Origin of the sequence: Lacinutrix venerupis (genome assembly GCF_001971745.1) — a bacterium.
GTDB classification, from domain to species: Bacteria; Bacteroidota; Bacteroidia; order Flavobacteriales; family Flavobacteriaceae; genus Lacinutrix; species Lacinutrix venerupis.
This window is the reverse complement of the sequence record NZ_CP019352.1, coordinates 947,501-1,062,843: the sequence shown is the minus strand read 5'-3', so window position 1 is coordinate 1,062,843 and position 115,343 is coordinate 947,501. Positions and strand designations below refer to the sequence as shown.

The following is a 115,343-nucleotide window of genomic DNA, read 5'->3' as shown; positions in this document are numbered from 1 at the left end:
TCACAATCCTTCTCTGTAGGAATATCATGTACATTAACACCTACTACTCCCATATCTTGCCAACCATCTCCATCTTGATAATCTATATAAAACCTAACATACTCGTAAGATCCATTTTCGCAAAGAGAACCAGAATAACCACTAGATCTCTTAATGTTAATAGTTGCTGTTAGCTGTTGTTTTTTAGAATTATAGCCAATACAACCTAAAGATTCAAATGTGGTGTTCATTTTTTGAGCAAAAAAATCTAAAGATGTTTTTAGTTTAAGCTTAGAAAGGTTTTTTCCTCCTAAAGACAAAAATGGTTTAAATTCTTGTCTAGCAACCAATAGTTGCTTTTCGTTTAAAGTTTTCATAATAAATAAAAATTAAATAGCGCACCTACTCTATTTTGGCTTTTCAGTTTCCGCCAAATTTCTAATGGCTTAATATATGATTACCAATAGAACACACCATTTAATACACTAATAACAAAATAGTTAACACTATATATGTTAAAATTTAAATTCTAAAAAAAATTACATTCTATAAGAAGATTAGAAAAAAATAGATAATATTGCAGTACATTTTTTTTATATGAAAAACATTTTACTTGTATTTATTGGTGGTGGCTTTGGAAGCGTAATGCGCTATTTATTAGGTAAGTTTTTAAATAATTCAGAAAACGGTATTCCATATGGTACCTTTGCTGCAAACATTTTAGGAAGTTTATTAATTGGTATTATTTTAGGTATTGCATTAAAAAACAACACATTAACACAAAACCATACATTACTATTAGCTACAGGTTTTTGTGGAGGTTTTACCACCTTTTCTACTTTTGCCTACGAAAATCATGTATTTTTAAAAGCCGGCGATTTTACAAGTTTTGCTATTTATACCATTAGTAGTTTTGTAATGGGCTTTTTAGCGGTATTTGGCGGCATGTATTTAGCAAAAAGTTTTTAATGCTTTTTATAAGCTTTTACTCCTGCCGTTATACTAATATTTATAGCATTTTCTAATGGCACTATTGGGCAAGAATATTTTGGATCGTACGCACAATAAGGATTATAACTTTTATTAAAATCTATTACTATAGAGTCTCCTTCTGGAATTCGTAAGTCTATATAACGACCTCCTCCATAAGTTGTTTCGCCGTTAGTATTATCTATATAAGGCAGAAATAAATAATCTTCAAAACCTTCTTCTTGCATTAATTCTTGACCTTGGTAAACATTAAGCTTATATTCTTTATTATTTATTTGAAAGCTTAAAATACCATAAACTCGCTCTTTAGATATACGGCTAGTAGAAGTTTCCATATTAAACCACTTAGAGTCTGGTGTTCTTTTTAAATGAGCTTTAACAACAAAAGTTGAGTCGAATTCAAAAAAATCTAAAGCCTTAAATGTTTTTCTATCTTTTGAGGTTAAAGGCGATTTTGAAGCATCTTTAAATTTAGAATTTTGCTCTCTTTGGTAGGCTGTATCGCCTAAAATAGGTTCCTTGTTTTGTCCACAACTTAACACCGAAACACAAAGTAATACTAAACAAAAAATATATTTCATTCTATTTTATTTACATCAAAAATACAACTTTAAAAAAAAATGTTTAGCTTTGATGTATTAAAAGATAAATAAGAATGAATTTAGTCATTAAATTATATAAGCAATATACCACTTGTACATTTACGAGGCGGGCTTCTTATATTTTATAATGATGTAGATATCAATTAATATAATATTAAAAGTCCAACTTCGTAGTTGGACTTTTATATTTTAAGCCTATTACGAATTAAACTTTTATAAATGATGTAACAGAAAAAAACCAACCAAACCATGAAAAAACTATTTAATAACTACTTAAACACCTTTAAAGGCCTCTCTCAAGAAGTATGGTGGCTAGCATTAATAACTTTTATTAATCGAGCTGGCACAATGGTAATTCCATTTTTATCAATTTATTTAACAGAAGATTTAAACCTTTCTTTAGAAAAAGTAGGCTGGATAATGACTTGTTTTGGTCTAGGCTCTGTAATTGGAACTTGGTTAGGTGGAAAATTAACAGATGTTATAGGTTTCTACAAGGTTATGGTTTGCAGCCTATTCTTAACTGGTATCCTTTTTATTGCCGTGCAATATTTAAAAACATTCGAAACACTATGCATTGGCATCTTTTTATTAATGATAGTTGCCGATACTTTTAGACCTGCAATGTTTGTTGCAATGAGCACCTATAGTAAACCAGAAAACAAAACAAGAAGTGTAACATTAATACGTTTAGCTATAAATTTAGGTTTCTCAGCAGGTCCTGCATTAGGCGGGTTAATTATTACAACTTTAGACTATTCTGGGCTATTTTGGACAGATGGTATAACGTGTATTATTGCTACAATAGTTTTATTTAATGTATTAAACCCAAAGAAAGCAAAGGTTCAAGATAAGCTAGAAGTAGAAAATCCAAAATCTGTATATTCAAATAAACCATTTATAATATTCTTTTTTGCAATGTTAATTTTTGCAGTAGTATTCTTTCAATACTTCTCTGCAATGCCATTATATTATAAAGATGTTCATTTTTTAAACAAAATTGAAATAGGCTTACTATTAGGTGCTAATGGTTTTTTTATATTTTTATTTGAAATGCCATTAATTAGCTGGCTTGAAAAAAGCGGTTACAACAAAATAACATTAATTTTATTTGGAGCATTATTAACAGGTTTAAGCTTTTTTGTATTAAACCTTACCACCTGGTCTGGAATATTAATAATAGGAATGTTATTAATGACTGTAGGAGAAATGATAGCATTTCCATTCTCTAATGCGTATGCAATGGAGCAAGCTAAAAATGGAAACCAAGGCGAATATATGGCAATGTATATTATGTCTTTTTCAATTGCTAGCGTATTTGGTTTTAACGCAGGATTACAAATAGTATCTGGTATAGGTTTTAATAATACATGGTTAATAATGACAGCGCTTTCTAGTATTTGTATTTTACTTTTATTTGTTTTAAAATTATATATGAAGAAAAAAACTAATAATAATGAACTTAAACCAAGTCACAATAGTCACTGAAAACACAAGACAACTAGTTTCATTTTATAAAAAATTAGGTTTAAAATTAATTGTAGATGCTTTGCCTCGCTATGCTAGATTAGAATGTCCAGACGGTGAGGCAACATTATCTATATGTTTTACAGATGATATTTTATTAAAAAACAATACAACACTTTATTTTGAAAACGATGAGCTTGACTCTGTTGTTAACAAACTTCAAGATAAAGGTATTACATTTAGTCAATTACCAAAAAATGAGTCTTGGTTATGGCGCGAAGCCAAACTCCAAGACCCAGATGGTAATAATATTATACTCTTTAAAGCTGGTGAAAATCGAAAAAATCCACCTTGGCGAATTAATTAACTAAAACTGAAAATTCAATATTAGAAGCATTAAATACGGTATGTGTTTGGTTTTTAAAATCGCTCTCTTTTGCTTTGTAAATATTTGGCACAAAAGTTTGTGGATTTAAATCTATAAGCGGAAACCAAGTACTTTGAACCTGAATTTGTAATTTGTGTCCTGCTTTTATTGTATGAAAAACATCTTGTAATTTAATAGTTACATCTGTTGTTTTATTAGGCTCAAATGGTTCTGGTTTTTCAAAACTATTTCTAAAACGACCACGCATAACTTCGCTCCTTACCATCATGTGGTAGTTACTAAGTTTTAAGTGATCTTGCATACCTGCTTCTTGCTCTTCAATATCTCCAGGATGTACGTCTACAACTTTAACAATCCAATCTGCATCTGTACCTGTTGTTGCTACTTTTAAATTTGCTAAAATATCTCCTGCTAAGGTTAAATCTTTCTTTAGTGGTTCGGTTTCAAAAACCAATACATCTGGGCGCCTTGCAGCAAAACGTTGGTCGTCTGTCATGTATTTTCTTGGTGTAAATACGGTTTTAATATCTTCAGAATATGGCACTGGTCTTTTTAAATCACTAATAAAAACCTCTTTAGTATTTCCTTTTTTTGTTGTTGCTAATTCTTGATTAGCGTTTAAATACATTTTTTGTTTTGTAACATTTGCTGGTGGCCAAGCATTAAAACTACTCCAATCCTTTTTTCCTGAATCAAAAACATAAGCTTCTGGCAAGCCAGAGTTTTTATCTCCACTTCCTTTTAAAAAATGATTAAAAAACTTTGTTTCTACTTGTTTTTGGTAATTAAGAGATATCGAGTCTCCAAAGAAATAATTACCTACATAGTTTTTTTCATCACTTTTAGACCAACGACCATGATCCCAAGGTCCAAAAACAATAGTATTATAAGCTTCAGGATTATTTTTCTCGATAGCTTTGTAGGTTTCCAATGGCCCGTATAAATCTTCGGCATCAAAAAAACCACCAACAATCATAGTTGCTACTGTAGGTTTTGAGTGTTTTAAATTTTGAATAAGTCCTTTTGGTTTCCAAACACTATCATAGTTTGGGTGTTCTATAATTTCTTTCCAAAACACATCATCAATTCTATCTGTTTTAGCTACCGATTTATCATCTAAAGTTTCATATTGAAAATAGCTATTTAAATTGCTAAGTGGTCCTGCATCTAAGAAAAATTGATATTGATCTTGCGTTGGTAAATCTGGCAATTTATACCATGCAGAATCTGTTGGTTTATTTTTTGTGGTTCCAAATAATGAAACTGCTCTAAAATAACTTAATAAAAAAGCACCGTTGTGGTGAAAATCGTCAAAAAAGAAATCGCCAATACACGCTTGTGGTGACGCTGCCTTAAGCGCTGGATGCGCATCTATAGTTGAGTATGTTGCATAAAAACCTGGATAGCTAATTCCCCAAGTACCAACACGACCATTATTATTTTCAACGTTTTTTACAAGCCAATCTATAGTATCATAAGTGTCTGAAGATTCATCAATATCGTTATTATCTTTTTTATTGGGAATATAAGCTCGCATATTATCGTAAACACCTTCACTCATCCAACGCCCACGAACATCTTGATAAACAATAATGTTTCCTTCTTTCATTAAATGTACATTTGGACCAATTTTTTCCTTAAATTTATTTTCACCATATGGTTGACTGCTATATGGTGTTCTCATCATTATTATTGGATACACTTTACTTGTATCTTTCGGAGAATAAATTGTTGTATGCAGTTTTATGCCATCACGCATGGCAATATCAACCTCTTTTTTGGTATAATTATCTTGTACATAAGTATCTACTTCTTGAGTCGTTGCTATTGTTGTTGTTGTTGTTGTTAAATCTTTTTTACAAGAAGTAAATAGAAATAAAAGTGCAGTAACGATTTTAAAAAAATGTTTCATTAAAGTAATTGATTGTTTAGATTGAATAAATTTACAAAAACAATTCATCTATATAATTAATTAAAAAATATAGTTTATTTTTTTAAGATTTTAATAAGAAAATAGGTAGTTAAATTATTGTAGAATAATGCCTAAACTTAATTACAGAAAAAAGACTTTAAAGCTTTGTTGTTTCTAACAAGCGACTATCGATATCTAAATCTGATATTTTAATAATCTTTAATTTATCAATATCCTTATGTTTTGGGTTTACCAAAATATTATTGGCTATCGGTAATATAGCACAAGGAACTTTTAATGCTAATTTTTTATTTTCTTTTAAAAAAGTTGTTCCAAAATTAACTGTACTACTTTTAGGAGGATTATCTCTCCAATCTTTACCTAAGTCTTTTAACTTTAAACTTTTATTAACCATCGTATCTGGAATTTCTACTTCCATATAACCAAAATCGTTTGATAAATATTTAAAATCAAGATGTACTAAAACCTCTAAAAGGCTTGTAGATAGACTATCTGAAAAATAGAGCATAGCCATACCTTTTTTATTCCAACGACCACCGTAAAGCCTTGAGCCTTCTCCAGATAAATCTTCTAAATATTGTTTTTTAGCTATTCTAAAACCACGCATAATTAAGAATAAACACCAAACTCTATACGACCTAAAACATCTAAAATTAATGCAGTACCAAAACTAGTATCCAGCAAACTAATAGGCTTATTATAATTTAAAACTCGAATATCGCTATGTAACCAAGAGGTAAAATTATCTAGCGTTCCTAACACTTCTATACCACGAGAAACGACTTGGGCTATTTCTAAAATTTGTTCTGTACTATATACATTTAATAAATCGTTATCGTTTTTACGTTGTATAGTACGATGCGAAACATGTATTAAATCGCTCATGTACTCCATAGAGATACCTAAAAGTTTACTAAGCGTTAAAACCGCAGACTTTGGCAAGCCTTTTCTAGTAATTTGAATAAGATCGAAATCACTGTTTATATCTTGAGAAATATTTGCGCTACCGCCTAAAACACTAATAATTCTATGATATTTATTGTCTAAGCCATAAAAGGTTTCTGGCTCATTTGCTAAGTTTTGGATACTTGTTTCTTGTTTATACGGCTTCATAATAACGACATTTGACACAAATATAAACATTTTTGTCGTGTTTATGAAATTTTATAATAAGTTTTTTAATTACAAATTTTGCAGTCTTCTTTCTCTTGTATTTCTCCTACCAATACGCCATTATCATTTTCTACAAAACCGCAACAATCTTTAAAGCCTTGAGCAACCATTTTTCTAGCACGCTGAATTTGAGATTTCACAGCAGGTAAAGTAAGATTTAACTGCTTTGCTATATCCAATTGCTTTACACCTTTTATATCTGAAAGAAACAGAGGTTCGCTGTATTTTTTTGGTAAACTTTTTAAAATACCATACAAACATTCCTTTTCTGTATGAGTAGTTTCTTTTATTTGTGTTTCTATTTCGAAATTTGCTATTTCAAATGTTTTGTTACTTGTTTTAAAATAGTCTAAAACCGAATATCTAGCAATGGAGAACAACCAAGATTTTAATTTAGAAACATCTTGTAAAGTACTCAATTTAGTATGAACTTTTATAAATACATCCTGCAATATATCATCTGCAACAGCATCATTTTTAACTTTACTAAAAATAAAACGTTTTAAATCACTAGAATATATTTGCCAAACTTCTTTTGTTGTCATAACCATAATATTAAGTCGGTTTTATATAAAGTAAATTACATAAAACCAACTTTTAATTAACAATTGCAATTAGTACAAGTACAATTCTCGCATGTACAAGATTTGCAGTTTCCATCTTTACAACCTTCGCAATTACAGTTACATTCTATATTTTTCATAATTATTATAATTTAGTGTTCATATAATAGACTAAAAAATATTAAAAAAGATGCAAAAAAATATAACAAATTTTAGTTAAATTCTTTTAACTGGATTGTTTTTTACTACATGAGATAAAACTATTTGCGTTTTAACCTCACCATAAACAATTAATTGGTCTATAAAAGACTCTAAATGTTTTTGATGCCTTAATACAACTTCCATTACAATATTTTCGTTTCCAGTAATTCTATAACAATTTGTAACCTCATCATATGTTTTTACCTTTTCTAGAAAAGGTTTTAACATTCCCATAAACGCTCTTAGATTAATAATAGCTTTAAATTGATAACCAACTGCTATAGAAGAAACCATTGTATTATAGCTTTCTATCACACCTGCATCTTCCATTTTTTTTATACGTTCTGAAACAGCGGGAGACGATATGCCCACTTGCCTACCAATTTCGGCATTAGATTGTCTTGCTTGCTTTTGCAAACAATTTAATATCTTCCAATTTAAATTGTCTATAGTCATATTTAAATATTTTAAACAAATATATTTAAATATTAAAGCAAATAACTGTTTTTTCTTTAATATCTAAATACAACTTTTTAAACTTGTTACTAAATTTGATAAAAATTGAAAAAGAAAAATGTATTATAATCTTCCACCACATTTACCAAAATCGCCTATATACCAAAAGGCTTTAGACATATTTGACTTATCGCAAAATATTTCTATTTATTTAAGAGACGATTTATCTTACCTAAAACATAATGGAGAAGAAGATGAAAACATTTATGTTTCTGGAGATATAGTACAACAATCTGTTTCTTTAGGCTCTGAAATTATTAAAGTGGAGCTAGAACATTGTAAAGAAAAAAAACACAAACAACTTTATAGCTTAAAAAGGTTAACAAATAGACTTTACCGCAATTGTATTAAACTTGAAAAATGTAATAGTAATGGAAAAGACTACCTTCCAATATTAAGAAAAGAATTAAAAGTTTTTAAAAAGCTTCAAAACCATTGGGCTTTAACTTTATAACAATTTAACCAACCACCATTATTAAAAAAGCACTTAATTTAAATAAATTAAGTGCTTTTTTCTTATAGTAACTAATTAAACAGTTCTCTAAAATCCTAAAACAAGTTTGGGATAAGTAATTTGCACCATTTTTTAGAAAAAGAAAAATGGACGCTATACTTACATATTTCTACGATACTGACCTCCTACTTCAAACAACGCTGAAGTAATTTCACCTAAACTACACACTTTACAAACATCCATTAAAGCTTCAAAAATATTCTCGTTATTAATGGCTTTGTGCTGTAAATCTTTAAGCATTGCCTTAGTATCATTGGCTTTATGTAAATTCTCTAAAGTTTTTATTTGAAATTGTTTTTCTTCTTCTGTTGCTCTAATAACTTCCGCAGGAATTACTGTTGGAGAACCTTTAGAACTTAAAAATGTGTTTACTCCAACAATTGGGAATTTCCCGTTATGTTTTAAGGTTTCGTAGTACAAACTTTCTTCTTGTATTTTACTACGTTGGTACATCGTTTCCATAGCTCCTAAAACGCCACCACGTTCTGTAATTCTATCAAATTCTTGTAATACTGCTTCTTCAACTAAATCGGTTAATTCTTCAATAATAAAAGAACCTTGAATTGGATTTTCATTTTTATTTAATCCTAATTCTTTATTGATAATTAATTGAATTGCCATTGCACGTCTCACCGATTCTTCCGTTGGTGTTGTAATAGCTTCGTCATACGCATTAGTATGCAACGAGTTACAGTTATCATAAATAGCATATAAAGCTTGAAGCGTTGTACGAATATCATTAAAATCAATTTCTTGCGCATGTAAGCTTCGTCCAGACGTTTGAATATGGTATTTCAACATTTGTGCTCTTGCATTTGCACCGTATTTATGCTTCATGGCTTTTGCCCAAATTTTACGTGCCACACGACCTATTACAGCATATTCTGGATCGATACCATTTGAGAAAAAGAAGGATAAGTTTGGTCCGAATTTATTGATATCCATACCACGACTTAAATAATATTCTACATAAGTAAACCCATTAGATAACGTCAAGGCTAATTGTGTAATTGGGTTTGCTCCTGCTTCGGCAATATGATATCCAGAAATAGAAACCGAATAAAAGTTACGTACATTATTCTCGATAAAATATTCTTGTACGTCTCCCATTAATCGCAGTGCGAATTCTGTAGAGAAAATACACGTGTTTTGTGCTTGATCTTCTTTTAAAATATCTGCTTGTACTGTTCCTCTTACTTGAGCAATAGTATTCTTTTTAATTTCGGCATACACATCTGCTGGTAATACTTGATCTCCTGTAACACCAAGAAGCATTAAACCTAAACCATTATTTCCTTCTGGTAATTCACCATTATATTTAGGACGTTCTTTATCTTTATAAAGCTTCGCAATTTTTGCTTCTACTTCTTTTTCAAGACCGTTTTCTTTAATGTATAATTCACATTGTTGGTCTATGGCAGCATTCATAAAGAAACCTAACAACATTGGTGCCGGTCCATTAATGGTCATACTTACCGATGTCATAACATTAGCTAAATCGAAACCAGAATATAGTTTTTTAGCATCGTCTAAACAGCAAATTGAAACTCCTGCGTTACCAATTTTCCCGTAGATATCAGGACGTAAATCTGGATCGTTTCCATATAAAGTTACACTATCAAAAGCTGTAGATAAACGTTTTGCTGGTAAACCTGCGCTTACGTAATGAAAACGTCTGTTAGTACGTTCTGGTCCACCTTCGCCAGCAAACATACGTGCAGGATCTTCTCCTGTTCGTTTAAACGGATATAGTCCTGAAGTATACGGGAATTCGCCTGGCACATTTTCTTGTAACGACCAACGTAATAAATCTCCCCAAGCTTGGTATTTTGGTAAAGCTACACGTGGAATTTGTAAGTGAGATAATGACTCAGAATGTGTTTCAATTTTAATCTCTTTATCTCTTACTTTAAAACTATAAATCGGGTTTTTATATTTATTTACCTTTTCGTCCCAACCAGTTATAACTTCCCAGTTGTAAGGATCTAAGTTTAATTTTACACGGTCGAATTCTGCAATAAGTAATTTTACAAAATCCTTATTCTCTTCTTTTACTTCGTAAGAATCTGTAGCTATTCCTGCTTTATCAAGTTCTGGCGTTACTTCTAAAACAGATTCTATAGTTTTATAAATACCATATAATTTTTGTGCAACTTCAACTTGCGTTTTAGCTGTTTTATCGTAAGCTCGGTTATTTTCGGCAATTTCAGATAAATAACGTGTTCTACTTGGAGGAATTACAAAAATCTTTTCGCTCATTTCATCAGAAATATGGAACGTAGATTTCAAATCTGAATCTGCTTTTTCAACCAACTTATCCATGATGGCTTTATAAAGCGTATTCATTCCTGGATCGTTAAATTGCGACGCAATGGTACCGTAAACAGGTAATTGGTCTTGTGGCGTATCCCATAGATTATTATTACGCATGTATTGTTTTTTTACATCACGTAAAGCATCTAAAGAACCACGTTTATCAAATTTATTAATGGCTACTAGATCTGCAAAATCCAGCATGTCTATTTTTTCTAATTGTGTAGCAGCACCAAATTCTGGTGTCATGACGTAAAGAGAAACATCTGAATGTTCAATAATTTCGGTATCAGACTGTCCAATACCTGAAGTTTCTAAGATAATTAAATCGTATTCTGCAGCTTTTAAAACCTCAACCGCTTCATTTACATATTTTGATAATGCTAAGTTAGATTGACGTGTAGCCAAACTACGCATATAAACTCTTGGCGAGTTGATAGCATTCATACGAATTCTATCTCCTAAAAGTGCTCCACCAGTTTTTCGTTTAGATGGATCTACAGATACTAAACCAATAGTTTTTTCTGGAAAATCGATTAAAAAACGACGCACTAACTCGTCTACTAAACTAGACTTTCCTGCTCCTCCAGTTCCTGTAATTCCTAAAACTGGTGTTTTAGAATTTTTATTTTTTATATGAATTTTATCTAAAGTATCTTTTGCAACTTCTGGGAAATTTTCGGCAGAAGAAATTACTCTAGCAATAGCTTTAGGGTTTTTAGTTGCAAGTATATCTATTTCATTATTTAAAGTATCACCAATTGCAAAGTCTGATTGCTCTACTAAATCGTTAATCATACCTTGTAATCCCATAGCGCGACCATCATCTGGAGAATAGATTCTGGCAATACCATAATCCATTAATTCCTCAATTTCTGATGGTAAAATAACGCCGCCGCCGCCGCCAAATATTTTAATATGTCCTGCTCCTCTTTCTTTTAAAAGATCGTACATATACTTAAAATACTCATTATGCCCACCTTGGTAAGACGTTAAGCAAATAGCATTTGCATCTTCTTGAATGGCTGTGTTTACAACCTCATCAACGCTTCTATCGTGCCCTAAATGTATTACTTCTACTCCTGTAGATTGAATTATACGACGCATGATGTTTATTGACGCATCGTGCCCGTCAAACAACGCTGCAGCTGTTACTATTCTAACTTTATATTTTGGATTGTAAGGTGCTTTTTGTTCCATTACTAATTTTAAGTGTGATTAAGGCTTGCAATTTACGGAATATTCAAAAAAATAGCTGCAAAAATCATAATTATCTAATACCATTTTTACATATAAATGCATTGATTTTTTTACAGTACCTTAGTCATACTATTAAGAATCAACACAATGAATAGAATTACACTACAAATACATTGCAAAGACCAAACAGGTATTATAGCCTCTGTAACTAATTTTATTGCAAATAATAATGGAAATATTGTTTACATAGACCAACATGTAGATAGAGAACAAGATATTTTTTGTATGCGATTAGAAAGTGAGTTTAAGGCTTTTTCTATGGAAAGTTTTAAATCTAACTTTACTAGTGTATTAGTAGAAAAATTTAAAATGAAATGGAGAATTTACGATGTAGAAGAAAAACCCAAAATGGCATTGTTTGTTTCTAAATACGACCATTGCTTGTATGATTTATTGGGAAGATATAATTCTGGAGAATTGTTTGTAGAAATTCCATTTATAATTAGCAACCATAATAACTTAAAACCTATTGCTGAAAGTTTTAATATACCATTTTATCATATTCCTGTAACAAAAGACACAAAAGCTGAAGCAGAAGCACAACAACTTAAACTATGCAAAGAACATAATATAAATTTTATTGTTTTAGCACGCTATATGCAAATTGTAACCAATACATTAATTAATGAATACCCAAATAAAATAATAAATATTCATCATTCGTTTTTACCTGCTTTTATAGGAGCAAAACCATATCATTCTGCATTTAAACGCGGTGTTAAAATTATTGGAGCAACTAGCCATTATGTTACTACAGACTTAGATGCTGGACCAATTATTGCGCAAGATGTAGCAAGCGTTTCGCATACGTATTCTATAGAAGACTTAATTGCTAAAGGTCGAGATCTTGAAAAAATAGTTTTAGCAACTGCAATAAAGCACCATATAAACCGTAAAGTCATGGTGTTTAACAATAAAACAATTATTTTCTCTTAATCTCAAACAATAAGGATATTGCCAAAAAAAATTTCTACTAAAAAAAATAAAATTTTTGCGCAATTTTTATAAAAGAAACGCGTCTAAATATTAAGTATATTTACACACAAAATTATAACCCATGAAAAAAATCTTTACTTTTATTATTCTTTTAAACTTGACTGCATGTGCAGAATTACAAAACGTAGTAAGCCAACTCCCACAAAGTACTGGTGAAATCTCTCAATTAGATATTGGCAATGGTTTACGCCAAGCTTTAGACATGGGCATAGACAAGCAAGTAAGTAAATTAACTTTAGAAGATGGTTTTTTTAAAAATGAATTAGTAAAAATATTATTACCTGAAGAATTACAAAAAGTTGACAAAGCCCTTAGAGACATAGGTTTAAGTAGCTTAGCAGACGAAGGATTAAAAGTATTAAACCGTGCAGCAGAAGATGCTGTAGGAGAGGCTACACCAATATTTGTTGATGCTGTAAAAGGTATTACTTTTAATGATGCAAAAAATATTTTACTTGGTGATAATGATGCAGCAACACAATATTTAAGTACTAAAACAGAAAGTGCTTTATATGCTAAATTTAATCCTGTTATAAAAAATAGTTTTTCTAAAGTTGGTGCAGATCAAATTTGGTCTAACTTAATAAATAAATATAATGCCATTCCTTTTACAAATAATGTAAATCCAGATTTAACAGATTATGTTACAAATGAAGCTTTAAAAGGAGTTTATAAAATGATAGCTGTTGAAGAATTAGAAATTAGACAAAAAGTATCTTCAAGAACAACAACTTTACTACAAAAAGTATTTGCTTTACAAGATTAATTAACGGTTACATAATATTATATTAACCTAAAAAAACTAATTAGTAAATACCTTTGCCGCTCAAGTTATTTACACCATATTTACTTGAGTTAGTTAGTTTAATTATAAATAAAACCAATCTTAACATCTCCATAAGATTGGTTTTTTTGCTTTAAAATAGAAATATTTAACACACAACACTCTTATTATCAATATTTTGACGTATATTTATTTTGTAATTTTTCTTTAAACGATGAGCCGCAAAAATATATTAAAATCTCACCAGCACAAATTAAATAGGCGTTACAAGCAATTAGTAGAGCAAGCTTATAATTTAAGACAAACTGATCATGCTCTTAGCGATGATGCAGATTTTAAAGCTATGAAGCTTTTAAACAAACTAAATCAGCTTAAATTTTTATCTCGAGAAAATTCACAAAATTCATTATAAAAAACTTACTTTTTAAACGTCTAAATACTTGATTTTACTCGTATATAAATTAAAACAAGCTATGAGTAACCATTTTTGCAAAGTAGGAAATATAAGACCTAATTTAAAAAAGTCTTTAAACTTAAATATTAAAAAAAATATAACGAAACAATTTTTGGAAGTAGAACGTAGTAAAAGACCTCCTAAAGGTTTTGACGTAGCGTCTTAAAATAATTAAAAGATTTAATTAGTCTAGAACCATACCACGAGAACATTTCGCCATCTACAAGTACGGTTTTTATATTATTTTTTTCTATTTCTAGAGCATGCTCTCTTTTAAAGGGATAAGGCTCGCTAGATAGCAGAGCTATTATTTGCTTGTTTTGAGTTGCTATTTCCTTTATATCTATTTCTGGATAACGCTCTAACTCTTTATAGACATTTTCAAACTTATTTAACTCTAATAAATAATTTATAAATGTTTTACTTGCAGCTACCATCCATGGTTTTCGCCAAATAAAATATATTACTTTTATAACTGGCTTATCTTTTATAAAATTTTTAAAATCTTTAAGATTAAAATTAATTTTATCTATAATCTCTAAAGCATTTTCTTTTCTATCGAATATTTCACCATATTGATTAATAAGCAGTACACAATCTTTAATTGTGTAAATGTCTGAAACGTGAGTGGTACAAATATTTTTACAAGCTTCTACTATTTCTTTAGTGTTTTCTTCTTTATTACAAAGAATAATATCTGGATTTAAAGCTTTTATTTTTTCAATTTTAATATTTTTGGTTCCACCAACTATTTGTATAGTACTTTTAAAATGAGTTGGATGCACACAAAATTTAGTAATACCAACTATTGATTGCTCTAAACCTAAATCGTAAAGTAATTCTGTTTGAGATGGTACTAAACAAACTATACGCTTTGGTGTTACATTTATGGTTAAGTTTCTATTAAGTTGATCTTTTATTAAAACCATAACACATTAAAATCAGTTTGCAGAAAACTTTTACTTATTTAAAATAGTTTCCATTTCTTGTTGCAAATCTTTAGCATTTTTTGCTGCCGCTTCTGCAAAATCTGTATTATTTGAAGCATAAATAATTCCTCTTGAAGAATTTATTAATAATCCAACATTTTCACTCATTCCATATTTACATACATCTTGTAAATTTCCACCTTGTGCTCCAACACCAGGAACCAATAAAAAACTATTTGGAATAATTTTTCTAATCTCTGTAAAATATTCTGCTTTTGTTGCACCAACAACGTACATTAGATTCTCTGAATTTGTATATGTTTTAGAGGTTTCTAAAACTTGTTTATATAACTCTTTTCCTTCTACTTGTTTTGTTTGGAAATCGAAAGCACCTTGGTTAGAAGTTAATGCCAACAAAATGGTATGCTTGTTTTTAAATGCTAAAAATGGCTCGACAGAATCTTTACCCATATAAGGAGCAATAGTTATACTATCGAACTCTAAATCTTCAAAAAAAGCTTTAGCATACATAGTACTTGTATTACCTATATCTCCTCTTTTAGCATCGGCTATTGTAAAAATTTCCGGATGGTTTTTGTTTATATATTTTATAGTCTTTTCTAAAGCTTGCCAACCTTTAATTCCATATGCTTCGTAAAAAGCTATATTAGGTTTATAAGCGACACATAAATGATGTGTTGCATCAATAATAGCCTTATTAAATTCGAAAATTGGATCTTCTAATTTTAATAAATGTTGTGGTATTTTATTTAAATCTACATCTAAACCTATACATAGGAAAGAATTCTTTTTTTTTATTTGAATGATTAGTTCTTTTGTAGTCATTTACTCTTAGTATAATTCCTGCTTATAAAGCGTTTATTTTTCTATATTAATTATATAAAAAAAGCCTCGAATTAAGAGGCTTGTAATTTACATAATATCGCTATTGGCTTTTAATTTTTCTGTATTATCTGCCAACATTAACTCATCTATAATTTTTTGAATATCTCCATTTACAATATTTTGTAAATCGTAAAGTGTTAGTCCAATTCTATGGTCTGTTACACGACCTTGAGAATAATTATACGTTCTAATTTTTGCACTTCGATCTCCAGATGTTACCATTGTTCCTCTTAAAGCTGCGTCTTCTTCCATTTTCTTAGCTAACTCTAAGTCGTATAAACGAGAACGTAATACTTTAAAGGCCTTTTCTTTATTTTTGTGTTGCGATTTTTGGTCTTGACACTGCGCCACTAATCCTGTTGGAATATGCGTTAAACGAACTGCAGAATACGTTGTGTTTACAGATTGTCCTCCAGGCCCTGAAGAACAGAAGTAATCTATACGTACCTCTTTTGGGTCTATTTCCACATCAAATTCTTCGGCTTCTGGAAAAACCATAACGGTTGCGGCACTAGTATGTACACGACCTTGAGTTTCGGTTTGTGGTACACGTTGTACACGGTGTACACCAGCCTCGAACTTTAGTGTTCCATAAACATCTTCTCCAGAGACTTCAAATTGTATTTCTTTAAATCCTCCATTTGTACCTTCGCTATAATCTACAGTATCTACTTTCCAACCTTTAGATTCGCAATATTTAGAATACATTCTAAACAAATCTCCAGCAAAAATACTTGCTTCATCTCCTCCTGTACCAGCTCTTAATTCTACAACAGCGTTTTTAGCATCTTGTGGATCTTTAGGTATTAAAAGTACTTTTATTTCTTCTTCTAATAAAGGTATCGCTTCTTTTGCTTCGTCGTATTGCATTTTAGCCATGTCTACCATTTCTTGGTCACTGCCGTCTGCAATTATTTCTTCAGCTTCAGCTAAATTATTTGTGTACTCTATGTATTGTTCGCGTTTATTCATTAACAAACGTAAACTCTTATATTCTCTAGTTAGCTCAACATACGTTTTTTGATCTGCTATGATGTCTGGCTGAATGATTAAATCGCTAACCTCATCAAAACGTTGTTTTACTATTTGTAGTTTATCTAACATCTATATTTATAAAATTATGAAACAAAAATACAATAATTAATCAATTTGTTATAGTTTATAATTGTGGTTTCGATTTTTGAAAAATAATAGTAAAAAATTTGCGTTGTAATTTATATGTTAAACCAATTTCGCGCTATACTATTTTATTATAAGCATCTTGCCGCATGGTCTTTTATAGTTACATTATTATTAACTATTTATAGTCCAGGAATAATTAGTGCTTTGTTAACTAAATTATTTTTAATTGGCTTGTTTTATTTTATGATTAGCGATAGAAATATTAGAAAAAAACTAAAGTTTTATAAAATGGCAGGTGTCTCTAATTTAAGATTAGTTGCTATTCTTTACTTTATAGATTGTTTTATAACGTGTAGTTTTTTAATTTTAATTGAAGGCTTTATTTAAAACTCCATAGTAACACCAACACCTAATAGTTGTTTCCATTGTACTCTAGCTCCACGTTCTAAAAATTCATCTTCATTGATGGTTTCTTCTGCTATTTTAATATCATTATCATATTTTAAATGCGAACCTAGCGTAGCTTTTACATAGCTATTTACTTTAAAATCGAAAACTATTTCCCAATCTACATCAACGTTACCAAAGCTATTTAAATAATCTGTATAAAAACTTAGCTGGTTTCTAATATAAATATTCTCAAGCAATTCTGTTTCATAGGCATTAGTTACTAGAATACCCATTTCTGTTCTGGCATTTTCTCCTTTTTCTATTCTATTTCCTAACTCATCGTAAACAGCTGGTTCGACACCAAAAGATCCTGCGTCTGCAAGTTTTTGGTCTAAAACATATGTTCCTTTAAAGGTTAATGGCGAAAAATAAAAAGATAGTTTTTCAAGGTTTTTACCATATTCTACTCCGCCTCCAATAAATAAGTAACCAGGTGACATAAAGCGTGAAATTGGATTATCTCTATTAGGATACGTATAACCGTTAGAATATTGTGTTTTAAAATTAAGTCGTCCAGAATAATACCAATTAGTTAAAGTATCTTTTCTGTAACCTATACTTGATATTAATTCTAATTCGTCTTCTGTTTTCCTTAATTTTTGATTTTCTTGCTTATTAATTCCGTAACGTGTTCTCACACTACTTTTCCATATAAGATTGTCTTTTTTATAACGTAAGCTAGACACCAAATTAAAGAGTGCCGAGACAGAGTTACTTCCTCCTGCATTCCAGTTTACAAATGTAACCTCATTAACATCTAAACCTGCTTGGTTTTTTTGAACCCATTTTACAGTGTCTAAAACTTTAACAATACTATCTTGAGCTTTTACAAGTTGAAATGAAAATACAACAACAAATAATAAACAATATCTCATGAAATTTAATTTTAAAGGCCGTTTTTTAATTAGTAGTTAAACGTTCCAAACTCACTTTCTATTGTAAGCTTTTTATCTTTTGAAGTTTCTACTCTACCAATAATTTGTGCGTTTACATTAAAAGATTTTGAAATTGAGATTATTTCTTCTGCTATTTCTGGTGTTACATATAATTCCATTCTATGCCCACAATTAAAAACTTGGTACATTTCTTTCCAATCTGTTTTTGATTGTTCTTGTATTAATTTAAAAAGTGGTGGAATTGGAAATAAATTATCTTTTACAATATGTAAATTATCTATAAAATGAAGAATTTTAGTTTGTGCTCCTCCTGAGCAATGTACCATTCCATGTATAGTTTCAGAATTAAATTTTGATAAAATTTCTTTTATTATTGGCGCATATGTTCTTGTTGGAGACAATACAAGTTTACCTGCATCTATTGGACTGTTTTCTACAGCGTCTGTTAATTTTATTTGACCCGAATAAACTAAATCTTCTGGCACAGCCGCATCAAAACTTTCTGGATATTTTTTAGCTAAATAATTATTAAAAACATCGTGCCTAGCAGAAGTTAAACCATTACTTCCCATGCCTCCATTATATTCTTTTTCGTAAGTAGCTTGACCAAAACTCTCGAGTCCTACTATTACATCTCCTGCCTTTATATTTGCATTATCAATAACATCGCTACGTTTCATTCTTGCAGTAACCGTAGAATCTACAATAATAGTTCTTACTAAATCTCCAACATCTGCAGTTTCTCCTCCTGTTGAATGTATGGTAACTCCAAAACTTTTTAAGTCTTCTATAAGTTCTTCGGTTCCATTAATTATTGCTGAAAGTACTTCGCCTGTTATAAGATTTTTATTTCTACCAATGGTTGAAGATAACATAATATTATCTGTTGCACCAACACACAGTAAATCGTCTATATTCATTATTAAAGCATCTTGAGCGATACCTTTCCATACCGAAACATCTCCTGTTTCTTTCCAATACATATAAGCTAAGGCACTTTTTGTTCCGGCTCCATCTGCATGCATTATTAAACAGTAATCCTCGTCGTTGGTTAAATAATCTGGAACAATTTTACAAAATGCTTTAGGAAACAGGCCTTTATCTATGTTTTTAATGGCATTATGCACATCTTCTTTAGATGCTGAAACTCCTCTTTGACTATATCTTTTGCTTATTTCCGAACTCATAATTGTGTATTAAAACACAAAGATAGTTTTATTAGTAGTTATATCAAATGAAGTTGAAAATAACCTGTAATAATGAGTCGGATTTTTTTTATGGTATAAAAAAAGCACGTAAAAATTTTACGTGCTTTTAATTTAATTTCTTTTATACAACTAGTTCCAATCTGGCATTGAAGCAGCTGTAAATAATTCTTTTTCTGAAGTAGCTTGACCAAATTGATAACTTCTAACTCCCGGAGTTGCTCCAATATTATTATTTACTCTTGTAAAAATAAAAGCACCTTCTGTTGCAGAAAACTTTACATCTAAATCGTTTTGACCAGGTAAAGCTTCTGTAATAACTTGAACATTTGTTCCTGAACTTATATTGTATATAAATATTCTACTTTGAAATTGTCTATAATTATCATCTTCATAACCAGATAAATCTCTAGTATATATTACTTGATTTCCATTTGCAGAAATATCAATTCCTCCTAAAGCACCACTAAATCCTTCTGCAATAACAGCCTCTTCTGTTTGACTTGATAATCTAACTGTAAAAATTCTTGCATTGTAACCATCTGCTGTATTTGTTTTTAGTAAAACTAAATCAGCATCCGAATCGACACTTTCTACTTCTGAAATAAAAGAACCGTCTGTAGTTTGAAAAATAGACACAACGCCACTTCCATCTGGATTTATTGAATACAACTTATCAAAATTAGGATAATATAATTTACTTCCATTTTGAGCCCAACAAAAATCTACATGATCTAGTCTAAAACCTGTTACTGGTACCGTATTAGTTATTTGAGATTTATTAGATCCATCTGTATTCATTGTAAAAATATGAGCATTACCACCAACAGTTCTTAAATATGCAATTTTATCTGTTGTTACATTAGATCTCGGTCTAAAACTATTATTACTTTCGTTTGTTAGTTTTAATACATCTACATCAACCTCTCCATTTCCTGTAGTACTATCGTCTTGATTACCTGAGTAAATTACGCTATTTCCATTTTCTTCTTTTACAAATAGAAAAGGATTATTTGGAGAAGTAATTGTGCTAAATTGACTAATTGATGATGTAACCTCATCGTTAACACCGTCACTTACTCTAACTTGCCAGAAGTAGGTTGTTGACAATTGTAAATTACTAGCTAAATAAAATGTATCTTGATCTGTTTCAAAAAGTTCTATTTCGTTTGTATTACCATTTCTTAACTCTAAGGTGTACGATAATTCATCATTTGTATCTGGATCTGAAGATTCCCAAGTAAATTGTACTTCTAATGGAATTTCTGTAGCTAAGTCTTCTGGAAATACAAGATTAGGTACAGATGGAGCTTGATTATTAGCATCTGATGTTAAAAGCTCAAAAGAAACAATTACTGCAGATTCTTCAATAACAGTTACAGACTCAAATGCTGTAACAAAACCATCAAGTTCTGCTTGAACAGCATAAGTTCCTATTGGTGCATTTTCAATAACAAAATTACCTTCTGTATCTGTAAAAACAGTACTTGTTGGAGAATTTGTTGATATTTTCACATTCTCTAAAGGAGCGTTTGTACCTTCTGCAACAACTTTACCGTTTATGGACCCAATGCGCACTCCATCAATTTGTTCTTCAGTACAAGTAGTTAATAGCGTTACAGATATAATAAAAACTAATATATTTTTAAGCGTTCTCATATTTTTAAATTTTAGGTTAGTTCTCATCTTCTTCTGCTGGTTTATTTTCAATTTGACTATCCGTATTTTCTAATCTTTTTTCTATATTTTCTCTTCTAATTTTTTTAAGCTCTTTATTTCTTTCACGCTTTTCGGCTCTTTCTATATCCTTTTTAGTATTGTAATTACCTATATATAAATTAACGCCAAGACCTACACGTATATACATATCGTCTCGTTTTCCTCTAATTAAACCATCTAAATTATCGCTAAGTACAAAGTTATTTTCTACAAATGCTGTTACTCCTAATCTATCTGTTGCTAAATACTCTAAGCCTAAACCTGCTTGAAGTTTAGGATTAATATTATTAAAATCGCTTGAAATATTTGTACCTCCACCCACATAGATATATGGTGACAATTTATCGAAAGGCAAAATATTATATTCGGCATTAGCATCTACAGAAACAAAACTTTTATCAAATATATCTTCGTTGGAAAGATTGAAAATATTAGCGTTAAGATTTAAGTTGAAATTTGAATTTAGGTAGCGCTTATAGCCTAGTCTTGCATTTAAGTTAAATTCTGGATTAATATAATCGCCATTAATTCTTGTTAATCCTAAAGAACCATGGACAACATTATCTGTTCTTCTTTTAAAAGAAAATCTATTAAAAAGCTCTGTAGAGTTTGCTTCTTCAACTTCGGCGTTAAAATCTGCAACAAGTTTTTTATCTACATCTATACCTGCTTTTGTAGACCAATAACCATCTTTAATACCTTCTAATATTAAATCATGCACTGCCTTTTCTATAGCATCTTTTACAGCTAACTGTACTGGCTCGTTTTGTGTAAAACCTGTTTCTGCCTCTAATAGTCTTTGAAATTTTACAAATCGAAATAAACTAACATCTACGGCTTGTGATAAAATAGTTTTAGAAACATAAATAGTTTTTAAAATTTCTCCATTTTTAGTTGAAATTGCCCTAAGGTAAACTGTAATTCTATCTTGGCGGTATTGTGCAGAGCCACCAAGACCAAAATATCTTGCTCCAGCACCACCAGTTACAATATTAGTATCGTAAGATATAATACCTCCTTCTAGCATTAAACCTGCATAAAGCAATGGCTCTATTGGAGGTTCATTAGGGTTAAGACCTTTTATATATTCTTGTTTAGTAGAACGAATAATATTTCGCTCTGTAGATAAATTATTAAAATTTTCTCTTTCTAGCGGTATAAAGTAGCCTGAATCTCCTAACGCTTTTATTAAAATTGTAGTTGCACCTTGTGTTATTGCAGTACTAAAAGTACTTCCGTTTTCTACTGCTTTGTATTGACCTGTTTGATCACTAAAATTATATACCGCTACTTCTAAAGGATTTTTTGGAGGCGGAAGATCTAAAAGTTTTTTTGTTGATTTAGAAAACTCTCCAATTCTTGCAGATTCTTGAGAAAACGGTTGATTAAAATAAGTTGCACAAGAACTTGAAAATAAGCATATAGCCATTACAGCTATTATTTTTTTTAAATTATTCATAAGAGGTAAAGCTTTCTAAGGATTTGGAACTATAACTTGGGTCTGCTCTCCATTTAAAGTATCTAATATATTAATTACTAAACCTTCGTCAGACTCAAACACTTCTACATTTAATGAGCCAAATGTAAATGTTCCTTCTTCGTTAAAATCACCAACAGCATCTACTTGTTGTGCTAAAAGCGCTCTTGATATTTGACTAAGTACTTGTTGGTTTAATTGTTCTCCAAAACGATCTAATTCAGATTCTTCTTCAGTTTCTGTTCTAGCTTGTGTGAATCCATTTTGTGCATTTGCAGAACTTATTAGCCAGTTATAATTAAATGTATCTCCTCCAAATGCAGGATTTAAAGGCTTGTAACTAAATTGCTGTGCCACTGCAAGTGTACAAGTGCAAAAAAACAAGAATATAAATAGTTTAAATTTCATAATTAATAGCGTGTTATTGTTTCTTCTGATTTTTGTAAGAGCTGTAAATATCTAATACTTTTTTGCATTGCAATATTAACCATCTCAAGTAAAAACTTTTTTTTGGGGTTTACAAAAAATTGCCAAACTAATTGACCATCTACTTTTACCGAAATTCGTGTTGACCTTCTTTGTCCAGGAACCTCTTCTATTACAATATGCTTATCTGTTTTTATTTGTCTGTTAAAATACTCTGAATAAAAATAACGATGAAAATCTCTACCTGCTTTTGTTAGAGTTTTTTGAATAACTAAACCTTGTAAAAAAACACCGTCTTGACCTCCAACCGCTACATCTCTAGATTCTGGCTGTGTTAACTCTTTCCTATTAGGGTCTAATTCTATTTTAATTTGTCCCTCTTCATCACTTGTTAACACTACTCTATCTTTACCTATTGCTCCTACATTTTCTTCTCCATCAATTATTGGATAAATAAATAATACAAGAATTATTTTACCATCAATATCATTATTAATAGTTAAGGAAGATAACACTTTTTTTTGATTACCTTCTAAATAGAAACTATTGCTTTGTGAAGATCTAGAGCTATTATTATTTGCATCGGTTTTAAAAGCTAAAAACTCGTATCTTAAATTATATCCTGAAAACTTTAAATTCTCTGCTGTTGCAGAGAATTTTGTAAACTCACTTGACTTTTCAATTTTTATTAAAGCATTAATATCTTTATTATAAAATTTTTGTGCATTAACAGTTAAACTGCTAAGCACAAAAATTAATAATATTGTATAATATAGCTTTAGCTTAGAAAAATACATTTAGAATACACTAATTAAAACTTCTAATAATTACTGTAGGAGATGCAGATGTTTGAGTAAATTTAATATTTTTTGAAATGTTATTTGCTCCAAAACGTTCAAAATTTAAGTCATCTCCGTTTTGTTTTAGTTCTAATGAAACTTTTGCACTAGGATCTATTACATAATCTAATATTGTATTATTATCTCCATTTTGTTCTAAATCTGCAACAACAGCATCTACTTGATAAGTAAGATTTACATTATTAGCATCTCCGTTTTGAGATATATTAATATCACTAGCTCTTGATGCTACTTTTACTACAGCTGTATTAAAAGAAGAAACTTGTGTTATTGCAACAGAGTTTCCTGTTATTGTATTTAAAGTTTCATTTGGCGTTGTATCAAAATAAGAATCAAAAAAAGACTGTGAAACTTCTTGGCCATTTAGCTCTGTCGATGCTTCTGTATCATTATCTTCATCTGCACTATATGTTTGAGACCAACCTAATTGCAAAACAAATAATAACAATATAAATACTGAAATCGATTTATTTTTATTTAATATTTTCATAATAGTTGTAATTTAATGAAAAAAAGGAGAATGCTTGCTATTTAGACACCCTCCTTTTTTAATTTATAGTATAAATTAACTATTTCTAATTAATATAAGCTTGAATCTTAACATCCACCTGCACCACATGGAGCATCTAAATCGAAACTACCTGGTCCACCTGGAGTAATTAAAGTTTCCATTTCTTGGAAGTCACAGTTTTCTCCTTCAGTTGATAAATCTCCATTAGGTCCTAATTGTAAAACACTAATTGTGTTTCCTCCGTTAGCCATACCGTCTGCTAAGTTTTGGCTAGACTGGAAGCTGTGTCCAGAACCATCTGCAACTCCACTTTTTTGTACAATTAAAGTTTGGTTAGCAAGACCTCTTTGCCCTGTTAAAGCCCAGTTTCCATCACCACTTTGGTAAGTACTTACTAAGTTAGAATCTCCTTTTTGAGACGAAACAACAATGTTACTATCACCATATTGTCTTTGGTAAGCTTTGTGATCTCTACCGTTTTGACCTAAAATAGCACCATTACCATCTCCTGTTTGATCTTGACGACCGTAGTTAGCACCACCTGTTGTAGAACCATGAGCATTTTGTGCTATGTAAGCCTCATTACCGTCTCCTGTTTGGTTTTGTTCTGCGTAGTCACTATCTTCACTACTGTCTCCCCACTGCCCTATGTAACTAGTATTAGCATCACCATCTTGAACTTGTAATGCTCTACCATTAGTAGAACCCATACCTGTATTATCTGTACCATTAGTATAACCAGGATCTGATAATGAAATTGCAGCATCTAAAGCTGCTTGAGAAGCTCCATAACCATTAATAGGATTAACATCTGCTCCTTGATCTACTAAAGCAATGTTATCGTCACCAGTTTGGTATTGATTAGAAATATTTAAATCTCCTTCTTGAATAGAGTGTGCTTTGTTACGACTACCATCTTGATCAATTCTGGTAACATTCTCATCACCATATTGCTCAGCTATAGCAGTATTACCATCAGAACCATTTGGTCCAGAATTTTGAAAAACACCTGCAACGTTATCATCTCCTTCTTGTACTGTTCTTGCTTGGTTGTTGTCGAACTGCTGTCTTGTTCTAGCACGGTTGTCTTGACCATCTTGCTCTATCATAGCATAGTTCATTTCACCTTGCTGACCAGTTCCATGGTGAATTAAAGCTCTGTTTCCTCCACTTGCTCCACCGTCTTTCATACCTTGACGTGTAACAGCTTCGTTTAAATCTCCTTCTTGTAATGTAGTAGACTGGTTACCAGAACCCATTTGTCTTACATCTGCTGCATTACCTACACCACTTGCTGCTGAAACCTCACCTGTTTGCCAGATTCTAGCTCTGTTGTCTCCAGTCCCTAACCCATCTGCTTGTACTGAATAAGAAGATTGACTTGTTCCAGCTTGCATAACTTGTAACTTGTTAGAATTACCTGTTTGAATAGCCTCACCCATGTTTCCGTTCCCACCTGCGTGATCAACAGCTATTTGAGTGTCTACTGAGTTTGATCCACTCTGATCTTTTAAGTCATCCTGAGATACAGGACCTTGCGCCATCATTGCGCCTGTGAATAATAGTGCCGAAGCACCTAAAATTACTTTTTTCATGTTAAATATATATTGATTAATAGCTTTGTAAAGATAAAAAAAATAAACACTAAAAACGTCTTTTTAAGACTATTTTCGACTATTGTTTTGGTAAAATCGATGAAATACATTAGCATAAAAAAAAACACCTATAAACAGCTATAAATAAGAAACATAGCTTAAACCATCTACTTCTGTTTTTAAATATTAAAACTAAAATATTACTACATAAAACGTTTATTATTTTTTTTATGAAAAAATGCTTTGATAAGTTCTTTTTTATAAAACCATAAAAAGCTTAAACAAAAAAAAGAGGATGCTTGCTATTTAGACATCCTCCTTTTTCTAATATGTAAAAACCTAAATTAATCTAGATTGGATTTTAACATCCACCTGCACCACATGGAGCATCTAAATTAAAGTCTGCTGGTGTTCCTGGTGTAACTAAAGTTTCCATATCTTGGAAATCACAGTTTTCACCTTCAGTCATTAAGTCTCCGTTAGGTCCTAATTGTAATACACTAATTGTGTTTCCTCCGTTAGCCATACCGTCTGCTAAGTTTTGGCTAGCTTGGAAGCTGTGTCCTGAACCATCTGCAACCCCACTTTTTTGTACAATTAAAGTTTGGTTAGCAAGACCTCTTTGTCCAGAAATAGCATAGTTTCCATCTCCACTTTGGTAAGTACTTACTAAGTTAGAATCTCCTCTTTGAGAAGTAATAGCAATGTTAACATCTCCATATTGTCTTTGGTAAGTTTTATGATCCCTACCATTTTGACCAGAAACCGCTAAGTTACTAACTCCTGTTTGATCTTGACGAGCATAATTAGCTCCTCCAGTTGTAGAACCATGAGCATTCTGATTTATGTAAGCTGAGTTTGTATTACCTGTTTGGTTTTGCTCTGCGTAGTCACTATCTTCACTACTGTCTCCCCATTGACCTATATAAGCTCCGTTACCATCACCATTTTGCACTTGTAACGCTCTACCATCTGTAGAACCTAAACCTGTGTTATCAGTACCGTCAAGGTAAGTTGCATCTGCTTGCAAAACAGTAACATCAAAATTCGCTTGAGTATAACCAAAAATAATTGAATTAACATCTGCTCCTTGATCTACTAAAGCTACGTTATCATTACCATTTTGCGTTTGGTTAGAAACATTTAAATTTCCTTCTTGAACAGAATGTGCTTCATTACGACTACCATCTTGATCTATCATAGTAACGTTTGAATCACCATATTGCTCAGCTATAGCAGTATTACCATCAGAACCGTTTGGTCCAGAGTTTTGATAAAGACCCGCAATGTTATTATCTCCTTCTTGGATTGTTCTTGCTTGGTTGTTGTCGTACTGTTGAACAGTTGTAGCTGAGTTGGTTTGACCATCTTGCTCTATCATAGCATAATTCATTTCACCTTGCTGTCCAGTTCCATGGTGAATTAAAGCTTTGTTTCCTCCACTTGCTCCACCGTCTTTCATACCTTGACGTGTAACAGCTTCGTTAAAATCTCCTTCTTGGTAAGAAGTAGACTGGTTACCAGAACCCATTTGTCTAACATCTGCAGCGTTACCTTCGCCACTTGCTGCTGATACCTCACCAGTTTGCCAGATTCTTGCTCTGTTATCTCCAGTTCCTAATCCATCTGCTTGTACTGAATAAGAAGATTGATTTGTTCCAGCTTGCATAACTTGTAACTTATTAGTGTTACCAGTTTGAATAGCCTCACCCATGTTTCCGTTCCCACCTGCGTGATCAACAGCTACTTGAGCATCTACTGAAGTTGTTCCATTTTGATCTGTTAAAGATCCTTGAGTTGGTAATTGTGCAAATAATGCACCAGAGAATAGTAGTGCCGAAGCACCTAAAATTACTTTTTTCATGTTAAATATATATTGATTAATAGCACTGTAAATATATAGAAATATTTAAACACAAAAATTGATATAACATTAAAAAAAAGGTTATTGGCTTAATTATTCGTTTAGCTCATAATAAAGTTCGATGAAACGACACGCTAGGTAAGAAAAAGATTACTTATTGGTTTTAACACATTCATTTTTAGCTACGTACAATTACGTATTTTTAACTACGTAAAACTACGTAGTAAAGAGCAATTCTCTATATTTTGTAAGCGGCCAAAGCTCATCGTCTACTAAAAGCTCAAGTTTATCGCAATGATACCTAATATTTTCTAAAAATGGTTTTACAACATCACAGTACGCTTTTGCCTTTTCTTCTAAAGCCGTAATTTGATTTGATTTTTTTCTAGCTTCAGTCATATCATTAACCAAATTATTAACGCTTTCAATATGCTTAGAAATCTCTTCGATTAAATTTAATTGAGCTTTAGATACCTTTTTAAAGTCTTTCTCATAAATCTCCTTTAAACCTTTAACATTCTCAATTAATATATTTTGATATTTAACCGCCGTGGGAACAATATGATTTCTTGCTAAATCCCCAAGAACTCGTCCTTCTATTTGAATACGCATTATATATTCTTCTAATTCAACCTCATAACGAGCTTCCACTTCAGCTGTATTCATAACACCTAAATCACTATATAACGACAATGCTTTTTTAGAAACTTTAACCTTTAGCGCTTCTGGTGTAGATTTATTATTACTTAAACCTCTTTTTTTAGCCTCTTTTTCCCACGCTTCTCCATAACCATTTCCTTCAAATAAAATATTTTTAGATTTCTTAATATACTCTCTTAAAATATTAAAAATTGCTTCGTCTTTTTTTAAGTCTTTTTTAGCAATTAACTCATCAACTTCAATTTTAAAATCTATTAATTGTTTTGCCACAATAGAATTAAGCAGCGTCATTGGATTTGCACAATTTGCCTTAGATCCTACTGCTCTAAATTCAAATTTATTACCAGTAAATGCAAAAGGTGAGGTTCTATTTCTATCTGTATTATCTAAAAGTATTTCAGGTATTTTACCTACAACATTAAGTTTTAAATCTGTTTTTTCTTGAGGCGATAATTTTCCGCTAGTTACATTTTCCAATTCATTTAAAACACTAGTAAGTTGTTCTCCAATAAACACTGAAATAATTGCTGGAGGCGCTTCGTTAGCACCTAACCTATAATCGTTACTTGCAGATGCTATTGCTGCACGTAGCAGCTCCTCATTATCGTTTACTGCTTTTATTGTATTTATAAAAAATGTTAAAAATTGAAGATTACTCATTGGAGTTTTTCCTGGACTTAAGAGATTAACACCGGTATCTGTACTTAAACTCCAATTATTATGTTTTCCAGAACCGTTTATTCCTTTAAAAGGCTTTTCGTGAAATAACACTTTAAAATTATGACGTCTTGCTATTTTATCCATAACATCCATTAATAAAGCGTTATGATCTACAGCTAAATTTGCCTCTTCATAAATTGGCGCAAGTTCAAATTGATTTGGAGCTACTTCATTATGTCTTGTTTTTACAGGAATACCCAACAACATGCATTCGTTTTCTAAATCTCGCATGTAAGACATTGCTCGATTTGGTATGGTTCCAAAGTAATGATCGTCTAACTGCTGTCCTTTTGCAGACGCATGCCCTAACAAAGTTCTACCTGTTAATTGGATATCTGGGCGAGATGAAACTAAGGCACTATCTATTAAAAAATACTCTTGCTCCCAACCCAAAGAAGCATTTACTTTCTTAACATTTTTATCAAAATACTTACAAATAGCAACTGCAGCATTATCTACAGCTTGTAAAGCTCTAAGCAACGGTGTTTTATAATCTAAAGCCTCACCTGTATAAGCTACAAATACCGTTGGAATACATAAAGTTGTACCATATATAAATGCTGGAGATGTGGGATCCCAAGCTGTATAACCTCTTGCCTCAAAGGTATTTCTAATCCCTCCGTTTGGAAAACTTGATGCATCTGGTTCTTGTTGTACTAATTGACTCCCTCCAAATTTCTCTATAGCTTCATTATTTTCTATAGTTTCAAAAAAAGCATCATGCTTTTCTGCTGTTGCTCCTGTTAAAGGCTGAAACCAGTGCGTATAGTGCGTTACTCCTTTAGACAAAGCCCAATCTTTCATTGCCGAAGCAATTTGGTCTGCTATTGCCCTGTCTATTTGACTTCCTTTTTCAATAGCATTTGTTAAGCTTAAAAAAGCATCACTTGTTAAAGTTTGACGCATTTTTTTTGTGTTATATACATTTTCTGCAAAAATTTCTGAACGACGTTTTTCCTCCTTAATTTTTACAGACTTTCTATTCAATGTTTCTTTAATAGCAAAAAACCTTAATGTTGACATATTTATGACTTTTTTTTGCAAATATATTAATTTTAGCAGATTTAAAATATCAAAAACACAAACACCCTTAAAAAAATAGGGTTGTTGATATGTATTTAATAATTTTTATAATTTTACCCTTATATTTTTATAGGTTAAAAAAAAATCATTTTATATTTGCATGCATATTATTAATATAATTTAAAAGTACTATGGCAAAAATTAAATTAGAATACATTTGGCTAGATGGTTATTTTCCAACTCAGAATATGAGAAGTAAAACCAAAGTTGAAGAACATGAAGACTTCAAAGGAACTATTGAAGAATTAAGCAACTGGTCGTTTGACGGTTCGTCTACAAGACAAGCATCAGGAGACTCGTCTGACTGTTTATTAAAACCAGTAGCAATTTACCCAGATCCAGCAAGAGTGAATGGTTATTTAGTTATGACTGAAGTACTAAATGCCGATGGTACACCTCATATTTCTAACGGAAGAGCAACTATTGAAGATGAAGATTCTGATTTCTGGTTTGGTTTTGAGCAAGAGTACTTTATTATGGACACAAAAACACAACTACCATTAGGTTTCCCTATTGGAGGTTATCCTGCTCCACAAGGAATGTACTATTGTTCTGTTGGAGGTAAAAACACACACGGAAGAGGATTAGTTGAGGAACATGCCGATTTATGTATTGAAGCTGGATTAAATTTTGAAGGAATTAACCAAGAAGTTGCATCTGGTCAATGGGAGTTTCAACTTTTTGCAAAAGGCGCTAAAAAAGCTGGAGATGAAATATGGATTGCTCGCTACTTATTAGATAGATTAACAGAACAGTATGGTTACTATATAGAATACCACCCAAAACCATTAGGAAAAGATATGGACTGGAATGGTTCTGGTATGCATGCTAATTTCTCTAATAGCGTATTAAGAACTTGTGGATCTAAAGAAACATATGAAAAAATATGTGAAGCATTTAGACCTGTTGTTAAAGAACATATTGCTGTTTACGGAGAGTTTAACGACCAACGTTTAACAGGAGATCACGAAACTGCTTCTATCAACGATTTTTCTTATGGAGTTTCAGATAGAGGTGCTTCAATTAGAATTCCAATTATTACAGTAGAAAATGGCTGGAAAGGATGGCTAGAAGATAGACGTCCTGCATCTAACGGAGACCCATACAAAATTGCAGGTAGAATTATAAAAACAGTTAAATCTGCTAACATTAGTTAAGATTAAAACATATTTTAAAAAACAAAAAAAGCGTTTGAAAATTTCAAACGCTTTTTTTTATTTCAATATATATAACCACTACAGACTAAAACCGAGTGATAATGTTATATTAGAATTATTTGCATCAATAAAAGCACTATCTGTAAGACCAGTATTATACAATTGATGCTCTCTTGACTGACTATAAGCATCGTATGTAATATCTAATTTTGTATTTCCAAAATCATAACCCAATCCTAAAGAATACCCAGATAAATCACCTACAGTCACTCCATTTTTATACGGACTTTCCTCAAAACGATAACCTCCTCTAAAACTAAATTGATTCACTTTATACTCTCCTCCTAATTTAAATGTTGAAGCTGCTGTTAACCTATCCGCAATAATAGAATTTTGCGTTCTAAAATAAGCATCAGATTTTGGTGTGAATTTTGTTTTACTATAATCTTTTCTAGAATAATCGAAACTAATTAACCCTTTTTTTCCAAAAACATAAGCTAAACTTCCTGTTATTTTTCCTGGAGACTGCAAATTATAAGGTTCAAAAACATTAATAACTTGAGGATTTATAGCTTCTCCAAAAAACGCACTACCATCTACTAAAGGAATACCATCAATACTACTTGTTTCTAAATATTGAGTAGACTCTTCTTCAATTGAAAACCAGGTAGGTGAATCGTAAGTCAAACCAATTCTAAACTCGTTAGTTAATTTATAAATTCCTCCTAATTGAAAAGAAAAACCGGAACCATTAGCATTTAAAACATTTTCAAAATAAACATTATTAATCACACCTCCAGTTTCATTATTAGACTCTTCTAAAACAGTTAATTTTTCGTAATTAAGAAAATGAGAATTTAAATTTAAGCCTAAATAGAGATTATCACCATATTGAGCTCCAAAATTAAAAGCAATTTTACCATTGTAACCCGTAGCTAAATATCCAAACCTTTGATCGAAAGAATTACCTTCTACAAGAGAAACATACTCTGTTTCATTATTTCCATCAGGATCTAAGTCTAATATAAAAGAAGAATAACCTAAAAATGCTTGCTGATTTTGAACTCCAAAAGCAGAACCTATATCCGCATAAGCATCTGCATAAGACTCCCCATCAAAAGCAGAAATATCGTTAACATTCAAACCCTGAGCATTATTTAAAAAATAACTTGCCACCGAACCACCTTGAATAGCTTCTTTACCATTAACACCTCTTGACTCCCAACTATCGTCGTAATTATCTAAGTTATCAAAAGCTACACTAAAAGTGAATTTTTTCCACATAGAATTATTGTGTCTATTCTCAAAAACAAAAACTCCACCTGCTTGATTTAATGACACATCAGAATCTGAAGACGATCTTGTTCCTCCAAAAAAAACTGTTTCATTATCTACATCTCTTATATTTAATGACACGGAAGCAAAACTATTAGTAAAAACTGCAGAAGACGCAGGATTTACATTAACAGCACTTAAATCTCCTCCAAGAGCACCAAATGCACCACTAAGAGCCCTATATCTTGCCGAGCCAACTACCTCTCCACTACTATATCGCAATGCATCGTTTATATCTTGAGCATTTGCAAAAAATACTGATGCAACTGCAATTATTAAAAACACTTTTTTCTTCATATACTTTTTTCTTCTCTTTTCTTTATTCTTTTTTAATTTTATTAACCTCTCCTTCTACTCCCTGAACTTCTAGAAGAACCAGATGAGCGACTAGGAGACGAACTTCTTATAGACGAACGATTAGGAGAAGATGTTCTTGGTGTATAAGTCCTAGTTCTTGGCGTAGATATTCTTGGTGTTCTTGTCTTTATTTCAGATTTTGAAGATCTAGGTGTAGATGTTCTCGGTGTAGACGTTCTTGGCGTAGAAGTTCTCACTCTTGGAGCATTAGAACTCCTCACTCTTGGTGTAGAAGATGTCCTTGTTCTAGTAGAAGAAGTATTAGCTCTCCTTGCACCATCTACCCTTCTTTGTAATTCTGAACTCCTACCATATACTCCACCTCTTCTTGTTGAATTATACGCTAAATTTCTACCGTACCAGTTTCCACCATAATAAGGACCATAACCGTATCCATAACCATAAAAAGGATGAGGATTCCAAAAAGGATCATAAAAACCTCCAAAACCAAAATCACCATATCCGTAACCATATCCGAATCCTATATTCCAGGTAGAGAAAGGCCTATTCCAACCAAATCTACTCCAACCAAATCTATTCCAACCATAATAAGGTCTATTCCAATAATTATAAAAGCCAAAACCGTTATTATAAATATTGACAGAAACTTCTCTTTCATTATCTCCCCAAGAAGCATAACCTGTATTAGCATTTACAGTCTGATCAGCGTTTTCAACATATGCTCCTTTATAAGAATCTATATCTACAAAAACCTCTTCATCGTTTTCCGAATCTATTTCTTTAGACTTTTCTCTAAAGTAATTTTTGTAATAAGTGTCTTCACTATCATCTGTTCCTACATAGTCCGCCTCAATTTCATCATCCTCATATATACCATCAGTACTTTGACCAACATATTGATAAGACCCACAAGAAGTGAGAACTATAGTAAATAAAACCAAAGCAAATGCTGGTAATTTATTAGATAAGTATTTTTTTAAATGCATAACTGTTTCTTTTTATTGTTGAACATAACAAAAATAGTTAGTTTTGTCAAACTATTTCTTTTTTTAACATAGTCACAATATTTGTGCCAAAAGACACTATATGAGCAAAAAACTCACAACAAGAGCAGAAGATTATTCAAAATGGTATAATGAATTAGTTGTAAAAGCTGATTTAGCTGAAAATTCAGCAGTTAGAGGCTGCATGGTAATAAAACCTTATGGATATGCTATTTGGGAAAAAATGCAAGCAGAATTAGATAGAATGTTTAAAGAAACAGGCCATCAAAATGCTTATTTTCCATTATTTGTACCAAAAAGCTTATTTGAAGCCGAAGAAAAAAACGCAGAAGGTTTTGCAAAAGAATGTGCAGTTGTTACTCATTACAGATTACAAAATGACCCTGACAATGAAGGTAAGCTAAGAGTTGATCCTGAAGCTAAATTAGAAGAAGAGTTAGTAGTAAGACCTACAAGCGAAGCTATTATATGGAATACGTACAAAGGATGGATACAATCTTACAGAGATTTACCGTTACTTATCAATCAATGGGCAAATGTTGTGAGATGGGAAATGCGTACAAGATTATTTTTACGTACTGCAGAATTCCTATGGCAAGAAGGACATACAGCACACGAAACCAAAGCCGAGGCTATTACAGAAGCAGAAACCATGAATAATGTGTATGCAACTTTCGTAGAGAACTTTATGGCTATACCTGTTATTCAAGGATTAAAATCTGAAAGCGAACGTTTTGCTGGAGCAGATGAAACTTATTGTATAGAAGCACTTATGCAAGACGGAAAAGCTTTACAGGCAGGAACATCTCATTTTTTAGGACAAAATTTCGCAAAAGCATTTGATGTAAAGTTTACTAATAAAGAAGGAAAGCAAGATCATGTTTGGGCTACGTCTTGGGGAGTCTCAACTAGATTAATGGGAGCTTTAATCATGACACATAGTGATGATCAAGGTTTAGTATTACCACCAAACTTAGCTCCAAATCAAGTTGTAATTGTTCCTATATATAAAACAGATGAACAATTAGACCAAATTACAGAAGTTGTAAATGGTATCATGAAAGATTTACGCGCTAAACAAATTACAGTAAAGTTTGATAATAGAACAACACATCGACCAGGCGCTAAATTTGCACAACATGAACTACAAGGAGTTCCTTTACGTATAGCCATTGGAGCAAGAGATTTAGAAAATGAAACTGTTGAATTAGCACGAAGAGATACTTTAACTAAAGAAACAGTGTCTTTAGACTCTTTAATTGAAAAAGTTGAAGGTTTAATGGTAGAAATTCAAGACTCACTTTTTAATAAAGCATTAGATTTTAGAAATTCTCACATTACTGAAGTTGAAAATTTTGATGAATTTAAGTCTGTTTTAGAAGAAAAAGGAGGATTTATCTCAGCACATTGGGATGGTACAATTGAAACTGAAGATAAAATAAAAGAAATCACAAAAGCAACTATACGCTGCTTACCTCTTGAAGGAGAGATGGTTGACGGTATTTGTGTATATTCTGGAAAACCATCTAAACGCAGAGTATTATTTGCAAAAGCTTATTAATTAAATTTTTTAAAAAAAAAATTTAATTAGCTCTTGCAAAAGTAGAAAATAGTTGTATTTTTGCATCCGCAATGGAAACGTTGTAAAAGTTATTTGAAAAAATTATTTGCAGAAATAAAAATAAAATTTATATTTGCACACTCAAAATAAAATGGCCCGTTCGTCTATCGGCTAGGACGCATGGTTTTCATCCATGTAAGAGGGGTTCGATTCCCCTACGGGCTACAATTTTTAAAAAAGAAAAAAGAAACAAATGGCAAATCATAAGTCAGCATTAAAAAGAATTAGAAGTAACGAATCTAAGCGCTTAAGAAATAAATATCAGCACAAGACTACACGTAATGCAATTAAAAAATTACGTGAGTTAACTGACAAGAAAGAAGCAGAAGCTTTATTACCTTCTGTACATTCTATGTTAGACAAATTAGCGAAGAAAAACGTTATTCACGCTAATAAAGCTGCAAATTTAAAATCTGGTTTAGCTAAGCACGTTGCTGCAATATAAGCTAGAGTAAGAAACACAATATTTAAAGCCTATCGAATTATCGATAGGCTTTTTTGTTTTGCATAATTTTATTTTCTAAAAATTTACTCTAAATAAGGTCTCTATATTAATTTCAAAAAGTATAAATTTGCAATTAATAAAAAATCAACCATCATATAATCTTACGAATTTGGAAAATACAAACGCAATTAAAGCTATTGATAACATTCTTGAAAATCTTGATAAAACTGGTATAAATACAACTACATTGATTGATGACATTAAAGCATTACGTGTTTTTGCTTTAGAAGAAGAAATCCCCTTAGTTGTTAAGGTGTTAAGATTAACATACGAGCACATAGAATCTTTCGGAAACTTTTTTATTCCAATTCCTCAAGATGAACCTATAGAAGAAGATACCGATGAAGATATTAGTGACGAAAACTCTCCTGTAGAAAGCCTTAAATATTTAATTTCATTAACTAGAAATCTTAACAACAAATCTAACATCTCTGATTTAAGAGAATATAAAGAATTATTAATGTCTTATTAATAATTTTTTATTACAATAAATAAGCATTAAAATACACTTTAATGTCTTAGTTTAGATTTCTAAAAAACACACCATAAAAAAAGCCTTGATAAATTATCAAGGCTTTTTTATTTATAATATAGAGATTTTAACCGTTCATAGAGATTAAAAATTCTTCATTAGTTCTCGTTTGTTTAAAACGTTCGTTTATAAACTCCATAGCTTCTACAGGATTCATATCTGCAAGGTATTTTCTCATTACCCACATTCTTTGAATAGTTTTATCATCTAGAAGTATATCGTCTCGTCTTGTACTTGACGATGTTAAATCGATAGCTGGAAAAATACGACGGTTAGAAATTTTACGATCTAATTGTAATTCCATATTACCAGTACCTTTAAATTCTTCAAAAATAACTTCGTCCATTTTAGAGCCTGTTTCAGTTAATGCGGTAGCTATAATTGTTAAAGAACCTCCATTTTCAATATTACGTGCTGCTCCAAAAAAACGTTTTGGTTTATGTAATGCATTTGCATCTACACCTCCAGACAATATTTTTCCAGATGCTGGCTGTACAGAATTATAAGCTCTTGCTAAACGTGTAATAGAATCTAATAAAATAACAACATCGTGTCCACATTCTACTAATCGTTTTGCTTTTTCTAAAACAATATTTGCAATTTTTACGTGCTCATGTGCTTCTTTGTCAAAAGTGGAAGCAATAACTTCTCCTCTTACATTACGCTGCATATCTGTAACTTCCTCTGGACGTTCATCTATAAGTAAAATCATTTGATATACTTCTGGATGATTCGCAGCAATTGCATTAGCAACATCTTTTAACAACATTGTTTTACCAGTTTTTGGCTGGGAAACAATCATACCACGTTGGCCTTTTCCTATTGGAGCAAACAAGTCCATAATACGTGTAGAAATTGTAGATTGCTTCTCTGCAATGTTAAATTTCTCTTGAGGAAACAATGGAGTTAAATGCTCGAAAGACACACGGTCTCTAACCACATCTGGACTCTGTCCATTTATTTTATTCACTCTAATAAGTGGAAAATACTTTTCTCCTTCTTTTGGAGGTCTAACATTACCTAATACTGTATCTCCTACTTTTAATCCAAATAAACGGATTTGAGACTGCGACACATAAATATCGTCTGGAGATGATAAATAATTATAATCTGAAGATCTTAAAAATCCATAACCATCCTGCATGACATCTAAAACACCTTCACTCTCAATAATGGCATCGAATTCAAAATCCGGCTCTCGATAACGATTACGATTATCGTTATTACCATGTGTATTACCATTTTTACCTTGATTTCGGTTTTGGTGTTTATTCTGGTGTTTATTTTGATTATTGTTTTGACGATTAGAGTTATTTTCCTTTTTATCGTCTTTTTTATTTTGATGATTATGAACAGGCTTTTTATGCTGTGGTTTTGGCTGCTGAGTTTTTGCAGGCGTTTTTGATTGCGCTTGCTTATTATCCTCTTTACTCTCTTTTACCTCTTTTTTATCTTTATCAGCATTATTTTCTTTAACATCGTCTTCTTTAAAAGCTAAAGTTTCTTGATTAGCTTTTGGTTGAGACTTTGTTCTTGGGTTAGGTTTATTTGCTGTGGTACGTTGTACACGTTCTCTTTTGGGCTTAGCTGGAGTTTTTGTTGTAGTTGATTTTGCTGGTGGTGCATCTACTTTTACTTCTTGTACTGCCTTTGGGTTAGATGCTTGCTTATCTAAGATTTGATAAACTAAGTCTAATTTTTTTAATGAACGAAACTTTGGTATACTAAGTTTTTTAGCCATTTCCTGCAATTCAGGAAGCTTCATTTCTTTTAATTGTGAGATTTCAAACATGAATTGTTTATTGATATTTTTAGAAAAATATGTTGTTGAAAATTTCCGAAGAAAATTATAATATAAAATTTGAAGAATAACGTATTGCTAATGTGATTGTTGCAATGCGCTTATGCAATAATACAACTTTATTTTAAGTTTTTAGTTAAAATTTCCAAAAGAAGTTATATTTTTGGAGCTGAAATTATTTTAATAAAATAAATGTTACAACGTATTCAATCTGTCTATTTACTGCTTGCCGCTGGAATTTCGGCTGGATTGATTTTTGTATTTCATTTATGGATAACAAACGAAGATGTAAAAATCTTTGCAATGGATGAGTTGTTATATTTTGGTCTATTTCTAGGCTCTGCAGCTTTATCTTTGTTATCTATATTTATGTTTAAAAATAGGAAGTTGCAATTTGTATTGGGACGACTTAACATCATATTAAACTTTATTTTACTAGGATTTTTCGCCTATCAATCTCTAAACATATCTGGAGAAGCTTTGGTTTCTGAGAAAGGTATTGGGATTTTTCTTCCAATTCTGTCTATTGTGTTATTAGCTTTGGCTAATAAGGCGATTAAAAAGGATGAAGATCTTGTAAAATCTGTAGATAGATTGCGATAAACCTAACATCTTAGTAGTATTAGTGCGTGAGCCCAAGGTGAAGATCTTGGGCTTTTTTTTTAATACCTTTTAGGAAATTCTATAACTTCTAAATTTTCAATTTTTTTACCATCTATTGTAAAGCGTAACATCGTTCTTACTTTATGAAAACCATGTTTACCAACTGCGCCTGGATTCATATGTATTAAATTAAGTTTTTTATCTGGCATTACTTTAAGAATATGCGAATGTCCGCATATAAAAATTCGAGGTGGATTTTTATATATTTCTTCTCTAACTCTTATATTATATTTATTAGGGTAGCCACCAATATGGGTTATCCAAACATCTACACCTTCACACATAAATCTATTGTTTTCAGGAAATTCTAAACGTACTTTATCACCATCAATATTTCCATAAACACCTCGTAACGGTTTTAGTTTTGAAATTGCATCTGTAACTTTTAAATCTCCTATATCTCCTGCATGCCAAACCTCATCGGCTTGCTTAACGTATTTTAAAATATCATCATCAATATAACTGTGTGTATCTGAAAGTAGAAGTATTTTTTTCATGCTTACTTTCCGCGAAAGCGGTAATCTTTTTATTTTTTTAGCATTTCTTTAGGAACAAAAACAATTATCTTTGTGTCTTTAAAAAAACAAAAATACAAGTTTCTTTGCGATATTTTATAGAACTTTCATACAACGGAAAAGCATATCATGGTTGGCAAATTCAGCCTAACGCTATATCGGTGCAAGAAGTTTTAGAAAAAGGTCTTTCTACTTTATTAAAAGAACCTATAGCTACTATGGGAGCTGGAAGAACTGATGCGGGAGTGCATGCTACACAACTATTCGCTCATTTTGACACTGAAATTATTTTTGATACTCCTAAGCTTATTTATAAATTAAATTCTTTTTTACCTGAGGATATTTCAATTCAAAATATTTTTGAAGTAAAACCTGATGCACATGCAAGGTTTCATGCTTTAAGCAGACAATATTTATATAGAATTGCCTTAGAAAAAAATCCTTTTAATACAGAACAAGCTTTTTTATTAAAGCCAAAATTAAATATCAACAAGCTTAGAGAGGCTACCAAAATATTATTGGAGTATAAAAACTTTCAATGTTTTTCTAAGAGCAATACAGATGTAAAAACTTATAATTGTAATATAATGAAAGCCGAATGGAAGATTGTAGATAATGAGCTTCATTTTACAATTAAAGCAGATCGTTTTTTAAGAAATATGGTTCGTGCTATTGTAGGAACGCTTATTAATATTGGAATTGGTAAATTTGAAGTTGAATCGATGCACGATATTATAAAATCTAAAAACAGAAGCGAAGCTGGTTTTTCGGTTCCGGCACATGCTTTATATTTAACAGCAATTGAATATCCTGAAAACATAAAAAAATAACATTGAGCAATAAAAAAGAAAACATATTTGATATTACATTATTTAAGCGTTTGTTTAAATACACAAAACCATATAGAATTGTTTTTTATGGTGTACTATTATCTGTTTTAATTATTGGAGGATTAAGTATTGCTACTCCCAAATTACTTCAAATAGCTATAGATAACCATATAAAACTAAAAATAGAAAAAGGCTTTTTATATTACATTATTGTAATGGTTATTTTGTTGGTTTTACAAACAATATTTCAGTTCTTTTTTCAATTTTATGCTGCTTGGCTTGGCCAAAATATTGTACAAGACGTTCGTGTAATATTATTTAACCACATGCTAAAATTCAAGATGAAGTATTATGATAATTCTTCAGTTGGAATGCTTATTACACGTGCCGTAACAGACATGGAACGTATAGCAGATATTTTTGGTCAAGGCCTGTTTATGATTATGAGAGATTTAATGGTCATGGTTGCAATTTCTGCATTTATGCTATATACAAATCTTAAATTGAGTTTAATAGTTTTTGTAACTATGCCAATTGTTTTATATGCTACAAAGGTTTTTCAACGCTATATGAAAAAAGCGTTTGAAGAAGTTAGAACAGAGGTTTCCAACCTTAACTCTTTTGTACAAGAGCGTGTATCAGGAATGAAAATTCTACAATTATTTACAAGAGAAGCAACAGAGTATAGAAACTTTAAAGCCATAAATGAACGCCATAAAAAAGGCTGGTTAAAAACGATTTGGTACAATTCTATTTTTTTTCCAATTGCAGATTTTCTTTCTGGCATTACCTCTGGTTTAATTGTTTATTTTGGAGGTTTAATGGTTGTTATTAGCAGTACTGCAACCGCAGGTGAATTGTTTATGTTTATAATGATGATTCCACAATTATTTAGACCTCTTAGACAAATTGCAGACAAGTTTAACACATTACAAATGGGAATGGTTGCTGCTAAACGTGTGTTTAAAATAATTGATACTACTTCACAAATTAATGATAAAGGCACAATAGAAGCTCAAGATTTTAAAGGTGCTATTACTTTTAAAGATGTTCATTTTAGTTATGTTGAAAATGAAGAAGTTTTAAAAGGAATATCTCTAAATGTTAAAGCTGGAGAAACTGTTGCCATTGTTGGTTCTACTGGAGCTGGAAAGTCTACAGTTATTAATTTACTAAACCGTTTTTACGAAATTAATAGTGGTGAAATTTTAGTAGACAATATAGATATTAAAACAGTTACACTAGCCTCTTTAAGAAATCAAATAGCTGTAGTTTTACAAGATGTCTTTTTGTTTGCAGATACTATTATGGGAAATATTACATTAAATCATCCAGAGATTACCGAAGCTCAGGTAATACAAGCGGCAAAAGATATTGGTATTCATGATTTTATTTCTAGTTTACCAAACGGTTATTTTTATAATGTAAAAGAGCGTGGCGCCATGTTAAGTTCTGGACAACGCCAATTAATCTCGTTTTTAAGAGCATACGTTACAAACCCAAGTATTTTAATTTTAGACGAAGCGACTTCTTCGGTAGATTCGTACTCCGAACAATTGATACAAAACGCTACAGATAAAATTACCAAAGGCAGAACCTCTATTGTTATTGCCCATAGACTAGCAACCATACAGAAAGCAGATAAGATTATTGTTATGGATGCCGGTAAAATTGTAGAACAAGGCACTCACAAAGAATTACTTAAAAAAGAAAATGGATATTACAGAAATCTTTATGAAGTACAGTTTTTAAAAGCTGATGTTGCTTAGTAAAATGTTTTTTTAAACTATTAAATTAAATCTTCTTTAATTAAATCTATTAGTTCTGTAGTATCTTTAAAATCTACAAATGTTCCGTTTCTAAAACAAGAAATCTGTCCTGTTTCCTCACTAACTGTTATTGCTATAGCATCGGTTTTTTCGGTAATACCAACTGCTGCTCTATGCCTTAACCCAAAACGTTGCGGTATAGTTTTCTCGTTATTTACTGGTAATATTACACGTGTTGCTTTAACAACGTTATTTTCTATAATAATAGCTCCATCATGAAGCGGACTGTTTTTAAAAAAAATACTTTCTATAATTGGTTGTGTAACTTTAATATTCATTTCGTCTCCTGTAGTGACCAAAAAATCAAGATTATTTTCGCGTTCTAATACTATTAGTGCTCCTGTTTTTGTTGTTGACATTTTATTACATGCAGCAATAATAACATCTATATCTGTAGAAGAGGAAGATACGCCTTCCATTTTTAAAAACTTTAAATGCTTTAAAAACCCACGTTTACTAGCAAAATTGGTAGAACCAATCATTAATAAAAACTTCCTAACCTCTTGCTGAAACACAACTATTAATGCTATAAAACCAACACTTATAAAACCTCCAAGTATTTTTGTTAGCAATACCATTTGTAATGCTTCTACAATTAAATAGATAAAGTAGATAACAACAATTCCTAAAAAAATATTTATTGCTACAGTGCCTCTTACTAACCTATATACATAGTATAAAAGCAAAGCAACAAGGAAGACATCTATATAGTCTTTAATACCGAAGTTTAAAATGTTGTCGAAAATTTCCAATAGAAAATGGTTTTTGTAAATTTAATGAAATTGAGTTAATCTGAAATAAATTCTGAATTGCTAATTTTTAAGTTATCTATTTCTGCACTTAATAATAATGCTTTAATTGTAATATAGTCTTGAAAACTAATATTTTTGATAAAAGATAGAGTTAACATATTCTGAAGTTCTTCTTTTTCACTTAAATCCTGAAGCACTTCAGTTACATTTTTAAAATCTGTTTCAATTATTTTTTTATTTGAATCAACAATTTGAACTTGTTTCTCTTTATCCACTATTAAATGATAGATATCATAATCATTTTCAAGTTCGACATCTTCATCTCCTCCTCTATAAACCACATCTGTAAAATCAATAAAACCTAAATTTTTAATACTTGTATCGTTGCAAGTATAGTAATTTCGAGCATTTTCGTTTTTATGGCTAGAGTTTCGTTTTTTATCTTGCAGTTTTTTTATTGCTGGAACAACTTGTTTTAAAGTTAAACGCTTGTCTACATTAACTAACCAATTAGTCGAGATTATTAAATTAGCTCTGTTTAAATCTAAACTATCTGGCTTTGTTTCATCGTAAAAAAGATAGGCTGGAGACACATCTTTAATCTCAGTAATTTTAGCGTTTTGTATTTCTGGAAGAAATACAGCTTTCTTTTTTCCACAAGCGCATAAAACTAATAAGCATAAAGCAAATAATAATTTTTTCATTTATTTAATTTATTAAAAAGCGTAACACATTCCATCGCCTCTTTTACATCGTGAACACGTAAAATAGCTGCACCTTTTTGTAAAGCAATCATGTTTAATGCTGTTGTGCCATTTAATGCTTCGGTTGGACTGGTTTGCAATGTTTTGTATATCATAGATTTTCTAGATAATCCTGCCAAGAAAGGTAAATTGGTTATTTTAAAGCCTTCTAAAATGTTTAGTAATTCGAAATTCTGCTCTGTAGTTTTAGCAAATCCGAAACCTGGATCTAAAATAATATCTTTTATACCTAATGCTCTTGCTTTAGTTATTCTTTCAGAAAAATAAAAAAGTATATCTTTTAAAATATCATTATAGTTAGTTTGTTGCTGCATAGTTTTTGGTGTGCCACGCATGTGCATCATAATGTAAGGTACATTTAAACTAGCAACCGTTTCCAACATTTTTTCGTCTAAAAGTCCTGCCGAAATATCGTTTACCAAAGCAGCACCTTTATCTATACATTGTTTTGCAACTTCAGCACGAAACGTATCTACAGAAATTACAATATCTGGAAAATGCTTCAATAACACATCTATTATTGGAAGTATGCGGTTTAATTCTTCATCTACAGAAACCTCATCTGCATTTGGTTTAGAACTGTATGCGCCAACATCTATAAAAGTAGCGCCTTCTTCCAGCATTATTTTTACTCGATTAACAATTTTAGACTCTTCTTTATATACTCCACCATCGTAAAAAGAATCTGGTGTAACATTAAGAATACCCATTATTTTTGGTGTAGATAAATCTATAAGTTTTCCTTTGCAATTAATGGTCATTTGTACCTTTATCTTTGTAGTTTGTAACACATTTAAAAAGTATAAACATGAAACCTTGAATTTTAGACAATTTTATGCGAAATTTACGCAAATTTGTAACAACATATGCAAGATACTTCAAAACAATACGATGCGGTTATAGAAACTTGTCGTAATCTATTTATTAATAAAATGAGCGATTATGGCAGTGCTTGGCGCATTTTAAGACTACCATCTCTTACAGATCAAATTTTTATAAAAGCACAACGCATTAGAGGTTTACAACAAAATGATGTTAGAAAAGTTGACGAAGGTGAGCAAAGTGAGTTTATAGGTATAATAAACTATTGTATTATGGCGCTTATTCAATTAGAAAAAGGTGTTGTAGAACAGCCAGATTTATCTACTAAAGAAGCAACTATTTTATACGATGAAAAAGTAGCGACCACCAAACAATTAATGCAAGACAAAAATCACGATTATGGTGAAGCTTGGAGAGATATGCGCGTAAGCTCTTTAACCGATTTAATTTTACAGAAACTACTTAGAGTTAAACAGATAGAAGATAATGCTGGCAAAACAATTGTAAGCGAAGGTATTGATGCTAATTATCAAGACATGATTAATTACGCCATTTTTGCTATGATACATTTAAACGAAAATAACTAAAACATATAGCTGCTTTAGCAGAAACAATAATACATTTATGAAATACTTAGTAAACATTTGTAGAATATTAGTTGGAGGATTATTTATCTTTTCTGGATTAATAAAATTAAATGATCCTTTAGGGTTTTCATATAAACTAGAAGAGTATTTTAGTGCAGAAGTTTTAAATCTTCCTTTTTTAGAACCTTATGCTCTAGGCATTTCTGTATTTGTTGTTGTATTAGAAGTTGTACTGGGCGTTTTTCTATTAATAAGTTACAAGAAAAAATTTACCGTATGGATGTTACTAGCAATGATTGTTTTCTTTACATTCCTAACCTTTTATGCTGCATATTTTGATGTTGTAAAAGATTGTGGATGTTTTGGTGACTTCCTGCCTATGAAACCTTGGGAAAGCTTTACTAAAGACTTAATATTGCTTATTCTTATTCTTGTATTGGTTATTGGTATTAAACACATTAAACCTGTATTTAGTAAATTCCCAACAACTATTCTTGCTTTACTAGGTTTTATTGGTAGTTTATGGTTTGGATACCATGTATTAATGCATTTACCTACTTGGGATTTTAGAGCTTATGCTGTTGGCAAAAATATTGCAGAAGGTATGGTTGTACCAGAAGATGCGCCAAAAGCAATACAAGAGTTTACTTGGACTTTCAATGTTGGTGGAGAAAATGTAGAGTATGTTACAGATGGTAGCTATCCAAATGTAGATGGAGAATATGTTGGAGTAGAAACTAAGATTATTGAAGAAGGATACGATCCTCCAGTTAAAGACTTCTCTATAGAAACCAATGAGGAAAATTTAACCGATTACTTTTTAGCAAAAGAAAACCTTATTATTGTAGTTGCATATAACCTTGCAACCGCAAATGAAAACGGACTTAAAAACATAAAAAAAGCAACAGATAAAGCCATTGAAAATGGTTATACAGTAATTGGTTTATCATCTTCTGGAGACGATGCAAAACAATATGCAAAAGACAAATATGGTTTTAATTTTAACTTCTACCTCTGTGATGAAAAAGCTTTAAAAACTGTTGTTCGTTCTAATCCTGGTATTTTAAAATTAAAAAAAGGAACAGTAATACAAAAAGAGCATTTTAACGATGTGGATGATTTAGAGCTACCTGTGGTTGAACCTGAGGTTGAGCCTAATACTCCAGCAGATATTGAGCAAGGAGAAACTGTGTATATTTTAGACGATGAAATTATATCTCGAGAAAAGTTTGAAAGTTTAGACCTAGATTTATTTGTAAACTACCCACTTAATCAGCCAATTGAAACATTACTTGATTCTATTAATACATTATATAACAAAAATTTTGTAGGTGTTATTAATTATAAAGAAAGAAACGCTGAAACTGAAAAATTTGAAATACCAGAAATGGTACTTTATACTATTGACGGTAAAATTGTTTCAAAAAAACAAGCAATGGCTGTAGATAAAAACACTATTAAAACTATTACTTATCCAAGAGATGAGCAATCATTAAAAATGATAGACTCTATAAATAAAGCAGATAACACATCATATCAAGTTATTCAAAAAATCACCTTAAAATAAAGAAAATCTGCTAAGCTATTTCCTAAATAAAACAATCTACGCACTACTTACATTATTTGGAGTAGTTACTGTAATATTCTTTTTATTCAACATTTTACCTGGAGATCCTGCACAGATGATGCTTGGGCAAAATGAAGATAGCGAGCAATTAGCCATCGTTAAAAAAAAATATGGGTTCGATAAATCTGTAAGCACACAATACCTATATTATTTAAACGACCTCTCTCCTATTTCGTTTCACTCTAATAAAAAAGAAGATTATACTTATTTAAGAGAAAACAAATACACAGCAACAAGACTATTTACCATTAACAATACAACAACTGTATTAAAATTTCCATACTTAAGAGAATCGTTTACAAAACAAGGGAAAAAAGTAAGTAGCGTATTAGCAGAAACATTACCAAATACATTTGTTTTAGCCATTTCTGCCATTACAATTGCATTACTTTTAGGAATAAGTTTAGGTATAATTTCTGCTTTAAAAAAAGATACGTTTTTAGACAAAACAATACAAATATTAAGTACCGTTGGTATGAGTGTGCCTTCTTTTTTTAGCGCCATTTTATTTGCTTGGTTTTTTGGTTTTATCCTTCACAAGTACACCAATTTAGAAATGACTGGTAGTCTTTTCGAGTTAGACAACTATGGAGAAAACGTAAATATTAAATGGAAAAACCTAATACTACCTGCATTCGTTTTAGGTATACGTCCGCTAGCTGTTGTAATTCAGCTTATGCGAAACTCCTTACTAGAAGTATTTAATCAAGATTATATTAGAACAGCACGAGCAAAAGGTTTAAGCGAATTTCAAATTATAAAAAAACACGCCATTAAAAACGCTTTAAATCCAGTAGTAACGGCAATATCCGGTTGGTTTGCATCTATGCTTGCTGGAGCAGTTTTTGTAGAATATATTTTTGGTTGGAATGGCCTAGGAAAAGAAATAGTAAACGCATTAAACACATTAGATTTACCTGTAATTATGGGTTCTGTGTTAATTATTGCACTACTCTTTATAATTATCAATATTTTTGTAGATATTATATATGCTTGGTTAGATCCAAAAGTAACATTACAATAAAACAGTATAACTAAAAACCACCTGTATTTACAGGACATATTATGAGAAAAAACATAGTAGCAGGAAATTGGAAAATGAATAATGATTTATCAGAAACTGAAACATTAATTTCAAATTTATTAAAGCAAAAACAAACATCAAATGCCGAGGTAATGATTGCTCCAACGGCAGTAAATCTTTATCAAGCTTTTAATTCTACAAAAAACTCTAATATAGAAGTTATAGCACAAAATATGCACTTTGCAGACAATGGTGCTTATACAGGAGAAGTTAGCGCATCTATGTTAAAAAGTGTTGGTATACAAACCGTTATTTTAGGACATAGCGAACGTCGTGCTTATTTTAATGAAACCGATGAGCTTTTAGCTAAAAAAGTAGACGCTGCATTAAAAAATAATATGCGAGTAATCTTTTGTTTTGGAGAAGAATTAGCAGACAGAAAAGCTGGAAACGAAGAAAAAGTAGTAGAAAATCAAATTAAAAATGCACTATTTCACTTAGACGCTGCTGCCTTTAAAAACATTGTTTTAGCCTACGAGCCTGTTTGGGCTATAGGAACCGGAGAAACAGCAAGCCCAGAACAAGCTCAAGATATGCACCAATTTATTCGTAAAACACTTAACAATAAATATGGAGAACAAGTGTCTCAAGACATGACCATACTTTATGGAGGTAGTGTAAAACCTGCAAATGCTAAAGAAATTTTTGGCAAGCAAGATGTAGATGGCGGATTAATAGGAGGAGCATCATTAAAAGCCGAAGATTTTATAGCCATTGTAAACGCATTTTAAACTAATAATATAGGCGTTACTTTTTACAATACTATAAAGTTTTTTTTACTTTACAACATTGCAAAAAGTAGCGTCTTCCATTATATCTTTTTTTACCATATATGGCTGCAAAAAAGGATACCATTAAAACCGCTAACGCAACACATCTATTAGAAACATAGCAAATACAATGTCAAACACAATTTACATAGGTTATTATTTTACAGTAACACCATTACAACCAGCAACCGAAATTTTAATTGCAGAATTAGGATATGCAGGATTCGAAAGCTTCGTAGAAACAGAAACAGGAGTAACAGCTTACATTCAAAAAGAAGAATGGAGAGAAAACATCTTAGAAGACATATACGTTTTAACAAATAACGAATTCAAAATAACTTATACCTTCGATGAAATAGAGCAAGTAAACTGGAATAGTGAATGGGAAAAAAACTTTAATCCAATTATTGTTGACAACTTATGTTCTGTTCGTGCTCCTTTTCACGACACACCAGACACACAATACGATATTGTTATAGAACCTAAAATGAGTTTTGGTACAGGTCACCATGAAACAACACGCATGATGATTCAGCACATAATGGCAAACAATTTTCAAGGAAAATCTGTTTTAGATATGGGTTGTGGTACTGCTGTATTAGCCATTTTAGCTGAAATGAAAGGAGCAAGCTCTATAGACGCTATAGATATAGACAATTGGTGCTATTTAAATAGTATAGAAAATGCAGAACGTAATAATTGCAAAAACATATCGGTATTTGAAGGCGACGCCAATTTACTTATAGACCAAAAATACGATACTATTATAGCCAACATAAATCGTAATATTCTTTTAAACGATATCAAAACCTATAGTAAATGTCTAAATCCTAACGGCTCACTATTTTTAAGCGGTTTTTATGAAACAGATATAGATATTATAGAAAAAGAATGTAACGCAAACGGTTTAAAGTTAAAAAATAAGTTAAATCGAAATAATTGGGTTGCATTACATTTTGAAAATTAATATTTTAGTAATTGTAAATTTTTGTAAATGAGCACGAAAGAAAAAATACAAGAACAACACGACGTCGAAACTTTAGAAAAACCAAATAACGAAATTGTTGTTTATAACGACGACGTTAACACATTCGACCACGTAATAGAAACATTAATTAAAGCTTGCGATCATACTCCAGAACAAGCCGAACAATGCACAATACTAGTACACTATAAAGGGCAATGTACTGTTAAAACCGGAGATCTTAAAGATTTAAAACCTAGATGTTCTAAAATCTTAGAAGCAGGTATTAATGCAGAAATTATATAACTAATACTTATAAATATAAAATCATTTATCGATAGTAAACTACATTCTATCGACACAAAAACTTCGCACATAGAATTTAAAAAAAATCAAGTAGAAATAAAATTAATATTGTCCTATATATTAATTAATTACCTACACTAAAATGATTTTTTCTAAAAAACAGTTTTCAAGAATTCTAAAAACAGATAAAAATTCTTCAAATAAAAAAACGACTACGGTACAACTCTTTTCTACAAAAAAGCAGCACCTCAATAATCTACATAATAATTTAAAACAGCTAGAATTCATTTCGTTTTTCGAAATGCACTTAGACAAAAAAAATGAAGACAAATATTCTTTAAGTTTCTTACAAGAACTTGAAAAAATAAGACACTATGCAAAAATAAATACTTTAAAATCTATACAGTATTGTAAAGAATAGCAAAAACCATTCGTCTACACTTAAGCGTCATTCGTCTACACTTAAATCGATATAAACGATTATTAAGTTTTAAATTTTACTATTGATGTAACTTTCCAAAAAATTCAAAAAAACACCCTCATAATGGTAAAAAAACTTAAAATTCTTCTTATTGAAGATGATATGATTGAAATAATGAAATTGAATAGAACAATTTCTACGTTAAAATTAGACCACACAATTATAGAAGCTAATAACGGAGAAGATGCTCTAGAAATTTTAGAACAAAAAGATAATTTACCAGATATAATCTTGTTAGATTTAAATATGCCTAAAATAAATGGTATTGAATTTTTAAAAATCTTAAAAAAAGACGAAATTTTAAGATATATACCAACTATTATTTTAACAACTTCTAATAACCAAAGAGATTTATTAGAGTGCTATAAAACTGGTGTTGCTGGTTATATAATAAAACCTTTAAAATATGAAGATTATGTTAGTAAAATTGAAAAATTATTAGCATATTGGAGTATTAATGAATTAATTGTAGTGTAAATGAAGGGAATAGTATTTACAGAGTTTTTAGAGTTAGTTGAAGATAAGTTTGGATTAGAAATGGTAGACAAAATCATTTCAAGCTCTACCTTAGAATCCGAAGGTATTTATACCGCAGTAGGCACTTATAGTTTTTCGGAAATGTTACAATTATTAGAGCATTTAAGCAAAAACACAGGTATATCTATAGATAATTTATTATTGGTATATGCAGAACACTTTTTTAGTGTTATAGAAAAAAGTTATCCAGATCTTCTTGCAACCTATAAAGATCCTATAGAAATGATTTCATCTATAGAAAACCACATACATGTTGAAGTAAGAAAAATTTATCCAGACGCAGAGCTCCCAACTTTTGAAGTTATAGAAAAAACAAACGATACTTTAACCATGATATATAAATCTAGTAGAGCTATGCATCATTTTGGTTTAGGTTTAATGAATAAAACTTTTGAGCATTTTAACTCTACAGCAACAATAGACCTAGAAAAAATAAAAGAAGACGGAACAGAAGTTAGATTTGTTATTCATAAAAATTAATGAGTCAAGATCAAGTAGAAATACTACAACGTGCTCTAAAACGAGAAAAAGCAGCAAGAAAGGCTGCCGAAAAAATTCTTGAAGAAAAATCAAGAGAATTATATTACACTTCCCAAAAACTAGAAGAACTCCTAGACGAAAAATCCTCTCAATTAGAAGGTGTTTTTGAAAATATTGTAGATGCATATGTTGTTATGGATCTAGATGGCAATATTTTAAAATTTAATGAAGCTGCTACAAAACTATTTGGCTTCGATATAAAAAAAGAATCTATAAATGTAGCAAATCTTATCTATAATGAAGATTATGAATATGCCATAACTTCCTTTTTAAATTTAAAAGACAAAGGCTATTTTAAAGATTACGAAGCCAGAGTATATACTAAATCAAAAGAAATTAAGTGGGTACATATTAATGCCAGTATAATTTTTGATAAAAATAAAAAACCAGTCGCCGCACAAGGTATTGTTAGAGATATAACAGAGATAAAAAATTTAGAATTACAAAAAGAAAAATTAGTAAATAAGTTAGAAAAAAGTAACGATGAGCTTCAAGAATATGCTCATATTGTATCGCATGATTTAAAATCTCCTTTAAGAAGTATACACGCATTGGTGAGCTGGCTTAAAGAAGATAATATTAACAGTTTTGATGATACAAGTCTTAAAAACATAACTTTAATAGAATCAACATTAGAAAAAATGGAACAACTAATTACAGATGTTCTAAACTACTCTAGTGTAGGTTCAGATACAGCTTTAAAACAAGAAGTTAATTTAAACAGCTTAGTAAACCAACTTGTTACTATACTTTATGTCCCAGAAAATATAGAAATAAAAAGCCTCAATATTTTACCCAATATTACAGGAGACAAAACAAAACTTCAACAATTATTTCAAAATTTAATAAGCAATGCCATTAAATTTATAGATAAAGAAAATGGCATAATAACAATAGACGTAGAAGATTTAAAAAGCCATTATAAATTTTCAATACAAGACAATGGTATAGGGATTGAAAAAAGGTTTCACGAAAAAATTTTTAAAATATTTCACTCATTAAAGAAAAGTAAAGACTCTACCGGCATTGGGTTGTCAATCGTAAAAAAAATTGTCAATTTACACGAAGGAGAAATCTGGTTGGATAGCGAACCTAATGTAGGTACAACCTTTTATTTTACACTAAAAAAATAAGAAATGAAAACAGTACAGTTAGTAAAACACAAAAATAAAGATTGGGAATACGTTAAAGAAAAACAAGAACTAAAAGCACCACTAGTTTTAGTTTTTGGAAACAGATACATGCTTGAAAGTCCTGATATTTATAATGAAATTAAACAACTTTTTCCAGATGGTCATATTGTTTTTGCATCATCATGTGCAGAAATTTCTTCAAATACTGTAAACCAAGAAAGTATAACTGTTACTGCAATAGAATTTGAAAAAAGCACTTTTAAAATTAAAACAAGCAACGTATTAAACAAAGATTTAGACAGTTACAAAACTGGTAACGATTTAATTAACCAACTTCCGCAGGATGGTTTAAAATATGTTTTAGTTGTTTCAGAAGGTAGCTTTATAAATGGAAGTCAACTTACTAAAGGTATGAGTGCCTCTACAAAAGACAATGTAGTTATTACAGGCGGATTATGTGGAGACGACGACCGATTTGAAAAAACATTAGCATCTTACAACGAAAACCCAAAAGAAGGAGAACTTGTAGCCATTGGTTTTTATGGAGACACATTAGAAATATCTTTTTCAATACATGGTGGGTGGACACCTTTTGGACCAGAGCGTATAGTTACAAAATCTAAAGGAAACACCTTGTTTGAGTTAGATGGAAAACCTGCATTAGACCTATACAAAAGTTATTTAGGAGAAAAAGCTAAAGATTTACCAGGAGCTGCATTATTATATCCTTTAAATGTAACCTCAGCAGACGAAAAACAATCTATTGTTAGGTCTATTTTAAATATAGATGAAGCAGAAAACGCTGTAATTTTAGCAGGAGATATAAAAGAAAACTCTAAGGTACAGTTAATGATGACTAATGTAGACAATATTGCAAACGCATCAGAACGTGCCGCAACACAAGCTATTGAATACAGAAAAGAAAAACCAGAATTAGCATTATTAGTAAGTTGCATAGGTAGAAAACTTGTATTAGACCAAAGAGTAGAAGAAGAAATTGAAGAAGTAATAGAAGTAATTGGAACAGATACAGCCATTAGTGGTTTCTATTCTTATGGAGAAATAGCACCATTTCACGGTGAAGTAGCATGCCAATTACATAACCAAACCATGACTATAACGCTAATTAGCGAATAATGAACTCTCTATTAAAAAGACAAATACGTAAATTTTTAAGTGAAGATTTAAAAAACAATGAAGAATTAACAACATTTCTTAATGCTGTGGATTTGTCTTACAATAATTTTGACGAACAATCTAAAATGATTCAAAGAGCTATGTCTATAAGCTCTGATGAACTATTTGCGGCAAATAGAAAATTACAAGACGAGGCTAAAGAACAAAAAGAGATTATTGAAAAATTAAAAAGTGTTCTCGATACGCTAAAATTCTACAATTTAAAAGAAGATAAAAAAAATAAAAATGCAGAATTAACAGGTTCTAATTTGGTAGATTTTATTAACGATAAGACCAAAGAAATTGTAGAGATGAATAAGCAAAAACAAGAACTACTAAACGAATTGGCTCATCAAAATCAAGAACTTAGTGATTATGCTCACATGGTATCTCACGATTTAAAATCACCACTTCGTAGTATAGACACTTTAACCACATGGCTAACTCAAGATTATAAAGACACTTTTGATGATAATGGAAAAAAAACATTAGATCTTATTAGAACCAATGTAGAAAAAATGGATACACTAATTAGTGGTATCTTGGAATACTCTACTATAGGCAAAGACCAAATAGAAATTTACGATGTAGAATTAAACAAACTATTAGAGAATATATTAAACACGATAAATATTCCTAATCACATTACAATTACTAAAGAAAACCTACCAACAATTAAAGGCGATAAACATAGACTACAACAATTGTTTCAAAATCTAATATGCAATGCCATTAAATACAACGATAAGGAAGAAGGAAAAATAAATATTGGTGTAGAAGATAAAAAAGAGTATTGGCAATTTAATATAAAAGACAATGGAATAGGAATTGAAAAAACTTACTTTGAAAAAATATTTAAAACCTTCGAAAAATTAGAAAACAATCCAGACTCTTCTGGAATAGGACTATCTATAGTTAAAAAAATTGTAGAATTATATGGTGGCAAAATATGGCTAGAATCTCAAATAAATATAGGTACTACCTTTTATTTCACTCTAAAAAAAATCCCAAATGGAAAAACCTAACCAATCTTACATCAACAGTTTATCTGGAGGAGACAGCGCTTTTAAACAAAAATTAATAGACGTAATAAAAAAAGAATTTCCTGAAGAAAAAGAAATTTATTTTAAAAATTTTAATGCCAAAAATTTTAAACTCGCAGCAGACAATGTACATAAACTTAAACATAAAATTAGTATTTTAGGGCTCGAAAAAGGTTATGATGTTGCAGTAGCATACGAAAATAATTTAATTGAAGGTTCTACAACCCTAAAAGAAGAGTTTGATGCTATTTTAAACAACATAACAACATATCTAGAAGAAATTTAAATAAACTATATGAATTGTATTGTTATTGACGATGAAGCTACTGCTAGAATAATAATTTCTCAATTATGCTCGAACGTTCCAAGTCTTAATGTTTTAGAAGAATTCCCAAATGCTATGCAAGCCATTAAGTATTTAAATCAAAATGAAGTAGATTTAATATTCTTAGATATTCATATGCCAGATTTTACAGGTTTTGATTTTATTGAAACCTTAAAAAATCCACCTAAAATTATCTTAACAACATCGGACCCAAATTTTGCAATACAAGCCTTTGAGTACGATTGTATTGTAGATTACTTAGTAAAACCAATAACACAAGAACGTTTTAACAAAGCTATAGGCAAAGCTGAAACTAAACAAACTAAACCTGCTCAAAAAAATAAAAACTCAGAAAAAGTTGAAACGATTTCTGGTAACGATCTGTATGTAAATATTGATAGAAGATTAATTAAAATAGATATACCAAGCATTTATTTAGTAGAGGCCAAAGGAGATTACATACAAGTAAAAACCGAAGACAAAAACTATACTGTACATTCTACGTTAAAGAAAATAGCAGAAAAGTTACCAGACAGTTTATTTTTAAAAATACACAGGTCCTATATCATTAATGTTCAAAAAATAATTGATATAGAAGATAACAGTGTATTAATTAAAAAAGATGTTATTCCTGTAAGCAGATCTAACAGACCAGAACTAATGAAACGATTAAATCTACTATAAATAAGCATTTAAACGTTTTTTTATGTATTTCAGCAGAAAAAAAGTTTCAAAGGCATTACAATAATATTATTGCTAGCATTCAAATTATCTTTGTACTATAATCATTTAGGGATGTTTGATTAATAGCAAAAAAAAGACAGAAATTTAATTTTCTGTCTTTTTTTTTATGTCTATATCTATCCTTTTTCACTTTCAATAACTGTAATATTTTATAATAATTCATTCTATTTAATCATATAATTTTTACCATTCAGCTACACTTAAAACTCAGCTTATCGAAAAATAAATAATTAAACAACCTTTCAAATTAGTTTTGACATCAAATTAAACCAATCACGATGAAAAAATTAATTATAATAACAGCTTTATTAAGTGCATTTCTAACATCCTGTTCTACAGAAGAAGAAAATATAAATACAGAAAATTATAGTATAGAAAATATTGAAATTGAATATTCTACTCTAGATATTGAAATTGTTCAATTATTAAATGATTATAGGTTGTCTCAAGGTCTAAATCCTTTAAATATATTAAATGTAGCCTCTAAAGAAGCAAATAATCACAGCTTGTATATGGCTAATCAAGGAGAACCAAGTCATGACTTTTTTTATTTAAGATCTCAAAATTTACAAACTGCTGTTAATGCTAAAGATGTTTCAGAAAATGTTGCATACGGCTACACGAATGCACAGTCACTTGTAAACGCATGGATTAATAGTGAAGGACATAGAAATAACATAGTAAATCCGTTGTTTACAGAAATTGGAATAGCTACTAAGCAAGATAAAAATGGCAAAAATTATTATACAAACATTTTTGTAAAACTGTAAGTTAAAATTATTAATCTACAGATAATTACCATTCGTCTACACTAAAATAGCATCAATCGAAAAACACATTTTAAGGCCAATTTCTAAAGTAAATTTGTCTTGTATTTAACAAATAAAAACACCATGACAACAACATTACGCAACTTAAAAAATCAACTTTTAATACTTATAGTATTATTATTAAGTACTACAATTCAGGCTCAAAATATTCCATTTAACTGCGATTATAGCGCTTATTTGTTTCAGTATAACGATGTATACGCAATAGATTTGGCCTCTGGCAATTCGTATCTTGCTGCTTCAGATATTACTACTGGCAATATTAATGCTGCTGCTTATAATCCTGCAGATGGTTTTGTTTGGGGATATTTAAGTTCACCGTCTAAAACTATTGTTAGAATTGGTAAAAACTTTCAAACAACAACTTTTACAATTCCAGAATTATCAACAGGAAATAAATATGTTGGTGATATTAATACTAACGGTATATATTATTTTAAATCTGGAGGAACTACATATTACAAAGTAGATTTAAATCCTAGCTCAAATACCTATACTCAATATCTTGCTACAGAAACATTATCTCAAAACATAAACATTCACGATTGGGCTTTTAATGCAGTAGATGGTAATTTATATGCAGTAGAAAAAAGCACTAATATTTTATACAGAATTAATCCTACAACAAGTATTGTTGAAACCATTGGTGTAGTGCCAATACTAGCTGGGTTAAATTATACTTATGGAGCTGTTTATTTTGATGCAGACGGTCGTTTTTATGTATCTGCAAACCAGACAGGAACAATATATGTTATTCAAAATGTTCAAGACTTAACCGCTACTTCAATTATGGACTCTAATTTATTTGCTTTTGGACCTTCAAGTGCAAGTAACGATGGAGCACGATGCCCTACAGCTCCAGTACTACAGGAAATTTGTGATAATGGAATTGATGACGATGGAGATGGATTAATTGATTGCGAGGATCCTTCTTGTTCTGGATTTGGCACTTGTGCAGTAATAGCGCCTCCTACAACAGCCAATGATGGTGGATTAGAAAGTAACGGAAGATTATCTGAAGCAATAAACAAGCGTAACTTTAAAAGAGCAAAAAACAGTTATAAATTTAACCAAAAAACAGCAAAACGAGTAACTAGAGATACTAGTAACACTGCTAATAAAACAATGTTTACAGGATTTCAATTACAAGACTTTATTCCATTAACGGTTATAAACGAAGATTATGCAATAGACTCTACACCACAAGATTTGTTAAATATTACAAATGCAACAGAAGTTTATTCTGTAGATTATATGGAAAACGACGCTTCAATTGCTTCAATTTTAGCTCTAAAAACAGAAAATGGAGTATACGAACACACAAAATACATTTGCGATAGATTATTAGGAGCAGAATTAATTTCTGTTTCAACAATAGATATTAACAATCAAGCTTTCATTAAATCTATTATTAAAAATGCTGATGGTTCTTTTGAATATGTACTTAGTCTTTCGGCTAAAGTAGAAAATAATGATTCAAATTTTGCAATAGAAAGTCATTGGAATTTAGATTTATATGAACAAAATGTAACTTTTTATAATTTTCAAATCTGGTCAGACTCTATAGACGATTTATACATATTAGCACAAGGAGTTTTAAATTTATTAAATACCGAAAAACCTCTTTCAACATATAACCTATCTCCTCCTCCAACAGTTTTTGTAAGAAAAGGACAGTATAACAATGGCGCTTTAGATTTGCAAATTATTAATACAAATTCAACTCAAAATGTAACTTTCGATTCTGGTTATAGAGTTACCGAAACTAGTGAATTTAATTACGCTTCATCTAATATAAATTTAAACGAAAATTATATTACAGATATAACAGTACCAACTGGACATTTATTTGATGTAGGCTTTAGAATTGGCGATGGAATAAACACACCAGACGATTTATTTATGTCTGATGGTCCTTGGGGAGTTGATGATTCTCAATCAAGTACAACTGTAAACAACTATATAATTGAGGCAAATACAAACACATTTTCTAACGAAGATTTTCCAATAGAAAGAAATGTAATACTTAATGCAACTACAAGTACATATTTTGCAGCATATAGAGCACTAACACCGCGTTTTAAAGCCGTAGACCTAACTAATTTTAACAATCTTACACTAAGTGCAAAAGGCACTGGAAACTTAGAAATTACTTTAGTAAAACAAAGCATTACTAATTGGGAAGAACAACACAAAACTACAATTGCACTAACAGATAATTTTCAAGAGTTTGTTTTAAACTTTTCAGATTTTTCATCGTCTCTAAACGCTCCTTTAAATGCTAACGATATCGTAACAATAGTATTTACTATGGCAAGTGAAGATGGCACAGTAACAAGTAAAGAAATGCAATTACAAGATGTTCGTTTTAGCAATCAAGATACATTATCTGTAAACTCGTTTGAAACAGAAACTAATACAAATGCTTTTGCAGCTTATCCAAACCCAATGCTAAGCAGAACGAATTTAAATTTTACAATTAATAATAATGAAACGGTACAATTAACAATATACAACCAATTAGGAGCTATAGTTTACCAAAAAAATATAAATGCTAAAACTGGTAAGAACCAAATAGAAATTAGCAAACAAAACTTAAGTTCTGGTTTATATATATGTAGATTAACAAGTAAACAAACACACTATAATCCCTTGAAGTTACTAGTTAAGTAACAACTAATAAATTGTTTTTTGATAGCGTAGAAACTGGGTTTAATGGTATAGCAAGTATATAGTTTCTACCAAAGGCAAGAGTTAATTCTCTTGCCTTTTTTTATTTATTAAATCAAAATTTTATTTCTACTAAGTAACACTTTTATTTTTTTTGTTATTTCAATAGTTTTAATAGTATGTACTTAATAAAAGTAAAAAGAATAGCTTACACAAGCTAAGATTAATATGTTGAGCAATTACCTACACCCAAAATTTAAAACAAATAGCTTTAGCTTTTTTTATATAGGAATTAGAAACTATATTAATTATAAATTTACCTTACTACAACATATAAAGAAGTTAAATATTTTTAAAAGCATTAGCGGATAAAACACAAATACTATTTATTTTTTTATATCATAATAAGTTAATGGTATTATAACTTACTTCCTAAACACAGGTTTATTAAATAATAACCATTTAAACCGAACACCAATTTCGTTGTAAGTAAATCCTGCAGCAGTTGCAGAGGCAATATTACTTCGTGTAGCAAATACATTTGCTAAGCATCGATCATTAAACCTATAACCTAATTTACCTTGAAAACGATATGTGCTTTGACTACTATCATCTTCAATATATTGTAATCCTGTTGCTGCTGTTAGCTCATAAAACCATTCTTTAGGCTTTGTTACAACCTCATCTTTAATAATATTTGCAAATAATTCTGCAGCATTAAAAGTTTCAGGAGAAAAATAAATAGTTGGCACTTGGTTTTTAAAGGTTATATATTGATAATTTACACCTGCTTTAAGAGATGGTTTAGGTAAAATATTATAATACAACGAAGTAAATAGTAGATTTCTAACATTATCATCACTTTGGTTAGTATAAAAATATTGTGTAAACCAACCTAGGTTAAAATTTGTATTTAAATTATAGTTTGCATAAAAATTATTTTGCACAATTTCTCTGTCTAATAATTCTGCATTAAAACTTTGTAATTCACGTTTGTAACCAACAGTTAAATCTTGTAATTTAAATGCTTTCACATTTAAAGATACATCTGTTAATAGTTGTGTATAGTCGTTTGTTGTTGCTTTTGCAGAAGTTATTCCTGCAGTACCTTTAAATGTTACATTTGGTAATAATTGGTAAGATAAACCTAAACTAAAATCGTTTGATGTAGCATCATTATTCGTTACAGGATTGCTAGTACTTCTATAATTATAACTTGCTAAAGCTTTGAATTTTGTAGAAAACGGAAACTCTAAATTATTATTAACTGCAAATGCCTCATTATCACCATTATCAAACGAATAAGATGCTTTCCCTTCGTAAAAAGGCGTAAACGTATTATTTAAATTATTAATAAAGTTTGTAGCATCTTTTTGATTGTTGTAAAATTTAAGTGTATTTTTTGCAGAATTGTAAGCTGCATCGTATTTACCTAAGGCTTTTAATGCGTTTGCTTTTCCAAGATTCCCATCAAAAGAAGTACTGTCATTGACCAAAATTTGATTGTAATCTGTTACACTTTTTTTAAAGTCACTTTTATAAATATTTAGTGTGGCACGCAAAGCCAAAACCCAATTTTTATTTGGATAAACTGTATTTAAATTAGATATTAAATTTTCTGCTGTTTTATACTTTTTATTCCAAATTAAGGCTTGTATATAACGCTCTTCTGTTGGTTTTACAAGTGTGGTGTCTGTTACTTGCGATAAATGATCAAAAGCTTGTTGGCTAATTTTTAAAGCGTCTTTTTCTTTTCCTTTTAAATGAGATACTAATGCTAAACCATTTAATGCAGTAATTTTATTTTCTGGATTTGTTTCTAAAATATTGTATGTTGCTTTTGCATCGTCCAGTCTATTTGCAATTAAATACAAGTTTGCTAAGTTTAATAAAGTGTCTTTATCGTTATTAAAAAGTATAAGATTCTGCTTTAATAATGCTTCAGCTTCATCATATTTTTGTGCTTGTTGTTTTTGGTAAGCATATCCTAAAAATATATACTTTTTAGAGGTTAATGCATTTGGGTTTCCTGGTAAAACAGCTAAAGCTTTATCGACATATTTTAAAGCTTCTTCGTATTCTTTTAAATTAGATAAAGTATTGGCATAGCTTAAAAGAGCAGGAAAGCTATTAGGATCCTCTTCGGTTAAACCTTTAAAATAAATTTTAGCCTTTTGAAAATTACTATTCCACAATAAAGATTCTCCATAATTTAATTTTACTTCAAAATCATTTGGGTAATCGGCTAATAGATTTGTAAACAAAGTATTTGCTGCTTCTGGTTTTCCATTTAAGCCAATAGCTCGACCATAACACAAGCGTGCTGTTTTATTTTCTGGATAGTCTTTTAAAACGTTTTCAAAAAATGCTTCTGCCTTAACATACTCGCCTGTTTCCAGATAAGTAAATCCTTCTTGCATGTTTTGAGCTAAACATATAGATGCGCTTAATAAAAAAGTGAGTAGGAATATAAATTTGAGTTTCATGATCTGTTTATTAAATCATTTGCAAGTTAAGCAATCAAATCCATTCATTCATCTACACCAATTGTCGACTCATCGAAATTCAATAAACTTTGAAAGGTTTCAGTTGCATCTTTGTATCAGAAATAAAACAAAAACAGTTTAAAAATTACAATTATGGAACTTACAATATTAAGAAACAACAACACTTTTACATTAGAAGGGAAAATAAATGCAAGTACAGCAAGTAATTTTAAAACTCATTTTAACATGACACTTAATTGTATAAAAGATTTAACAATAGATATAAACAAAGTAACAGAAATAGACACTTATGGAGTTGAGGCTATTAAATCTATTTACATAAACTCTAAGATTTGGAATAAACCATTCTCTATTGTTGGGATTGGTTGTAAAGATATCTATGAAGAATTATTAAGCATGAATATAGCATAACCCAAATTTAAACTAATACTTAAAAACAAATATTATGGCACTTACAATAATACAACAGGAAAACACAATTATTTTAGAAGGCACACTAAATGCTAATACTGTAAAAAATTTTAAAATACATTTTGGCCTACTTCAAAATCCTTTTAGATGTCTAACAGTAGATTTTGATAACGTTAAAGAAATTGATGCTTCTGCATTATACACATTAAAAGAAATGTATAAAAACGAAGCTTTAAATAACAATCCTTTCTTTGTTACTGGTTTTAGAAGTGAAGAGATTTACGAAGATTATCAATTTTGCAACATAGCTTAATTTAATAACAACTAAACACAAAACACCATGCAAGCCTTATCTATTATAAGAACAAAAACATTATCTCCAGAACAATTATTTATGCTAAGCGTATTAGCAGTAAATGGAGGCAACTATTTATACAATCTTATTTTAGGTCGTGTTTTAGGTCCGGCACAATTTGCAGATGCAGCAGTATTAATAACTTTTTTATTAGTATTATCGTTTGTTGCAATGACGTTTCAATTGGTAACTGCAAAATTTTCTGTGGTTTTTGAAAACGAAACTTTCTCAAATTTTATAACTAAAATTTATAAACATGCAACAATTGTAGGTCTTGGTTTTGGAGCGTTAATAATCGTGTTTGCAACTCAATTACAGGTAATCTTCAACACATCATCATCTAGTATGTTTACCATTTTTGGAATTGGAGTACCACTTTACTTTTTAATGAGTGTAAATCGTGGTGTGTTTCAAGGAAAAAAAGAATTTAAGTCTTTATCAATTACCTATCAAGCAGAAATGTTGAGCAGATTAATCATAACTTTAGGTTTAATCTTCTTATTTAACATACAATCGTCTGTAGTAATTGCAGTTGGAATTTTAACCTCTTTTGCTTTTGGTTTAGTGCCTTTTAAATTTAAAAACTTAAACTTTAAAAAAACCTTTGCTATAGATAAAAGTCACTTTAAACAAGTAAAAAGCTTTTTTATAATTACAGCGTTTTACGAACTAACACAAATTATTATCAATAACAGTGACATCTTATTAGTAAAACATTACTTCGATTCTTATGATGCAGGATTATATGCATCACTAGCCTTAATTGGTCGTATAGTTTACTTTATAGCTTGGATGTTTGTTATGTTGTTATTGCCAACAGTTGTTCAGCTTAAAAAAGAAGGTAAAGCAACTGCTCCAATATTATTTAAATATGTTGGTTATATAGCAGCAATTGCCTCTGCAATAGTAATAAGTTGTGCTTTGTTTCCAGAAACTGCAATAACACTATTGTTTGGAGATAGTTATTTAGCAATGGCGCCTTTATTATGGAAATATGCATTGGCAACTGGTTTGTTTGCAATTTCTAACATCTTTGCCTACTACTACTTGTCTTTAGATAGATATATTCCGGTAGTAATTTCTGGAATATTTGGTATGCTTCAAATGGGATTAGTAGTCTTTTTTCACGATAGTTTAGAGCAAGTAGTACACATGCAAATAATAGCAATGTTTTTATTATTAGTTATTCAAATCATATTCTTCGTTTTAGATTCTAAATCTAAAGAATGAAACGCAATAACATATTTATTTTATTAGTCTAGAATATATCAAAAGGCTGTGGTTTTATACTGCAGCTTTTTCTGTTTTGTAATACGCTTTGATCTTTCGATAAATGGTAAATCTACAGCTTTATTCCATTCGTCTACAGTAACCGGCAAACCGTCTAAATTCAAGCATTTTACTGGGTTTTATAACGCAAATTTGTAGTGTAATTAAGAAACCATCTATTAAAAAACACTTAAAAATTATATATTATGAAACTAGCAATCGTAACAGCATATCCACCAAGTAAAGTAACATTAAACGAATATGCTTATCATTTAGTAAAGCATTTTAGACAAAAAGAAAGCGTTACTGAAATAGTTTTACTTACAGATAAAACTGAAGGAGCAAAAGACATCACTTTTACCGAAGCTGGTTGCAAGATAACAGTTAAGGAGTGTTGGGAATTTAATAGCTATACAAACATTATAAATGTAACTAAGGCTATTAATAACACTCAACCAGATTCAGTATTATTTAATTTACAATTCATGAAATTTGGAGACAAAAAAATAGCAGCTGCTTTAGGCTTAATGTTACCACTAGTATGTAAATTAAAAAAAATACCAAATATTGTATTATTACATAATATACTTGAAGAAGTAGATTTAGGATCTGCTGGATTTACAAGTAATAAATTAATGCAAAAACTATATGGTTTTATAGGAACTAACTTAACTAAGCTAATTTTACAAGCAGATACAGTTGCAGTAACCATGCAAAAATATGTTGATATTTTAGAGAAAAAATACAAAGCTAAAAATGTAACATTAATTCCTCATGGAACTTTTGAAATTTCGGATGAAAAACCAGAATACAGCATTCCACAAGGACCATTACAAGTAATGACTTTTGGTAAGTTTGGTACTTATAAAAAAGTAGAAGGCATGATTGAGGCTGTAGAAAAAGTAAGAGCAACAACTGGTTTAGACCTTGAAGTGGTTATTGCAGGAACAGATAATCCAAACGTACCAGGTTATTTAGCAAAAGTTCAAGAACAATATAAGCATGTACCACAAGTACGTTTTACAGGCTACGTAGAAGAGCACGAAGTACCAACCTTATTTAAAGAAAGTGCAGTAGTTGTGTTTCCTTATACGTCTACAACTGGAAGCTCTGGAGTTTTACACCAAGCCGGAAGTTATGGTAAAGCAGTAGTAATGCCAGATTTAGGAGACCTTGCGTTATTAGTTAAAGATGAAGGTTATAAAGGTGAATTTTTTGAGCCAACATCGGTAGATAGTTTAGCAACAGCAATTGAAGCAATTGTAACCAACGAAGCACATAGAGTTGCATTAGGAAAAGCAAACTACGAAGCTGCAACAGCTTATCCAATGGAGAAAATAGCAAATATGTATCTTAATAATTTTAATAAAATTATTGCTAAAAAATCATCTACACAAACTGTTATATTACAACCTACAACAGTAGAATAATAAAATTAAACGATAGCTTTTTTGTCCCAAACAATTAGTTAGTAATATATTTAAACGATGCCTTTTTTGCTCCATTTTTATCAATAAAGCCAAAGTGTTTTTGAGTGTTTCTTCTCCAAGGACGACTACCTACAACGTCCTTAGGAACCTCAACAAAATCATATAAAGTCCAAGACATAAATTGCAAATTATTAGCTGTAATTATTTCTTGGATTTTTTTGTGGTAATTAGCTTGATCTTCTTTCGAGCTTCCAAATGGTTTCCAAAAACCAGAGTAAGACGACAACCCAAATTCTTGTAGTACTAAAGGCTTATTTGGAATATCTTTTTTAATGGTTTTTATAGTTTCATCTAATTTGCTTAAATCTTCGTAATAATGAAACGACACAATATCTACTTTATCTTTTAAAATGGATGCACTTTGTGTGTTAGACCAACCAATAGTTACAGGATGTTTATTGTCAAGTTCTTTAACTAAATCTATCATATTTTCTAACCAAGCAATAACGGTTTCTTTTCCTCTGGATTCAAAATCTAAATTAGGTTCGTTTTTAATGTCCCAAGCCACTAATGCGTTGTGGTCTTTAACTGCTTCTACTATAGCTTCTGCGTGTCGTTGGTTTAAAGTCCAATTCATAACCGAATAATCACCAAAAAAATCGAAAAGCGTTAACACCACTTTTAAATTTTCAGCTTCAGCTATATCTAGCGTTTTTATTAATTTTTCGAGCTTTTTTGGGTTCACATTTGCTTTTCCAAAGTCTTCATATTGTACAAAAAGTCGCACCGAATTTAATCCAGCATCTTTAATAATTTTAAAATCTTTTGCTATGGTATCTGTTGAAAATGCATCTCCAAACATATTCCAAGGATTGGCTTGTGGATAGTAATTAATCCCTTTAATATTTAAGCTGTCAGTTTCAATTTTAACTGCTTTTGCTTCAAAAGGTTTGCTACTTTCTTTTACCAAATGTCTAATGCGCCAAAACCCATCTTCTAACAAAAACACCATTTTGTAAGTTGAGGTTTCTGTTGTTTCCAGTACTAATTGTTCTGCTTTAAAAACACGTTTGTATTCCACAACATTTCTATCGGTAACTACAGCAAGTTGACCATCTTCACTAAAAAATTCTAAAGTTGGATTGTGCTTTAATGTTGTGGCTTCAACTGTAATATTTTCGGCTTTATTTAATTCAATAAAATTGTATAAATTTTCTCTAGCCCTATCTGTGTAATAGTCTTTTATTCCCGCAGTTTTATTGGTTTTGTAAGCAATTTGTTTTACATACCAAGCATCTAAATAATTATTTTGTAAGGCGTTTAGATTTTCGTTATCCATTGGTCGTCCTTCATTTTGTAAAGGTTGCCAAATCATTTTGGGTAAATACTGTTCTACTTTTTGTATTTCGGTATGTAGCATTGTACTTCTATCTGCTCCAGTATTTAGGTAGCTAAAAAGCGCACTAATACCAGAAATAATTAAGGCTACAATCATAATATACGAAGCTATTAATATGGTACGTAGTATGTTTTTGTTAGTACTTACCATAGTTTTGTTGTTTTAATTTCTTTTTTCAATCCAGCAGTTTCAACACTAAAACTGTAGTCGTCATTTTTATAAATAGCAGGTTTTAAATTATAGTTTACATAACCATTAAACGATGTTTTTATAATAGTGTCAATTAACTCATTATCCTTGTAAATATTGAGTTTTACATGCAATCCATCAGGAATCATTTGCTTCATAAAACTTTGTAATGGACCAACTGTAATGCTTCTGTTATTATTAGAAAATACAACATCAAAATCCTTAATCACTTGTTTGTAGCTTAAAGCAATGCTATTGCTTTCTGCCATACCATCTACAAAAGCTTTAATGCTCCAGGAATCTGCATAATCTGGATGAATTATTTTTGCATGTGCAATACCTTCAATAGTTGTTCCTGTGGTTTTTAAAATATTTCCCTTGCTGTTTGTTATATAAAAGGTAACAAAAGTACCATCGCTAACTACATTATTCTGCTTGTCTTTTATTATTGAAGTTGAAAATGTAGTAATTTGATTTCCATCGGAATACTCATGAGGACGTTTTGCAGAAATTGTAAAATCTGTTGGAATTGCTGCTGCTACATTTATGGTAAACTCTTTTGAATTAACACCTAAACTTTCCGAAGACACTAACATACGACCACTTTCTTTTTTAGAATTTATATTTCTGTATGCAATTAAGTTTTTGGTGAAAACAGCTTCTTTTTCTTCAGAATTTAAAAACTGAAACTTTGCATTTACCAACGTATTTGTTGGTACAGGATTATCTAAAGAATCCGTAGGAATTACAACCAACATGGTGTAATCTGTTCCTCCAGCTTCAATACTTGGCGGACCAATATAAGTTTCCATAGTAGCTACTTCTGCTTTTGGGTTGATGCTAAATTGACCTGAAATGGCATTGGCTTCATCAACCAATTTCCAATTAACAATTCCAATTTTGCGAGTGATGTTTTCTGGGATTTTATATTGAAGGATATCATTTTTTATTTCACCTGAAACCAAAGTTGAACCATAACTGTTTGAACAATACAATAACGGTATTTCTCCTTCCGAAGCTGTAAATTTTAAAACAACAGTATTGCCAACTTCATAATTGGTTTGTGTTGTTATTAATGCAATATGATTAGTTGTTTCATTGTGTTGCACAACAGCAAACGATGATAATAAAATCAAACCAAAAACAAATATGTATCTATGTTTAAGTTGCATTAATTTGGGCTTCCTATATATGTGTTAATTTCTATTTTTATATAACTAAAATCTGGATGCTCAATTTTTTGTAATTGTGCATCGCTATGGTTTTCTATTCTGTTTGGCACTATTTTATTAGAGATATCGTCATTAGGCAAACCATTTACAAATATATTTTTCATACTATCATTAATGATTTTAACGTTACCATCTTTTAAAATTTGATATTCAAAATCTTGTTTACGCTGTTGTCTCACACCTTCTTTTACAAATAAATGATCCACCCAAACCATGTTTTTATTCTCGTCGTAATAAGTGATTAATAGTTGAGGTATGGTTATTTCTTGAATACCACTATTAAATAAGTTTCCGTTTATGGTTTCGTTTTCAATATGAACAGCACTCAACACTACGTTTTTATACAAATCTGATCCTGAAACATTTCCTGCTGCTTGCAAATTGAATTTGGTTGGTTGTTCTTCAAATTCAACTGGTGTAAATTCATCAGGATTAAACGTATCTGGAATAGAATCTTGCGTTCTGGACCAAGCAATACCTTCAAAATTAATCCTAAAACTACTCGATTCTTTAGGCATTAATTTATGCTTGACATGATACTTTGCATTGTAGGTTGCTAGTTGTTTATTAGCGTCGTTATAAAGTGTTCCTTTTAAAATAATATCTGCAGGTACATTATCTATATTTTGTACTTCACCAATTATGGTATAGCTACCATCGTACTGTACCAATTTAGCCGAAACCACTTCTAAAACAGGCTGTTTTAAAATATCTTCATGGTGAGTTGCTTCAGTTGTTATACGTCGTCGTCCTTGGTTAAAATACTTAGTTGCATTGTCTGAATATAATTGATCAGGAGGTAAATCGTTATTTAAATCGTCTGCTTGTAAATACCATTTTCCTTTGCGTTTAGATAATGATTTATAATCAATTTTTTCAATTTTCTCCAAAGGTGTAATCCACTGCGTAGTTACTTTTGCCGATACTGTACTGTCGTTAAATTTGGTGATTTCGGTTTCAATAGCATCCATTTTTGCATAACTACTTAACAAACCATCTGTAACCGAAATCTCTAACATGTATTGCGCAATAGGAATATTACTATTTGGATCTATTAAGCTATGCGCTTTTTCAAACTCTTTAAAATCTAAAGCATCATAATAGGCAATAATGGCATTTTCTGGACTGCGTTGCGAGTCGTTTTTCAAGTAAAATAAATAGATGCCATAAAACACAAAAATGGCTAAAATTAGGGACCAAATATGTGTAATTCTCAATACGTTTCTATTAAACTTATTATACGTAATAGGGAACTTTAAAAAATCTGGTATAGGTTTAAATCGGGTTTTTAACATGTTTACCCAAAGCATTTGTATGTTTAATATAAAGGCAACTAAAACGGTTAAAAAAGGCATAATTCCCCAATGTATTTTCAACCATTTAGCAACGTCTTCTTTAGGTAAAATAGCAGAAACTGGCGGAATGTTTAATCGTTCCCAAACCATGATTCCGTTTTCCAGTTGTCGTAGTCGTTGCCAACCACAGAAATAGAGAATTGGGTCGTAAAATTTATCGTTAGAAAATATATATTTAAGATTGTATTTTTCTGGAGTGGTTAAAAATTGTTGTAAAGATCCAATACCAGCAACACCTTTAAATTTCGAGTTTTCTAAACGCTCAATTGGTCTTGTGGTTAATTCTGGTAATCGTCTTGCAGAATGGTAGTTTCCATCAACAGTCATGGCATTAGTTTGTGCACTTAACCAAGCCATTTGGTCGCCAAAACCTAAGGTTAAAAAGCGCCATTTATCGTGATCATCTTGATTTAAGAAATTCACAATTGGCAACATCTTTATTTTTTGTGGTTGCGATGGTCTAAAATAATTAAGACTCATAGTAAACACGACCATAAACACCATTAATCCAGCAAGGATTCCACCTATGATTCTGTGGTAAACAGCACCAAATTTAGACTGGATGAGTTCTTTTAAATCACCTTCTACAAAACGATAGGCAAATTCTCCCATTAACGGAATAGATAATATGGAAGCCCAAAGTGTAAATCTATCTAAGGTTAAAATGTTAAATGCAGTTTCGCCTAACATTTTTAAAGGGATTGGTGTGGTACCTCCTGTTCCTAAAATGGTACAAATTGTAACTGATAAACCAAAAAACAAGTAACGTTTACTGTAATATCTGTAAAATATATAAGGTAATAATACGAGTAAAATTCCCCAAGGAATTAAAAAGAATACCAAACCTGAAGATGTAATTTCAAGAAAATTATCACGAGAGCCATGAGGAATAGGAACTTGTGTTATTGGGTTGGCTTTAGAGTTTAACCAATACGGAAAAATACAGCCTATAATTAATACCAAAGACAGCATTCCAAAGCTTACAATACGCTTAAAAAGCTTGAAAAAACTATTTAAAAATAATTTGAAGGTGACTTCTTTCATGGTGTTTACTTGCTCACGCGAAACGTCCATAATCACCATACCAATTAAAGGGAATATAAAAAATACCATTCCAAAAATAGGTGTCACATGATGTGAAGTAACCGTAACGGCTATTAAAGATAAACTGGTTGCCAAGTACCATTTTTTACCTGTTTTTAACCATAAATAAATTTCTGGTAAGGCATGCATTAACACCGAAACTCCAACAATACTTGGTAATTGCCCAAAAATATGAAGCGTTTCTACAAACGACGAGCTAAATACAGCCAAAACACACGCATAACCAGCAACGGTTTTGTTGGCAGTCATCATTAATGAAAAACGATAGGTACCAGTTACAAACAGCACTATTGCAATTAAAGCAACACTAAACATCCCAAACTTTAAACCACCAATCATAGATAACAACCCAATAGATTGATGTACTAAAGGCGGATAACTTTGTACAGTAAAGCCAGTATACCACTCGTAATTCCAAGGTTCGAACCAGCTATTGGCATAATGGTCTGCGAAAAACAAATGTATTAACGCATCATAAGTAGTTTCCAAAGTAAAAAATATGGAACTACCATGAAAGACCAACGCCAAAAGTATGGCTGCGATTAAGTATTTGTTTGAGGTTTCTTTCATTTAAAGCCTAAGCTATAACATTGTGGTAAAGATAAATAAATTAAATACTCACTCAATTTTTAATTATCTACAACAATCTACCATTCGTCGACACTTAAATATAGGTTAAACGAAATAAGAATTTTAAGGAAGATATCTCCTGTAAATTTGTAGTATCAAAAAACAATTAAACACAATTATTATGAAAGTTTTAGCAATAGACGACCAACAATTAGTATTACTTCCTTTACAAAAGAGATTAGCCGAATTAGGTTATGAAGTAAAAATAGAAACAGATGCAACTAAAGGATTAGAATTATACGAATCTTTTAATCCAGATTTAGTAATTGTAGATATTAATATGCCTGGAATTTCTGGTTTAGAAGTTGTTAAACATATAAGAGTAACTAAAAATGCTCAAACTCCAATAATGGTTTTATCTGGAGATACAAAAGATGAAACTATTACTGAAGGCTTTGAATTAGGAATTAACGATTACATGAAAAAGCCACTAAGCTTAAACGAGATTAGTGCACGTGTAAAACGCTTAATTGGTGCTCCAGAAGTTCAAAGCGAAGTAACAAATAGTAATGTAATGATTCAAGAGCGTTGTGTTGGTGTTGTAATCCCATGTTATAATGAAGAAGAACGTTTATTAAGCGAAGAATTTTTAAGCTATATCGATAAAAATTCTGGTTACCATCTATGTTTTGTTAATGATGGTAGTAAAGATAAAACCTTAGAAGTTTTAAAACAATTACAAAAAGGAAGAGAAGATTTTATTACAGTTTACGACTGTGAAAAAAATGGAGGAAAAGCAGAAGCTGTACGTTTAGGAATGTTACATATGGCTAAAAAAGAAGATTTAGACTACATAGGCTTTTTAGATGCAGATTTATCTACAGACTTGGCAGATTTTGACGATTTAGTAAAGACTATTGAAACTTCAAATTTTAAAATTGTAAGTGGGTCTCGTATCTCAAGAATGGGAGCAAATATTACTAAAGAGTCTGCTAGAAAGGTTATTAGTATGACTATAAATTTCATCATTAGAAAAATCTTAAAAATGGATTTTAAAGACACACAATGTGGAGCTAAAATTTTCCATAAAGATGTTATAGAAATTGCTTTTGGTAAAAAGTTTGTAACGCAATGGATTTTTGATGTTGAAATCTTTAAAAGAATGAGTATCCACTTTGGACTAAAAGAAGCAAAAGCAATGCTTTGCGAGCAACCATTAAAAAGATGGATTCATGCAGATGGCTCTAAACTATCTATGAAAGACTCTGTAAAAATCGTATTTCAATTAGGACAAATTGCGTGGGTTTATGGAGGAAAAAAAGAAAGCAAAAAAGAAACTGTTCACACACAGTTAAAAGTAGTCTAATTACAAATAATTTAAATCCCAAATTGTGAAAACAGGCATAATTATAATCTTTCATAATAATGAAAAAGAAATAGATATTTCATTTTTTATAAATGAAATAAAACAAACAAAAAATTTAGAATTGTGTCTAGTAAACAATAATAGTAAAGACAACACTTACAACCATTTAAAACAAATAAGTGAAGAATGCAATAATGTATCTGTTGTTAATATTAAAAAGTTTAAATCTGATATTTCTGCAGTAAAAGCTGGCGCTAGATTTATGTCTAACAATTTTAATCTAAATTCTTTAGGCTATATATCCACTAACTTACTTAAAACTAATTATAAAGGGCTAAACAGTTTAATAAAAGCAATTAAAGAGAATCAAGAACTAATTAACAATTACAATATTGAAGTTACAAAAAAACAAAACATAAGACTTTCTTTATTTCATAGCTTATTCTCGGTTATTGAATATCTAAAAAAATTAAAAGTCAACAATCAGTTTGTTAACCGACAATATTTAACCAAGTTTTAAATCAAAAATCATGAAAGTATATCCAATAAAATTCAATCCAATATTAAAAGAAAAAATTTGGGGAGGAAATAAACTAGGAAAATTATTAGGAAAGAATACAACAAAAAACAATGTTGGTGAAAGTTGGGAAATATCAGACGTTAACGGAAATATTTCTGAAGTTAGCAACGGTGCTTACAAAGGAACTAACTTAAAGTCTTTAATTGAAACATATGAGGCTGAACTTTTAGGCGCAAACAACTTTACTACTTTTGGATATAACTTCCCTCTATTAATAAAATTTTTAGATGCTAAAAAAGATCTTTCTGTACAAGTCCATCCTGATAATGCAATGGCAAAAACACACCATAATAGTTTTGGTAAGACCGAAATGTGGTATATAATGGATAGTGATGATAATGCAGATATTGTATTAGGATTAAAAGACAAAACCACAAACCCAGAACTACTAAACCACATAAACGCCGATAACGTAGATAACGTATTTAATAGAGAACAAGTAAAAAAAGGAGATAGTTATTTTATTCCAGCAGGAAAAGTTCATGCTATAGGAGCTGGTGTTTTAGCTGCAGAAATACAACAAACATCAGATATTACATATCGTGTTTACGATTGGGACAGAACAGACGGTTTAGGTAACAAACGAGAATTACATACCAAACTTGCAGAACAAGCCACAAAACATTTTAAATCAAACGGTAAAGCAAAATACAATTTAAAACCAAACACAAGCAGCAATCTTGTTAACTGCGACTACTTTACTACAAATATTTTAGACGTCACTAAAAAACAAACTAAAGATTATACAAATTTAGATTCTTTTATAATTTTAATGTGTGTAGAAGGAGAAGCTAAAATAAATATAGGACTATATACAGAAACTATTAAAATTGGTGAAACCGTTTTATTACCTGCAATAACTAAAGAAATAAATATTATTTCGGATAATGCAAAACTATTAGAAGTTTATATTTCTAATAAAAATGAAGCTAAAAAAACAGCCTAACACTCTTATAAATTTAAATTTATGAGAAATTTAAGACCGTAGATTTCATTATATTTTTCTTAGAGAGTATCTTTAATACTTTAACCATAAAAATATATACAATGAAAACTTTATACGAAGCAACTACAATAGCTACAGGAGGTAGAACAGGACATATAAAATCTGAAGACGGACCATTAGACTTTAATTTATCTGTACCAAAATCTATGGGAGGCGATGGTGGCAATGGTGCTAATCCAGAACAATTTTTTGGAGCAGCTTATGCAGCATGTTTTGGAGGTGCTATTCAAGCTGTTGCCGAAGCAGAAAAAATTGAGATAGACAAAGAAGCTTTAAGCGTTACTGCAATTATAGGATTTTGTAAAGATGACGAAGGCTTTTGCCTTGAAGCAACTTTAGACTGTTATATTCCTGGTGTAGATTTAAAAACTGGAGAAGATTTAGTTGAAAAAGCGCATGAGGTATGCCCGTTTAGTAAAGCAACACGTGATAATATTACTGTGACATTAAATTTATTATTAGACGAATAATTATTATAATTATTGACTTTTAAAAAGCTTTCCTGTAGGAAAGCTTTTTAAATTTATACAAACTATTTGTTTTACATTTTACATTTACTTAAAGTATAGCTTATAAATAAAGTCTTATTTTAAACTACAAAAAAAATAAATGATGAGTAAATTTTCAGAAATAATAAATCAAGAGAAACCTGTTTTAGTTGATTTTTTTGCTACATGGTGTGGACCGTGCAAAACATTAGCGCCAATTTTAAAACAAGTAAAAGATAATTTAGGAGACAATGTTTCTATTATTAAAATTGATGTTGATAAAAATCAAAATTTAGCCTCAAAATATCAAGTAAGAGGTGTACCAACAATGATTTTGTTTAAAAATGGAAAACAAGTTTGGAGGCAATCTGGAGTACTTCAAAAAAACGAAATAATAAATATTATAAAAACTTCAGTTTAACTCATTTTTTGTAATATAAGTTACATAATCTTTATTTTCTACTTCGTATTTTTATAGTCTAATATAAAGATATGGAAGACATGCTCTTTTACGATAGATTGCAATTTGCATTTACTATCACATTCCACTACATATTTCCGCAATTAACCATGGGACTATCATTAATGATAGTTTATTTTAAATGGATATATTTAAGAACTAAAACAGAAAAATATAATAATGCGGCAAAGTTTTTTATGAAAATCTTTGCTATTAATTTTACAATGGGTGTTGTAACAGGCATACCAATGGAATTTCAATTTGGTACAAATTGGGCAAAATTCTCAGAACTTACTGGTGGCATTATTGGTCAAACTTTAGCTATGGAAGGCCTGTTTTCTTTCTTTTTAGAATCTTCATTTTTAGCTTTATTTATTTTTGGTGAAAAATTAATGGGCCAAAAACTACATTTCTTAACAGGATTTTTAGTCTTTTTAGGCTCTTGGGCTAGCGGATATTTTATTTTAGCCACTAACGCTTGGATGCAACATCCTGTTGGATATGAGATTTTAGACAATGGTAAATTTGTTTTAGAAAACTTTTCTGCATTGTTTACTAATCCGTGGTTACTACCAGCTTTTCTGCACAATCAAATGGCATCTATTGTAACGTCTGCCTTTGTAGTAGCTAGTATTGGTGCGTTTTATATTTTAAGAAATAAACATTCTGAATACGGAAAACTATTTTTAAAAACAGGAGTTATTTTTGGATTAATTTCTAGTGTATTAGTTGCGTTTCCTACAGGAGATTGGAATGCAAAAAATGTAGTAAAATATCAACCAGCAACATTTGCTGCAATGGAAGGTATTTTTGAAACTGAAGATGCTGGTGCCGAAATTGTACTTATAGGTCAACCTAATATGGTAGACAAAAAACTAGATAATAAAATTGCTGTTCCAAATATATTAAGCTTTTTAACTTATCAAGAATGGGATAGGCAAATTGCAGGAATGGATCAATTTAAAAAAGAAGAATTACCAGATAATATTCCTGCCCTTTACTACTCTTACCATATAATGGTAGGATTAGGAACCATTTTTATTAGTGTTATGCTCTTAGCTATTTTCTTTTTATGGCGAAAAAAACTATATACCATAAAACCGTTATTATGGATTATAATGTTTTTAGTGCCATTTCCATATATAGCAAATATTACAGGCTGGTACACTGCAGAATTAGGTAGACAACCTTATCTTGTTTATGGCTTATTAAAAACAAGCGAAGGCGTCTCTCCTACTGTTTCTTCTGGTAATACATTATTTACTTTATTAGGTTTTGTTGCTTTATATATGCTTTTAGGCTTGCTATTTTTAATACTAGTAGGAAAAACTATTAACGAAGGTCCAAAACCAAAATCACATTAATTATGGAAATATTCTGGTATATAGCAATAGCAATAGTTTTAACCGCTTTTTTTATTTTAGATGGTTATGATTTTGGAGCAGGAATTATTCATTTATTTTTTGCAAAAAAGGAAAAAGACAAAGAATTAATTACAAAATCTGCTGGCTTGTTTTGGGATTCTAACGAAGTTTGGTTAGTTGCTGCTGGAGGCATGCTTTTTATGGCTTTCCCAACTTTTTACGCTTCTGTTTTTAGCGGTTTTTACTTGCCTTTAATTATAGTTTTATGGTTAATTATTTTTAGAGCTATTGGCTTAGAGTTTAGAGGGCAATTTAAATATCAAATGTGGAAAGACATTTGGGATAAATCTTTTGGTATTTCTAGTCTTTTATTAGCTTTATTTTTTGGGATTGCTTTAGGAAACATTATTAGAGGTGTTAATTTAGGAACTGCAGAAAACGGAATTTCGGCTCATGAAGCTCACTACTTCTTTTTACCACTTTGGGATAGTAGTTTTAGTCCATTAACAACGCATCCTGGCGTTATAGATTGGTTTACTATTATAATAGGATTAATAGCTGTGGTAACATTAACTATTCATGGTGCAAATTGGATTATTTTAAAAACAAATTCTTCAATAAACAATAAACTTAAAACCGTTATTTTTAATTTAAACATTGTTCTTACGCTACTTACAATATTTTCTATAATAGTCTGGCAAATTGTAAATCCTAATGCCTTAGATAATTTTATAAATAAGCCTTATTTATTAATTTTTCCTATTATATATTTAATAGGATTGATTGGGCTATTCTTTATAAAAAAAATACAGAAAAACAGTCATGCCTTTTTGTTATCTACACTAGTTATTACTGGAGGAATATGGTTTTCTTTAGCCTCTTTATTTCCTGTTATACTTCCTTCAATTAACAATGTAAACCAACATTTAACTATTTATAATACTGCAGCTTCAGAATATGGTCTATCTACTGCCTTAATTTGGGGAGTTATAGGTTTTATATTAATTTTTGTTTATATGATTATACAAAATAGATTAACGAGTGGTAAAATAGACAATATGGATTATGGTCATTAATATAAATATTCCAATATGACTGGTACATTAATATCTTTAATAAGTATTGTTATTGGCATTATTGCAGCTAATGTATTTGGGTATTTAAACAAAAAATATACTTTTGGATTTAAAGGCAATACCTTAATTGGTGTTTTTGGAAGTATATTAATTATTAAAATTTTTGGAAGATTAGGTTTTAATCCTTGGTTTATTATGAACAATGGAGATTTTAATGGTATCCTTCTAATTATTAATATAATATTTTCGGCTATAGGTGGTATTTTAGGACTTATTATTTTTAAAAGCGTTTATAAAAAATTGAATAAATAAACAGTTTTTTAATTTCCTTTTAATCGTTTCCAAAGTTGAAAAAGCAGCTTTTTTGCATCACGATTATTTTTGGGTTCTTCAATAAAATTTACGTACTGCTCATTCGTTTCTATTTTATACTTAAAAACAAAATCTTGAGCATTAGGTGCTAAACTTAATAATCCAAAACGCAAATCGTTAAAATACAGTTGATTATTTTCCTTGGTGATAGTATACCAACCTTCACTTATTTTAATCATTTGCTTTACTTTTTCATTTTTTGCAAAATCTAATAAAAGTTCATGATTTTTAGGATATTTTTCAAAACTTATTGGTTTAGAATCAAAAAAAGAATAATTACCTAATAAATAAGCATCCTTCGTTTCAATATTTGCACTCCATAGTATTGTGTTTAAAGCAGATGGTCTAGTGTCTATTTGTAAGTAACTTATATTTTCTTTTTTTAAAGCCTCTTCAAATTGGTTAAATGCCAACCATTTTAATATAAAAGTGAGCAATAAATATGTTGAACTTACTATTAAACCAATATTATTATACAAACGACGCTTTTTAGTTGTTCGTTTTTGTAACATCGCTAAAATTAAAAACACCAAAAAAGGCAAAGTATACATTGGATCGATTACAAAAATGGTTTTAAATGCCAATCGTAAGTCTAGTGGCCAAAATAATTGGGTTCCCCAAGTTGTATGCGCATCTAAAAGAGAATGTGTAAAAAATGCCCAAAAGAATAACCAACTCCAATTTTTAAAATTTTTATAATTTTCAAATCGGGATATAAGCCAACCAAAAATTGGTGCAAAAAGCACTGAAAACACAATAGAATGTGTAAATCCACGGTGTATGGAAAGTGCAGAAACGGTATCTGTAAAAAAGGAAGCAAACACATCTAAGTCTGGAATGGTACCTGCAATTGCTCCATAAAGCATTGCTTTGTTGCCTACTTTTTTTCCTAAAACAGCTTCTCCAACCGCTGCTCCTAAAACTATTTGGGTAAGTGAATCCATATTATAAAGTAAATAAAACCAGAAATTTATTATAATAAACTGTAATATCGTGGACAATTTATCTAAAAATAGAATATAAAAAAAGGGTTTCAATTTCTTGAAACCCTTATCTACTCTAGTGACCTCGACAGGATTCAAACCTGTAACCTCTTGAGCCGTAATCAAGTGCGCTATTCAGTTGCGCCACGAGGCCAATTTTGTGGGTGCAAATATACCTCTTTTTTATATAATGTTCAAAATATAATCGAAAAATATATATATATTATTTGCAATTAGTCTAATGCGTTTTTTGTTATATATAATTTCCAACCAAAAATAGCCATCTGTAATTTAGTGGCTTTTGATAAGTCTAATTTTTGCTTTGTATAACTTGGCAATATTGCCTTGTTTATTTTAGCAAGTATTTTAAATGCTTGTTTTTTCATAACTTAGAAAAAATCCTATGTTTTAAATTCAAAATTATACTTTTTATTAATGTTCGCCAAACTCTGTTTACTTTATAATATAGTAAAACCTATTCTAGACTAAGTTTTACATATTAATTTTACAGACATATCAATAATATAAAATCGATAATAATTTTAGCAAGTGTTAGCATAATTTTTAGGTTTAAAGGTTAATAAAAAAGTCATTTTCATGATTGTTTTTTAAATATATCTATTTTAAATATTTACCACCAAGTAAAACATTAAAAAACGATACAATTCACTTTACTTATATAACAAAACAAACCTAAAAACTTTTAATATTAAACCAAGTTACTTAAACATAGTTTTAATTTAAAACCTTATAAGATAATTAACATCAAAATATAAAACTTTTGTAGAGCCTTTTTTTACTAAGATTTTAAAACCAAGGACTATTTTATTATAAAAAACATCCAAAAGTAGATTTTCATTAATTAAATCTTTAACAGTTAAATAATCTATCAACTTTATTGAAATTAAGTTATAGTCGTATATTTGAAAAAAAAAAGCCCAAATGAAAAAACACTTTCAATATCTCGTATTATTATTTTTATGTAATATTACTTATGGTCAAGTTGTAATTAATGAGTTAGATTGCGATACACCTAGTACCGATACTAAAGAGTTTATAGAATTAAAAACTCCAAATGCAAATACTAGTTTAGACGGTTATGTTTTAGTGTTGTTTAATGGTTCTAACACAAGTAGTACAGGAGGAAAAAGCTATTATGCTTTAGATTTAGATGGTTTTATTACCGATGTTAATGGGCTATTTGTTATAGGTAGCGATTTAGTTACACCATTTCCACAATTTGTTATCCCTCAAAATTTAATTCAAAACGGACCAGATGTTGTTGCTATTTATCAAGCAAATGCTTCAGATTTCCCAGATCAAACCGATGCTACAATAACTAATTTAGTAGATGTTTTAGTTTACGAAACTAATGATGCTGTAACAAATTTGCTTGAATTTTTTAATGATGCTCCTGGTTTTGAAACAATTCAACAAATAAATGATAATGGTACTAATGCTAATCCAAAATCCATTCAACTTAACAATGATGGGTCTTATACAGCTGCTACTCCAACACCAAGACAATTAAATGATGGTAGTGGTGTTGTTTTTAATCCTATTGCAATTTCTACTTCTCAGTCTCAATATACAGAAGGAGAAACTTTTGATGTTACATTTACAACAGAAACTAATGTAACAGCAGATACTACTTTTTCGTTTACTTTAGACAATTTTGGTTTTAATACTTCAGATTATTCTGGAACTACAACAGTAACTATTCCTAACGGACAAAATACTGTTTCTACAACTATTACTTTAATTGACGATACTTTAGATGAAGGTGATGAAGAACTTTTAATTAAGTTTTCAAGTCTATCAACTCCTTACATTCCATTTAATAATTTTGTTACTATTAGAGTCGTTGATAACGATTTTGTTATCGCGCCATTTGGCAAGCCTACAACTCCAACTTTCGACATAGTTGACAGTACACAACCAGACGGTTATTATGATTCTTTAAACGGACTATCTGGAGCTAATTTAGAGCAAGCAATACAAGATATTATTGCCGAAGAAGGCGTTGTTAGAGCACAAACTTACTCAGATATTATAGATATTTTAAAAGAAGCAGATCAAAATCCAGAAAACAGTAACCAAGTATGGTTGCTTTATACTGAACAAGGTAGAGCAAAATTAGACCTTCAAGGTAACGGAAGTAGCGTAGGAAAATGGAATAGAGAGCATACTTTCCCAAGATCTTTAGCAGGCTATTTTAGTATTGAAGAAGATGACATTGCAGATGGCATAGAAACATACTGGAATACAACCGCAGATTCTCTTAGACATGGAAATTCTGATGCTCATGCACTGAGAGCTGCAGACGGACCAGAAAATAGCTCAAGAGGTAACCAACATTATGGAGGTACAGAATACAATGGCCCTACCGGTAACTCAGGAAGCTTTAAAGGAGATGTTGCACGAAGTGTTTTATATATGCAATTACGCTATAATGGTTTATCTGTTGAAAATGGTTTTCCTACTGCAAACGGTCAAATGGGAGATTTAGCAACATTATTACAATGGCATAACCAAGATCCACCAGATGATTTTGAAATGAATAGAAACAATGTAATCTATACATGGCAATTTAACCGAAATCCATTAATTGATATGCCCGAATTAGTAGACTATATTTGGGGAGCTAATGTAGGACAACAATGGCAGAACACTTTAAGTGTTAATAATTATAATAAAGAAATTGTAAAACTATATCCAAATCCTGTAGATAATCAGCTTTTTGTTTCTGGAGCATATAATGAATATCATGTTACTATTTATTCTTCTGAAGGTCGAAAAATTGAATCGCACACGCTAAAAAATAACTCAGCTTTAAATTTAGATTTATCTAGCGGAATGTATTATGCTAAAATTTCTACTGAAGGCAATATAGAAACCAAAAAATTTATTGTTAAATAGTATCTTCGTTAAAAAAGTAATTTTATGAGTATACTTTGGGTAATTTTAGGCTTGGTACTATTAGTTGTTGGTGGTGATTATTTAGTAAAAGCCTCAATTGCTTTATCTTTTAAATTAAACATTTCTAAGATGGTAATTGGTATGACGGTTGTATCTTTTGCAACATCAGCACCAGAGTTATTAGTAAGTATTCAAGCAGCATTAAATAATGCACCTGCAATTGCTATTAATAATGTAGTAGGCTCTAATATTGCAAACATTGGCTTAGTTTTAGGTGTTACAGCACTTATAGGACCTATAGCAGTAGATAAATCTTTCTACAAGCTTAATTGGCCGGCAATGTTATTATTCTCGCTTATATTATATTACTTTCTTGCTAACGACAGTATATTATCTACAATCGAAGGCATCATTTTATTTTGTATGCTTGTAGTATTTATTATTATTCTTTTAAAGAAATCGAATACAGAAGTAGATTCTGAAGAAGTTAGTGATGCCTTGGCTGCTATTGGCAATTATAAAATTTTATTATGGTTAATAATTGGTGCTACAGCGTTATACTTTGGCTCTGTTTGGCTAGTAGATGGAGCAAAAAGCCTGGCACAATCTTTAGGTGTTAGCGATGCTGTTATTGCCGTTACCGTTATTGCTATTGGTACAAGTGTACCAGAATTAGCAGCTTCAATTATTGCTGCTGCTAAAAAAGAAAAAGCACTCTCTTTAGGAAACTTAATAGGATCTAATATTTTTAATATAGGTTCTGTTTTAGGTTTAACCTCTATAGTAAAAGCTATTCCTGTTACAGACATAAAAATATTAAACAACGATATTTTTTGGATGATTGGCTTTGCCTCTATCCTACTACTTCTAATTCTAATTCCAAAGCGCATGCAAATAAGCAGATATAAAGGATTATTTTTAGTTGCTGGTTATTGCTTGTTTTTATATTTCTCTTTTAAATAGTTTTTAAATTATAGCTATAATTTTAAACAAGCTTTTATTAGCTTAAATGCATTGTATTTTATACATCGTTAAACAATAAGTTACACTGTACAATTCCTCTAAACAATAGAAGTAATTACAGTCAATTACTTCTATTGTTTAATAGATTTAAAATAAAGGTGTATTATGCTTTAAATAATATTTCAGCACTAGCTAAGTATCAATTAAATTATTTAACTTAAGCGAACTCATCTCATGCATTCCATTCAATATTGCAATACCTAATATAACATATAATAAAAAACGCCCAAACTTATGTTTGGGCGTTTTAGTTTTTAATAGTTTATACGTTTATCGTTTTAAAGTAAAGTGTGCTTTAAATTGTTTCTTAACCGTAGGATTATTAGGTTCTCTATATTCTACAGTAAACCAGTAATCGCTAGTTGGCATTGGGTTACCATTATAAGTACCATCCCAACCTTCGCCTAATGGACTTAACTGTTTTAAGAGTTTACCATAACGATCAAAAATATAGATTACAGCATCTGCTTGACGGCCTATATCGTAAATATTCCACGTGTCATGGTAACCATCGTCATTTGGTGTAAAGTACAATGGATAGTCCATAACTGTTATTGTTGTTGTGCTTTCTCCACAACCTTGTGTGTCTCTTACCGTTATAGTATGTTCTCCTGCTGCAACATCAGAGAAGGTGTATACATAAGCACCCGCAGTGTTTTGTGTGCCTAATTCCCAATCGCCTCCATCTAAACTAAATTCGTATTCGGCTATAGATGTGCTAGTGGTACCTGTTGCGGTTACTAAAATATCATGCTGCTCTGCAAAGGCCAATGTTGTTACCTCTGCTTCTAGTACTGGTGGCTCGCTTACGGTAACTAAAGTGGTTACTTCGTCGTTTGAACATCCTGTAGCATTATCTGTTGCCACTACACCATAAGTTCCGCCTTGTGTTGGTTCTATAAATTCTGAGGTCTCGTTTGGTAATACTGCACCATCTAAAGTCCACTCAAAAGTATATTGTGAAGGATCTAAACCGGTATCTATTACTGGTGAGTTTATAACCTCGCTGCCATTAGTGTTAATACATAATAAGTATGCACTGTCTAACATAAACGATGGCATTGGATTAACCTGTAAGGTAATTTCTGCAGTCTCGTAACATGATGAACTGTCTATCATCGTTCCTGGATTGGCAGGATCGTTTATCATTAAATCATTATCTACTCTTACAATAATAACTTGTGGGTTAACCGTGTTAGTGTAAGTAAATGGTAATGGATTGATACCTGCATCTGCATCGGCTTGTGTTTCGTAATACGTTACAGTGTAATCTGCTGGATCTTGACCGTCTAATACATCTGCGTTTTGAGTGGTTAAATCGAAAACAGTAGTGTCGTTTGTCGTGTCTCCATCAAACTCCATTGTGTCATCACAGGCTTCGTATACAATTGGACCTCCAACTGGATTGGCTTGTGCTGCTTCGTCTACTACTAAATTAAAGGTAAGTGCTGTGGTATCGCATCCGGTTACGGTATTGGTAATATTAACGTAAATGGTTTGTGGATCACTAGTGTTAGTGTAATCGCCACTTATTGCTAAATCATTAATACCTGCATCGGCTTCAGCTTGTGTTTCATGGTAGGTTACCGTGAAGATGGCTGGATCTTGACCGTTTAATATGGCTGCTGTCATTGTTGTTAAATCAAAGTCTGCAACGTTGTCTGTATTTAATTCACAAATCACATAGTCTTCTACTGGTGTTACTACTGGTAATGGGTTTACAATAATATTGAAACTCACTAAACTGTAGCATCCTGTACCGCCTAATCCTGTTGGGTCTGTACCGTTGGTTAAGCGCACATAAATGGTTTGTGGTGTAACAGCAACTCCTGGATTTGCTGGATCTTCGTTAATATGCATGCTTGGGTCTGCTATAGCATTGTTACCCATAATAGCATCGTCTTGTGATAGGTAATAACTTGCGGTTACTCCTAATTCTCCATTAATAATAGTGGCTTCGTTTTGTGTTAAATCGAAAGTCTCTAGCATATCGTTTGGTCCTACAATATCAACATCGTCACACAGTTCTAAATCTTCTGGATCTGGTGTTGGTGATGGATTGTTTAATACACGGATGGTTACGGTTGTAAAACTGAAACAACCGGTATCATTATCGGTCACTCTTACGTATAAGGTTTGTGGACCTGTCATGGTATTCTGGTACGCTGTTGGATCTGGAATGGCATTCGTATCGGCTTGCGCATCGGCCATGGTTTCGTAATAGGTAACTATCCAACTTACATTCATTGGTCCGGTGATTTCTATATCTTCTACCGTTAAATCGAAGAAAGTGAAACCATTATTAGCTTCCATATAATCGGCATCTAAATCATCACATTGTGATAATAAATTGTCATAATTAGCATCGATTACTGGTGGGAATTCCACGCGAATAACAAAACTTCCTGTGGTAACACAGCCATTAGCATTGCTTACTAAGCGAATGTAAATGGTTTGTGGATTGGTAACATTGGTATAGTTACTCGTGTTTACTATTGGGTTGTTACCACTATCGGCTCCTGCTTGTGTGGTGTGGTATGTTAAGGTGAAATCTGCTGGTGTTTGTCCGTTTGCAAAAATTTGTGGATTGATAACGGCATCAAAATCAAATTGAGCAGTACCATCGTTATCGGCATCACAAATTACATAATCTTCAATTGCTATTGGTACTACTGGAGATGGTATTACCGATAATGGTAATTCTACTATAGTGTAACAGCTGGTTAAATCGTTTTGTACAAAGGCATAAACCGTTTGGTTAAACTGTACAATATTGGCATACGGGCTACTTAATGGATTGATTCCATTCATAGCATCGTCTTGCGTTTCGTAATAGGTTGTGGTAACGTCTGGCTCTCCGTTTTCTATTATTACTGTTTGTGCGTCTAAATCGAACAGTGCAAATCCATCGTTATCATCATCACATTCTTCTACTACCGCTGGCATTGCTACTGGTGATGGTAGTGGGTTTACTCTAATATCAAAAGTAGTAATGCTACTACAGCCTGTTACATTATTTGTTCCTAATACATAAATGGTTTGTGCATTTGCAGTGTTTGTGTATGGACTAAATATTTGGTCGGCTGGATCGTTGGTTTCTGCGCCTATTTGTGTGCTAAAATAGGTTAAGGTGATACCGGTTTGTCCTGCTAAAATATCGGCATTAGCATCTTCTAATGTAAAGGCTTCTAACTCGTCTCCTGGATTATTAACATCACATAAATTTAATGATGCGGCTTGTGCTAATACTGGTAACGGATTAACGATAAGTTCTAGCTCTATGGTTTTATAGCAACCTGTAGCATTGTCTTCTACACGTATCCATACACTGTCCATATCGGCAGTGGTGTTTACATAAGCGTTTGGTGTAGCTATGGCATTGTTTGGTGCCTCGGCATTGGCTTGTGTTTGGTAGTAAGTAATGGTGTATAATGTTGGGTCTAAATCGTTAGTGGCATCACCATCTAAAAGATTTAATACTTCTGGCTCTTTAACAGTTAAATCGAAACTTGCAAATCCATCGGCATCATCATCACAAACTTCTAATGGTGTTAAATTTGCTGGTGTAATAATTTGTGGTTCTGGGTTAACGATTAATACTAGCTCTACAAAGGTAGCACAGTCGGTTGCTATTGTTGTGCTTTCTACACGTACATATATGGTTTGTGTGTTGGCTACAATATTATTATAATCGCCTGTTATTGGGTTTACACTATTGTCTGCATCGGCCATGGTTTCATGGTAAGTTACATTTAATCCTGTAGCGCCTCCTGTAATTTCTGCTTCGGCATCGGTTAGTGTAAAGACTCCAAATCCATCACTATCTGGATCACAATGCTCTAGAGGTGTTGGTGTAAAAGCTACTGGTGCTTGTTCTACTGCTAACTCTAAAGTTGTGGTTGTGTAACAGTTGGTGTTTACATTTAAAACTCCGGCTACAATGGTTTGTGGGTTACTAATGTTTGTATATTGGTTTGGTAACGGATTGGTTTGTGCATCGGCATCGGCTTGATCAAAATAATAGGTTACGGCATAGGCTGGATTACCTCCGGTAATTTCATTATTTTTTATGGTTAAATCAATCTCTGTTAAACCGTCTGGTGTACCATCGTCACAAACTTCTAAAGTGGTTGGTGCTATGGCTGTTGGTAGTGGATTTACTACCACTGTATTAGATGTTGTTAAAGGACTTGTACACGTTGTAGCTGGGTTATTTACAGCTTCTAAAGTCATTTCTTGGTCTACTGCTGGTGCTGCTATAGTAATAACAGATTCTCCTGCTGCGTCAAGTGTTACTTGTACTGTACCGCCACCGTTAATATTGTAATCTACAATATCTCCTGGTGTACCGGTTATAGTAAATACGGCATCTTCACCTATACATACTTCATCATTACTCGCTAATGCTACTGTTGGATTAGCTATTACCGTAACAGTGTCTGTATCTGTTAGTATGCTACTACACATGGTTATTGGGTTTGTAATAGCTTCTAAAACTATAGTTTGGTCTACGGTTGCTGCTGTAATGGTTACAATAGCTTGACCTGTAGCATCTACAACAACTTGTTGTGTTGCACCTCCATTAATAGTATAGTCTATAACATCATCGGCAGTGGCATCTATAGTAAAAATAGCATCTGCTCCAGAACAAATATCTGTGTTTGTTGTTAAACTTGTAATGGTTGGATTTGCTCCAATAGTAACTGTTTCAGTATCTGTTAATGTTGTTGTACATGTTGTAGATGGATTGGTAACAGCTTCTAAAGTTATGGTTTGGTCTGCTGTAGCTCCTGCAACGGTAACAACACCTTGTCCTGCTGCATCTAGTGTTACTTGCATTGTACCACCACCGTTAATATTGTAGTCTACAACATTGCCTGCGTCTCCGGTAATGGTGAAAATGGCGTCTTGACCAGAGCAAACACTGGTGTTACTTGTTAAAGTAACCGTAGGATTAGCATTAACTACAACCGTAGTTGTATTAGTTAATGGCGCTGTACAGTTTGTTACTGGATCTTCAATAGACTCTAATGTAATAACTTGATCTGTAGTTACTCCTGTTACAGTAATAACAGATTCTCCTGTTGCATCTAAAGTTGTTTGAATAGTTCCGCCTCCATTTATATTATAATCTACTATATGGTTTGCTGTTCCCGTAATAGTAAAAACGGCATCATTTCCAGAACAAATATCTGTATTACTTGTTAAAGAAATTATTTCTGGACTTGGATTTACAATTAAATCAAATTCTCCTAAAGGATTTGTAGTTACATTAAAACAAGTTGCATCTCCATTTAATTGTACTCTAACAAAAATTGGTTCTGGATTTACAGTATTAGTGTATGGGCTAACTAAAGCATTAACACCTGCTGCTGCATCTGCAAGAGAGGTATAATAAGTAACTGTATAATCTGTAGCTGACTGCGTTCCTAAAATAATTAAATTCTGCGATTCTAAATTAAAAGCTTCAAAACCGTCGTTAGATGGATCATCACAAAGTTCCATATCTAAAGCAGGATTAACAGTAGGTTGCGGTGTAACATTTAATGTAAATGTTGCTGTTTCAAAACAATCTGAAGTTAAATATTCTATTCTAACAAATATGTCTTGTGGCACACCAATTACTGCACTAGAAGAATATGCCGTAGGATTAGCAATTGCATTAGTTTCGTTATCTGCGTCGGCTTGTGTTTCGTAATATGTAATAATTTGTTCTGTAGGATTTGCAGCCGGTGCATTTATTATTGCATCATTTTCGGTTAAATCGAAAATATATGGTAGTGCTCCTGGATTACATAAAAATAAATTATCTGGTGCATCGGTTACAATTTCTGGTAAAACGTCTATACATACTTGCTCTGTATATTCACAACCAAAATCGTCTGTAGTTCTATAAGTATAGCAATATTGTCCTGCTGCAGGTGGCGCAACAGTAATTGTATTTCCTGTCGTGTTAGTAATTGTTGGATCTGCATCCCAACCTTCTGTAACCGTTGTAGGCGTAAAAGATAATTCTGGTGGTTGTAAATTTGGATCGAATTCTATACTCCATGAAAAGATAAAACCATTATCTGCTCCTAAATTATCAACAATTTGAATACACCAATCTCCATTTAATGGACTACCTAAAAGTGTATTCAAAGTACCTTCTGGCAAATAAGTTCCTGGTGTAATAGAATTATTAGGAGGATTACTTCCTGCCGTAATTGTTGGTCCATTCTCTAAAGTTACAGTACCTGACATTGAAAAGCAATAATCTGCTCCAACTCCTGGTGTGTTTGAACCATCGTCATTAGCTCCTCCTAAATAAGTACCTCCACCTCCAGGATATTCTTTTAACACCGCTACTTGACCTGTGGGACTTATAATATTTATATCTAAATCTCCTAAATATGAATGTTCCATATTAACACAAATTGCTACAATTTGATTAATATCTGTTAAAGTTTGTGATGAATCATAACAATCAACAGTAACACATGTTTGATATGAGGCACCATTACCATCTGGTAAGAAAGTTGTACCACTAACAGGAGGAGTACAATCATTTATAAACTCGGTTGGCGTTACTACTCCATCTATAGTTGTACTTTCTCCAAAACACAATACAGTATCGGCAGCTTCAGTTCCTGTAAAATCGGGTTCTGTACCTACTTGTATTACTTGATTAATTAAATTTGTATTGGTACAGCCTGTTCCAGGTGCTGGATCTGTATTAGTATCTGTTATATTTAAGTTTACAATATAAACACCAGGATTTGGATAAGAAAATGTTGCTGTTTGTCCTGTAACAGTATTACCGTCTCCTAAATCCCACTCATAAGTAGCACCTGTACCATCAACAGAAAAATTTCCACTACCGTTTAAAGTTATATCCTCATCTGTACAAACTCTTATATAACCATCTGCATTTGGCGCTGGCGTTGCGCTATCTATTTGAGAAACAATTGTTTGACAAGGCTCATAACAAGAAATTGTAGCTGCCCATCCGGTTGTAGTTGCTGTTCCATCTGAAGTAAACACAATAGTTATACAACCAGTAGGATTATTAGGAGTTGCTACAACTATTCCTGGATTATTTGCTGCACCAGCTCCTGAATACGTTCCGAAATTGTTTGCTGTAGTATCATCACCATCGTAAAAAGTTATTGTATCACTTCCTACTTGCGTACTAAATGCTGTAAAATCTAATTGTATTTGATTCCCTGGTACATCAGGACAAATAGTAAGTGTAAAACTTTCGTCACTACTATAGTTTCCTCCTACTCCACCAGAATCGTAAAAAGTTCCTGAACATTGTGTAACAGTGCCTGTTTGCATTAAAACATCTTGAGCAAATGTAACTGTTGAAATTAATAAAAATGTAATTAATATAGTAAACTTATTCATTGTTGTATTTTTTATTGATGTTGAGAAAGTATTACGATGAAAAGACTAGTATTATCTATTCTATAAATTCGTGAACCTCTACCAAAAAATTCTAAATTATATTTTAATACATTAAATGTATCTTTATTATATACTTTATCGAAAGTTAAATTTGAATTATAATTGTTAAATAATCCTGCTTCAGATAAAGTTTTATACTTATCTGTATTACCAATTAATTCTGGCATATCTTTAATAAGTATTCTATTTCGTAATAAATTTTTTAAGTCTTTTACCTTTTGAGGTCTACTTAACACATAAGCATCTACTTTATCTGCATATACTTCTTTAATAAAAGACAACTCTTTACTAGTTAAAGGACTTTTAACATTATCGTTGTATTTAACCAATTTAAGTGGCTGTCTGTTAGCAGATTGAGCATTTGCATTATGTACACCAATTGTAATAAATAATGCAAACACATAGAATAGTCTAAGTTTCATAAATATCTTGTTTTTTAAGGATGCTAAAAATAGCAAAAAATTATTAACTGATGGCTAATAATTATTCGTTCTAAAAATATAACAATTTAAAGATAAAAACTCCTACCGTGTTGCACTCATTTTATTATTACTTATCTTTGCAAGCTCTAAGATTTATAACAAATAATAACATTAAGTCTTTGTCAATATCATTACGCTAAAATTAAGGCCTTTTATAAAGCTTTATTTTAGCATTTTACATTATAGCTAGAATTTGAACACATGAAAATTGAGAATACTACAAACACAAACGACGATTTAGGAGAAAACCACGTTGGAACATCTTCAGACACACCTATGAAAGCTGATGCTTTTAAACTTTCCGACAACGAAAAAATAGATATTATACAAAGTGATGTACGCCATATCATGGAAACTTTAGGTTTGGATTTAACAGACGATAGCTTAAATGGCACACCAAAACGAGTTGCAAAAATGTTTGTAAATGAAATTTTTGGTGGCTTAAATCCAAATAAAAAACCTAGTGCATCTGTTTTTGACAATAAGTATAAATATGGCGAAATGTTAGTAGAAAAAAATATTACCGTATATTCTACTTGCGAGCACCACTTGTTACCAATAGTAGGTAAAGCCCATATTGCTTATATTTCTAATGGCACTGTTGTAGGATTATCTAAAATGAATAGAATTGTAGATTATTTTGCAAAACGACCACAAGTGCAAGAGCGTTTAACAATACAAATAGTTAAAGAACTTCAAAAAGTATTAAATACAGATGATGTTGCTTGCGTTATAGATGCCAAACATTTATGTGTAAATTCTAGAGGTATTCGTGATATTGAAAGTAGCACAGTAACTTCAGAATTTGGTGGCCAATTTAAAAACAAAGAAATTAAACGTGAGTTTTTAGATTATATTAGTTTGGAAACGAAATTTTAATACTTTTTTGCTTCTACTAAAAACATAATAAAGTTTCATTCTAACTATAATAGTAATGCAGTTATACAAAAATCAACAAATAAAGGTCTATAATTCTTTAACAGGAAAAAAAGAAACTTTCCAACCTATTACGGAAGGTTACGTTGGTATGTATGTATGCGGTCCTACTGTATACAGCAATGTACATTTAGGAAATGTAAGAACATTTATGTCTTTCGACATGGTTTTTCGTTATTTAAAACATCTTGGATATAAAATTCGTTATGTTAGAAACATTACAGATGCAGGACATTTAGAAAACGATGCCGATGTTGGTGAAGATAAAATTACCAAAAAAGCACGTTTAGAAGAAATTGAGCCTATGGAAATTGTACAACGCTATACTGTAGATTTTCATAACGTAATTAACACCTTTAACCTACTACCGCCAAGTATCGAGCCTACTGCAACCGGACATATTATTGAGCAAATTGAATTAATTAGCACAATTATAGATAATGGTTTTGCATACGAAGTTAATGGCTCTGTATATTTTGATGTACATAAATATAACGAAACTAACGATTACGGTATTTTAAGTAAGCGTAAACTTGAAGATTTAATACACAATACACGTGCGCTCGATGGGCAAAGCGATAAAAAAAATCCTCAAGATTTTGCATTATGGAAAAAGGCCGAACCTACGCACATTATGCGTTGGCCATCGCCTTGGAGCGATGGTTTCCCAGGTTGGCATTTAGAATGTACTGCAATGAGTACAAAATATTTAGGAGAACAGTTTGATATTCATGGTGGTGGAATGGATTTAAAATTTCCACATCACGAATGTGAAATTGCACAAAATCAAGCTGCAAAAGGAAAATCGCCAGTTAACTACTGGATGCATGCAAATATGCTAGAGCTTAATGGTGCTCGTATGAGTAAATCTACAGGAAATTATATAAATCCTGCCGAATTATTATCTGGTAAAAACGATATTATGTCTAAAGCTTACAACCCAAATGTTGTTCGCTTTTTCATGATGCAATCTGCTTACCGAAGCGTTTTAGATTTAACAGATAATGGACTTTTAGCCAGCGAAAAAGGTTTTAATCGTTTAATGAATGCGGTTGACGATTTAGAAAAGCTAAAAACTTCTAACACCTCATCTTTTGATGTTAAAGCCTGGAAGCAAAAGTGTTACGATGCCATGAATGACGATTTTAACACGCCTATTTTAATCGCTAATTTATTTGAAGCTGTTAACCACATTAATGCCATAAAAGAAGGAAGTGCGACTATTAGTAAAGAAGATTTAGAAATCTTTAAAAGTGCTATACATACTTTTGTTTTTGATTTATTAGGATTAAATAATGCTAAAGACACAGCTGAAGGTACCGATAAACTTTCTGGAGCTGTACAGTTACTAATAAAATTAAGACAAGAAGCTAGAGCTAATAAAGACTTTGCTTTGTCTGATAAAATTCGTGATGAATTAGCAGAAGTTGGCATTACATTAAACGACAGTAGAGATGGCACAACATTTTCTACAAATTAGAAAACAAATGTAACTTTAAATATATTTTACACTATGCAATAGTTATGAAAAAACTACTAATTGCACCTTTTCTATTTATAATAAAAATCTACCAGACTTTTATTTCGCCATTTACTCCAGCTACGTGTAGATATCAACCAACTTGTTCGCACTACACAAAAGAAGCTTTAATAAAGCATGGATTTTTAAAAGGTATGAAATTAAGTGTAAAGCGAATTTTGAGTTGTCATCCTTGGGGAGGCAAAGGTTATGATCCTGTTCCGTAAAAAGGATGACAACTCGCCTACGCGCCAGCTCGCCCAATCGCTTAAAATGTACACTGCACATTTTTTTTTCGCTCTGTCGCCTTGGGCGAGGTAAAGGTTACGATCCTGTTCCATAAAAAAGGATGACAACTCGCCTACGCGGCAATATTTAGTTTTAAATAAAAATTGTTATTCTGTTAATGATTTGTAATATCCTCGTATAAATTCATCATAAATACTATATTTACAGTCATAAAAAAAAACATATGTATTTATTAGAATTTAATTGGAATCCAATAACAGGAATCGATATTATTGGAAATTTCAAAATTCATTTTTATAGTCTTATGTGGGTAACCGCTTTTGTTATTGGTTGGCACATAACAAAACGCATATTTAAGAGAGAACATGTAAAAATAGAATATTTAGATCCTCTTTTTATATATACAGTTCTAGCAACAATGCTTGGCGCACGTTTAGGCCATGTAATATTTTACCAACCAGAATTATTTTCGCAAGATTTTTTTAGCGTCTTTTTACCATTTCGTTTTAATCCTAAATTTGAATTTTCAGGATTCTCAGGTTTAGCAAGCCATGGTGCTGCTATAGGTATTATTGTTGCTATGTTTTTGTATAGAAGAAAATATAAATACAAATCTTTAATGTGGATTTTAGACCGCATTGTAATACCAGTAGCTTCTGGAGCAGTATTTATTAGAATTGGAAATTTTATTAACTCTGAAATTGTTGGTAAATTATCTGGAGATTTTCCTTTAGGAGTTCGTTTTATTCAAGAAGAATATTCTAAACACGACATTGTAAAACTTACAGGCATACAAGATTATAAAGCAGCTTATGCAGCAGTTACCAATAGTCCTAAATTTGCAAGCTTATTAGAGGCTGTACCTTACAGGCATCCGGCACAAATGTACGAGTCGTTTTGCTATATTTTTGTGTTTTTAATTCTTTTATACTTCTATTTAAAAACAAATAAAGGCGATAAACCAGGATTTTTATTTGGCTTATTTTTAGTTTTACTTTGGACGGTTCGTTTCTTTGTAGAATTTGTAAAAATTGCTCAAGTAGATGGGCGTGATGATTATATTTGGTTTATGAATACCGGACAGGTATTAAGTATCCCGTTTATTTTAATTGGATTATATTTTATGTTTTTTTACAAACAAAAATCTACATATCACTAATGAAAATTTTAAAAACAATATTTCTATTAGCTTGTTTTAGCTTAACTATAATTGCTTGTAAAAGCGAACCAAAAACAATAGAACAACCAGAAGTTCCTTTTACTAAAGAAGGTGAGCTTACTTTATACAAAGGTACTACAGATACAATTATTGCTAAACTAGATATAGAAATTGCAGAAACACCTTTTGAGATAGAAACTGGTTTAATGTACCGAGAATCTATGAAAAAGAACCAAGGTATGCTGTTTGTATTTAATGAAATTAGAGAGCGTAATTTTTACATGAAAAACACACGTTTTCCTTTAGATCTTATTTTTTTAGACCACAATAAAAGAATTGTTAGTTTTCAAGAAAATGCACAACCGCTTGATGAGGCTTCTTTACCATCGAACGCATTAGCGCAATTTGTACTAGAAATTAATGCTGGCTTAGCAGAAGAATGGCTGCTTGAGGTTGGAGATAAAATGGATTACTTTGTTTATAAAATTGTGGAGTAATGCAGCAAAAGGTTATAGAAATAGAACAAGAAAATAAACATTCTATTTTTGTAACTCAATTTATTCCAGAAACTTCAAACCAAAAAAGCATTGTAATATCATCTGCAACTGGAGTTGTACAAACTTACTATTCTAAATTTGCATTGCATTTTTGTTCTTTAGGTTTTACTGTATATACTTTCGATTATTCTGGTATAGGTTTATCTTACTCTAAACACATAAAAAATAATACTTCTAATTTACTGGATTGGGCTAAAAACCAAGCCGCAGTTTTAGAGTTTGCAAAAAATACAAACCCAAAATATAAGCTTACGCTAATAACACATAGTATTGGCGGACAACTAACTGCTTTTAATAAAAATATAGCACTTGCAGATGCTATTATTACTGTAGCGTCGCAATCTGGGTATTGGAATTTATTTCCTGGTTTACAAAAATTAAAAATGTTATTTTTTTGGAATGTTTTAATTCCTACTACTACTCCATTTTTTGGTTATTTTCCTGCTAAAAAACTAGGCCTTTTTGAGAGTGTTCCAAAACATGCTGTTTACCAATGGAAACGTTGGGGAAATAGAAAAGATTATTTTTTAAGCGAACCTAATAAGGACAATTTTTATATAGACTTAGTTACTTGCCCAATGCTTGTTTTAAGTTTTCCAAAGGATAATTTTGCACCAAAGCAGACTGTAGATTGGTTAGCTTCTATTTTTAGTAATGCTAAAATAGATAGAAGACACTTGGTTTCTAATGCGGGACATTTTGGTTTTTTTAGAACTCGTTTTGCAAATACGCTTTGGATTATGACAGAACAGTGGATTGAGAACAACACTTAGTCTTATGCGTTAAGGATAGAACGGCATGTTTGAGCTCCTTGCAAAGAGCGAGTAGTGATAGCCTGACCTTGCTTTTTTTTTTGCAAGGTAACGCCCAAAAAAATAATAAAAAAAGCCTTTCGGTTTAAAACTGAAAGGCTTTTATATTTAATTAAAAATTGAAGTTTAAGCTTTTGCTTCGTCTTCTAATTCTTCTTCTTTTGATTTGTTTTTTAATGCTTCTGTAGCATCTCCTCTTTTTACAGAATCGTACATAATTGGTGTTGCAATAAATAAAGATGAATATGTACCTACAATTACACCTACTATTAATGCAAACATAAATCCTCTAATAGATTCTCCTCCAAAAATAAAAATGGCTAATAATACTACTAAGGTTGTTAAAGAGGTATTTAATGTTCTACTTAATGTACTGCTTAACGACTTATCGATAACTGTGTCGAAAGACCATCCTGTATGCTCGTTAAAGAACTCTCTAATTCTATCGAATACTACAACGGTATCATTTAAAGAGTAACCAATTACTGTTAAAATTGCGGCTATAAATGCTTGGTCAATTTCTAAAGAGAATGGCATAAACTTGTATGTAATAGAGAATACTCCTAATACAATTAATACATCGTGGAATACTGCTGCTACTGCACCAAGTGAGAATTGCCATCTTTTAAAACGTATTAAAATATAAAGGAAAACAACAATTAAAGATCCTAATACTGCCCAGAAAGATTCTTGTTTAATATCATCTGCAATGGTTGGACTTACTTTATATTTTTTCATTATACCTGCAGTTTTCCCTTCTTCATTAGAGATGAAATCTGCATAGCTCATACCGTTTAAATGTGGTTGTAATGCATTGTATAATGTTTGTCTAATTTCGTTGTCTGCTTCTTCTGAAGCTTCGTCGATTCTATACTTTGTTGTAATTTTTAATTGGTTATCGTCTCCAAATGTTTTTGCATCTGCACTACCAAATACTTCTGGGTCTGATAATGTTGCACTTATTTCTGAAGAGCTTACTGGCTGGTCGAAACGTACTTGGTATGTTCTACCTCCTGCAAAATCTACACCTTGATCTAATCCGTTTGTGAATAAAGATGCTAAACTTCCTACTATTAATATTCCAGAAATAATGTAAGCCATTTTACGCTTCTTTAAGAATGCAATATCAATGTTTCTAAATAAGTTTTTAGTGATACCTGTAGAGAAATCTAATTTTCCACCTTTATTAACATACCAGTCTACTAATAATCTCGTTATAAATATTGCTGTAAATAATGATGTAGCAATACCAACTAATAACGTAGTTGCGAAACCTTTAATTGGTCCTGTACCAAATAAGAATAAAATTAAAGCAGTTAAACCTGTAGTAATATTGGCATCTAAAATAGAAGATAATGCATTACTAAACCCGTCTTGAACAGCAGATTTTAAATCTTTTCCTTTTCCTAATTCTTCTCGAATACGTTCAAAAATAAGTACGTTCGCATCTACCGACATACCAATTGTTAATACAATACCGGCAATTCCAGGTAATGTTAATACGGCTCCTAATCCTGATAAAATACCGAAGATTAATAAAATGTTTAATGCCATTGCAATGTCTGCAAATAAACCTGCTTTACCGTAATAAAACATCATCCATAGTAATACTAATGCTAATGCAATTACAAACGACATTGTACCACTATCTATAGCTTCTTGTCCTAATGTTGGTCCAACTTCGTCACTTTGAATAATTGTTGCTCTTGCTGGTAATTTACCTGCACGTAATACGTTAGATAAATCGATTGCTTCGTTAATTGTAAAATCTCCAGAAATTTCTGAACGACCTCCAGCAATTTTACCTCTACTAATTCCTGGTGCAGAGTACACAATATTATCTAATACAATAGCAATATTGCTTCCTTCTTTGTATGCTCTCTCTGTCATCTCTTCCCAAGTTTTAGAACCTGCAGCATCCATTTGCATGTTTACTACTACTCTATTGGCTTGGTCGTAACCTTCTCTTGCATCATCAATACTACCATGTAATGGTGGCTCGTTATCTCTATTTCCTTCTAAAACGTGTAAAGTTGTTACTTCACTATCTTTTTTAGGTTTTTCGAATACAAATTTTACATTTTTTGCAGCTGCTGGACGTAATGCAATAGCCTCTTTAGAGTTTAAAATTTCCTCTACTTTTTTCTGGTCTGATAATTTTACTAAACCAACTCCAGAATAATATCCTGTAGTACCTACTGCTACTAAGTCGTAAAATGGATTAACAGCTACAGTTGTTTCGTCTTCCTCACCAGTTAAATCTCCAATAATATCATCGGCAGAATCTTCACCTTCTTCTTGAGTAGCATTCTCTGCATCTGCATCTGCACTTGCTGTTTCTTGTTTTGCTTTTAAAGCATTGTTTAAGTCGTTAAAATATTGACCTAAGTCTTGAGCTTTATATCCAAACCAGAATTCTAATTCTGCAGTTCCTGTAATTAAAGCTTTAGCACGCTCTACATCTTTAACTCCTGGTAATTCTACTAAAATACGTCCAGAAGACCCTAAACGTTGAATGTTTGGAGATGCAACACCAAATTGGTCGATACGTGTACGTAAAACCTGTAAAGCAGAAGCAATAGACTCGTCTACTTTTTTAGATAATGCCGATTTTACATCTGCATCGCTCATACCAATTTTTATAGTTCCAGCTTCCACTAAAGAACGTGTTCCAAAAATATCTGGTGATGCTAATTGCTTATCTCCTTTAATAGCATCGAAAGCTGTAAAGAAAGATTCAATATAATCATCTTGAGAATTTTTTTGTAATTCATCAGCATCATCTAAAGCCTTATTAAATACTGGGTCTTTAGAGTCGTTTGCTAATCCTTTTAAAATATCTCTAACAGATACTTGTAAAATAGCTTCTAAACCTCCTTTAAGGTCAAGACCAAGTTTCATGGCATTGTCCTTAACTTTAGCATAATCTTCTCCTAAGAAAACACTTTCGTTAGAAGACGAAAGAGAATCTAAATAATTTACTTCAAACGCTTTACGTTTTTCTTTATAGTCTGCATCACTTTCACTAAATTTTGATGCTGCTAATTCTTCTGCATTTTTCTCGATTGCATTATTTTTAAACGAGAAAGACAGCTGGTAAATACTTACCAATCCAAATAAAACTGCAAACAGTTTTACTAATCCTTTATTTTGCATTCTTTTAATATTTGCGTCAGGTTTTTATATTCTGACAGTTGTTAGTACTCTTTTTTAAAATGAAATAATAGCTTTCAATATATTTTGAAAACTATATTTTTTTATACACCACATAAAAATTAAATATTTATGTGTTTTAAAATTTGATGTTTAGGAAGTGTTATAAAATATTCCTTTTAAGAAATTGGTCCAGCTCGACCTTCAGGAATTTTATGAGGTATATTGTTTATTGCAATTGCAATAGTATTATTTTGTTTATATGCTACTTGAACTTCAATATTTCTTAAAATTGGAGTAAACTCAACAGCATAAAGCAATACATTTGGGTTTGAAAACCTATCGTAATCTTGTTTTAGCTGGAATAATGATTTTCCTGAAGAACCAAAACCTGTATCGCTAGTTTTTGAGATTTCGAAAACATCTAAATTATAATGATGTTCTAACGGAAATTCTGAATTATCATCTTTATTTGAAGCATAGTCGAATGCTATGTCTGCAGAAAGTAAATCTTTTACAATAGCGGCAGTAGTATCACTATAATAAGATATAACTAACCTGCCTTTAGTTTCTTTACGAACTTGAAATTTAGAAACACCAATAGCCTTTAATTGCTCCTTTACATTAGCAAGAGTTAATTCTGCTTCATTGGAAGTAACTGTAGTATTAGAGAACTGTAATACAATCTCTTGATTTGGTACTACCAGATTTTCCTGATTTGCACCAAACAAAGTGAGTATTAGTATTAAAGCTCCAAAATACCATTTCGCATTCATGCGCCAAATATAAAAAATAAAGCCTGTATAACTACAGTGTTTATATAAATATTATACAGGTTAAAAACCGTTAACCTATAATTTTGTAATTTATTCTTTTATGCTAACTAAAAACTCTTAATACATTATAAAAATAAGTAGTACTAGAATTTATATAAAATAAAAAATCCTAATGAAAATTCATTAGGATTTTTTGATGTTGTGGGCGCGAAGGGATTCGAACCCCTGACCCCTTGGGTGTAAACCAAGTGCTCTGAACCAACTGAGCTACGCGCCCTTATTATTCGGTGTGCAAATATACACGAGATTTTGAATACACAAAAGTTTTTTTAAAAAAATTTTCAAATAATTTCAGAAACTACAAAAGTACTTCCTCCAACGTATACTACATCTTTATCTTTAGCTTTATCTATTGCTGTTTTATATGCTTCATTTACAGAATTATATGATTTACAAGTTAAGTTTTTGTTTTTAAAACATGCTTCTAATTTTTTTTCGCTTAATCCTCTTGGAATATTTGGTTTGCATAAATAATAATTTGCATTTTTTGGTAAAAGATCTATAATTGTGTTTAAATCTTTATCATTTACAACTCCAAAAACAATATGTAAGTTATCAAAAATTTCATTTTGAAGTTGACTCATTACTATTTTTAGCCCTTCTCTATTATGTGCTGTGTCGCAAATTACTTTTGGTGACTTTTGTAGTATTTGCCATCTTCCAAGGAGGCCTGTGTTTTTAACAACATTTAAAAGTCCTTTTTCTATGTTTTCTTTTGAGACATTAAACCCTTTTAACTGAATTTCTTTTATAACTTGAGTGACTGTTTTTATGTTTTTATCTTGATACTTGCCTTTTAAATCGCTTTTATAAGCATGAATTTTACTTTGATCTGCAAATATAATTTTGGCTTTATTATTTTGAGCAACTTCTAGAAATACTGCTTCTGTTTCTTTTTGAGTTTCTCCAATTACTACAGGAATATTTGATTTGATAATACCTGCCTTTTCTTTAGCAATTTCTTGTAAAGTATTGCCTAAAAACTGTGTATGATCTAAACCTATATTTGTAATTATGGAAACTTCTGGTGTTATTATATTTGTAGAATCTAAACGGCCACCTAATCCAACTTCGATTATTGCAATATCAACTTTTTGTTTTGCAAAATATTCGAAAGCCAGCCCAACAGTCATTTCAAAAAAAGATAGTGCATTTAATTGAAAAAAAGACTTATTACGTTTTACAAATTGAATTACAAATTGTTTACTTATTTCTTTTCCATTGATTTTAATTCGCTCTCTATAATCTTTTAAATGTGGTGACGTATATAAACCAACTTTATAACCCGCCTCTTGAAGAACAGAAGCTAACATATGACTTGTAGAACCTTTTCCGTTAGTTCCAGCTACATGAATACTTTTAAATTTATTCTCAGGGTTTTCTAAGTGATTAGCTAAAAGAAGAGTATTTGCTAAATCTACTTTATAAGCACTTTTGCCTTGGTTTTGATACATTGGAAGTTGAGAGAACATCCAATTTACTGTATCGTGATAATTCATTTTATTGTCCTAATTTGAAATCTATACTTACAAAGCCTATTTGTCTAGTAGGTGCTTTAGAATCTGCAGGCCATTTACCTGATTCTGCTATTTTTTTTGCAGCTTCATACAAGCAAGGTGCTGAATTTTCTGTTCCTTTTTCTCCTGGTTCTGCTTTTACAACTCTTCCACTTCTATCTACTTCGACTCTAACTATAACTAATCCTTCTTCATTACAGTTTTGAACAATTTTTACAAATTTACCTTGCCCTCTGCCTCCAAGACCTGAACCGACTCCACCATTTCCTTTCCCTCCGCCAAAATAACTTGGTGCGTATGGATTACCATCTAATTGTCCTTTATCTCCTGCTTGATTATCATTCCCTTCGCTTCCACTTGATTTTCCATCTGAATTATTAATTCCGCCCATTAATGCATCGATTTCTGCTTTTTTCTTAGCTTCTTCTGCTTTCTTTTTTGCTTCGGCATCTGCTTTTGCTTTTGCCTTTTTAGCAGCTTCTTCCTTAGCTTTAGCTTCTGCTTGTGCTTTAGCCTTTGCTACCTCTTTTGCCTTTTTTATTGCTATAGCTTCTTGAGAGTCTTGTGTTAACAGATTTTCTTTAACTTCTTCTGATGCAGATTCTTTGGTGTCTTCGGTTTTTTCTTCGGATATATTAGGTTCTGATTGTGTTTCGTTAGGCTGCTTATTAATATTTACATCTTCGGATTTTACAGGTTTATCTGGTTGAACATTTCCACTACCAACGGCTGAATTACCAAAGTTTACCGCAACACCATATTCTTCTGGTGGATCTTGATAACTTTGACCAACTACAAAACATAACAAAATTAAAATAACGACTATTAATGTTGTTATTTTAGCTGAGTTTTGTTCGTGTTTTGTTTGTAAATATTTCATTTTATTTTGCATTTACGCTAAGTGGTAAATTAAATGATACTGATACCGGTCTACCTTGTTGCATTCCTGGTTTCATTCTTGGCAATAACTTTGTTACACGTTTAGCTTCATCCTCTAATTTAGAGTGTGGACCTTTTGCTCTAATTCCTACAATATTTCCAGATTCATTTATTGTGAAACGAATATATATTTCTTGTTTACCCTCTAAACCTAAATCTGATATTAATATTCTATTAAAATTCTTAGCTATAAATTGGTTTATTTTATCGTTCATGCATTTTTTTCTGGTAGCATTATTACCTGATTCGCATCCTGGATAAATTGGTGAATTTTCAATTAACTTAAATGATACGGTTTCATTACCACCACTTTTACTTGCTGCGGCTTTAGCTGCGGCGGCTGCTTTTGCATCGGCTGCTGCTTTTGCGGCTCTTCTATCCGCTTCTGCTTTTGCAGCTTTTGCTTCGGCATCTGCTTTAGCCTTTGCTGCTTTAGCTTTTGCTTCTGCGTCAGCTTTAGCCTTTGCAGCTTTAGCTTCTGCGTCTGCTTTAGCTTTTGCTGCTTTTGCTTCTGCTATTTTTTTTGCTTCGGCTTCTTTTGCTAATTTTTCTGCTTTAGCTTTTGCTTCTGCTGCTTTTTTATCTGCGGCTTCTTTTGCTGCTTTTGCCTTTGCTTCTTTAGCCTCTTTAGCCTCTTTAGCTAATTTTTCATTTTTTATTCTTAAAGCTTCAGCTTCTTGTTGTGCTAAAAGTTTTTCTGCCTCGGCTGCTTTTTCTGCTTCAGCAGCTTTTGCCGCTTCTTCGGCTGCTATTCTCTCAGCTTCTTGTTGTGCTTCTTCTTCTAATTTTTGTTTTTCAGCTTCGGCTTCGGCTTCTTCATTTATTTCCTCTTCCTCGATGGTTTCTTCTTTTAAAACCTCCTCGGTAACTTCTTCTTCAAGTGTTTCTTCTTCTAAAACCTCGTCTGCTTCTGGTGCTTTTTCTGATGCATTTGATGGTGTATTTTCATTTAGTAAACTTGCATCTCCAAAATTTATTGCCACACCGTATTCTTCTGGCAATTCTTGATATTCTTGGCCTACAACAAAGCATAATAACAGAACAATCACAACTATTAAAGTTGTGATTTTAGCAGAATTTTGTTCGTGTTTTGTTTGTAGGTATTTCAAACTATTGTGCTTTTACTGCTAAGGTTGATTTAATTTTGTTTCTATTTGCAATATCCATAATATATACAACGTGTTTCATTTCTACATCTTGATCTGAACGTATAGTAATTGTCGGCGATTCTACACCTCCTAGTTTAGATATTAGTTCTGATTCTAATGTTTCTTTAGACACTTGTTGCATATCTATATAATAGTTTGTGTTTTTATCTACACTTACAGATATGCTTTTTGTTTGTGTTGTTTTACTGGTTGATTTTGGCAATAATAAATCTATGGCTTCGGCTGAAACAAGCGTTGAAGCAATCATAAAAAAGATAAGTAAAAGGAATACAATATCCGTCATAGAAGACATATTGAATTCTGGTGTTACTTTATTTCTTCCGCGTAAATTCATAAATTAAAGATTAAATAGGTTCGTTTAAAAGGTCTAAGAATTCTAATGAATTTGCTTCCATTTTATAAACCACTTTATCTGTTTTTACTACTAAATGATTATAGGCTATATATGCAACAATACCAACAATTAATCCTCCTACGGTTGTTGTCATGGCTGTATATAAACCATCTGCTAATGTTTTAATATCTATTGAACCTCCTGAGTTTGCAATTTCGAATATTGAAAGAATCATTCCAATAACTGTTCCAAGAAACCCAATCATTGGTGCTGCACCAGAAATTGTTGCTAAAACACTTACATTTTTTTCAAGGCTATAAATTTCTAATCTACCAGCGTTTTCTATTGCTTTATTAATATCGTCTAATGGTTTACCTATTCTAGAAACACCTTTACTTATTAATCTTGAAACTGGTGAATTTGCTTGTAAACAAAGGTTTTGAGCAGAATCCATTTTACCATCGCTTACATAGTCTTTAATTTGATTCATAAAATTAGCGTCTACTTTTGAAGCTTCTTTTATGGCTAAAAGTCTTTCAAAATAAATGTAAATAGCAGCTACAAAAAGTACAAATAATATTACTATTATAATTATTCCTGCTGTTCCTCCTGTTGTAATTAACTCTATTATTGACAGTGTTTTTTCTGTAGTTTCACCATCGGTTAATCCTTCGGTATTTTGAACTGTTTCTTGTAATATTGTATTTAACATATTCTTGATTTAGATAACTGTATAACGTGTTTTTTTATAATTTAATATATCTTTTTTAGAAGTTTTTTAAAACTATAGCATGTAAATAACTCCTAATAATCCCATAATACCTAAAACAATTGTATATGGAAATGCCATTTTAGCCATTTTTCCATAAGATAAATTGATTAATGGTGCTATTGATGATGTTAGTAAAAATAAAAATGCTGCTTGACCATTAGGTGTTGCCACACTAGGTAAGTTTGTACCTGTATTAATTGCTACTGCTAAATGTTCAAATTGTAATCTTGTTATATCTCCTGCCAAAAATGCATTTTGAACTTCTCCAATATATACCGTTGCTACAAATACGTTATCACTAATCATAGACAATAATCCGTTTGCTGCATAAAAAATAGCTGGTTGCTGTGCTGGATCTTTAGAAAGTGCCCATTCTATAATTGGTTGAAATAAATGTTGATCGTGGATCATGGCTACTATTACAAAAAATACTACTAGTAATCCTGTAAATGGTAATGCTTCTTCGAATGCTTTACCTAAAGAATGCTCATCTGTAATACCCATAAATGCAGTTTGAACAATAATTAATGCTAAACCAATAAATCCTACTGGAGCAATGTGTAATGCTAAACCTGCTATTAATAATAACGCAGAAACTCCTTGAACTATTAAGCCGTATTTTTGAGCTGGTGTTCTTTTTTTATCTTCTTCTTCTGTATAATTTTCTATTATTCTACGTGCTACTTCTGGTAGTTTTTCTCCGTAACCAAATATTTTAGTTTTCTCTAAAATTATAGTGGTTATAATTCCTGCAAATAATACTGGTATTGTTATTGGTGCCATTTTTAAGAAAAACTGAACAAAATCCCATCCTAAACGTTCTCCAATTAATAAATTTTGTGGTTCTCCTACTAAAGTACAAACGCCTCCTAAAGCTGTACCTACAACACCATGCATTATTAAACTTCTTAAAAAACTTTTAAATTGTTCGAATGTTTCGCCACTTAATTCTTTTCTATCTAAAATATTATCATCGTCATAATCTGCATTAGCACTAGAGTGTATTTTATGGTATACGCCATAAAAACCTACTGTTACACTAATTAATACAGCTGTTACTGTTAATGCGTCTAAGAAAGCAGAAAGTACTGCTGCTAAAACTACAAATAAAACCGAAAGCGTTAATTTGGATTTAATTTTTGTAAAAACTTTACTAAATATGTACATTAATAAAGGTTTCATAAAATAAATACCTGCAACCATAAATACTAAAAGTAGTATAACTTCTAGGTTAGCATCTACCTCATGATAAGCATTTTCTGGAGTTGTAAGCCCTAAGGCTAAAGCTTCTATTGCAAGTAATCCTCCTGATTGTAATGGATAGCATTTTAGAGCCATTGCTAAACAGAAAATAAATTCACCAATAAATAACCATGCACATACTGTAGGATTTATATAGAATAAAGGTATATTAATGATTAAAAAAGCAATCATTGTGAATTTGAACCATTTAGGACTGTTTCCTAAAAATTGATTTATCATAATTTTAAAGTATTAAGTTTTAAATTGAATTAAACTAATTGAGTTAATGCAATCTCGAAAGCTGTTTTACTAATTTCGGTTTTGCTTGGGTTTTTATCATAAGTGTTTTGCAATGCTTTTTTAATAATTTCTGAAGTATCGTTAAAAATAGCTTCATCTGTCATTTGTACTTTACGCTCCATAAAGTAAGCAAAAACTCTTGCCATACCACAGTTTGAAATAAAGTCTGGAATTAAACTTACTTTCTCATCTGTGTGTTCCATAATACTACCAAAGAAAATTTCTTTATCTGCAAATGGTACATTTGCACCACAAGAAATGACTTCTAATCCTGTATTTATTAATTGATTTATTTGATCTTGTGTAATTAATCTTGAAGCAGCACAAGGTGCAAAAATTTCTGTTTGAAGTGACCATACACGTTCGTTCATTTCTTCGAACGGAATCATATTGTCTGCCAGTAAAGTGTTACCATTTTTATTTAAAAAGAAGTTAGTAATTTCATCGAAAGAGAAACCTTCTTCATTTATTACACCACCAGAAATATCTATAATTCCAACTACCTTGGCTCCCATTTGTGCTAAATAATATGCAGCAGCAGAACCTACATTACCAAAACCTTGAACAACGGCACGTTTTCCAACAACGCTTCCTCCATAAATTTCGTAATAATGTTTAACTGCTTCGGCAACTCCATAACCTGTAATCATATCTGCAACAGTATATTTTCTAGCTACATCTGGAGAAAAACCTGGGTTTTCTATTACTTTAATAACACCTTGACGTAATTGTCCTATTCTATTAATCTTATCTGCTTCGGTTGGCTTAAAGTGCCCGTTAAAAACACCTTCTTGTGGATGCCAAACACCAGATTCTTCTGTAATTGGGATTACTTCATGTATTTCGTCTACATTTAAATCGCCACCAGTACCATAATAACTTTTAAGTAATGGTGATACAGCTTTGTACCAACGCTCTAAAACACCTTTTTTTCTAGGATCGTTAGGATCGAAATTTATACCGGATTTTGCACCACCAATTGCTGGTCCAGAAACGGTAAACTTTACTTCCATGGTTTTAGCTAAAGATAAAACCTCGTTCATATCTAGGCCTTTACGCATTCTTGTTCCTCCTCCAGCAGCTCCTCCTCTAAGAGAGTTTATTACTGTCCAGCCTTCGGCTTCGGTTTCGGCATCTTTCCAATTAAAGATTATTTCTGGTTCTTTATTTTCGTATTTTTTTAGTAATTCTTTCATTTTAGTCTATTGAAACGTTATCAAGTTATATTAATTTTAAGTCTGAAAATATAATTGAAACGTAGCTAAAGTTGATTCATTTAAATACTGTTTTGATTAGTTTAACAAATATAAAAAACTAAAGGTGCATAAAGTAAAAATTTAATTTTTTTTATGATTGAAATATTACACCTGAAGAATGATTAACTTTAGCTCCTGTTACACTGGCTAAACAGTTGTTTTCGTTTCTAAGTTTAAGTACTCCTAAAAAACCAAAAATTAATGCTTCTTTATATTCTACAATTTGTTTTTCAGGAATTTGAATTGAATTATTACATAAACTCTCTATTCGAGACATTAAAAAAGAATTAAAAACTCCTCCTCCTGTAACTAAAACCGATTTGTTTTTTACTAAAACTTTACTTATTTGAATTGCTATGTGTTCTACAAATGTTCTTAATACATCTTCTATTGATAAATTATAAGCATCTATAAGCGGAAAAACATTACTATTTACCCATTCTAAACCCAAAGATTTAGGATAATCATCTTTATAAAATTGAAGATTATTTAATTTATTTAATAAGTCATGGTTTATTATGCCTTTTTTGGAAATATTTCCTTTATCATCATAAGCTAAACCTAATTTTGAAACATATTTATTAAGTACAATATTTACTGGACAAATATCGAAAGCTATTCTTTTTCCATCAATTTCTGAAGATAGATTTGCAAAACCTCCTAGGTTAACACAATATTCGTATTTTGAAAATAATAATTGATCTCCTATTGGAACTAAAGGAGCTCCTTGTCCACCTAAAGCAACATCTTGAACTCTAAAATTGCAGACTACAGTTTTATTTATTTTTTTTTCTAAAATTGGTAAATTACCTATTTGATAGGTTACACCTTCTTCTGGTTTATGTAAAGCAGTATGCCCATGAGAACAAATTGCATCAATATTTTCTATATTATTATCTAATATAAAGTTTTGAATAACCTTAGCTAAATATATAGAATACTCATTATCTACATCCATTAAATCTTCTTTAGAAAAATTAACTAATAGTTTCAGTTTTTTATACCACTCCTGTGTATAATTAATAGTTTCTGCTTTAAGTATATTAAAGCTCCAATCTTTATTAAAATTGAAATTAATAAGAGCCAAATCTATACCGTCTAAAGATGTTCCAGACATGACTCCAATAACTCTGTAGTTGTTTTTTATCATATTAAGTAAAAATAGAAATATCTGTTGAAAAAAAGCTAATAAAAAGTTATATTTGCACACTTATTTTATCAAATTAACAATACTATAAATATGGATTTTAGCTTAACCGAAGAACATATAATGATTCGCGATGCTGCTCGTGACTTTGCTCAAACCGAATTACTACCTGGCGTTATAGAACGTGACAACAAACAAGAATTCCCTCAAGAATTAGTAAAAAAAATGGGAGATTTAGGTTTTATGGGAATTATGGTAGATCCTAAATACGGCGGAAGTGGTATGGATGCGACGTCTTATGTTCTTATTATGGAAGAACTTTCTAAGATTGATGCTTCTGCTTCTGTTATTGTTTCTGTAAATAACTCTCTTGTTTGTTATGGATTAGAGGCTTATGGGAATGAAGAACAGAAACAAAAATATTTAACCAAATTAGCTACTGGTGAATTTGTTGGTGCATTTTGCTTAAGTGAACCTGAAGCAGGAAGTGATGCAACTTCTCAAAAAACAACTGCAGAAGATAAGGGGGATCATTATTTAATTAACGGAACAAAAAACTGGATTACCAGTGGAGGAAGAGCAGATGTTTATTTAGTAATTGCACAAACAGATAAAGAAAAAGGTCATAAAGGTATTAATGCTTTTATAGTTGAAAGAGGCACTCCTGGATTTGATGTTGGGCCAAAAGAAGATAAATTAGGTATTAGAGGTAGCGATACACATACTTTACAATTTAACGACGTAAAAGTACCTAAAGAAAATAGAATTGGTGAAGATGGATTTGGCTTTAAATTTGCTATGAAAACTTTATCTGGTGGGCGTATTGGTATTGCTTCTCAAGCTTTAGGTATAGCCCAAGGTGCTTATGAATTAGCTTTAAAATATTCTAAAGAACGTAAAGCATTTGGAACAGAAATTTGTAATCATCAAGCAATTGCTTTTAAATTAGCAGATATGCATACAGAAATTGAAGCTGCACGTATGTTGGTAATGAAATCTGCTTGGGATAAAGATCAAGGTAATAATTACGATATGTCTAGCGCCATGGCTAAATTATATGCTTCTAAAGTTGCAATGGAACAAACTGTTGAGGCCGTACAAATTCATGGAGGTAATGGTTTTGTAAAAGAATATCATGTAGAACGTTTAATGCGTGATGCAAAAATCACTCAAATTTATGAGGGAACTTCTGAAATTCAAAAAATAGTTATTTCAAGAGGTGTAATTAAGTCTTAATTTTAAAGAATTATACTAAAAAAAGCTTCGGAAATAATTTTCGGAGCTTTTTTATTTTTTAGATAACTCATCTAAAACCAAACGCAGTTCGCCATAAGTATATTTATTATCTATTTGATGTTTTAAATCTGAGAGATTTTCAAATTTTTGTTTTGGTATAATTTTTATTAACTCGTTATAATGTTTTTCACTAATTAAGTCTAAAATTTTTATCTCACCTGTACTTATAAAACTAGCTAAATGTCCAGTAATTGTATTTATATTCAAATCTCTTTCCATGGCAATTTGCTCAATAGATTTTCCTGATTTAAATAATTTTAGTGAAATTGATTTAGTACTTCCTACTTTCTTTTTAGGCTTAGGTGTGGTAAATATTTCACTGTTTGGAGAGGTTTCAATATCGTTTTCATCACAATAATCACGTATAACTCTAATTATTTCGGTTCCATATTTATCAACTCTTGTTTTACCAAAACCATTTATTTTCAATAATCCTGCTTTATTTGTTGGCAAAGTTTCGCACATCTCATATAAAGATTTTTGAGTAAAAATCTGGTAATGAATTAAATCGTTTTCATTAGCTATTGAGTTTCTTAACTCTCGGAGTAATTCAAATAATTCAAGATTTGTTGTTCCATCTATAACAGTCTTTCTTGCTTTTTTTGGAGCATCTTTAGCTAAAAACACAGACTTAGCTCTTAGCTCTAAATATAATTTTATATTGAAGCCACTTGTTAAACCTTTAAAATATAATTGCTTTATTGCTAGTAATTCTTCAAAAACATCTAAGTTTTTTACTAATTCTTTTTCCAAAGCTTTATTATCTGTTGAAAAACTAAAAGTTTTAAATGGGTCAACTATATTATTATCAAGTTGACTATAATAATAATCTAATGCTTTTTTAAACCTATTTTGTATTTCTATATTTGATTCTGGAATTAATTTAACTTTAGACAAATCTAAAAGTTGAGCTTTAAAAGCATTTGCTACTTTTAATAAATTTGTTATACAGTCTTTAATTAAAATTAGAGGTGATTCAATATTGCCTTGAATACTACCTCTATTCTTGTAAAAAATATCTAAAACACGATTTAGAGGATATAAAAAATTATAAAAATCAAAAATTTCAGAAATTAAATTAAGTTGAAATTCTACTTTCGATTCTAGTAATATATTATCATTTGGTTGATTATTTTCTGCATATCTATTAAATGAAGTTACATTACTATCACTAATTATCTGATTTGAATAAATTTTACTTTTTAAAACTAAACCTTCCAAACTCTTACAACGACTTAAAGCAACATAAGTTTGCCCATGTGCAAATGCTCCTTCTGCATCAATTATAGCTTTCTCAAAAGTTAAACCTTGGCTTTTATGTATAGTTATTGACCAAGCCAACCGTAGAGGCATTTGTGTATAAGAGCCTATTTTACTTTCTTTTATAGCTTTTGTATCTTTATCAACGGTATAATTTATATTATCCCATACTTCTGGAGTTGTAACAATATTAAAATCATCATCAGGACATTTTACAATAACTTCATCTTTATCTAATAAAATTACTTTTCCAATTTTACCATTAAAATATCGTTTTTCTACCGAACTATCATTTTTTATAAACATTACTTGAGAACCAACTTTTAATTTTAATTCTTCTTTATTTGGATATAAAAAATTTGGAAATTTTCCTTCCACACGTGCATTATACGTAACAAGCTTTCCTTCTAAATTATTTAATTCTGAAATATTTATATTTTCAGCTTTACTATTATGAGTTGTTAAAGAAATATAACCATCTTCATCATGTGGTTGAAAATTTGGTTTATATCTTTTATTTAGTTCATTAGCCGAAACTTCAGTTAAACTATTTGTTCGTATTTGATTTAAAATATCTATAAACTTAGGATTATCTTGTCTATATATATGATTTAACTCAACAATTATAGCATTACATTCTTTATACGCCAAACTACTAAAAAAAAATGCATTACTATAAAAAGGTTTTAATATATACCACTCATCCTCTTTAACAACAGGTGACAATTGCTGTAAATCACCAATCATTAATAATTGTACTCCACCAAAAACTTTATCTTTCTTTCTAAAACGTCTTAGTGTTTTATCTATTCCATCAAGTAAATCCGCCCTCACCATACTAATTTCATCAATCACTAACAAATCCATGGATTTAATAATGTTAATTTTAGTTTTTGAGAATTTCCTATTAAAACCATCAGAATTTATTAAATTTTTATTTGGCAATATAGGTCCAAAAGGCATTTGAAAAAAAGAATGTATGGTAACACCTTTTGCATTAATTGCAGCAACACCTGTTGGAGCGACAACTACCATTCTTTTTAATGATTCCTTTTTTAATTTATGTAAAAATGTAGTTTTTCCTGTTCCAGCTTTACCTGTTAAAAAAACATTCCTTTCTGTTCTATTAACAAAATCCCAAGCTAAATCAAGTTCCCTATTTGTGGACATTTATTAGTTTTTAATTACAATACTTGAAGATAATTAAAATGTTTTTTTATAATGTATGAATTAGAAAATAATACCTTACATAATTCAAAAAATTTTAAACAAAAAAAGTCCTAAACAAATAAATGTTTAGGACTTTCTAAAAAAGGCGACGACCTACTCTCCCACAAATGTAGTACCATCGGCGCAAATAGGCTTAACTTCTCTGTTCGGAATGGTAAGAGGTGAGCCCTATCGCAATAATCACCTTAAATCTTTCGGTGTATGTAGTGATTTTATCAACTACTTAACCGTATAAAATAACATATTGAAAAAAGTACACTTAAAATGTGTATCAACTTGAAAATAAATAATATATAGTACTTAGTAAAAAAACAGGCGTACAATAAGCCTATGGGTTATTAGTATCACTCGGCTATGACATTACTGCCTTTACACCTATGACCTATCAACGTGGTAATCTCCCACGACCCTTTAAAGAAATCTCATCTTGTGGTGGGTTTCGCGCTTATATGCTTTCAGCGCTTATCCCTTCCCAACGTAGCTACTCTGCAGTGCTCCTGGCGGAACAACAGATACACCAGAGGTTAGTCCAACTCGGTCCTCTCGTACTAGAGTCAGATCCACTCAAATTTCTAACGCCCACTGTAGATAGAGACCGAACTGTCTCACGACGTTCTGAACCCAGCTCGCGTGCCACTTTAATGGGCGAACAGCCCAACCCTTGGGACCTTCTCCAGCCCCAGGATGTGACGAGCCGACATCGAGGTGCCAAACCCCCCCGTCGATGTGAGCTCTTGGGGGAGATCAGCCTGTTATCCCCGGAGTACCTTTTATCCTTTGAGCGATGGCCCTTCCATGCGGAACCACCGGATCACTATGCTCTACTTTCGTACCTGATCGACTTGTAGGTCTCTCAGTCAAGCTCCCTTATGCCATTGCACTCTACGCACGGTTACCAAGCGTGCTGAGGGAACCTTTAGAAGCCTCCGTTACTCTTTTGGAGGCGACCACCCCAGTCAAACTACCCATCAAGCACTGTTCCCACTTTGTGGGTTAGACTCTAGATAAGCAAAGGGTGGTATTTCAACAATGACTCCACAACACCTAGCGATGCTGCTTCAAAGTCTCCCACCTATCCTACACATTACTTATCCAAAGCCAATACTAAACTATAGTAAAGGTTCACGGGGTCTTTTCGTCCCACAGCGGGTAATCGGCATCTTCACCGATACTACAATTTCACCGAGCTCATGGCTGAGACAGTGTCCAGATCGTTGCACCATTCGTGCAGGTCGGAACTTACCCGACAAGGAATTTCGCTACCTTAGGACCGTTATAGTTACGGCCGCCGTTTACTGGGGCTTCATTTGATTGCTTCGCCGAAGCTAACAACTCCACTTAACCTTCCAGCACCGGGCAGGTGTCAGGCCATATACGTCATCTTTCAATTTAGCATAGCCCTGTGTTTTTGATAAACAGTCGCCTGGACCTTTTCACTGTGGCCATCCCGAAGGATGGCGACCTTTCTCCCGAAGTTACAGGTCTATTTTGCCTAGTTCCTTAGCCATGAATCTCTCGAGCTCCTTAGAATTCTCATCCCAACTACCTGTGTCGGTTTAGGGTACGGGCTGCTTCATTCGCTTTTCTTGGAAGTCGATTCGCTAGATTATCACCGCGACCGTAGTCTTAGTGTACTATCGAGGTGTTACCACTCTCTTCAACGCACAATTCCGTCTGTGCGCACTAACTATTCGCCTCCGTCACTTTTAATATGAGCAGGTACAGGAATATTAACCTGTTGTCCATCCACTACCCCTTTCGGGTTCGCGTTAGGTCCCGACTAACCCTCAGCTGATTAGCATAGCTGAGGAAACCTTAGTCTTTCGGAGTGCGGGTTTCTCGCCCGCATTATCGTTACTTATGCCTACATTTTCTTTTGTAGCTACTCCAGCATGCCTCACAGCACACCTTCAACGCCACTACAATGCTCCCCTACCACTTTTACAAGTCCATAGCTTCGGTAATATGTTTATGCCCGATTATTATCCATGCCGAACCGCTCGACTAGTGAGCTGTTACGCACTCTTTAAATGAATGGCTGCTTCCAAGCCAACATCCTAGCTGTCAAAGCAGTTCAACCTCGTTTATTCAACTTAACATATATTTGGGGACCTTAGCTGATGGTCTGGGTTCTTTCCCTCTCGGACATGGACCTTAGCACCCATGCCCTCACTGCTGATTAACATTTTATAGCATTCGGAGTTTGTCAGGAATTGGTAGGCGGTGAAGCCCCCGCATCCAATCAGTAGCTCTACCTCTATAAAACTATAAATCAACGCTGCACCTAAATGCATTTCGGGGAGTACGAGCTATTTCCGAGTTTGATTGGCCTTTCACCCCTACCCACAGGTCATCCGAAGACTTTTCAACGTCAACCGGTTCGGTCCTCCACTGTATGTTACTACAGCTTCAACCTGCCCATGGGTAGATCACACGGTTTCGCGTCTACC

98 protein-coding genes, 3 tRNA genes and 2 rRNA genes (2 of these 103 running past the window's edge) are annotated in these 115,343 nt (G+C 31.3%); 52 read left to right on the top strand and 51 right to left on the bottom strand.

The genetic code is table 11. The annotated features are described in order from the left end of the window. A protein-coding gene (locus tag BWR22_RS04845) for a hypothetical protein (protein WP_076732294.1) crosses the window boundary here: on the bottom strand, positions 1-356 show its start. The gene continues 1,723 nt to the left of window position 1, outside the view; the window shows 356 of its 2,079 coding nt (coding positions 1-356); it begins with the start codon at positions 354-356; its stop codon lies off the left edge, out of view. Between the two features lie 220 nt (positions 357-576). On the opposite strand from BWR22_RS04845, the gene crcB reads away from it, so the two are divergent. Continuing rightward, complete coding sequence (gene crcB / locus BWR22_RS04840; RefSeq protein WP_076732293.1) at positions 577-948, top strand: fluoride efflux transporter CrcB; 372 nt, start codon at positions 577-579, stop codon at positions 946-948. Here crcB and BWR22_RS04835 read toward each other — a convergent pair. Beyond that, entirely contained in the window at positions 945-1,550 is a 606-nt protein-coding gene (locus BWR22_RS04835) for a DUF1684 domain-containing protein (protein ID WP_076732292.1), read from the bottom strand. The genes crcB and BWR22_RS04835 overlap by 4 nt on opposite strands. A gap of 270 nt (positions 1,551-1,820) precedes the next feature. Here BWR22_RS04835 and BWR22_RS04830 point away from each other — a divergent pair, with 270 nt between their 5' ends. Both BWR22_RS04830 and BWR22_RS04825 read left to right on the top strand, forming a co-directional pair. Next, entirely contained in the window at positions 1,821-3,059 is a 1,239-nt protein-coding gene (locus BWR22_RS04830) for an MDR family MFS transporter (protein ID WP_076732291.1), read from the top strand. Beyond that, positions 3,028-3,405, top strand: coding sequence for a VOC family protein (locus BWR22_RS04825; RefSeq protein ID WP_076732290.1), 378 nt, complete (start codon positions 3,028-3,030; stop codon positions 3,403-3,405). Before BWR22_RS04830 ends, BWR22_RS04825 begins: the two co-directional genes overlap by 32 nt. Here the strand turns inward: BWR22_RS04825 and BWR22_RS04820 are convergent. The 5 genes from BWR22_RS04820 to BWR22_RS04800 all read right to left on the bottom strand — a co-directional run bounded on the left by BWR22_RS04820 (position 3,398) and on the right by BWR22_RS04800 (position 7,752). Beyond that, complete coding sequence (locus BWR22_RS04820) at positions 3,398-5,338, bottom strand: CocE/NonD family hydrolase (RefSeq protein ID WP_076732289.1); 1,941 nt, start codon at positions 5,336-5,338, stop codon at positions 3,398-3,400. The genes BWR22_RS04825 and BWR22_RS04820 overlap by 8 nt on opposite strands. 157 nt (positions 5,339-5,495) lie before the next feature. Beyond that, positions 5,496-5,966 carry an RES family NAD+ phosphorylase gene (locus BWR22_RS04815; protein ID WP_076732288.1) on the bottom strand — a complete coding sequence of 157 codons (471 nt, stop codon included), beginning with the start codon at positions 5,964-5,966 and terminating at the stop codon, positions 5,496-5,498. 2 nt (positions 5,967-5,968) lie between these two features. Next, positions 5,969-6,472 (bottom strand): type II RES/Xre toxin-antitoxin system antitoxin, encoded by a 504-nt coding sequence (parS, locus tag BWR22_RS04810; protein WP_076732287.1) that lies wholly within the window; start codon positions 6,470-6,472, stop codon positions 5,969-5,971. Positions 6,473-6,537: 65 nt separating this feature from the next. After that, positions 6,538-7,077 carry a sigma-70 family RNA polymerase sigma factor gene (locus tag BWR22_RS04805; RefSeq protein ID WP_076734362.1) on the bottom strand — a complete coding sequence of 180 codons (540 nt, stop codon included), beginning with the start codon at positions 7,075-7,077 and terminating at the stop codon, positions 6,538-6,540. Positions 7,078-7,311: 234 nt separating this feature from the next. After that, positions 7,312-7,752, bottom strand: coding sequence for an Lrp/AsnC family transcriptional regulator (locus BWR22_RS04800; protein WP_076732286.1), 441 nt, complete (start codon positions 7,750-7,752; stop codon positions 7,312-7,314). Positions 7,753-7,870: 118 nt separating this feature from the next. Between BWR22_RS04800 and BWR22_RS04795 the strand changes: the two genes are divergently transcribed. Then, positions 7,871-8,266, top strand: a complete 396-nt coding sequence (locus BWR22_RS04795; RefSeq protein WP_076732285.1) for a hypothetical protein — start codon at positions 7,871-7,873, stop codon at positions 8,264-8,266. A gap of 159 nt (positions 8,267-8,425) precedes the next feature. On the opposite strand, the gene BWR22_RS04790 is transcribed toward BWR22_RS04795, so the two are convergent. Continuing rightward, positions 8,426-11,839 (bottom strand): methylmalonyl-CoA mutase family protein, encoded by a 3,414-nt coding sequence (locus BWR22_RS04790; RefSeq protein WP_076732284.1) that lies wholly within the window; start codon positions 11,837-11,839, stop codon positions 8,426-8,428. A 147-nt stretch (positions 11,840-11,986) separates the two neighbouring features. Here BWR22_RS04790 and purU point away from each other — a divergent pair, with 147 nt between their 5' ends. The 3 genes from purU to BWR22_RS04775 all read left to right on the top strand — a co-directional run bounded on the left by purU (position 11,987) and on the right by BWR22_RS04775 (position 14,091). Continuing rightward, a complete protein-coding gene (purU, locus tag BWR22_RS04785; protein WP_076732283.1) occupies positions 11,987-12,835 on the top strand; it encodes a formyltetrahydrofolate deformylase in 849 nt (282 codons plus the stop codon). Positions 12,836-12,956: 121 nt separating this feature from the next. Further along, positions 12,957-13,661, top strand: a complete 705-nt coding sequence (locus tag BWR22_RS04780) for a DUF4197 domain-containing protein (RefSeq protein WP_076732282.1) — start codon at positions 12,957-12,959, stop codon at positions 13,659-13,661. Positions 13,662-13,893: 232 nt separating this feature from the next. Then, positions 13,894-14,091 (top strand): Lacal_2735 family protein, encoded by a 198-nt coding sequence (locus BWR22_RS04775; protein WP_076732281.1) that lies wholly within the window; start codon positions 13,894-13,896, stop codon positions 14,089-14,091. A 182-nt stretch (positions 14,092-14,273) separates the two neighbouring features. Here the strand turns inward: BWR22_RS04775 and BWR22_RS04770 are convergent, their stop codons facing one another. The 13 genes from BWR22_RS04770 to BWR22_RS04705 all read right to left on the bottom strand — a co-directional run bounded on the left by BWR22_RS04770 (position 14,274) and on the right by BWR22_RS04705 (position 30,496). Further along, positions 14,274-15,062 (bottom strand): ABC transporter substrate-binding protein, encoded by a 789-nt coding sequence (locus BWR22_RS04770; protein WP_076732280.1) that lies wholly within the window; start codon positions 15,060-15,062, stop codon positions 14,274-14,276. 30 nt (positions 15,063-15,092) lie between these two features. Further along, positions 15,093-15,908 (bottom strand): orotidine-5'-phosphate decarboxylase, encoded by an 816-nt coding sequence (pyrF, locus tag BWR22_RS04765; protein ID WP_076732279.1) that lies wholly within the window; start codon positions 15,906-15,908, stop codon positions 15,093-15,095. An 87-nt stretch (positions 15,909-15,995) separates the two neighbouring features. Further along, positions 15,996-17,072, bottom strand: coding sequence for a peptide chain release factor 1 (gene prfA / locus BWR22_RS04760; protein ID WP_076732278.1), 1,077 nt, complete (start codon positions 17,070-17,072; stop codon positions 15,996-15,998). Between the two features lie 401 nt (positions 17,073-17,473). After that, complete coding sequence (locus BWR22_RS04750) at positions 17,474-18,415, bottom strand: DUF3078 domain-containing protein (protein ID WP_076732276.1); 942 nt, start codon at positions 18,413-18,415, stop codon at positions 17,474-17,476. A gap of 29 nt (positions 18,416-18,444) precedes the next feature. Next, entirely contained in the window at positions 18,445-19,623 is a 1,179-nt protein-coding gene (locus BWR22_RS04745; RefSeq protein WP_076732275.1) for an AIR synthase related protein, read from the bottom strand. 150 nt (positions 19,624-19,773) lie between these two features. Then, on the bottom strand, positions 19,774-21,300 hold the full coding sequence (locus BWR22_RS04740; RefSeq protein ID WP_076734361.1) for a carboxypeptidase regulatory-like domain-containing protein: 1,527 nt from the start codon (positions 21,298-21,300) through the stop codon (positions 19,774-19,776). Between the two features lie 16 nt (positions 21,301-21,316). Further along, positions 21,317-22,819, bottom strand: a complete 1,503-nt coding sequence (locus BWR22_RS04735) for a CsgG/HfaB family protein (protein WP_076732274.1) — start codon at positions 22,817-22,819, stop codon at positions 21,317-21,319. A 15-nt stretch (positions 22,820-22,834) separates the two neighbouring features. Then, positions 22,835-23,245: a curli production assembly/transport component CsgF gene (locus tag BWR22_RS04730; RefSeq protein WP_076732273.1), complete on the bottom strand. Its 411-nt coding sequence runs from the start codon at positions 23,243-23,245 to the stop codon at positions 22,835-22,837. Between the two features lie 2 nt (positions 23,246-23,247). Beyond that, positions 23,248-24,012 (bottom strand): CsgE family curli-type amyloid fiber assembly protein, encoded by a 765-nt coding sequence (locus BWR22_RS04725; protein ID WP_170148550.1) that lies wholly within the window; start codon positions 24,010-24,012, stop codon positions 23,248-23,250. A gap of 58 nt (positions 24,013-24,070) precedes the next feature. Beyond that, positions 24,071-24,613, bottom strand: coding sequence for a hypothetical protein (locus BWR22_RS04720; protein ID WP_076732271.1), 543 nt, complete (start codon positions 24,611-24,613; stop codon positions 24,071-24,073). A gap of 107 nt (positions 24,614-24,720) precedes the next feature. Next, the gene (locus BWR22_RS04715; protein ID WP_076732270.1) at positions 24,721-26,229 is read right to left on the bottom strand and encodes a curlin; all 1,509 of its coding nucleotides are present in this window, start codon (positions 26,227-26,229) and stop codon (positions 24,721-24,723) included. 361 nt (positions 26,230-26,590) lie between these two features. After that, positions 26,591-28,093, bottom strand: coding sequence for a curlin (locus tag BWR22_RS04710; protein ID WP_076732269.1), 1,503 nt, complete (start codon positions 28,091-28,093; stop codon positions 26,591-26,593). A 216-nt stretch (positions 28,094-28,309) separates the two neighbouring features. After that, positions 28,310-30,496: a glutamine synthetase III family protein gene (locus BWR22_RS04705; RefSeq protein ID WP_076732268.1), complete on the bottom strand. Its 2,187-nt coding sequence runs from the start codon at positions 30,494-30,496 to the stop codon at positions 28,310-28,312. A 191-nt stretch (positions 30,497-30,687) separates the two neighbouring features. On the opposite strand from BWR22_RS04705, the gene BWR22_RS04700 reads away from it, so the two are divergent. Then, positions 30,688-31,713, top strand: coding sequence for a glutamine synthetase beta-grasp domain-containing protein (locus tag BWR22_RS04700; protein ID WP_076732267.1), 1,026 nt, complete (start codon positions 30,688-30,690; stop codon positions 31,711-31,713). A gap of 78 nt (positions 31,714-31,791) precedes the next feature. Here the strand turns inward: BWR22_RS04700 and BWR22_RS04695 are convergent, their stop codons facing one another. Together BWR22_RS04695 and BWR22_RS04690 are read right to left on the bottom strand one after the other, a co-directional pair. After that, complete coding sequence (locus tag BWR22_RS04695; RefSeq protein ID WP_076732266.1) at positions 31,792-33,345, bottom strand: OmpP1/FadL family transporter; 1,554 nt, start codon at positions 33,343-33,345, stop codon at positions 31,792-31,794. 41 nt (positions 33,346-33,386) lie between these two features. Next, positions 33,387-34,352: a hypothetical protein gene (locus BWR22_RS04690; protein ID WP_076732265.1), complete on the bottom strand. Its 966-nt coding sequence runs from the start codon at positions 34,350-34,352 to the stop codon at positions 33,387-33,389. Positions 34,353-34,452: 100 nt separating this feature from the next. On the opposite strand from BWR22_RS04690, the gene proS reads away from it, so the two are divergent. The 4 genes from proS (at position 34,453) to BWR22_RS04670 (ending at position 36,968) form a co-directional block, all read left to right on the top strand. Next, positions 34,453-35,931 carry a proline--tRNA ligase gene (gene proS, locus BWR22_RS04685; RefSeq protein WP_076732264.1) on the top strand — a complete coding sequence of 493 codons (1,479 nt, stop codon included), beginning with the start codon at positions 34,453-34,455 and terminating at the stop codon, positions 35,929-35,931. A gap of 153 nt (positions 35,932-36,084) precedes the next feature. Next, positions 36,085-36,156: transfer RNA gene (locus tag BWR22_RS04680), tRNA-Glu, on the top strand. Between the two features lie 28 nt (positions 36,157-36,184). Continuing rightward, entirely contained in the window at positions 36,185-36,436 is a 252-nt protein-coding gene (rpsT, locus tag BWR22_RS04675; RefSeq protein ID WP_076732263.1) for a 30S ribosomal protein S20, read from the top strand. A gap of 127 nt (positions 36,437-36,563) precedes the next feature. Further along, positions 36,564-36,968: a hypothetical protein gene (locus BWR22_RS04670; RefSeq protein WP_241828230.1), complete on the top strand. Its 405-nt coding sequence runs from the start codon at positions 36,564-36,566 to the stop codon at positions 36,966-36,968. A 127-nt stretch (positions 36,969-37,095) separates the two neighbouring features. Here BWR22_RS04670 and rho read toward each other — a convergent pair whose 3' ends face one another. Further along, positions 37,096-38,820: a transcription termination factor Rho gene (gene rho / locus BWR22_RS04665; RefSeq protein WP_076732261.1), complete on the bottom strand. Its 1,725-nt coding sequence runs from the start codon at positions 38,818-38,820 to the stop codon at positions 37,096-37,098. Positions 38,821-39,021: 201 nt separating this feature from the next. Between rho and BWR22_RS04660 the strand changes: the two genes are divergently transcribed. Next, positions 39,022-39,432, top strand: coding sequence for a DUF4293 domain-containing protein (locus BWR22_RS04660; RefSeq protein ID WP_076732260.1), 411 nt, complete (start codon positions 39,022-39,024; stop codon positions 39,430-39,432). A 59-nt stretch (positions 39,433-39,491) separates the two neighbouring features. On the opposite strand, the gene BWR22_RS04655 is transcribed toward BWR22_RS04660, so the two are convergent. Then, a complete protein-coding gene (locus BWR22_RS04655) occupies positions 39,492-39,989 on the bottom strand; it encodes a metallophosphoesterase family protein (protein ID WP_076732259.1) in 498 nt (165 codons plus the stop codon). Positions 39,990-40,093: 104 nt separating this feature from the next. Between BWR22_RS04655 and truA the strand changes: the two genes are divergently transcribed. Next, on the top strand, positions 40,094-40,837 hold the full coding sequence (truA, locus tag BWR22_RS04650) for a tRNA pseudouridine(38-40) synthase TruA (RefSeq protein WP_076732258.1): 744 nt from the start codon (positions 40,094-40,096) through the stop codon (positions 40,835-40,837). A gap of 2 nt (positions 40,838-40,839) precedes the next feature. Continuing rightward, on the top strand, positions 40,840-42,606 hold the full coding sequence (locus BWR22_RS04645; RefSeq protein WP_076732257.1) for an ABC transporter ATP-binding protein: 1,767 nt from the start codon (positions 40,840-40,842) through the stop codon (positions 42,604-42,606). Positions 42,607-42,626: 20 nt separating this feature from the next. Here the strand turns inward: BWR22_RS04645 and cdaA are convergent, their stop codons facing one another. Genes cdaA through folP form a run of 3 tightly spaced genes read right to left on the bottom strand, consistent with a single transcriptional unit; the run spans position 42,627 to position 44,943 of the window. After that, positions 42,627-43,418 carry a diadenylate cyclase CdaA gene (cdaA, locus tag BWR22_RS04640; RefSeq protein ID WP_076732256.1) on the bottom strand — a complete coding sequence of 264 codons (792 nt, stop codon included), beginning with the start codon at positions 43,416-43,418 and terminating at the stop codon, positions 42,627-42,629. A 35-nt stretch (positions 43,419-43,453) separates the two neighbouring features. Further along, the gene (locus tag BWR22_RS04635) at positions 43,454-44,122 is read right to left on the bottom strand and encodes a hypothetical protein (protein ID WP_076732255.1); all 669 of its coding nucleotides are present in this window, start codon (positions 44,120-44,122) and stop codon (positions 43,454-43,456) included. Then, positions 44,119-44,943 carry a dihydropteroate synthase gene (gene folP / locus BWR22_RS04630; RefSeq protein WP_076732254.1) on the bottom strand — a complete coding sequence of 275 codons (825 nt, stop codon included), beginning with the start codon at positions 44,941-44,943 and terminating at the stop codon, positions 44,119-44,121. Before folP ends, BWR22_RS04635 begins: the two co-directional genes overlap by 4 nt. Before the next feature lie 105 nt (positions 44,944-45,048). Here folP and BWR22_RS04625 point away from each other — a divergent pair, with 105 nt between their 5' ends. The 16 genes from BWR22_RS04625 (at position 45,049) to BWR22_RS04550 (ending at position 59,824) form a co-directional block, all read left to right on the top strand. Further along, positions 45,049-45,591, top strand: a complete 543-nt coding sequence (locus tag BWR22_RS04625; RefSeq protein ID WP_076732253.1) for a DUF1599 domain-containing protein — start codon at positions 45,049-45,051, stop codon at positions 45,589-45,591. Positions 45,592-45,628: 37 nt separating this feature from the next. Then, the gene (locus BWR22_RS04620) at positions 45,629-47,158 is read left to right on the top strand and encodes a BT_3928 family protein (RefSeq protein WP_083678200.1); all 1,530 of its coding nucleotides are present in this window, start codon (positions 45,629-45,631) and stop codon (positions 47,156-47,158) included. A gap of 7 nt (positions 47,159-47,165) precedes the next feature. Next, positions 47,166-48,242: an ABC transporter permease gene (locus tag BWR22_RS04615; protein WP_076732252.1), complete on the top strand. Its 1,077-nt coding sequence runs from the start codon at positions 47,166-47,168 to the stop codon at positions 48,240-48,242. A 41-nt stretch (positions 48,243-48,283) separates the two neighbouring features. Continuing rightward, positions 48,284-49,033, top strand: a complete 750-nt coding sequence (gene tpiA / locus BWR22_RS04610; protein WP_076732251.1) for a triose-phosphate isomerase — start codon at positions 48,284-48,286, stop codon at positions 49,031-49,033. Between the two features lie 169 nt (positions 49,034-49,202). Then, on the top strand, positions 49,203-50,039 hold the full coding sequence (gene prmA, locus BWR22_RS04605; protein ID WP_076732250.1) for a 50S ribosomal protein L11 methyltransferase: 837 nt from the start codon (positions 49,203-49,205) through the stop codon (positions 50,037-50,039). A 27-nt stretch (positions 50,040-50,066) separates the two neighbouring features. Continuing rightward, positions 50,067-50,342 carry an ATP-dependent Clp protease adaptor ClpS gene (locus tag BWR22_RS04600; RefSeq protein WP_076732249.1) on the top strand — a complete coding sequence of 92 codons (276 nt, stop codon included), beginning with the start codon at positions 50,067-50,069 and terminating at the stop codon, positions 50,340-50,342. A 142-nt stretch (positions 50,343-50,484) separates the two neighbouring features. Continuing rightward, positions 50,485-50,763, top strand: a complete 279-nt coding sequence (locus BWR22_RS04595; protein ID WP_076732248.1) for a hypothetical protein — start codon at positions 50,485-50,487, stop codon at positions 50,761-50,763. A gap of 123 nt (positions 50,764-50,886) precedes the next feature. Further along, positions 50,887-51,300 carry a response regulator gene (locus tag BWR22_RS04590; RefSeq protein WP_076732247.1) on the top strand — a complete coding sequence of 138 codons (414 nt, stop codon included), beginning with the start codon at positions 50,887-50,889 and terminating at the stop codon, positions 51,298-51,300. Next, the gene (locus BWR22_RS04585; protein WP_076732246.1) at positions 51,301-51,840 is read left to right on the top strand and encodes a heme NO-binding domain-containing protein; all 540 of its coding nucleotides are present in this window, start codon (positions 51,301-51,303) and stop codon (positions 51,838-51,840) included. Then, positions 51,840-53,033, top strand: coding sequence for a sensor histidine kinase (locus tag BWR22_RS04580; protein ID WP_076732245.1), 1,194 nt, complete (start codon positions 51,840-51,842; stop codon positions 53,031-53,033). The genes BWR22_RS04585 and BWR22_RS04580 overlap by 1 nt, the downstream gene beginning before the upstream one ends. Before the next feature lie 3 nt (positions 53,034-53,036). Next, positions 53,037-54,170: an FIST signal transduction protein gene (locus tag BWR22_RS04575; protein WP_076732244.1), complete on the top strand. Its 1,134-nt coding sequence runs from the start codon at positions 53,037-53,039 to the stop codon at positions 54,168-54,170. Beyond that, positions 54,170-55,234 carry a sensor histidine kinase gene (locus BWR22_RS04570; RefSeq protein WP_076732243.1) on the top strand — a complete coding sequence of 355 codons (1,065 nt, stop codon included), beginning with the start codon at positions 54,170-54,172 and terminating at the stop codon, positions 55,232-55,234. Before BWR22_RS04575 ends, BWR22_RS04570 begins: the two co-directional genes overlap by 1 nt. Next, positions 55,221-55,538 carry an Hpt domain-containing protein gene (locus BWR22_RS04565; protein WP_076732242.1) on the top strand — a complete coding sequence of 106 codons (318 nt, stop codon included), beginning with the start codon at positions 55,221-55,223 and terminating at the stop codon, positions 55,536-55,538. The genes BWR22_RS04570 and BWR22_RS04565 overlap by 14 nt, the downstream gene beginning before the upstream one ends. A gap of 9 nt (positions 55,539-55,547) precedes the next feature. Beyond that, on the top strand, positions 55,548-56,261 hold the full coding sequence (locus BWR22_RS04560) for a LytR/AlgR family response regulator transcription factor (protein ID WP_076732241.1): 714 nt from the start codon (positions 55,548-55,550) through the stop codon (positions 56,259-56,261). Positions 56,262-56,599: 338 nt separating this feature from the next. Further along, positions 56,600-57,091: a CAP domain-containing protein gene (locus BWR22_RS04555; RefSeq protein ID WP_076732240.1), complete on the top strand. Its 492-nt coding sequence runs from the start codon at positions 56,600-56,602 to the stop codon at positions 57,089-57,091. A 123-nt stretch (positions 57,092-57,214) separates the two neighbouring features. After that, a complete protein-coding gene (locus BWR22_RS04550) occupies positions 57,215-59,824 on the top strand; it encodes a DUF6923 family protein (RefSeq protein ID WP_076732239.1) in 2,610 nt (869 codons plus the stop codon). Positions 59,825-60,246: 422 nt separating this feature from the next. On the opposite strand, the gene BWR22_RS04545 is transcribed toward BWR22_RS04550, so the two are convergent. After that, on the bottom strand, positions 60,247-62,307 hold the full coding sequence (locus BWR22_RS04545) for a tetratricopeptide repeat protein (protein ID WP_076732238.1): 2,061 nt from the start codon (positions 62,305-62,307) through the stop codon (positions 60,247-60,249). Positions 62,308-62,460: 153 nt separating this feature from the next. On the opposite strand from BWR22_RS04545, the gene BWR22_RS04540 reads away from it, so the two are divergent. The 4 genes from BWR22_RS04540 to BWR22_RS04525 all read left to right on the top strand — a co-directional run bounded on the left by BWR22_RS04540 (position 62,461) and on the right by BWR22_RS04525 (position 65,793). After that, positions 62,461-62,739, top strand: coding sequence for an STAS domain-containing protein (locus BWR22_RS04540; protein ID WP_076732237.1), 279 nt, complete (start codon positions 62,461-62,463; stop codon positions 62,737-62,739). Positions 62,740-62,773: 34 nt separating this feature from the next. Beyond that, positions 62,774-63,052, top strand: coding sequence for an STAS domain-containing protein (locus BWR22_RS04535; protein ID WP_076732236.1), 279 nt, complete (start codon positions 62,774-62,776; stop codon positions 63,050-63,052). A 27-nt stretch (positions 63,053-63,079) separates the two neighbouring features. Next, the gene (locus BWR22_RS04530) at positions 63,080-64,324 is read left to right on the top strand and encodes an oligosaccharide flippase family protein (protein WP_076732235.1); all 1,245 of its coding nucleotides are present in this window, start codon (positions 63,080-63,082) and stop codon (positions 64,322-64,324) included. Positions 64,325-64,569: 245 nt separating this feature from the next. Further along, entirely contained in the window at positions 64,570-65,793 is a 1,224-nt protein-coding gene (locus BWR22_RS04525) for a glycosyltransferase (protein WP_076732234.1), read from the top strand. Positions 65,794-65,827: 34 nt separating this feature from the next. Here the strand turns inward: BWR22_RS04525 and BWR22_RS04520 are convergent, their stop codons facing one another. From BWR22_RS04520 to BWR22_RS04510, 3 genes are read right to left on the bottom strand one after another with little or no spacing between them, the layout of a single operon-like run. Continuing rightward, the gene (locus BWR22_RS04520) at positions 65,828-67,342 is read right to left on the bottom strand and encodes a glycoside hydrolase family 2 TIM barrel-domain containing protein (protein ID WP_076732233.1); all 1,515 of its coding nucleotides are present in this window, start codon (positions 67,340-67,342) and stop codon (positions 65,828-65,830) included. Further along, the gene (locus BWR22_RS04515) at positions 67,336-68,553 is read right to left on the bottom strand and encodes a hypothetical protein (protein ID WP_076732232.1); all 1,218 of its coding nucleotides are present in this window, start codon (positions 68,551-68,553) and stop codon (positions 67,336-67,338) included. The genes BWR22_RS04520 and BWR22_RS04515 overlap by 7 nt, the downstream gene beginning before the upstream one ends. After that, positions 68,553-71,642, bottom strand: coding sequence for a hypothetical protein (locus BWR22_RS04510; protein WP_076732231.1), 3,090 nt, complete (start codon positions 71,640-71,642; stop codon positions 68,553-68,555). The genes BWR22_RS04515 and BWR22_RS04510 overlap by 1 nt, the downstream gene beginning before the upstream one ends. A 181-nt stretch (positions 71,643-71,823) precedes the next feature. Here BWR22_RS04510 and BWR22_RS04505 point away from each other — a divergent pair, with 181 nt between their 5' ends. From BWR22_RS04505 to BWR22_RS04470, 8 genes are all read left to right on the top strand, one after another. Beyond that, the gene (locus BWR22_RS04505) at positions 71,824-73,008 is read left to right on the top strand and encodes a response regulator (protein ID WP_076732230.1); all 1,185 of its coding nucleotides are present in this window, start codon (positions 71,824-71,826) and stop codon (positions 73,006-73,008) included. Between the two features lie 25 nt (positions 73,009-73,033). Next, positions 73,034-73,528 carry a glycosyltransferase gene (locus BWR22_RS04500; protein WP_076732229.1) on the top strand — a complete coding sequence of 165 codons (495 nt, stop codon included), beginning with the start codon at positions 73,034-73,036 and terminating at the stop codon, positions 73,526-73,528. A 10-nt stretch (positions 73,529-73,538) separates the two neighbouring features. Beyond that, positions 73,539-74,534, top strand: a complete 996-nt coding sequence (locus tag BWR22_RS04495; protein ID WP_076732228.1) for a type I phosphomannose isomerase catalytic subunit — start codon at positions 73,539-73,541, stop codon at positions 74,532-74,534. A gap of 101 nt (positions 74,535-74,635) precedes the next feature. Further along, a complete protein-coding gene (locus BWR22_RS04490; RefSeq protein ID WP_076732227.1) occupies positions 74,636-75,064 on the top strand; it encodes an organic hydroperoxide resistance protein in 429 nt (142 codons plus the stop codon). Between the two features lie 142 nt (positions 75,065-75,206). After that, entirely contained in the window at positions 75,207-75,503 is a 297-nt protein-coding gene (trxA, locus tag BWR22_RS04485) for a thioredoxin (protein ID WP_121053031.1), read from the top strand. Positions 75,504-75,574: 71 nt separating this feature from the next. Beyond that, on the top strand, positions 75,575-76,906 hold the full coding sequence (locus BWR22_RS04480; RefSeq protein WP_076732225.1) for a cytochrome ubiquinol oxidase subunit I: 1,332 nt from the start codon (positions 75,575-75,577) through the stop codon (positions 76,904-76,906). A 2-nt stretch (positions 76,907-76,908) separates the two neighbouring features. Beyond that, positions 76,909-77,982 (top strand): cytochrome d ubiquinol oxidase subunit II, encoded by a 1,074-nt coding sequence (gene cydB, locus BWR22_RS04475; protein ID WP_076732224.1) that lies wholly within the window; start codon positions 76,909-76,911, stop codon positions 77,980-77,982. 15 nt (positions 77,983-77,997) lie between these two features. Continuing rightward, positions 77,998-78,294: a hypothetical protein gene (locus BWR22_RS04470; protein WP_076732223.1), complete on the top strand. Its 297-nt coding sequence runs from the start codon at positions 77,998-78,000 to the stop codon at positions 78,292-78,294. Between the two features lie 8 nt (positions 78,295-78,302). Here the strand turns inward: BWR22_RS04470 and BWR22_RS04465 are convergent, their stop codons facing one another. From BWR22_RS04465 to BWR22_RS04455, 3 genes are all read right to left on the bottom strand, one after another. Further along, on the bottom strand, positions 78,303-79,298 hold the full coding sequence (locus BWR22_RS04465) for a metal-dependent hydrolase (protein ID WP_076732222.1): 996 nt from the start codon (positions 79,296-79,298) through the stop codon (positions 78,303-78,305). Between the two features lie 119 nt (positions 79,299-79,417). After that, positions 79,418-79,491, bottom strand: a tRNA-Arg gene (locus BWR22_RS04460). A 79-nt stretch (positions 79,492-79,570) separates the two neighbouring features. Next, positions 79,571-79,723 carry an SsrA-binding protein gene (locus BWR22_RS04455; protein WP_076732221.1) on the bottom strand — a complete coding sequence of 51 codons (153 nt, stop codon included), beginning with the start codon at positions 79,721-79,723 and terminating at the stop codon, positions 79,571-79,573. A gap of 556 nt (positions 79,724-80,279) precedes the next feature. On the opposite strand from BWR22_RS04455, the gene BWR22_RS04450 reads away from it, so the two are divergent. Continuing rightward, complete coding sequence (locus BWR22_RS04450) at positions 80,280-82,256, top strand: endonuclease (protein WP_076732220.1); 1,977 nt, start codon at positions 80,280-80,282, stop codon at positions 82,254-82,256. Positions 82,257-82,280: 24 nt separating this feature from the next. After that, entirely contained in the window at positions 82,281-83,219 is a 939-nt protein-coding gene (locus tag BWR22_RS04445; RefSeq protein WP_076732219.1) for a calcium/sodium antiporter, read from the top strand. A gap of 330 nt (positions 83,220-83,549) precedes the next feature. On the opposite strand, the gene BWR22_RS04440 is transcribed toward BWR22_RS04445, so the two are convergent. Both BWR22_RS04440 and BWR22_RS04435 read right to left on the bottom strand, forming a co-directional pair. Then, entirely contained in the window at positions 83,550-90,668 is a 7,119-nt protein-coding gene (locus BWR22_RS04440) for a T9SS type B sorting domain-containing protein (protein WP_076732218.1), read from the bottom strand. An 11-nt stretch (positions 90,669-90,679) separates the two neighbouring features. Beyond that, the gene (locus tag BWR22_RS04435; protein WP_076732217.1) at positions 90,680-91,150 is read right to left on the bottom strand and encodes a hypothetical protein; all 471 of its coding nucleotides are present in this window, start codon (positions 91,148-91,150) and stop codon (positions 90,680-90,682) included. Between the two features lie 261 nt (positions 91,151-91,411). Here BWR22_RS04435 and folE point away from each other — a divergent pair, with 261 nt between their 5' ends. The 6 genes from folE to BWR22_RS04405 all read left to right on the top strand — a co-directional run bounded on the left by folE (position 91,412) and on the right by BWR22_RS04405 (position 96,403). After that, complete coding sequence (folE, locus tag BWR22_RS04430) at positions 91,412-92,089, top strand: GTP cyclohydrolase I FolE (protein ID WP_076732216.1); 678 nt, start codon at positions 91,412-91,414, stop codon at positions 92,087-92,089. Positions 92,090-92,144: 55 nt separating this feature from the next. After that, entirely contained in the window at positions 92,145-93,626 is a 1,482-nt protein-coding gene (gene cysS, locus BWR22_RS04425) for a cysteine--tRNA ligase (protein WP_076732215.1), read from the top strand. A 44-nt stretch (positions 93,627-93,670) separates the two neighbouring features. Then, entirely contained in the window at positions 93,671-93,892 is a 222-nt protein-coding gene (gene yidD / locus BWR22_RS04420) for a membrane protein insertion efficiency factor YidD (RefSeq protein WP_076732214.1), read from the top strand. Between the two features lie 245 nt (positions 93,893-94,137). Further along, the gene (gene lgt, locus BWR22_RS04415) at positions 94,138-95,073 is read left to right on the top strand and encodes a prolipoprotein diacylglyceryl transferase (RefSeq protein WP_076732213.1); all 936 of its coding nucleotides are present in this window, start codon (positions 94,138-94,140) and stop codon (positions 95,071-95,073) included. Then, on the top strand, positions 95,073-95,570 hold the full coding sequence (locus tag BWR22_RS04410) for a DUF192 domain-containing protein (RefSeq protein WP_076732212.1): 498 nt from the start codon (positions 95,073-95,075) through the stop codon (positions 95,568-95,570). The genes lgt and BWR22_RS04410 overlap by 1 nt, the downstream gene beginning before the upstream one ends. Continuing rightward, a complete protein-coding gene (locus tag BWR22_RS04405) occupies positions 95,570-96,403 on the top strand; it encodes an alpha/beta hydrolase family protein (RefSeq protein ID WP_076732211.1) in 834 nt (277 codons plus the stop codon). The genes BWR22_RS04410 and BWR22_RS04405 overlap by 1 nt, the downstream gene beginning before the upstream one ends. Before the next feature lie 165 nt (positions 96,404-96,568). Here BWR22_RS04405 and secDF read toward each other — a convergent pair whose 3' ends face one another. The 11 genes from secDF to BWR22_RS04350 all read right to left on the bottom strand — a co-directional run bounded on the left by secDF (position 96,569) and on the right by BWR22_RS04350 (position 109,110). Beyond that, positions 96,569-99,598, bottom strand: coding sequence for a protein translocase subunit SecDF (gene secDF / locus BWR22_RS04400; protein ID WP_076732210.1), 3,030 nt, complete (start codon positions 99,596-99,598; stop codon positions 96,569-96,571). 176 nt (positions 99,599-99,774) lie between these two features. Then, complete coding sequence (locus tag BWR22_RS04395) at positions 99,775-100,371, bottom strand: hypothetical protein (RefSeq protein WP_156875566.1); 597 nt, start codon at positions 100,369-100,371, stop codon at positions 99,775-99,777. A gap of 202 nt (positions 100,372-100,573) precedes the next feature. Further along, positions 100,574-100,648 (bottom strand) — tRNA-Val (locus BWR22_RS04390). Positions 100,649-100,712: 64 nt separating this feature from the next. Next, positions 100,713-101,930 carry a bifunctional folylpolyglutamate synthase/dihydrofolate synthase gene (locus tag BWR22_RS04385; RefSeq protein ID WP_076732208.1) on the bottom strand — a complete coding sequence of 406 codons (1,218 nt, stop codon included), beginning with the start codon at positions 101,928-101,930 and terminating at the stop codon, positions 100,713-100,715. 1 nt (position 101,931) lies between these two features. After that, entirely contained in the window at positions 101,932-102,828 is an 897-nt protein-coding gene (locus tag BWR22_RS04380; protein ID WP_076734360.1) for an energy transducer TonB, read from the bottom strand. Between the two features lies 1 nt (position 102,829). Beyond that, on the bottom strand, positions 102,830-103,996 hold the full coding sequence (gene tolA / locus BWR22_RS04375; RefSeq protein WP_076732207.1) for a cell envelope integrity protein TolA: 1,167 nt from the start codon (positions 103,994-103,996) through the stop codon (positions 102,830-102,832). Position 103,997: 1 nt separating this feature from the next. Further along, complete coding sequence (locus BWR22_RS04370) at positions 103,998-104,390, bottom strand: ExbD/TolR family protein (RefSeq protein WP_076732206.1); 393 nt, start codon at positions 104,388-104,390, stop codon at positions 103,998-104,000. 10 nt (positions 104,391-104,400) lie between these two features. Further along, a complete protein-coding gene (locus BWR22_RS04365) occupies positions 104,401-105,102 on the bottom strand; it encodes a MotA/TolQ/ExbB proton channel family protein (RefSeq protein WP_198033392.1) in 702 nt (233 codons plus the stop codon). A 72-nt stretch (positions 105,103-105,174) separates the two neighbouring features. Further along, positions 105,175-106,644 carry a sodium/proton antiporter NhaB gene (nhaB, locus tag BWR22_RS04360; protein WP_076732205.1) on the bottom strand — a complete coding sequence of 490 codons (1,470 nt, stop codon included), beginning with the start codon at positions 106,642-106,644 and terminating at the stop codon, positions 105,175-105,177. A 29-nt stretch (positions 106,645-106,673) separates the two neighbouring features. Then, entirely contained in the window at positions 106,674-107,900 is a 1,227-nt protein-coding gene (locus BWR22_RS04355; RefSeq protein WP_076732204.1) for a Glu/Leu/Phe/Val dehydrogenase dimerization domain-containing protein, read from the bottom strand. A 151-nt stretch (positions 107,901-108,051) separates the two neighbouring features. Continuing rightward, positions 108,052-109,110, bottom strand: coding sequence for an anhydro-N-acetylmuramic acid kinase (locus tag BWR22_RS04350; RefSeq protein ID WP_076732203.1), 1,059 nt, complete (start codon positions 109,108-109,110; stop codon positions 108,052-108,054). A 90-nt stretch (positions 109,111-109,200) separates the two neighbouring features. On the opposite strand from BWR22_RS04350, the gene BWR22_RS04345 reads away from it, so the two are divergent. After that, positions 109,201-110,343, top strand: a complete 1,143-nt coding sequence (locus BWR22_RS04345) for an acyl-CoA dehydrogenase (RefSeq protein ID WP_076732202.1) — start codon at positions 109,201-109,203, stop codon at positions 110,341-110,343. A gap of 51 nt (positions 110,344-110,394) precedes the next feature. Here BWR22_RS04345 and BWR22_RS04340 read toward each other — a convergent pair whose 3' ends face one another. The 3 genes from BWR22_RS04340 to BWR22_RS04330 form a co-directional block, all read right to left on the bottom strand. Continuing rightward, complete coding sequence (locus tag BWR22_RS04340; protein ID WP_076732201.1) at positions 110,395-112,833, bottom strand: helix-turn-helix domain-containing protein; 2,439 nt, start codon at positions 112,831-112,833, stop codon at positions 110,395-110,397. Between the two features lie 140 nt (positions 112,834-112,973). Next, a 5S ribosomal RNA gene (gene rrf, locus BWR22_RS04335) occupies positions 112,974-113,081 on the bottom strand. A 130-nt stretch (positions 113,082-113,211) separates the two neighbouring features. Further along, positions 113,212-115,343, bottom strand: a 23S ribosomal RNA gene (locus BWR22_RS04330); it runs 689 nt beyond the window's last position.

What these genes read in the sequence shown, in the direction of transcription:
- folP (WP_076732254.1), bottom strand. Translation starts at nt 44,943, where the DNA reads ATGACCATTAATTGCAAAGGAAAACTTATAGATTTATCTACACCAAAA.
- BWR22_RS04510 (WP_076732231.1), bottom strand. Translation starts at nt 71,642, where the DNA reads ATGAAAGAAACCTCAAACAAATACTTAATCGCAGCCATACTTTTGGCG.
- prmA (WP_076732250.1), top strand. Translation starts at nt 49,203, where the DNA reads ATGTCAAACACAATTTACATAGGTTATTATTTTACAGTAACACCATTA.
- BWR22_RS04595 (WP_076732248.1), top strand. Translation starts at nt 50,485, where the DNA reads ATGATTTTTTCTAAAAAACAGTTTTCAAGAATTCTAAAAACAGATAAA.
- BWR22_RS04740 (WP_076734361.1), bottom strand. Translation starts at nt 21,300, where the DNA reads ATGAGAACGCTTAAAAATATATTAGTTTTTATTATATCTGTAACGCTA.
- BWR22_RS04540 (WP_076732237.1), top strand. Translation starts at nt 62,461, where the DNA reads ATGGAACTTACAATATTAAGAAACAACAACACTTTTACATTAGAAGGG.
- BWR22_RS04580 (WP_076732245.1), top strand. Translation starts at nt 51,840, where the DNA reads ATGAGTCAAGATCAAGTAGAAATACTACAACGTGCTCTAAAACGAGAA.
- BWR22_RS04830 (WP_076732291.1), top strand. Translation starts at nt 1,821, where the DNA reads ATGAAAAAACTATTTAATAACTACTTAAACACCTTTAAAGGCCTCTCT.
- BWR22_RS04380 (WP_076734360.1), bottom strand. Translation starts at nt 102,828, where the DNA reads ATGAAATATTTACAAACAAAACACGAACAAAACTCAGCTAAAATAACA.
- BWR22_RS04470 (WP_076732223.1), top strand. Translation starts at nt 77,998, where the DNA reads ATGACTGGTACATTAATATCTTTAATAAGTATTGTTATTGGCATTATT.
- BWR22_RS04635 (WP_076732255.1), bottom strand. Translation starts at nt 44,122, where the DNA reads ATGAAAAAATTATTATTTGCTTTATGCTTATTAGTTTTATGCGCTTGT.
- BWR22_RS04435 (WP_076732217.1), bottom strand. Translation starts at nt 91,150, where the DNA reads ATGAAACTTAGACTATTCTATGTGTTTGCATTATTTATTACAATTGGT.
- trxA (WP_121053031.1), top strand. Translation starts at nt 75,207, where the DNA reads ATGAGTAAATTTTCAGAAATAATAAATCAAGAGAAACCTGTTTTAGTT.
- BWR22_RS04720 (WP_076732271.1), bottom strand. Translation starts at nt 24,613, where the DNA reads ATGAAAATATTAAATAAAAATAAATCGATTTCAGTATTTATATTGTTA.
- BWR22_RS04820 (WP_076732289.1), bottom strand. Translation starts at nt 5,338, where the DNA reads ATGAAACATTTTTTTAAAATCGTTACTGCACTTTTATTTCTATTTACT.
- BWR22_RS04710 (WP_076732269.1), bottom strand. Translation starts at nt 28,093, where the DNA reads ATGAAAAAAGTAATTTTAGGTGCTTCGGCACTACTATTCTCTGGTGCA.
- BWR22_RS04505 (WP_076732230.1), top strand. Translation starts at nt 71,824, where the DNA reads ATGAAAGTTTTAGCAATAGACGACCAACAATTAGTATTACTTCCTTTA.
- pyrF (WP_076732279.1), bottom strand. Translation starts at nt 15,908, where the DNA reads ATGACTACAAAAGAACTAATCATTCAAATAAAAAAAAAGAATTCTTTC.
- folE (WP_076732216.1), top strand. Translation starts at nt 91,412, where the DNA reads ATGAAAATTGAGAATACTACAAACACAAACGACGATTTAGGAGAAAAC.
- prfA (WP_076732278.1), bottom strand. Translation starts at nt 17,072, where the DNA reads ATGTTAGATAAACTACAAATAGTAAAACAACGTTTTGATGAGGTTAGC.
- BWR22_RS04695 (WP_076732266.1), bottom strand. Translation starts at nt 33,345, where the DNA reads ATGAAGAAAAAAGTGTTTTTAATAATTGCAGTTGCATCAGTATTTTTT.
- BWR22_RS04730 (WP_076732273.1), bottom strand. Translation starts at nt 23,245, where the DNA reads ATGAAATTTAAACTATTTATATTCTTGTTTTTTTGCACTTGTACACTT.
- BWR22_RS04550 (WP_076732239.1), top strand. Translation starts at nt 57,215, where the DNA reads ATGACAACAACATTACGCAACTTAAAAAATCAACTTTTAATACTTATA.
- BWR22_RS04455 (WP_076732221.1), bottom strand. Translation starts at nt 79,723, where the DNA reads ATGAAAAAACAAGCATTTAAAATACTTGCTAAAATAAACAAGGCAATA.
- BWR22_RS04395 (WP_156875566.1), bottom strand. Translation starts at nt 100,371, where the DNA reads ATGAATGCGAAATGGTATTTTGGAGCTTTAATACTAATACTCACTTTG.
- BWR22_RS04410 (WP_076732212.1), top strand. Translation starts at nt 95,073, where the DNA reads ATGAAAATTTTAAAAACAATATTTCTATTAGCTTGTTTTAGCTTAACT.
- secDF (WP_076732210.1), bottom strand. Translation starts at nt 99,598, where the DNA reads ATGCAAAATAAAGGATTAGTAAAACTGTTTGCAGTTTTATTTGGATTG.
- BWR22_RS04750 (WP_076732276.1), bottom strand. Translation starts at nt 18,415, where the DNA reads ATGAGATATTGTTTATTATTTGTTGTTGTATTTTCATTTCAACTTGTA.
- BWR22_RS04795 (WP_076732285.1), top strand. Translation starts at nt 7,871, where the DNA reads ATGTATTATAATCTTCCACCACATTTACCAAAATCGCCTATATACCAA.
- BWR22_RS04565 (WP_076732242.1), top strand. Translation starts at nt 55,221, where the DNA reads ATGGAAAAACCTAACCAATCTTACATCAACAGTTTATCTGGAGGAGAC.
- BWR22_RS04590 (WP_076732247.1), top strand. Translation starts at nt 50,887, where the DNA reads ATGGTAAAAAAACTTAAAATTCTTCTTATTGAAGATGATATGATTGAA.
- rho (WP_076732261.1), bottom strand. Translation starts at nt 38,820, where the DNA reads ATGTTTGAAATCTCACAATTAAAAGAAATGAAGCTTCCTGAATTGCAG.
- BWR22_RS04520 (WP_076732233.1), bottom strand. Translation starts at nt 67,342, where the DNA reads ATGGTAAGTACTAACAAAAACATACTACGTACCATATTAATAGCTTCG.
- BWR22_RS04555 (WP_076732240.1), top strand. Translation starts at nt 56,600, where the DNA reads ATGAAAAAATTAATTATAATAACAGCTTTATTAAGTGCATTTCTAACA.
- BWR22_RS04465 (WP_076732222.1), bottom strand. Translation starts at nt 79,298, where the DNA reads ATGGATTCACTTACCCAAATAGTTTTAGGAGCAGCGGTTGGAGAAGCT.
- BWR22_RS04660 (WP_076732260.1), top strand. Translation starts at nt 39,022, where the DNA reads ATGTTACAACGTATTCAATCTGTCTATTTACTGCTTGCCGCTGGAATT.
- BWR22_RS04690 (WP_076732265.1), bottom strand. Translation starts at nt 34,352, where the DNA reads ATGCATTTAAAAAAATACTTATCTAATAAATTACCAGCATTTGCTTTG.
- BWR22_RS04530 (WP_076732235.1), top strand. Translation starts at nt 63,080, where the DNA reads ATGCAAGCCTTATCTATTATAAGAACAAAAACATTATCTCCAGAACAA.
- BWR22_RS04440 (WP_076732218.1), bottom strand. Translation starts at nt 90,668, where the DNA reads ATGAATAAGTTTACTATATTAATTACATTTTTATTAATTTCAACAGTT.
- nhaB (WP_076732205.1), bottom strand. Translation starts at nt 106,644, where the DNA reads ATGATAAATCAATTTTTAGGAAACAGTCCTAAATGGTTCAAATTCACA.
- BWR22_RS04735 (WP_076732274.1), bottom strand. Translation starts at nt 22,819, where the DNA reads ATGAATAATTTAAAAAAAATAATAGCTGTAATGGCTATATGCTTATTT.
- BWR22_RS04370 (WP_076732206.1), bottom strand. Translation starts at nt 104,390, where the DNA reads ATGAATTTACGCGGAAGAAATAAAGTAACACCAGAATTCAATATGTCT.
- BWR22_RS04490 (WP_076732227.1), top strand. Translation starts at nt 74,636, where the DNA reads ATGAAAACTTTATACGAAGCAACTACAATAGCTACAGGAGGTAGAACA.
- BWR22_RS04445 (WP_076732219.1), top strand. Translation starts at nt 82,281, where the DNA reads ATGAGTATACTTTGGGTAATTTTAGGCTTGGTACTATTAGTTGTTGGT.
- BWR22_RS04655 (WP_076732259.1), bottom strand. Translation starts at nt 39,989, where the DNA reads ATGAAAAAAATACTTCTACTTTCAGATACACACAGTTATATTGATGAT.
- tpiA (WP_076732251.1), top strand. Translation starts at nt 48,284, where the DNA reads ATGAGAAAAAACATAGTAGCAGGAAATTGGAAAATGAATAATGATTTA.
- parS (WP_076732287.1), bottom strand. Translation starts at nt 6,472, where the DNA reads ATGAAGCCGTATAAACAAGAAACAAGTATCCAAAACTTAGCAAATGAG.
- BWR22_RS04345 (WP_076732202.1), top strand. Translation starts at nt 109,201, where the DNA reads ATGGATTTTAGCTTAACCGAAGAACATATAATGATTCGCGATGCTGCT.
- BWR22_RS04600 (WP_076732249.1), top strand. Translation starts at nt 50,067, where the DNA reads ATGAGCACGAAAGAAAAAATACAAGAACAACACGACGTCGAAACTTTA.
- BWR22_RS04385 (WP_076732208.1), bottom strand. Translation starts at nt 101,930, where the DNA reads ATGAATTATCACGATACAGTAAATTGGATGTTCTCTCAACTTCCAATG.
- BWR22_RS04350 (WP_076732203.1), bottom strand. Translation starts at nt 109,110, where the DNA reads ATGATAAAAAACAACTACAGAGTTATTGGAGTCATGTCTGGAACATCT.
- BWR22_RS04800 (WP_076732286.1), bottom strand. Translation starts at nt 7,752, where the DNA reads ATGACTATAGACAATTTAAATTGGAAGATATTAAATTGTTTGCAAAAG.
- BWR22_RS04585 (WP_076732246.1), top strand. Translation starts at nt 51,301, where the DNA reads ATGAAGGGAATAGTATTTACAGAGTTTTTAGAGTTAGTTGAAGATAAG.
- lgt (WP_076732213.1), top strand. Translation starts at nt 94,138, where the DNA reads ATGTATTTATTAGAATTTAATTGGAATCCAATAACAGGAATCGATATT.
- BWR22_RS04545 (WP_076732238.1), bottom strand. Translation starts at nt 62,307, where the DNA reads ATGAAACTCAAATTTATATTCCTACTCACTTTTTTATTAAGCGCATCT.
- BWR22_RS04495 (WP_076732228.1), top strand. Translation starts at nt 73,539, where the DNA reads ATGAAAGTATATCCAATAAAATTCAATCCAATATTAAAAGAAAAAATT.
- BWR22_RS04340 (WP_076732201.1), bottom strand. Translation starts at nt 112,833, where the DNA reads ATGTCCACAAATAGGGAACTTGATTTAGCTTGGGATTTTGTTAATAGA.
- cydB (WP_076732224.1), top strand. Translation starts at nt 76,909, where the DNA reads ATGGAAATATTCTGGTATATAGCAATAGCAATAGTTTTAACCGCTTTT.
- purU (WP_076732283.1), top strand. Translation starts at nt 11,987, where the DNA reads ATGAATAGAATTACACTACAAATACATTGCAAAGACCAAACAGGTATT.
- BWR22_RS04780 (WP_076732282.1), top strand. Translation starts at nt 12,957, where the DNA reads ATGAAAAAAATCTTTACTTTTATTATTCTTTTAAACTTGACTGCATGT.
- BWR22_RS04805 (WP_076734362.1), bottom strand. Translation starts at nt 7,077, where the DNA reads ATGACAACAAAAGAAGTTTGGCAAATATATTCTAGTGATTTAAAACGT.
- BWR22_RS04825 (WP_076732290.1), top strand. Translation starts at nt 3,028, where the DNA reads ATGAACTTAAACCAAGTCACAATAGTCACTGAAAACACAAGACAACTA.
- BWR22_RS04745 (WP_076732275.1), bottom strand. Translation starts at nt 19,623, where the DNA reads ATGAGTTCGGAAATAAGCAAAAGATATAGTCAAAGAGGAGTTTCAGCA.
- rpsT (WP_076732263.1), top strand. Translation starts at nt 36,185, where the DNA reads ATGGCAAATCATAAGTCAGCATTAAAAAGAATTAGAAGTAACGAATCT.
- crcB (WP_076732293.1), top strand. Translation starts at nt 577, where the DNA reads ATGAAAAACATTTTACTTGTATTTATTGGTGGTGGCTTTGGAAGCGTA.
- BWR22_RS04770 (WP_076732280.1), bottom strand. Translation starts at nt 15,062, where the DNA reads ATGGTTTTAATAAAAGATCAACTTAATAGAAACTTAACCATAAATGTA.
- BWR22_RS04575 (WP_076732244.1), top strand. Translation starts at nt 53,037, where the DNA reads ATGAAAACAGTACAGTTAGTAAAACACAAAAATAAAGATTGGGAATAC.
- yidD (WP_076732214.1), top strand. Translation starts at nt 93,671, where the DNA reads ATGAAAAAACTACTAATTGCACCTTTTCTATTTATAATAAAAATCTAC.
- BWR22_RS04715 (WP_076732270.1), bottom strand. Translation starts at nt 26,229, where the DNA reads ATGAAAAAAGTAATTTTAGGTGCTTCGGCACTATTATTCACAGGCGCA.
- BWR22_RS04480 (WP_076732225.1), top strand. Translation starts at nt 75,575, where the DNA reads ATGGAAGACATGCTCTTTTACGATAGATTGCAATTTGCATTTACTATC.
- BWR22_RS04790 (WP_076732284.1), bottom strand. Translation starts at nt 11,839, where the DNA reads ATGGAACAAAAAGCACCTTACAATCCAAAATATAAAGTTAGAATAGTA.
- proS (WP_076732264.1), top strand. Translation starts at nt 34,453, where the DNA reads ATGAGCAAAAAACTCACAACAAGAGCAGAAGATTATTCAAAATGGTAT.
- BWR22_RS04815 (WP_076732288.1), bottom strand. Translation starts at nt 5,966, where the DNA reads ATGCGTGGTTTTAGAATAGCTAAAAAACAATATTTAGAAGATTTATCT.
- BWR22_RS04355 (WP_076732204.1), bottom strand. Translation starts at nt 107,900, where the DNA reads ATGAAAGAATTACTAAAAAAATACGAAAATAAAGAACCAGAAATAATC.
- BWR22_RS04620 (WP_083678200.1), top strand. Translation starts at nt 45,629, where the DNA reads ATGAAATACTTAGTAAACATTTGTAGAATATTAGTTGGAGGATTATTT.
- BWR22_RS04450 (WP_076732220.1), top strand. Translation starts at nt 80,280, where the DNA reads ATGAAAAAACACTTTCAATATCTCGTATTATTATTTTTATGTAATATT.
- BWR22_RS04570 (WP_076732243.1), top strand. Translation starts at nt 54,170, where the DNA reads ATGAACTCTCTATTAAAAAGACAAATACGTAAATTTTTAAGTGAAGAT.
- BWR22_RS04700 (WP_076732267.1), top strand. Translation starts at nt 30,688, where the DNA reads ATGGCAAAAATTAAATTAGAATACATTTGGCTAGATGGTTATTTTCCA.
- BWR22_RS04775 (WP_076732281.1), top strand. Translation starts at nt 13,894, where the DNA reads ATGAGCCGCAAAAATATATTAAAATCTCACCAGCACAAATTAAATAGG.
- BWR22_RS04525 (WP_076732234.1), top strand. Translation starts at nt 64,570, where the DNA reads ATGAAACTAGCAATCGTAACAGCATATCCACCAAGTAAAGTAACATTA.
- BWR22_RS04705 (WP_076732268.1), bottom strand. Translation starts at nt 30,496, where the DNA reads ATGTCAACATTAAGGTTTTTTGCTATTAAAGAAACATTGAATAGAAAG.
- BWR22_RS04365 (WP_198033392.1), bottom strand. Translation starts at nt 105,102, where the DNA reads ATGTTAAATACAATATTACAAGAAACAGTTCAAAATACCGAAGGATTA.
- cysS (WP_076732215.1), top strand. Translation starts at nt 92,145, where the DNA reads ATGCAGTTATACAAAAATCAACAAATAAAGGTCTATAATTCTTTAACA.
- BWR22_RS04535 (WP_076732236.1), top strand. Translation starts at nt 62,774, where the DNA reads ATGGCACTTACAATAATACAACAGGAAAACACAATTATTTTAGAAGGC.
- BWR22_RS04560 (WP_076732241.1), top strand. Translation starts at nt 55,548, where the DNA reads ATGAATTGTATTGTTATTGACGATGAAGCTACTGCTAGAATAATAATT.
- BWR22_RS04625 (WP_076732253.1), top strand. Translation starts at nt 45,049, where the DNA reads ATGCAAGATACTTCAAAACAATACGATGCGGTTATAGAAACTTGTCGT.
- BWR22_RS04405 (WP_076732211.1), top strand. Translation starts at nt 95,570, where the DNA reads ATGCAGCAAAAGGTTATAGAAATAGAACAAGAAAATAAACATTCTATT.
- BWR22_RS04835 (WP_076732292.1), bottom strand. Translation starts at nt 1,550, where the DNA reads ATGAAATATATTTTTTGTTTAGTATTACTTTGTGTTTCGGTGTTAAGT.
- BWR22_RS04515 (WP_076732232.1), bottom strand. Translation starts at nt 68,553, where the DNA reads ATGCAACTTAAACATAGATACATATTTGTTTTTGGTTTGATTTTATTA.